Genomic DNA, 110,168 nt, shown 5'->3' on the forward strand with positions numbered 1-110,168 from the left:
ACGGCGGCGGGTGTGGCGGTGGAGAACGCCCGGCTGTACGAGGAGACGCGGCGCCGGGAGACGTGGTTGCAGGCCTCCTCGGAGATCACCACCAGCCTGCTGTCGGGAGCCGCCTCGCACGACGTGCTCAGCATGCTGGCGTCGAGCGCCAAGGCGATGACCGACGCCGACGACGTCCTGGTCATGCTGCCCGACGACGCCGGGCAGAACCTGACGATCGAGGTCGCCGAAGGCCGGCAGGCCGATGATCTCCGCGTCTCCTCGGTTCCCGTGGACGGCAGCGTCACCGGCCATGTCTTCACCACCGGCGAGCCGTTGATCGAGATCAGCTGGCACCTGCCGGCGGAGTCGCCGCTCAGCCGGCTGGGCGCGGGCCCGGCGCTCGTCGTGCCGCTCGGCGCGCCGCAGTCCTTGCGGGGCGTCATCGCCATGGTCAAACGGCCAGGACGGCTGCCGTTCGCCCGCGGTGACCTGGCGATGATGATGGCCTTCTCCGGACAGGCGGCCATCGCGCTGGAACTGGCCGAGACCCGCAGGGACGCCGAACGGCTGCGCCTGCTGGAGGACCGCGACCGCATCGCCAAGGACCTGCACGACGTGGTCATCCAGCGGCTGTTCGCCACGGCCATGACCCTGATGGGCGGGTTGCGGATGGTCGAGCGGCCGGAGGCGGCGGCGCGCGTCCAGCAGGCGGTCGACGACCTGGACGAGACGATCCGGCAGATCCGCTCGACCATCTTCGCCCTCCAGGTCTCCAGGGGGCCGGAGGCGCCCAGCCTCCGCGCCCAGATCGTCGAGATGGTCGAGGACGCCCGCGGCCACCTCGGCTTCATGCCGGGCTTGCGGATGGAAGGCCAGGTGGATCACCAGATTCCCGAGCAGGTGGCCGAGCACCTGCTCGCCGTCCTGCGCGAGACCCTTTCCAACGTGGTACGGCATGCCAAGGCCACCAGGGCGGACGTCGGCGTGATCGTCGCCGACGACACGCTGACCCTCGTCGTCGAGGACAACGGGGTCGGCATCCAGGAGAAGGGCAGGCGTAGCGGGCTGCGCAACCTCGAGGAGCGGGCCGCCCGGTGCGGTGGCGTCATGGAGGTCGGCTCGCCGGCCACGGGCGGCACCCGCATCCACTGGAGCGTGCCGCTGTAGCCGCCCGCTCCAGGGGCCGAAGGTCACCCGCTTCGGGGACCTCCGCCTCCTCCCGCCTGGCCACGCGGCTGCCAGGCTGAGGGAGGAGAAGGAGGCCGCCATGACGAACACGAAGACGATCGTCGCAGGGACGGACGGATCCCAGCCGGCGTCGAGAGCGGTCGAGTGGGCCGCGGCCGACGCGGGCCGCAGGAAGCGCGCACTGAGGATCGTCCACGTGTGCGAACGCTGGGGCGTACCGGAGCAGACAGTGTCGTGCCAGGAGTCGCTGGCGGCCGACGCCGAGCGGGCCCGCCTGGCCGCTCCCGGCGTGCGGGTGACGACGGAGCTGCTACCCGGACACGTCGTCGAGACGCTCCTGGGCGAGGCCGCCGCCGCCGAGTCGATCGTGCTGGGCAGCAGAGGGCTCGGCGGGTTCGGCGCGCTGCTGCTGGGCTCGGTCGGGCTCGCCGTCGCCGGGCACGCGGACGTGCCGGTCGTCATCGTGCGCGAGCCGGAACGGCCGGAGCACGGCGAGATCGTGGTGGGCATCGACGGGTCGGAGCACTCCGAGGCGGCCCTGGACTACGCGCTCGAGCAGACGCTCGCGCGGGGCGTCCGGCTGCACACCGTGCACGCCTGGCAGATGCCGGTCACCGCGCCGTACGCGACCGGCTACGGCGACATCGCGGACCGGGTGGCCGAGGACACCGCCGACCTGGTGCGCAAGCGGGTGGCGCGGTGGCGGGACGAGCACGGCCACATCGAGGTCAAGGAGTCGTTCCTGTGCGAGCATCCGGTCGCCGCGCTGGTCGACGCCTCCCGGACGGCCGCCCTGGTCGTGGTCGGCTCCCGGGGAATGGGCGGGCTCGCCTCCGCCGTGCTCGGCTCGGTCAGCCACGGCCTGCTCCACCACGCCCACTGCCCCGTCGCGGTGGTCCGCCCGCGCAAGGACGCCACCGGCTGACGGCGCCCGGGCCGATCGCGGTCGACCGGGAATTTGCCGTCCGGGAGCTGGACACCCGCTTGCCCGAGGGGGTAGCACGGGACAAGGGGTGGTGGACATGGCCACTGTCGACACATCGGTGAGCCCACCCGCGCGAGTGGCGGATCCCGGCGAGGGCATCTCGCTGGACGAACTCCGGCTCGCGGCGCGCAACCACGGCATGCCGCTGGAGGCGCTGCGCTACGACGTCACCCCGGTGGGCCTGCACTACCTGCTGATCCACTACGACATCCCGTACCTCGACCCCGGCGGGTGGCGGCTGCGGATCGACGGCCACGTCCGGCAGCCGCTGACCCTCGACCTCGCCGAGCTCCAGGCCAGGCCGCAGGTCACCCAGCGCGTCACCATGGAGTGCGCCGGCAACGGCCGGGCCCGGCTCGACCCCCGGCCGATCAGCCAGCCCTGGCTGGACGAGGCGGTCGGCACGGCCGAGTGGACAGGCACCCCGCTGGCGCCGCTGCTGCGCGAGGCGGGCATCAGGGACGGCGGCGCCGACGTGGCGTTCACCGGCGCCGACCACGGCGTCGAACGCGGCGTCGAGCAGGACTACACACGCGGCCTGCCGCTGGCCGAGGCGCTGCGCGAGGACGTGCTGCTGGTGCACACGATGAACGGGCAGCCGCTGCCGCCGCAGCACGGCGCCCCGGTCCGCCTGCTGGTGCCCGGCTGGTACGGCATGGCCCAGGTGAAATGGCTCGTGCGCGTCTCGGTGCTCGACACGCCGTTCCAGGGCTTCCAGAACGCCACGGCGTACCGGATCAAGCAGGGACCGGACGACGTGGGCGAGCCGGTGACCAGGATCAGGCCGCGTGCGCTCATGCGGCCTCCCGGCTTCCCCGACTTCCAGACCCGCGAGCGCGTCGTCGACCGCGGCGTCCACGAGCTGATCGGCCGGGCCTGGTCGGGGCGGGGAGCGGTGACGCGGGTCGAGGTCAGCGCCGACGGCGGGGCAACCTGGTCGGCGGCCGAGCTGGATCCGCAACCCGGCCGGTACGCCTGGCGGTCCTGGCGGTGGACGTGGCACGCGCAGGAGCCGGGACGCCACGAGCTGTGCGTCAGGGCGCGCGACGCCGCCGGCGACGTCCAGCCGGTCGAGCAGCCGTGGAACCGCCAGGGCATGGCCAACAACCAGGTGCAGCGGGTCCCGGTCCTCGTGCGGTGACGGCCGCCCGCGGGCCACCCCACCAGGGAGATCACCGGACCGCGAGATCACCGGACCCCGAGATCACCGGACCACGGCCACCGGGCAGCGCGCGCGGTGCAGGACGCCGTGGCTCACCGAGCCGAGCAGCGCGGCGGACTTCACGCCACCGCGGCCCCTGCTGCCCACCACGAGCAAGCCGGCCCGTTTGGCGGCGGTGACCAGGGCGATGATCGGCGGAGCGCACACCAGGTCCTCGATCACCTCCACGTCGGGCCGTTCCGCGCGCCAGGGGGCGACCAGGTCACGCAGGGCGCGGGTCTGGGCCTGGAGCGCCGCGTCCCTGTCGAAGGAGATGAAGTGGACGGGGACCTGCCACGCGTGCACGACGCGCAGCGGCACGCGGCGCCGCGCGGCCTCGGTGAAGGCGTGCGCCAGCGCGGGCCTGCTGGCCTCCGAGGCGTCCACCCCCACCACGACCTCGTCGCCGACCGGCGGCGCCTCGCGCGCCACGACCACCACGCCCCGCGCATGGCTGACGACTCCCAGGCTCACCGAGCCGAGGACGGCGCCCGCCAGGGCGTTCAGCCCGCGGGTGCCCACCACCAGCTCGGCCGCGTCCTCGGACAGGACGCTCAGCTCGGCCACGGGATGCCCGACGGCCAGCTGGGTCGTCACCGCCAGGCCGGGCCGGTTGTCGCGCACGTCCATGGCAGTGTGCTCCAGCAGCGCCTGGCCGGCCTTCGTCAGTTCGTCCTGCAGGTTCATGGACGAGAAACGAGGCGTGCTGTAGCGGGCGTAGTCGACGACATGGACGACATGCAGCCGAGCCCCCTTGCGCTCGGCGTCCCCGGCCGCCCATGCGACCGCGACGGCCGCGTCCGGCGAGCCGTCCGTCCCGACAACGATCTGCTCGGTCATGTCACGCCCTCCTTTCCTTCTCCACGGTGCGACCGTCCGGGAGAGAAGGGCAGGGTCGAAGGGCCCTATCCGCGCGGACCAACGGCACCGGCCCCGCGTTCGGCCCCGGCACCCCGCGGGCGGGACGAAAGTCCTGCCCATCGGGGACCTTCGCCCCCAGCCGCGCCACCGTCCGCGCGGTGCCATGGAGCCATGACCGAAGACCGCGCCGCGCCGCCCAAGGCGGACCCGTCATGAGCGTCGTCGTGGCCCCGCCGGGCCTGACCGACCGGGCCAGACGCGACTGGGCCGTCCTGCAGACCCCGACGCCCGAGCCGCGCCCGTTCGACCCCGCCGAGGCGCACGCGCTCCCCGACCCCGCCAGGCGCTGGCTCACCCGCGCCGTACGGCCGGGCACGCCCCTGCGGACCTCCGTCGTGCTCGGCAGCCACGGCGCGATCAAACTCGGCACCTCCTGGCGCGACTTCCACGCCCGGCAGGCGCTCGCCCCGCTGACCGGCTACGTCTGGGCGGCCGGCACCCACCTGGTGACCGGCTTCGACCGCTACCTCGACGGGTCGGCGCAGATGCGGTGGCGGCTGCTCGGCCTCTTCCCCGTGATGTCGGACGACGGCCCCGGCGTGGCCCGCAGCGCGCTCGGCAGGCTGGCGGCCGAGTTCGTCATGGTGCCCGCCGTCGCGCTCGACCCCGCGCTGCTGTGGAAGCCGGTCGACGAGCGGCGGGTCGTCGCACGCGTCCACGACCACGACGTGACCCTGACCGTCGCGCCCGACGGCCGTCTGGAGTCGGTCCACCTCTCCCGCTGGCACGAGGATCGCTACGAGAGGTTCACCGCCACGTGCGCGGCCGAGACGACGTCCGGCGGCTTCACGATCCCGGGCGAGCTGCGGTGCTCATGGGAGGACGAGGACTTCATCTGGTTCGTCGTGGACCAGGCGATCTTCCGCTGAGCGCCGGCTCAGGCCCGGCCCACCACGTCGATCACCTGGCGGGCGATCTCCCACTCCTCGTCGGTGGGCACGACCATGACCGCCACGTCGGCCTCCGGCGGGGAGACGAAGGTCTCGCCGGCCTGGTTGCGCTCCGGTGAGACGGCGATCCCGAGGCGGTCCAGGCCGGACAGCGCGGCCGCGCGCGTGCCGTCGTCGTGCTCGCCGATCCCGCCGGTGAAGACGATCGCGTCGACCCGGCCGAGGACGGCGTAGTAGGCGCCGACGTACTTGCGGATGCGATAGGCGTACACCCGGCGGGCCAGCACGGCGGCCGGATCGCCGTCGTCGGCCGCCTGCCTGACGCGGCGCATGTCACCGGCTCCGGCCAGCGCCAGCAGGCCGCTGTCGCGGCTGAGGGCGTCCTCGACGTCGCGCACGTCCATGCCCGCGACCCGGGACAGGTAGCCGGGCAGCGCGGGGTCGACGTCGCCCGAGCGGGTGCCCATCACCAGGCCTTCCAGCGGCGTCAGCCCCATCGAGGTGTCGACGCTGCGCCCGCCCGCGACGGCCGTGGCGCTGGCGCCGTTGCCCAGGTGCAGCACGATCAGGTTGACCTCGTCGAGCGGCCGGCCGAGCAGCCGGGCCGCCTCGCGTGAGACGTAGGCGCAGGACGTGCCGTGGAACCCGAAGCGCCGCACGCCCCAGTCGCGGGGGACGGCATAGGTGTGCGCCTCGGCCGGCAGCGTGTGGTGGAAGGCGGTGTCGAAGACGGCCACCTGCGGCACCCCGGGATAGGCGGCGGCGACGAGGCGGATGCCGGTGAGGTTGGCGGGATTGTGCAGCGGCGCGAGGGGGGTGAGCTCCTCGATCGCCGCCGCCACCCGCTCGTCGACGAGGACGGGCTCGCGGAACCTGGTGCCGCCGTGCACCACGCGGTGACCGACGGCCCTGGGCCTGACGTCCTCCAGGGACTCCAACATGGCCGAGACCGCCGCCCCGTGGTCGTCGACGTTCTCGGTCAGCCCGCGCCTCAGCCGGGTCCCCTTCTCGACATCGATGACCTCGTACTTCAAGGACGAGGAGCCGGTGTTGAGCACCAGGACGCTGATCACTGGATCACCCTACTTCGGTCCTCCCTGTTCGAGGACCTTCGCCTCTGTCACGGCGGGGGCTTCGGCGGTGCGATGGGGAAGACGAAGGAGGAGCCATGATCATTGCTGGGTTCGACGGTTCGGCCGCGGCGAAGGCCGCCGTGGAGTGGGGCGCCGACGACGCGCTGCGTCTGGGCGTACCGCTGCGGATCGTGTACGCGGTGGACCGCTGGCCGTACCAGATCGCGGCGTTCCCGGCGCAGGAGTGGCCGGACACCCTGATCCAGGCGGGGGAGAAGCTGCTGGCCGAGGCCGAGGCGGTCGTACGGGCGCGCCGGCCCGAGGTGACGGTGGACACGCGGCTGGTCCAGGGCTCTCCCTCGGCCGTCCTGGTCGAGGCCGCGGGCCAGGCGGCCGAGGTCGTGGTCGGCAGCAGGGGCCTGGGCGGTTTCACGGGCATGCTGCTCGGCTCGGTCAGCATGCACGTGGCCGGTCACTCGCCCTGCCCCGTGGTCGTGGTACGCGGCGCTCCGGAGCCGGCGCGGGGCGAGATCGTGGTGGGCGTGGACGACGCGCCGGGCGGCGAGCCGGCGCTCGCCTACGCGTTCGAGCAGGCGAAGCTGCGCGGCAGCAGGCTGCGCGCGCTGCACGCGTGGGAGCTGCCGGTGCACGTCTACTCTCCCGGGCTCGTCTACGACGTGGACGAGATCAGGGAGCGGCAGCTGAAGGTCGTCGCCGAGACGATCGCCGCCTGCCGGGCGAGCCACCCGGAGGTCGAGGTCGTCGAGGACGTCAGGCAGGCGCACCCGGTGCAGGCGCTCACCGAGGCGTCGGCACAGGCCGATCTGGTGGTCGTCGGCAGCCACGGCAGGAACCCCGTGGAGCGGGCGCTGCTCGGCTCGGTCAGCAGGGGCGTGCTGCACCACGCCGCCTGCCCGGTCGCCGTCGTCCGCACCGCCTGAGAGCCCCCGGCAGGCGCTTTCACACGAAGCCCTTGGACACCTTCACGTAGCCCGCCTCCTCGAGGACGAGCACGTGCTGGGACAGCAGGGAGTCGCTGACCTCGATCGTCTCCTTGAGAAAGCGGAAGTCGGCCCGGTCTGCGGCGGCGAGCAACTCTCATTCAAGTAGATGTCTCGCGGTTGAGGGGCGCGGTTGAGGACCAAGGTCCCTATCCACGCGGCGGCGGCCGGACGAGTGTGGCGGGTATGAAGGACATCGACGCCTACTGGCGTGCGGCGAACTACCTTTCCGTCGGGCAGATCTACCTGCTGGACAACCCGCTGCTGCGGGAGCCGTTGAGGCCGGAGCACGTCAAGCCCCGGCTGCTGGGTCACTGGGGGACCACACCGGGGCTGAACTTCTGTTTCGCCCATCTCAACCGGGTCATCGCCGAGCGTGACCAGGAGATGGTCTATGTCGTGGGCCCGGGGCACGGGGGGCCGGCGGCGGTGGCGCACGCCTGGCTGGAGGGCTCCTACAGCGAGCGGTATCCGGACGTCTCGCAGGACGAGGCGGGGATGCGCAGACTGTTCCGCCAGTTCTCCTTCCCCGGCGGCGTCCCCAGCCACGTCGCGCCGGAGACGCCCGGCTCGATTCACGAGGGCGGCGAGCTCGGCTACTCCCTGGCGCACGCCTACGGCGCCGCCTTCGACAACCCGGACCTGGTGGTCGCCTGCGTGGTGGGGGACGGTGAGGCGGAGACCGGCCCGCTGGCGGCCAGCTGGCACTCGGGCAAGTTCCTCGACCCGGCGCGGGACGGTGTGGTGCTGCCGATCCTGCACCTGAACGGCTACAAGATCGCCAACCCGACGGTGCTGTCCCGGATCCCCGAGGCTGAGCTGCTGAAGCTCATGGAGGGGTACGGCTACCGCCCGCACGTCGTCGGCCCGTCCCACGAGGAGATGGCCGCGACGCTCGACGTGGTCTTCGACCAGATCCGCGACTTCAGGGACGGGCAGGCCGGCCGGCCACCGATGATCGTGCTGCGGACGCCGAAGGGCTGGACGGGACCCGCCGTCGTGGACGGCGTCCAGGTCGAAGGCACCTGGCGCGCCCACCAGGTGCCGCTCGCCCAGGTGCGCGAGAACCCCGAGCACCTGGCGCTGCTGGAGGAGTGGATGCGCTCCTACCGGCCCGAGGAGCTGTTCGACTCCGAAGGACGGCCGATGCCGGAGGTGCTGGCGACCGTCCCGCGCGGAGAGCGCAGGATGAGCGCCAGCCCGCACGCCAACGGCGGCGAGCTCCTCACCCCGCTGCGCCTGCCCGACTTCAGGGACTACGCGGTGGAGGTGGCCGAGCCCGCCACGCGGACCAGCGAGCCCACCCGCGTCCTCGGCGGTTTCCTGCGCGACGTCATCGCCCGCAACCCGCGCACCTTCCGGCTGATGGGCCCGGACGAGACCGCCTCCAACCGGCTGTCGGCCGTCTTCGAGACCACGAACCGGGCATGGAACGCCATCCTGCTGCCCGGCGACGACCATCTGGCCCCTGACGGGCGTGTCATGGAGGTGCTGAGCGAGCACCTGTGCCAGGGCTGGCTGGAGGGCTATCTGCTGACCGGCAGGCATGGCCTGTTCACCTGCTACGAGGCGTTCATCCACATCGTGGACGCGATGTTCAACCAGCACGCCAAGTGGCTGCAGACGGCCAGGCGGATCCCGTGGCGGCGGCCGGTGGCGTCGCTGAACTACCTGCTGTCGTCGCACGTGTGGCGGCAGGACCACAACGGTTTCTCGCACCAGGATCCGGGGTTCCTGGACGTGGTGGTCAACAAGAAGGCCGACGTGGTGCGGGTGTATCTGCCGCCGGACGCCAACACGCTGCTGTCGGTCGCCGACCACTGCCTGCGCTCGCGCGACTACGTCAACGTGGTCGTCGCCGGCAAGCAGCCGGTGCTGGACCTGTTCACCATGGAGGAGGCGATCGTCCACTGCACCCGCGGTCTCGGCATCCTGCCGTGGGCCTCCACCGACGCCGGGGCCGAACCGGACGTGGTGCTGGCCTGCGCCGGCGACGTGCCGACGATGGAGACGCTGGCCGCGGCGGCGATCCTCCGGGAGCGGCTGCCGCAGCTGAAGGTGCGGGTGGTCAACGTCGTCGACCTGATGCGGCTGCAGCAGCCGTCGGAGCATCCGCACGGCATGTCGGACGCCGCGTTCGACGCGTTGTTCACCACCGACCGGCCGGTGATCTTCAATTTCCACGGTTACCCGTGGCTGATCCACCGGCTCACCTACCGGCGGCACGGGCACGCCCATATGCACGTGCGCGGCTACAAGGAGGAAGGCACCACGACCACGCCGTTCGACATGGCGATGCTCAACGACATCGACCGCTACCACCTGGTCATGGACGTCATCGACCGCGTCGAGGGCCTCGGCACCGCCCAGGCGCACCTGCGCCAGGAGATGGCCGAGGCGAGGCTGCGCGCCCGCGCCTACACCCGCGAGCACGGCGAGGACCCGCCCGAGATCCGGGACCTAAGGCCTGGCCTGGCGGGACGTTCGCCGGTGCCGCCGCGGACCGCGGACGAGCAGGCTGGTAGCCGACCCTAGGAGGAAACCATGGCCATTCAAGTCCAGGACGTCATGGGCCGTGTCGCCATCGCCGTGCTGGAGAGCGCGACGTTCGCCGACATCGTGGCGGCGATGAAGCGTTACGCCGTGGGAGCGGTCACCGTCATCGACGCCGACCGCCGCCCGGTGGGCGTCGTCTCGCAGGACGACCTGCTCCTGAAGGAGATCGACACGGTACGGCACCCCACCTCCATCTTCGAGAGCGCCACGACCCGGGCCGAGCACAAGAAGGCCGCGGGCAGGACCGCCACCGAGCTGATGACCAGGCCCGCGATCACCGTCACCCCCGGCACCCCCGTCAAGGACGCCGCCAGGATGATGCACGACAGCCGCATCAAGCAGCTGCCTGTGATCGACGCGGTCACCGGGCGCATGGTCGGAACCCTCCACGAGGCCGACGTGCTGCGCGTCTTCATCCGCCCGGCCGAAGAGCTGGAGGCGGAGGTCAGGCAGCTGATCGGCGCCGGCTTCACGATCACCGTCCACAAGGGGGTCGTCACGGTCGGCGGCCACGTCGAACGCGCTTCGCAGGCCGTCGCGCTCGTCGAGCAGATCAGGCGGCTGGAAGGCGTCGTGGACGTGGTCCCCGAGCTGACCTTCCCGCGCGACGACCTCTACCTCGTCCCGCCCCTGATGTGAGAGGTCCCCGGTGAGCACCAGGAACGCCGTCGGCACGGCGGACACCACCGAGTGGGACGCGCCGGTCCAGGGACCGCCGAGCGGGTCCGGAACCGGCGTGGTCCCTCCCGACGTGGCGACCTGCGCCGAGTGCCTTCGCGAGCTGTTCAACCCGGCCGACCGGCGCTACCGGTACCCGTTCATCTCCTGCGCGCACTGCGGCCCCCGGGCGAGCCTCATCGAGGCCATGCCGTACGCCAGGGCACGCACCACCATGCGGCACTTCCAGATGTGTGCGGCCTGCACGGCCGAGTACCACGATGCACGGGCTGCCCGGTCCCTTCCTCGGTCTCGCCTACGACGGAGTCGGGCTCGGCGACGACGGCACGTTCTGGGGCGGCGAGCTGCTGCTGGCCCACTACATCGGATACCGGCGGCTGGGCCGCTTCTCGCACGCGCCGATGCCCGGCGGCGTGGCGGCCGTCCGCCGGCCCGCCCGCATGGCGCTCGGCTATCTCATCGGCGGAGAGACCGCCCACCCTGCGCCGGTGCCGGGCGACCTGGCCACCGACGCGGCGATCGTCAGGAACCTCATCGCGCGCAACGCCAGATGCCCGGTCTCCTCGAGCGCGGGTCACCTCTTCGCCGCCGCCGCGGCGCTGCTCGGCCTCTGCGACATCACCACCTTCGAGGGCGAGGCCGCCCTCAGGCTCGAACAGTGCGCCACCGGTACGGCCGAGCCGCTCGCCTGGCGGCTCGACCGCAGGGCCGGGCTGTGGGTGTACGACGGCGTCGCGACCCTGCGGAACCTGCTGGAGGCCAAGGCGGACGGAGAGCCGGTCGGCCGTATCGCCGCCGCCTTCCACGCGACCATCGCCGCCGTGACGCTCCTGCTGTGCGAGCACGGCGCCGCGGAGACGGGAGTGGTCAGGCGCCGTCCCATGTCGGCAGGTCGGCCGCCCCGACGTCGTCGCGCCCCCACGTCACCTGGTCGTGGACGGCGACCACGCCGTCGACGTTCTCGGCGTCGCGAACGGCGAGGAGCGCCTCGCTGAGCGTGCCGGTCGTGCCGGTCATCGTGACCACGCCCTGCTCGACGACGACCTCGACCCGCGCCGCGGTGCGCGCCCCCAGCTCCCTGACGACCTCGGCCCTGATGTCCTCGTCCCGGCGGACGAACACCTTGAGCAGGTCGCGCCGGCTGACGACGCCGACGAGCCGGCCGCCGGCGTCCACGACGGGCAGCCGCTTGACCCCGCGGGCGTCCATCAGCCGGGCGGCGCTCACCACGGAGGATCCGGGTGTCGTGACGACCGCGGGAGAGGTCATCAGCTCGCGGGCGGTCTCGCCGGTCGCCTTGCGCGGGGTGCCCGTGCGGTGGCGCAGCCGTGCGCGCAGCGGCGGCCGGTAGACGTCGCCGTAGTAGCGCTCCTTGAACTCCTGCTTGCACAGCAGATCGGCCTCCGACACGACGCCGAGCACATGGCCGGTGTCGTCGACGACCGGGACGCCGCTGACGCCCCGCGCGATGAGAAGCTCGGCGATCACATGGAAGGGGGCGTCGGCTTCGACGGCGGCGACGCCGGTGGTCATCACGTTCTGGACGGTGGCCCTCATGGCGCGCTCCTGCGGGTGACCCGGACGATGCCGGGGACGGTTCTGGCGATCACGTCGGCGACGTCGTCGGCGGGCCCGGCCAGTTCGGCGATGCCGTCCTGGACGCTCACCCCGTCGCCGGGGTACCGAGGGTACTGCTCCCGCAACGCCGCGAGCACGTCGTCGCGCAGCATCGAGTCGGGGCGGGCGAGCAGCGCCATCAGGTCGCGCCTGCTGACGATGCCGACCAGCGCGTCGCCGCGGATCACCGGCAGGCTCTTGACCCGCTGACCGACCATGAGCTCGATGGCGGTGGTGACGTCCGTGTTCTCCGTGACGGTGATCACCTTGCCGGTCATCACCTCGCCGACGGTCGACGGCGGGGGCTCGGCCGACCCGTGGACGGGCCGGGCATGCGCTCGCGGGTCGGGATCGAACTCGCCGCGAAGCAGGTCCAGCTCGCTGACGATGCCGATCACCCGGCCCGCCTCGTCGACGACGGGAGCGGCGGTGATGTCGTGCCCGTGGAGGAGACGGATGGCCCGCCGCACCAGGTCGGTGCGGCGGACGGTGACCACGGGACTGGTCATGACCTCGCGGACGAGCATGGCTACCGGCCATCCCAGGCAGGGCTGTCGTCCTCGGCCGAGGCCAGGTCGTCGACCGCGTCGACCATGTCGTTCACTCTGGTGCGCATGATGGCTCCTCCCCGTCTCCATCCCAGGCCCGGAAGGGCGGGTGCTGTAGGGTCCGAAGTCCCTGCGTGTCCGCCGTTGGTCAGCGCAGGCGGCGGCGCAACGGCGAGGGCCGGTCCTCGGGCGGGGCCAGCCTGATCCGGGCGTCGACCGTGGCCGCGCCCCGCTCGGTCACGATGACCGGGTTGAGGTCGAGCTCGGCCACCTCGGGCAGGTCGTCCAGCAGCCGGCTCACGCGGGCGATCTGGTCGGTCAGGGCGGCGACGTCCACCGGCGCGGCGCCGCGGTAGCCGTACAGGAGGGGCGCGCAGCGCAGCTCGCCGACCAGCTCCGCGGCCGCGGCCGCGCTCAGCGGCGGCACCCTGAAGGCGCGGTCGGCCAGCAGGTCGGCGGCGATCCCGCCCATCCCCACCATGACCAGCGGCCCGAACGCGGGATAGCTGACGCCGCCGACGATGATCTCCACTCCGGCCGGCAGCTGGCGCTGGACGATCGCGCCGGTCATGCCCTCGACGGTGGCGGCCATCTCGAGGTAGGCCTGCCGTACCTCCTCCTGGGTCCGCAGGTTCAGCCGGACGCCGCCCGCGTCGCTCTTGTGCACCGGCCCCACGGCCTTGAGCACGGCGGGCAGGCCGGTTCGGCCGGCCGCATCGGCGGCGGCCTGCGGACCGTCGGCGGGCACCGACTCGCACACGCTGATGCCGTAGCAGCCGAGCAGCCGGGCGGCGGCCGCGGGGGAGAGCCACCCCTCGGGCTCGCTGCGCACGATCTTCCGGGCGGTCTCGACGTCGGCGGACGGCAGCTCGCCGACCGGTTCGGGCTTCCACTCGGCGTACTGAACGGCGTGGGCGAGCGCGGCCAGGGCCTGCTCGGGGAAGGCGTAGGCGGGCACGCGCCCGTCGATCAGCCCGCCGTGCCCCATGACACAGGCCAGGACGGTGTTGGTCGCCGATCGGGTGGCGGCCGCGATGGCCTCGCGGGTGGCCTCCAGGCCGGATCCGAAGGGAGGGGTGTAGACGACGAGAACGGCGTCCACCTCGGGGCTGGTCGCCAGGGCCGCCACGGCCGCGCCGAGCTGCCGCGCGCTCGCCTCGGCGGTGAGATCCACGGGATTGCCCAGCGCGGCGGCCGGCGGTCCGTCCACCAGCCCGGCCGGCAGCTCGGGGACGACCAGCCCGTACCGCTCGCAGGCGTCGGCCGCCATGGCCTCGGGGCCGCCGCTGTTGCCGACGATCGCCACGCGCCTGCCCCGCGGCAGCGGCTGGTGGGACAGCAGCCTGGCCGTGTCGACCAGGTCCTGCAGCGTGTCGAGCCGGATGACGCCGGAGGCGCGGACCAGGGCGTCGACCGCGATGTCCGGGGTGGCGGCGGCCGCGGTGTGCGAGCGCACCGCCCTGCCGCCCGAGTCGGACCGGCCGCTCTTGACCAGCAGGATCGGCTTGGCGGCCGACACCCTGCGGGCGATGCGGGTGAACCTGCGCGGGTTGCCGAACGACTCCAGGTACAGCGCGATCACCGAGGTGGCGGCGTCGTCGGCCCAGTACTCCAGCAGGTCGTTACCGCTCACGTCCGCCTTGTTGCCGACCGAGACGAAGGTCGAGACGCCGAGCTGGTCCAGCAGGGCCGCGCCGATCGCGCCCGACTGCGACATCAGGCCCACGGGTCCCTTCTCTGGCCGGCGGTCCATGAAGGTGGCGTGCAGGCCGATGGCGGTGTTCGCGATGCCCAGGCAGTTGGGGCCGATCAGGCGCATGCCCGCCGTACGGCAGACCTTCAGCAGGTCCTGCTCGGCCTCGCGGTCGCCGCTCTCGGCGAAGCCCGCGGTCAGCACCACCAGTCCGGCGACCTGGGCCTCCGCACACTCGCGGGCGACCTCCGGCACGCGCGCCGCGGGCACGGCCACGACGGCCACGTCCACCTCGCCGGGGATGGCGAGCACGCTGGGGTAGCAGCCGGGGTCTCGCGGATTGACCGGATAGACCGGTCCTTCGAAGCCGCCCTTGACCAGGTTGTCCAGCACGCGGCGCCCGATCGCGCGGGGATCACGGCTGGCGCCGATCACCGCCACCGAACGGGGCTCGAGCACCCGCGTGATCGAGGCGCGCTCGGCGGCGTGGTCCCGCGCCTCGATGGTGGCCGCCAGCCTGCCGGTCGGCGCGAGGGAGATGCGGATCTGCGTGACGCTGCCGTCGACGTGCCGCCTGACGTCGAGCCCGAGGTCGTTCAGGACCCGCAGCATCCGCACGTTCTCCGACAGGACCTCCGCGCTCAGCTCCTTGACACCGTGGTCGGCGGCGTCGAGGGCGGCGTGCTCCAGGAGCAGCGTGCCCAGCCCGTTGCCCTGGGCGGCGTCGTCGATCAGGATGGCCAGGTCGGCGAGGCCGTCGGTGAGAGGGATGCACTCGACGACCGCCACCAGCCGCCCCCTCAGGGTCGCCACCAGCGCGTGACCGTCGTAGCCGTCGTCGGTGACCGTGTCCATGTAGGCGTGGGCCGTGGTCCGGCCGCTGGAGAAGAATCGCAGGTAGGCCGAGCGCGGGGAGGACCGGTCGACCAGCTCGTGCAACGCCTGCCGGTCGGAGGGCGCGAGCGGGCGCACATGGGCGATGTCGCCGTCACGCAGCAGCACGTCATAACCGTCAGTCATCGTGAACCTCTCCCAGGGCTCGGCATGGTGCGTGGCGCACCTCCCGCTGACGACACTTCCGCAGGCCGGAGCCGGCCGGGAGTGCCGGAATACCTGCGCGCAGGGGGCGAAAGTCCCTAGTCGCCGGGGCCCGGCGCCGACGAGGCTGTCGGTATGACGCACAGAGTGAGGGCACGGCCATGAACGTCGTCGTGGGCTATGACGGGTCCGACTACTCCATGCAGGCCCTGGACTGGGCCATGGACGAGGCCGAGCTGCGCAGGCTGCCGCTCACCGTCGCCCACGCCTGGCAGTGGCCGTACGGCGAGGCCGACGAGGAGGCCAAGCTCCACCTGCGCAAGGCCGCCGAGCACGTGCTGTGGCACGGCGCCGACTGCGCCAGGCACGTCAGCTCGGTCGGCAAGGTCGAGACCGACCTGTACGAGGGGAAGGCGGCCGAGCGGCTCGTCACGCTGTCCGGCGAGGCCGACCTGGTCGTCGTCGGCTCGCGCGGCCTGGGCGGGCTCCCGCTCGCCGTCCTGGGCTCGGTGGCCACCCAGGTGGCGACGTACGCGAGCTGTCCCGTCGTCGTGGTCCGCGGTCCGGGCCCGCTGCCGTCGATCGCGCACCCCGGCCCCGTCGTGGCGACCGAGGCCGAGGAGGCCGTCCTGGAGTTCGCCTTCAGGGAGGCGTCGCTGCAGCGGCTGTCCGTGCTCGCCCTCGCACCGCTTCCCGTGACATGGCGGGAGCGATACCCCGAGGTCCCGGCGCACACCGGAACCGAGACGCCGCGGGACGCCAGCCTGCTGGTGGTGGGCCGGCCCCGGCGTGGAGAGCTCGGCCGTCTCGCCGGCACGCTGCTGCGCGACGCCCGCTGCCCGGTCGCCGTCGTCCCGGTGACGCGAGAGGCCACGTCGTGAGCCGCGCGTCGATGACGACGCCGGGCCGCCGGCCGGCAGCGGTGCAGACCGGCGGCGTCGGAACGCGACGGGTGGTGGCGGGCGTGGACGGCTCGACGGCGGCCGGGCAGGCGCTGATCTGGGCCGCGGCGGAGGCCGGCAGGCGAGGAGCCACCCTGGTCGTCGTGCACGCCCTGGAAGGCGTCCCGCCGTACCAGGCTCCCTATGCCCCCGCGTCCGGGCGCGTCGACCTGGAGTGGGCGCGGCAGGAGGGCGGCGCCCTGCTCGACCGGGCGGCGACCGACGCGCGGAGGGATCTGCCGCTTTTGCGGGTAGAGCGGTACCTGGTCGAGCTGCCTGCGGCGAAGGCCCTGCTGGAGTACGCCGCGGGCGCGGATCTGCTGGTCCTGGGCGGGGGAAGGGCGCAGCCGGCGGGCGGCGGCGGCAGGATCGGCGCGACGGCGCTCGACTGCCTGCGATGGGCGCCGTGCCCGGTGGTCATGGTGCCCGCCCGCGTCGGGATAGCGCTCGACGCCCACAGGGCAGGCCGGTCATCCGGTGTCGAAGCGCCGGTCGAGACCGGTGATGCGGATGATCCGCGCGACGTGGGGGGGAACGTTGGCCAGTCGCAGGCGGCCACCCATGCCGCGCGCCAGGTCGTCGCCGCGGATCAGCGCGGTCAGCCCGCTGGCGTCCAGGAACGTGACGTCGTGCAGATCGAGGACGACGTCGGGACGTGACCGGCTCAGCACGTCGGCGAGCAGGCCCTCCAGCCGGCCCGCCGTGGCGATGTCCACCTCGCCACGGCAGGTGACCGTCGTGCTCCCGCCGTCAGGCCGGTACGACAGTTCGAACGGGGCGTGCCGCCGGTGCTGCCCGGCGGGGTCGGTCCTCATCTGAGTCCTCGGCGGCGTGCGTTCGTGGGACGCCGGCCACATCAGGAACCGGTCAGGTTCCGCTGGAGGGCGGCGGTTTCCAGCTCACGTCTGAGCGTCTCCACCTGCTCCTCCAGCGTTCTCACGCGTCTTCTCAGGGCGGCCAGCTCCGCTTCGAACGGGCTGACGGCGTAGGTGCCGATCGATCGTGCCATGGCGTGGTGGCCTCTCGGGTGCGTGTCGGGCGTCGCAGGGTTTTCCTGCCCCCCTCGTTCAAGCGTGCTGGCTCGGTGACACGAACGGCAGGGCCGAAAGTCCCTCGACGTCCACTGGTCGCCCCTTCGGGAGGGTTCGCGCAGGTCATGGCCGGTGGTGCGGGTTCGGAGGGAAGAGGTCTTATGGCCCTACCGCCCCCGGCCTCGCCCTGAGAATGTCGTTGCGGAGCGGGAGGTGGGCAAGAGCATGGGGTTGACCTGGAAAGACGCCGGAGCCACAGCGCTGGCCGGGGCGAACGTGGCCGTCTACGCCGCCTTTCTCTCCGGTGCGCAGATGCCGGTCGTCCGCACCGTGGGCGGCACCGCGGCCACGATCGTGCTGCTCGGCCTGCTCGGGGGGTGCGCCCTGGGCAGGGGAGACCTCGGTGCTCGGCCGCGCTCGCCCGCCATACTGCTCTACACCGTCGTCGCCCGCGTGCTGGGAGTCGTCGCGCTGCTGTCGACCGCCATGGTGCTGGTCACCGCCAGTGAGCTGGCCCTCGCGACGCTCTTCATTGCCACCATGGCGCTCTGGCTGGGCGCCAGGGTGCGGAACGCGACGACCCGGGCTTGCTCATGACCGGTTGGGGGCGCATCGCTGCACGGCATTCGCCCCCTCACCCGACGATGATCGACGCTGTGCCCACGTAGACGATGATGGACAACAGGTCCTGCGCCACCGTCGCCAGCGGCCCGGAGCCGAAGGCGGGATCCCGGCCGAGGCGGTTGAGCAGCCACGGCAGACCCATGGCCAGCACCGAGGCCACCGAGCAAGCCGCGAACAGGGAGACGGCCGCGGTCAGCGCCACCCGCGCGTCGCCGTACAGCAGGGCGAACGGCAGGAAGGCGGCGGCCATGACGGCGCCGATGACCAGTCCCGTGACCGCCTCGCCCCGGGCGAGCCGCCGGATCGACACGCCCACTGACAGGCCGCGCACCACGACCGCCTCGGTCTGCGTGCCGACGGCGTCGGCCAGGTAGACGACGCCGGGCAGGAAGAAGGCCAGGGCGACGTTCGCCGCCAGCTGCTCCTCGAAAGCGGCCAGGATACCCGCCGACGCCATCGCGCCGGCCAGGCCCAGCAGCAGCCAGGGGATCCGGTGCGCGAAGCGTCTGGCCACCGGCTCCTCCGCGGCCGTCCTGGCCAGCTGCGACCCCTTCAGGTATCCGCCCAGCCTGGCCATGTCCTCGTCGTGCTCCTGGAGCAGGACCCGCAGCAGCCGGCGGCGGGGCACCAGCCCGGCGAACCGTCCGGCGGCGTCGACCAGGGCCAGGCTGCTCTCACCGTGCTGGACGGCGTGCCAGGCGGCCACCTCCTGATCCACCCCCGGCGCGACCACCGCCGGGTCGCGGTCCGCCAGCTCGGCTAGGACGGCGTCGCGTCGGGCGGCGAGCAGCCGTTCGATGCTCACCAGACCGTACAGGCGGCCGCCGCTGTCCCGGACCACGATGTCGGAGGCGCTGTCGTAGCGCGTGCCCGCCATCAGGCGCCACGCCTCGCCCGCGGTCGTCTCCGGGGTGAATGCCGGGACCGCGGTCACGGCGTGACCACCCGCGGTGTCGGTGAACCGGGGCGGTGTCAGGGGCTGGGTCACCATGCGGCCGCCTGCCTGCCACGGGCCCGCTCCCGCGAAGCGGGCCCGACGGACCGGTCGATCAGTCCTGAACCTCGACCTTGATCCGCTTGTCCTGCTGCTTCTCCTCGGCGAGCTTCACGCTGATCTCGAGGATTCCCTTGTCGTAGACGGCCCGGATGTCCTGCTCGTCCACGCCTGCCGGAAGAGTGATGGAGCGGGAGAAGCTGCCGTACCGGAACTTCGCATCCAGCGGCTACCGTCCTCGACCGGTCGGTCACCGCCCCCTGGCACCTGCCTGCTCGACGTGGGCGTCCGGCCCCGGGTACACGAGGGTCTCGCGATCGTCGTCGAGCCAGCGGACCAGGTAGGGCGGGGTGCCGTCGTCGTGGTGCAGAGAGACGATGATGCCCACGCGGCGCTCGTCGCCCTGATGGGCGCCCTCGACCACCAACCGGTCACCGACTGCTGCCTTCATGGTTCCTCCCGTTCTCCCCCGCCGGTTCCTGTCCTCAGCTTCAGCCGCGGAGCGTCCCACCGCCAGGGCACTTGGTCCCTCCCCTGGGGGACCTCCTTACCGGAACTCGTAACGCTTCGGGTGAGGAAGGCCGCGGCGCGGCGGGACCCTCAGGAGCGGGCGCTCGCCGCGTTCGCGGGCTCCGCGGTGATCCTGCGCCCCGACACCTGCTCGATGCGGACCACGATGAAGTGGCTCCTGTCGCCCGGCGCCCAGGGGCGCAACGGCAGCCGCTCGAGCCGGGCCCGCTCGTCGTCGTTCTGTACGGCCCGCGCCCGGCCCACCGCGGTGACCGACCAACCGGTGCGGGTGTCGCTGTCGAACTCGTCGGCCTCGAAGGCCACCACGGCCTGCCTGGTGGCCGCCGCCAGCTTCGATCCGAGATTGGTCCTGATCACGATGGAGGCGTCGTCGAGGTAGAAGTTGACCGGCTGCACCGCCGGCAGTGCGTGGTCGGTGAAGATGACCCGTCCGATGTCGGCAGACGCGAGCAACTCAAGACACTCTCCAGTGGAGAGCACTTGAAGGCCGGAATCGTCTGTCTGCATGAGATCCAGCCTTGCCCGTGGGGCCCGGCCGGTGCAGAGGCGAAAGTCCTCACCTTCCGGTCCTTGTGGGTGATCGGTCTTCGACGTCACGAGACGTCGTTCAGAGCGCGTGGATGCGCCGCCCGGTGATCTGCGTCGGGACGACGCGGATGTAGAGCTCCCGCTCGCCGCCGGCCCACGGCGTGATGTCCACCTGCGGTATCTGGTCGGGGCTGAGGTGCTGGGCGGCTCCCTGGATGAGCACGCTCCATCCCTCGCGCCTGGCCTCGTCGATTCTGTCCACCTCGAAGCCGATCTTGATGTCCACCCCTTCGAGCCCGGTGCGGAGGTCCTCGTCCATGGGCCCGCCGTACCGGGTTCTGAAGATCACCGAGTCGTCCACGAACTGGTAGTTCACCGGCAGCACGGTGGGCCCGCGCAGCCCTCCGAAGGCGACGCGGCCGATGCCGCCCGGCGCGATGAGCCGCTTGCACTCCTCCTCGTCCAGGACCTCGACCGTCGGACGGGCCATCGCCGGGCCCTTCCCCGGCGGGCGGTCCGTGGCGCCGCCGAGCAACTCGTCCACGCTCGTCCCGAGAGCGTCGGCCAGGCGGATGAGTGTCTCCCTCGTGGGCGTTCCTGCGGACTCCTCCAGGTAGCGGAGGTAGCCGGATGTCAGCATCGTCCGGTCGGCGAGCTCCTCATAGCTGAGCCCGAGACGCTCACGGTGGTGTGCGATGCGGCGTCCGAGGTCGCTTCCCGCGGTCATGGCCACTCCTTGTCGGAAGGTGAAGGTACGGCGTGCGCCACGAAGAAGGCACGTGGCCGTCGGCCCCGGCTCCCCGTGGCGGCCCGGTCGATCAGGCGAGCACCCCGGGCGGGCACCACGGCGCTCGAGTCGAGCCGTGGCCGGTCCGCTCCACGTCGTGGTGGCTGGTCCGCGGGATCAGCTCCGGCTTCGCCTCATAGCCTAACCCGCGGGGTTGAACAGCGGTTCCTCGGCCGGGACCGGTGGCCGAGGGCGTGCCCCGGCCGCGCGCGGTGCCGCGTCGCGGGTCGTGGGAGCTCATCGCTACGTGCGCGCCGGCGGTCCGCACACGGGCGTGGGACCCGTCGCGAGGGGACCTCCGGCCCTGTCGCCTCCGGCGGCGCGGTGTTCCGATCGGCCCGCGCGCCTGCTGATCAGCAGGAGCTGCCCGGACGTCGTCACCAGGTCCGCCGCCTTGGCCCGGAGGCCGGACAGCCACCCGGTCGCGCCCGCCGCCGTCCGCAGGGACGTGCGGGCGATCAGCCTGGTACGGCCGTCGCCGAGGTCGCGCAGCACGGCCGAGCGGATGACCGTGGTGCCGCAGGTGTCACGGGTGAGCACCAGCGCCCGCTCCGGCTCGACCCGGGCGACGGTGCAGCCGATCCGCGCCAGCCGTCCGGGCGCCGTCACGCCGACCTCCGGCTCGGGGAAGGAATCGGCCGCGAACCCGGTCACCGGCATCAGCCCCGGCTCGGGCCGGGCGCCCGCCGTGAACCCGGTCACCCGCGCCGGTTCCCGCTCGGGCCGGGCGCTCGCCGCGAACCCGGTCACCCGCAGCAGCTCAGGCCACACCGCCTTCGGCGGCGCCTGCAGCGTCACGGCCCTGGTGGCGCGCGGCGCGGCCGTACCCAGGTCGTCACCGGGCATCGGCGCGTACTCCTCGACGATGGTGGCTCCCCAGCGCCGCAGCCACGGACGGGCCGCGAGCACGGCGGCCGCCGCGGCGGCGAGCAGGATCGTCCTGACCTTCATGTCCGCCTCTCCTTCAGTACCGAACCCCGACCTGCCCGGCCGGACCCGCCGCCCGCGCGACCCGTCGGGCCCGTCCCGGCGCACCGGTTCCCGATCGCCCACAGGTCCGCACGGCCCGAGGCCGGAAGCCCCGAGCGGCCCCGGTCACCGCGTTTGACGGATGACCGCCAGCGGCCCCGGGGCGTGATGCAGCATGGCGTGGCTGACCGAGCCGAGCGCCATTCCCGCCAGCCCGCCACGTCCACGCGATCCGACCACCAGCAGATCGGCGGCTCGCGCCGCCGCCCGCAGCGCGTCCACCGGGTGGCCCTGCACGATCTCCTCGATCACCTTGACGTCCGGGTAGCGCTCGCACCAGCCCGCCAGCGCCTCCTTGAGCTGCCTGAACTCGTGCTGCTCGGTCTCGCGCCAGTCGCCCGGCACGGGCTGGATGCCGCCGCCGGTCTCGTACCGGTTCCAGACGTGGACGGCGCGCAGATCGGCCTGGCGCAGCGCCGCCTCCGCGAAGGCGAACTCCAGCACGTGCCCGGACTGCGCGGTGCCGTCGATGCCGACGACGATCTCCCCGTTGGTCGCGGCGGGAGACTCCCGCACGACCACGACATCGCAGGAGGCGTGGCCCGCGACGCCGTACGCGACCGAGCCGACCAGCAGCCCGCGCACGGCGCTCAGCCCGTGGTTGCCCACCACGAGCAGCTCCGCCTGCGCGCCCTCACGGATCAGCGCTTCCCGCGGGTCGCCCGGCAGGATCGCCGTCTCCACCGTCAGCGCCGGCTCCAGCCGGCGTGCCCGGTCGGCACCCGCCTCCAGCACCGCCTCGGCGCCCTGGCGCATCCACTGGGCGATCTCCGAGTAGCGGCCCTGGTCGGTCTCGCACGCCCATGCGTAGATGGCGTGCGCCACGCGCAGCGGCACACCGCGCAGCGCGGCCTCTCGCGCCGCCCAGGCCACGGCCTCCAGACCGGCGCGCGAACCATCGACACCGACCACGATCATGACGACTCCCTGACACGTCTCTCCGTAAGATGACCTTCTCCATGAGACGGCCCGGCGGCGGTCACGCGGTAGTGCCAAAGGTCCTCACCCTGGGCGTCTCACCGTGGCAGGGTCTCCCGCATGCGCACCGCCACCACCACGCCGGAGGCAGCCGTGATGGCGGCGATCACCCAGACAGCCGCGCGGACGCCGTACAGGTCGGCGAGCACCCCGGCGAGCAGGGCGCCCACCGCGAAGCCCCCGTCCCGCCACAGCCGGTAGACGCCCACGGACCTGGCGCGCCACGAGGGATGGGCGACATCGCCCACCGCGGCGAGCAGGGTGGGGTACACCATCGCGGTGCCCGCGCCGATCAATGCGACGGCGAGCAGCCATCCGGTGAAGTCGTTCACCGAGGCGACGATCCCCAGCGCCAGCGCCTGGACGAGCATGCCGGCTGTGATGAGGTGCTTACGGCCGACGCGGTCGGACAGCGCGCCCGTGAGCATCTGCCCGGCGCCCCAGACGGCCGGCAGCACGGCGGTGAGCACGCCGATCTGCGACAGGCCGAGACCGCCCGCGGCGAACAGCAGGGGGAACAGCCCCCAGGCCAGGCCGTCGTTGAGGTTGTTCACCAGGCCCGCCTGGCTGGCGGCCGACAGGGACGGGTCCTTGAAGCTCGTCGTGAGGAAGATCTGCCACGTTCGCATCTCATGGCCGTGGGCGTGGCTCGCCTCGAGACGCGCGTGCCCGTGCGTCTCCTTCACCAGAAGGGCGGACAGGCCTAGGCCGAGGGCCGCGTAGGCGAGTCCGAGCAGGAAGGGCGCCGGGCGCAGGCCGTACCGCTCGGCGAGGTAGCCGGTGACGAGCGCGGTGAGGGCGACCGCGACATAGCCGGCCGCCTCGTTCAGCCCCATGGCCAGGCCGCGACGCCGCGGGCCGACGAGATCGATCTTCATGATCACTGTCGTCGACCAGGTCAGCCCCTGGTTGACGCCGAGCAGCACGTTGGCGGCGACGACCCACTCCCACGCGGGCGCCCAGATCAGCAGGAGCGGGACGGGCAGCCCGATCAGCCAGCCCGCGACCAGGACGGGCTTCCTGCCGAAGCGATCAGAGAGCGTGCCGGCGAAGAAGTTGCTCGCCGCCTTCGTGGTGCCGAAGGCGACGATGTAGGTGAGGATCGCGGTGTACGCCTGGACGGCGAACGCCTGTTCGGCCAGCAACGGCAGGACTGTCCGCTCCTGCCCGAGCATGCCGCCGACCAGCGCGTTCACGGCCACCAGCAGGACGAACTGGGCGAGGTTGGCGCGCAGCCCGAGCCGGGTCGTCCCGCTCATCGATCGCGCTCCAGGGGCAGGCGGGTGATCCGCGCCCAGTCGTCCGCTCCGCCGGACAGGATCGCCACGTGCCGATGCCCGGTACGGCGCAGCAGGCTCGCCGCCGTCGCCGCCCGCTCACCGTGGCCGCACATGACCACCAGCGGCTCGTCGCCGATGTCGGCGCCGGACAGCGCGCCGAGCTCCACATGGCGGGCGCAGGGAAGGTGCCCGTCGCGGAACTCGGCGGCCTGGCGCACGTCCAGGACCTGGCTGTCACCGACCTGGTCGGCGCCGATGACGTCGATCGTGTCGGCGGTGCCGCGCGGGACGTCGACGACCTCGCCCATCAGGTTCTCATGGCCGATCTTCAAGGACTGCCAGACGATCTCCTCCGGGTCCTGTTCGGGACCGCGCACGACGACGAACGGCTGGGCGGCGGGCACGATCCAGCCGAGCCAGGTGGCGAACTGCGCGCGCAACGGGATCGAGACCGATCCCTCGAGGTGGCCCCGGGCGAAGTCCGGGACGGGGCGCACGTCGACGACCACGGCCTTGGCGCCGAGCGCCGTGCCGAGGTCGATCGGGCGCAGCGACGGGCGCGAGGTGATGATGCCGGGGCCGCGCCGGTTGATCTCCGGCAGCCGGGAGAAATAGGTCGGATAGCTGCCCAGCCCCTCGACGAGCCGACGCGCGAAGACCTCCGGATCCGCGATCCGCAGCAAGGGGTTGGTGCGCTTCTCGTCGCCGATCGTGGAGGTGTGCTCGGCGTGGGGAGGTGCCGAGCAGTACGAGCCCGCGCCGTGCGTCGGCCACACGGCGGCCTCGTCGGGCAGCCGGCTCAACCGCCGCAGGGAGGCGTGCTGGGCCCGGGTCAGCGCCTCGGTCTGATCGGGTGAGACGAGGTCCGTCCGCGCGGCGGAGCCGACGATCAGCGACCCCCCGGTGAACACGCCCAGCGGGGCGTTGCCGTCCAGGAGAAGGAAGGACAGATGCTCCGCCGTGTGACCCGGCGTCGCCAGGGCGCGCAGCGTCAAGCCGCCCAGGTCGACCTCGTCCCCGTCGTGCAGTGGCCTGTGCGGGAAGTCCCGCCGGCCGGCGGCGGAGGCGAGCACCGTCGCCCCGGCGTCGTGGGCCAGCTGGAGCGAGCCGGACAGATAGTCGGCGTGCAGATGGGTGTCGGCCGCGAACGCGACGGTCAGGCCGAGCCGGCCGGCGGTACGGCGCACGGCCCGCAGGTCCCTGGGGACGTCCATGGTCAGGGCGCGCCCGTCGCCCAGGTCCACCAGGTACGCGGTGTTGCCGAGCCCTTCGTCGACGAGCGGGATCACCTGCGATGGTGAGAAGCCCATGATGTCTCCTCCCTGGGTCTCACTGCTACAATATTCCAAAACTATTTGGAGGATGTCGGATGGGTGACCGGGCACGCAAGTCCCAGCTCTACGAGCAGTTCGCCCGCCTGGGCAAAGCCTTGGCGAACCCGCTGCGTCTCGAGCTGATCGACGTGCTGGCGCAGGGGGAGCGAAGCGTCGAGGACCTGGCCACGGCGTGCGGCCTCAAGCTCAGCAACACCTCCGCGCAGCTCAAGGTGCTCCACTCCACCGGCCTGCTGAAGACCAGGCGCGAAGGCACCCGCGTCTTCTACCGGCTCTCCGACGACTCGGTCCACGCCTTCGTCGAGACGATGAAGGTCCTGGCGGCCTCCTCGCTGGCCGACGTCGAGCGCGCCGCGCGCGAGTACCTGGGAGATGATCGGGACCTGGAGCCGGTGAGCCGTCCGCGGCTGGCCGAGATGCTGGAGACGGGCGAGGTCGTCGTCATCGACGTCCGCCCGGAGGCCGAGTTCGCGGCGGGACACATCCCGGGCGCGCTGTCGATCCCGCACGACCAGGTCGCCACCCGGCTGTCCGAGCTGCCGCGGGAGAAGACGATCGTGGCCTACTGCCGAGGACGCTTCTGCGTGATGGCCCCTGACGCGGTGCGCCGGCTTCGCGGGTTCGGGTACGACGCCAGGACGCTCGAGGACGGCCTGCCCGAATGGCGGAACGCCGGGCTGCCGGTGGCCTCCTGAGCGGGACCGTGACCGCCGCGAGACGCGTGTCCGGCTCGACGCCGGTCCGGGCCCGGTCGGGCCGCTGTGCGAGGAGGATCCGCTGGGGCCGGGCCGCCGGCCGGTTCGGGCGCCCGCCCGCGCCTCGTGCCCGCGCGCCGCGGGCGTAACCAGGTGCGTCGGCCGGTCGGGCTGTTGGACGTCGGCCAATAGGGTGGGGGTGTGAAGCCCAGACGGCGCAGGAGAGCCCCCGAGGAAGCGCGTGCGGAACTGCTGGCGGCGGCCGCCGGGCTGATCGAGGAGCGGGGCCCCGACAACGTCAGGCTGAGACAGGTCGCCGAGGCCGCCGGGGTGGCCCATGGGCTGGTGACCCACTATTTCGGCACCTACGCCGCGCTCGTCCGCGAGGTGCTGATGGCCGAGGAGGCGCGCATCCAGCAGCGGATACACGAGCGCATCCGAGCCGAAGAAGGAGTGCCCACCGCGGCGGGGATCATGGGTGTGCTGTTCGACACCCTGGCGGACGAGCGTTACCTGCGGTTGTTCGTCTGGGCCGAGATGCACGCCGACTACCAGGGGGCCGTACGGCCGGACCTGCGACAGCTCATCGACGCGATCGAGGCGGGCATCCGCTCCGCGCTGGCCGGACGGCCGGCGCCGAGCCGGGCGCGCGTCGAGGCGGTGGCGCTGATGGGCGTGTCCGCGGCGTACGGCTTCGCGATCGGCAAGCGATCGTGGCTGGCCGGCATGGGGCACGACCCGGACGACCCGGCGCACGAGAGGGAGTTCCGGGCCCAGCTCACCGCGATGCTGGCGGCGCACATGGTCGAGGAATCGGGGCTCGAGCCCGCCGGCTGACCCGGCCGGTCCGTCTTATTCTCCAGTTGGCTAATAAGATGTCCCTCAGCCGCGCCGAACCGGGCGGCACCCTCGCGTGGGTCGAGGTGCGGATCGGACATGACAGGACTGAAGATGACGGAGCATCCCGGGCGCACGGAGGACCAGCAGGTGCGGGCCTCCGACCATGAGCGCGACCGCGCCGCCGACCGCGTGCGGGTGGCCGCCGCCGAGGGCCGGATCGACCTGGCCGAGCTGGACCAGCGGCTCACCCAGGTCTACACGGCCAGGACCCACGCCGAGCTCGAACGCGTGAGCCGCGATCTGCCCGAACCCGGCCGCACCGACCTGCTCGTGGTGGACCAGCAGCCCACCTCCCGCGTCGCGCTGGGCGTGTTCGGCGGGTTCGAGCACGAGGGGCAGTGGGTGGTCCCGCGCACCTTCTCCGTGTTGTCGATGTTCGGCGGCGGCGTGATCGACCTGACCGAGGCCGTCTTCACCGCCCACGAAACCCGGATCAACGCCCTGGCCCTGTGGGGCGGCACCGAGATCGTCATCCCCGACGACATCGAGGTCAAGGTCAGGGGTTTCGGCCTGTTCGGCCTGTTCGGCAAGCGCGGTACCCGGCGCGGCAAGCCGGGCGCGCCGCGCATCGTCATCAGCGGCCTCGCCCTGTTCGGCGCCGTCGTCACCAGGACCAAGGCCGCGGGCAAAGCCCCACGACGTTGACCCGCGGGGCTTCCGGCCTGACGACCGCTCGCATCACCAGGACCAAGGCCGCGGGCACAGCCCCGCGACCGTGACCCGCGGGGCGTCCGGCCTGACGACCGCGCGCATCGTCGGCGGGCCCTTCGCCCGCCGGCGGCCGCCGCGACGAAAGCCGCGCCAACGCTCAGGTCGTCCATCCGTGCGACGGGAGAAGAGATCTCCGGGGTTCGGCGGGTGTGCCGTGACCGCCTGGACCGGCCGGCCCGGCCGCTGGGTACCCGAAGCCGAACCACGCCGGGCCGGCGACACGGCGACACGGTGGCACCAGGACCGCACCGGCCGGACCTCGGATCACGCGTGGCTGACGCCGTAGGCGCGATCGTCGGAGATGTCGATCTTGGAACGGTTGGGTAGGGCCAGGGTGGCGGCGAGGCCGATGACCGCACCGATGATCATGAAAATGGAGATCGCCTGCCAGCCGTAGTCGTGCAGCAGCCAGGTGGCGATCAGCGGTGCCGGGCCGCCCGCGATGATCGAGGCGAGCTGGTAGCCCAGCCCGGCTCCGCCGTAGCGCAGTCCGGTGGGGAAGCTCTCGGCGATCAGGGAGGCCTGCGGGCCGTACTCCATGGAGTGCTGGAGCTGCACGATCATGACCGTCAGCAGGATCACCGTCGCGTTGGCGGTGTTGAGCAGCGCGTAGTAGGGGAAGGCGATCACCGCCAGCACGATGGCGCCGAGCGCGTAGACGCGACGGCGGCCGACGCGGTCGCTGAGATGCCCGAAGTACGGGATGGCGACGAGCTCGACGGCCGCCGCGCAGGTGACCGCGGCGAACGCGAACGTCTTGCTCATCCCGATCTGCTCGGCGGTGATGTAGGTGATGACGAACGTCGTGTAGAGGTAGAACGGCATCTGCTCCGAAACCCGCAGCAGCGCGCTCAGGATGACCTCCTTCGGGTGCCTCTTGAGCACCTCGACGACGGGCAGCTTGGCGACCTGCCGCTTCTCGAGCAGCTGGGCGAAGATCGGAGTCTCCAGAACCCGCAGCCGCACCCACAGGCCCACGGCGACCAGCACCAGGCTGAGCAGGAACGGCACGCGCCAGCCCCAGTCCTTGAAGGCGGGACCCGCGGCGGCCGCGAACAGCGACATCGCCCCGGTGCCGAGGATGAGGCCGATGGGCACGCCGATCTGCGGCCAGCTGGCCATCAGGCCACGCCTGCGCTGGTTGCCCCACTCCATCGACAACAGCACCGAGCCGCTCCATTCGCCGCCGACCGCGATGCCCTGGAGGATGCGGAGCACGACGAGCAGGACGGGCGCGATCACCCCGATGCTGTTGGTGCCGGGCAGCACCCCGATCAGCGCGCTGGACACGCCCATCATGACCAGGGTGATGATCAGCGTGGCCTTGCGGCCGATCCGGTCACCCCAGTGTCCGAAGATCGCGGCACCGACCGGCCTGGCGACGAAACCCACCGCGTAGGTGGCGAAGGCGGACAGGGTGCCGGCGTAGGGGGTGGACTTCGGGAAGAAGACGTCGGCGAAGACCGTCGCCGCGGCCGTGCCGTACAGGAAGAAGTCGTACCATTCGATGGCGGTGCCCACGACGCTGGCCGTGGCTGCCTTCCTTACCTGGGACTGGTGTTCCGTGGCGGGCAACCCGCTGCTCTGCGTCACCGTCGCCTCCTCACCCCGTTTCCGCGAGGAGTACCCCCTCTCACCATGGCAAACATGGTGTTTTCAACGGGAAGCGAACTCGCGCCGGCCGTACGGTGGACGAGCGGGCATGCCATGGTGGGACCAGTGCGACGGATGAGTTCCGGCCGCGCGGTAGTCCAAGAGGAAAGCCGCGATGAACCTGGAGGGACGAGATGACCCACCGCGAGCCCATCGAGACCGCCAACCTCGACCGCTACGGCGACAAGCCGCTGCCCTGGAGCAGGGCCCGCGAGCGCCTCGAGGCCGACCTGCCCAAGATGGGTACCCCGGCGTTCCTCGCGACGACCAGGCCCGAAGGCCGCCCCCACTCTGCCGGGATCGGCGCCCTGTGGCTCGACGAGGACATCTACTTCACCAGCGGACCCGGCACCCGCAAGTCGCGCAATCTGGCGGCCAACCCGGCCTGCACGATCTCCGTCCGGCTCGAGGGTCTCGACCTGGTCCTCGACGGTGAGGCGGCCAGGGTCACCGACAGCGCGACGCTGGAAAAGGTCGCCGGCGGCTACCGCGCGGGCGGGTGGCCCGCCGAAGTGGAGGGCGACGCGTTGACCGCTCCCTACAGCGCGCCGAGCGCGGGGCCGCCGCCCTGGTACGTCTACCGTTTCGCGGTCGAGACCGCCATCGGGGTCGCCACCGCCGAGCCTCACGGCGCGACCCGCTGGCGCTTCCACCGCTGAGCCCCGCTGAACCCCGCTGAGCCTCGCTGAACCCCGCGACGACACCGGCCGACGTGACGATCTGAACGGCCGTCAGCGCCGACTGGTGTCGCTCCCGGCGCGCAGCGACGCCCAGATCCGGTCGGGCAGCAGCCGGGCCGACTCGGCCAGGTCGATCTCCGGGGCGCCGGCCAGCCACCGCCTGGTCACCTCGGCGACCGGCCCGATCAGGAGCATCTCCACCTGCGCCATCGGCAGGCTCGCGACCGTGCCCGCGTCCATGTGGGGGCGTATCCAGGCGACCAGCCTGTTCAGGCGCGCCGCCTTGCCTGCCGCGATCCGCTCGGCGTGCGGGCCGAGGTCGATCGCGTACGGCGCGGCGTGGATGAAGCGGGCCTTGTCGGGGTGGCCGGCGGAGAACCCCAGGTAGGCCAGCACCGCCTGCCGTACACCGTCGCGGGCGCTCGCGGACTGCTCGACGGCGGCGATCAGGGTGTCGAGGAGGTCGTCCATGCACCGGCTGTACAGCGCCGCCGCCAGCCCCTCCAGGCTGCCGAAATGGTGGTAGAGGCTGCCCATGCTCACGCCGCTGCGCGTGGTCACGGCCCGCAGGGTGAAGTCGCCCGGGTGGACCTCGAGCGCCGTGTCGAGCAGCCGCCGGACCGTCTCCTCGCTGCGCCTGTGCCTGGTCACCCCGCCGACGTTAGCGCCTCGGCCTCCTTCCACAGACCTTCGGCCAGCTCGCCGTCCCGCGCCGGACCCTGCAGCGGGATCTCCTCGGTCAGGTTGAAGTATCGGCCGGTGCCGCTTTCGCGCGCCAGCCGTACGACGGGGGCGGCGCCCTCCTCGGGCGTGGCCCACCGGCGTTTGGCGAGCTTGAGCAGCCATCCGAGGGGCCCGTGCCGGTCGCCGAGACCGGTACGGATCACGCCGGGGTGCACGGCGTCGATCGTGATGCCGGACTCGCGCCAGCGCTCGGCGAACAGCGGCAGCATCAGCACGTTGCACAGCTTGGTGTCGGCGTAGGTGCGGATCGGGTGGAAACCGGCGCCTACGGAGGTGCGGCCCACCTCGGCCTTGCCCTTGACGTAGAGTCCCGCGCTGACCTGGACCACGCGGCCGAGCCTGTCCTCGAGCAGGTGGTTGAGCAGGAACGGGGCCAGGTGGTTGACCGCGAACGACTCCTCCAGGCCGTCGCCGGTCAGCGTGCGACGGCTGGGCCACAGCCCGGCGTTGTGCACGAGCACGTCGACGCGCGGGCATCGGGCGCGCAGTTCCTCGGCCAGCGACCGCACGGACGCGACCGTCGTGAGGTCGCCGGACACGCACTCCACATCGCCCCTGATGCCCGCCGCGGCCTGCGCGCCGCGCTCCGGATCCCTGGCGACCAGCAGCACCTTGAACCCGTCGGCCGCCAGCCGCTCGCACACCGCGTACCCGATGCCCCGGTTGCCGCCGGTCACCACCACTGTGGACGTCATGCCAGAGCATTTTTCTGGAGAAATGCTCTAATTTCAAGGCGTGAGGCCACTCCCACCCGGCTTCTCAGGAGAGGGAGGTGAACGGCCGGCCGTCCACGGAGCCGCTGATCGCCGTCCGCTCGGTGGCCTGGAAAGGCTTCCACGACAGTTTCACCGCCCGCCCGTCCACGGTCAGGTCGGCGCTCACGGTCTCGCCCAGCGTCAGTGTGCCGCTCACGGCGACGTCGGCGGTGTAACGCACCTGGTCGAGGCGGATGACGCGGCCGTCGCCGGTGAACGTGACGCGGCCGCCGCGCAGCCCCGCCTGCTCGGTGAGACCGGCGTGGAGGAAGGACAGCGGGTTGCGGCGTGACAGGACGTCGGCCGCGGTGGCGTAGCCGACGGCGGCCGGCCGCCGGTCCCGCGCCGGGAGGGTGCGGGCGGGCATGGGCTTCACGTCCGCGCCGGACAGCGGGAAGGACCCGACGGCGGTGTAGTTCGCCAGGTCGCACCCGGTGACGGCCGGCGGTCGGCCGGGGTCGGACAGGAAGGCGCGCAGGACGGTACGGGCGCAGCCCTCGCTCCAGGCCATGCTGTGCGCGCCGTAGCGGACGGGCAGCAGGGTGCCGCGCGGGAAGCGCCTGATCACCGGGGAGACCTCCGCGGGACCGTGCGTGTCGAAGTCGCCGGCGACCGCCAGCGCGGGGACGGCGGGGAAGGCGGCGGCCGGTGGCACGGGCGGCTCGTCGCGCGGGGTGGGCCAGTCGACGCACAGGTGGGCGGGCGTCATGCCCCCGAGCTCGGCCAGCGTGAACGGGTAGGTCGGCCGCTCGCCCGCGTGGTAGGCGGCCAGCTGCGCGGCCCGCCGCGCCGCGCCGGCCGTCCGGTCGAAGGCGAAGGCGCCGTCGTTGCAGAGATAGGCGACGTAGCCGGCCCACTCGGCTCCCGCGGTCGGCGGCATGGGCATCGCCCTGACGACCTCGGCCAGCCGGTGCAGGGGCGCCCGATCGCCGCGCAGGTAGGAGCCGGTCGCGGCGGCCAGCTCGCGGCCGACGGTCGCCTCCTGCGGCGACCGGCTCAAGGCGATGAGGGCGCGCATGGGAAGCTCGGGGTCGGGGTGCGCGCGGACCCGCTTCACCAGGCGGGCGAACGTCCGGCCGGCCTCGCCGGGCAGCCGCGCGCACGCGGACGACGACCGGCACACCAGGTCCAGGTTGTCCAGGCGGAACCTGATCGGCCAGGTCGCGTGGCCCGCCGGTGACGGGGTGACGACGCTGTCGAGGAACACCGCGGCCGTGCGGTCGGGGAAGCGGGCGGCGTAGGCCTGGGCGAACAGCGTGCCGTAGGAGTTTCCGTAGAAGCTCACCTTCGGCACGCCGAGCGCCTGCCGTACGGCGTCGAGATCCGACACGGCCTGGTCGGTGGCGAAGTACTGCGCGCGCGGGCCGAGCTGGGCCGCGCACGACGCGACGGTGGACGGCCGGGCGAGGTCGAGCCCCTGGCACCGGAGCGGGCTGGATCTGCCCTGCCCGCGCGGTTCGACCACCAGGAGGTTGTGGTCGCGCAGCACCGGGCCGAGCGTCTCCTCGATGATCGGTAACGCCGGCAGGGCGGGCTGCGGGCCGCCGGGGTCGGCGAGGACGGTGCCCTTGGCCCGCGCGGCCGGAAGCCAGGCGAACGCCACCCGGATCCGCTCGCCTCCCGGGTCGCTCCAGTTCAGCGGGACGGAGATCTCGCCCTCGCATCGGATGCTCGCGGCGGCGCACGGATGGAGGTCGGACGGGGCGGCCGGGAGCGGTGCGGCCATGGGCGGGGCGGCCGGGGGCGGTGCGGCCGGGGGCGGTGCGGGCCACAGCAACGCGGCGGCAAGAAGGATTCTCACCCCTCCAGGCTGCGCCCGCGGACGCCGGGCGACCTCCTGCGCCCGCACGATCCGCGACTGGGAGCACGCTCCTACGACCGGCCCGCACCGGTGGGGAGCGCAGCGCGCCCAGGTCAGCCGGCGTCGTCCAGGCCGGAGACGGGCGCCCCTGACGGGACGCCGGCCGCGACATACCCGTCGTAGTAGACCTTCCAGGGCGGTGTCATGCCCGTGTGCGCGCCCTCGTGGCGCCCGCCCCGGGCCGCGGCGTCCAGCATCCGGTGGCTTCGGTCATGGTGGCTCAGTCCTTCGCGGGGTCGGCGTGCCGCGGGCCGGCCGTCTCGTCGAGGCGGCGGCCCAGGGCGTCGAGGCCGGCGTTCCACAGCTTCCGGTACGGCTCGAGCCACGCGTCGAGCGCGGACACCCGCCAAGGCATATAGACGGTGCCGCCCCGCGCACGGGCCCAGGGCAGGGCACGTGCGCGGGGCGGACATGATCAGACCCCGAACGCGGCCGGATACCTGATGGTGCCGGCCGGCACGGGCCGGGCGGCGTCCAGGACGAGCGCCATCATGTACTGGTCCTCGACGTCGAAGGGCGGGCGGATGCCGTACCGGGAGGCCGGGACGAAACCGAAGCGCGGGTAGTACTCGGCGTGGCCGAGCACGAGCACGAGGCTCTCACCCTGCTCGCGGGCGGCCTGCAGGGCCGCGCGGATGGCCGCGGACCCGGCGCCCCGCCGCTGGTGTTCCGGCCGCACGGCGCACGGGCCCAGGGTGAGCGCGGGGGAGTCGCCGACGTGGCAGCGGGTGAGCAGCGCGAACGCGGCGACGTCGCCGCCGGGCTCCTCCGCCACCCACGACAGGCCGGGAATCCAGGCCCCCTGGTCGGCGCGCAGCGCCTCGACCAGGTCGGCCTCCTGCGGGGTGGGGAAGGCGGCGAGGTTGACCTCGCGGATCGGGCCGAGGTCGGCGCCGGTCTCGGAGCGGGTGAACCAGGTGATGGTCATGGCGGTGGTATCCGTTTCGGTGTGAGTCGTGGGAAGTGGCGGGACGATGCCGTCGCCGTTCACAGCTGCTGGTCCCTGAACTTGTAGGTCGCGCGCAGATGGCTGGTGATGGCCTTCTGCCGGTTGACGCGGTCGCCGCGGAGCCTTGCGTCGGTGCGTGCGGCCTCCCAGGCGGCCTCCCGTTGCAGCTTGCGGTAGCCGTCCAGGCGGCGCTCGGCCACCTCGCCCGCGCGGATGGCGGCCTGTACGGCGCAGCCTGGCTCGGTGTCGTGGGCGCAGTCGCCGAAGCGGCAGGACTCGGCGAGCCGTTCGATCTCGGCGAAGACCTGCTCGAGGCCGTCGGCCGCGTCATGGAGGCTCACCGCGCGCAGGCCCGGGGTGTCGATGAGCACGCCGCCCGCCCGAAGGGGGACCAGCTCGCGGCGGACGGTGGTGTGGCGGCCCTTGCCGTCCTGCGCGCGCACCGCGCCGGTGGCCAGCAGTTCCTCGCCCAGCAGGGCGTTGCCGATGCTGGACTTGCCGACCCCGGAGGGCCCGAGCAGCACCGTGGTGCCCTCGCCCAGCAGCGCGGCCAGGACATCCATCCCCTGGCCGGTGGCCACGCTGGTCACCACGATGTCCACGCCGGGCGCGAGCGAGCGGACCTCGCTCTCCACGGCGGCGGCGTCGGCGGCGAGATCGGCCTTGGTCAGGGCGATCACCGGTCGGGCGCCGCCGGCCCAGCCCAGAGCGAGGAACCGCTCCAGGCGGGCGGCGTTCAACGGGGCGGCCAGGGAGACCGCGACGACGACCGTGTCGACGTTGGCGGCCAGCACCTGCCCGTGGGAGGAGCGGGCCGCCGACGCGCGCACGACCGAACTGCGCCGCGCAAGCAGCGCCACCAGTTCGGGATCCCGATCGGGGCGCAGCGCGGCCCAGTCGCCGGTGCACGGCGCGTCCACGGGATCTGCGGACCTGGACGCCGGGATCGTGGCTCGGACCGGGCCGTGCTCGGCGATCGCGTCGCACGAGCCGCGATGCACGCGCAGGATCCGCGCGGGAACCAGGCCTGCCTCGCGGTGGCCGGCGAAGGCATCGTCGAGCGCTTGCGTCCAGCCGTACCGGGACAGGGCGGATGAGTTCGAGAAAGGAGAAGTCAACGTGAGACACCTTGCGGGAAGGGACCCCGGCGCGACTCAGGTGTCACCCGCCTGAACGAGCCGGACGGCTCACGGCAGGAGGGCAGAGATGGGTCAGACCGGGGCCCGGGACGTGAGGATTGTCCGGGCGCTGCGCAGCGCAGCGGTCTTCACCGCGGTCATCAAACCTCACCTCCCCTTCATCCGGTACCTGACATCAATGATCGACACCTTAGCACGCACGCGCGGACCCGGCACGCCGGCGGAACGGGCGCGTGGCCGACCTGGCGGGCATCCTCCGCCCCGCTGCGCCGACAACGGAGATCCGTTCCGGGCGCCGGCCGGCCACCAGGCCGCGGGGAGACACCCGATCGGCGTCATCCGGTCGGCGGCGGTCCTGGAGCAGTCCTGATCGAACGGGCCGTCGTGAGCTGTCAGATCCGCGACGGCCGGGGCGGGTCCTCCGCCCGCGTGCCGAAGACGCGGCGTTCGAGGGCGTTGAAGGCGCGCCGGCGCAGCACCGCCGGGATGAGCTGGGTGCTCACGGCGCCGGCCGTCTGGTGGAGGTGGCGTCGTTCCTGCGGCGTCGCGAAGCGTTCGGCCCAGGAGGAGATCCAGTTGAGCCGGCGCCGGCTGATGCCCTCCCGCCAGCGCCTGCCCGGGATCCGGTAATCGGCCACGGAGACGTAGGTCGCGATGACCGGCAGGATGTCCTGCTCCTTGTGCAGCGTGTGCTCCTCGATCCGGTCGCCGAGCACCCTGAGGACCGAGGCGAGCGGCGCCACACCCGTGGCGGGGGAGTGCGCGAACCTCGCCGCGGCCGCCCGTACCTCCTCCAGCAGCGGGGCCAGCGCCACCTGGTCGGCGAGGTACGGCTCCAGGCTGATGGCCCCGCCCGCGGACGTGGCGACGATCGGCCACAGGCTGCCGGACTCGTAGTCGTGGAACCGGGCGATCTCCTCGGTGAGGATCGCGATGTACTCGTGGATCGCGACAGCCCGCTCCGCCGGGATCGCCGCTCTGCCGTCCTTCAGCTCGGTGACGAGATCGGTGAGCCTGTGCAGATCCTCGCGCATGGCGCGATAGACGACCCGCAGGCCCGTGAGGTCAGGACGAGGATCACCCGTACGGCGACGACCGGCGATGCTGATGCGATCCATTCCTGGCGTCGTTGTCATGGGTGAGCCTCCATTCGTCTTCGGTCGTTCTTCGCAGGCGCCGAAGGGGGGCGGCCGTGGCCGACTGGGTTGCGGTTCGGTGCAGGCGCCGGGCAGCGGTAGATTCAGCGGAACCACTGACATCGGCGCGGATACGCCAGGCATGGGCGAGGCGCATAGCACGCGTTACGGATATGTGATATTTCAGTGGGGAGGGCCTGGCATGTCAAGCAGGCAATCAAGATCTTTGCAAAGAAACTTAACAGTGCCTGCTGGGCGGCCGTGCTCCCCCACGGGCCGCATCGCCGCGGGCATCGAGCCCGTCACCGGCGCGAGCGTCCAGCTCGTCACCGGCGCGGGCATCGCGCCTGTCACCTGCGCGGGCGTCCAGCTCGTCACCTGTGCGGGCGTCCAGCCCGTCACCGGCGTGGGCGGGCGCTTCCGAGCACGTGGCAGACGCGGCGGAAGGTGAAGCGGTCCAGCCGCTCGATGACGAAACCTGCCCCGTCGACGGTGCTCACGGTGTCGCGGGCGGGATGGCAGCCACCGGCCGCGCGTGACCAGAGGGGCTTGGCCAGGCCCTCGGCGAACGCCAGGATCGGGCTGGCCGACCGCTGGTGCTCGTAGAAGCGCAGCTGCCCGCCCGGGCGCAGCACCCGCCTGATCTCCGCGAGGGTTCGCTCCGGACGGGACGCGCAGCACAGGACCAGCGAGCAGACGACGCTCTCGCAGGAGGCGTCGGGGACGGGCAGCCGGTCCAGGTCGCCGTCCAGGATGAGCACCGGCACGGGGGCCGCCGTCCTGGCCGCCGCGGCGCGGAGGAAGGCGTCCGGCTCCACCAGGATGATCTCGTCGACGCTCGGCGGGTAGCAGGCCAGCTTCACCCCGTCGCCCGCCCCGATCTCCAGCACGGTTCCGCTCAGCCCGGTCATCAGGAACTGCCGTTCCGGCGTCGGCCGGAGCTGGTCGTGGCAGCCGGTGCAGACCGGCCGGGGGTGGTGGAACTGCTCCATGCCGCGTCCCAGCGATGCCCGCGTATCCGGGGGTCGGCTGCGCTCGGGGTTCCGCACCGTCACGGTCTCCTCCTGGTGTGGGAATCACTCCCACTATCCGGCGCGGCGCGGATGGCGAGTGCCGCCGCTACGGGATGTTGACGGACGATCCGCGAATCCCTATGCGTGCCTGACGGGGCGCCGCCCGCCAGCCGTGCCGACCAGCCCCGGTGGCCGGGCGTCCTGCCATGCCGACCAGGGCCGGCGGTCGGGCGTCTGGTCGTGCCGACCAGGCTCGGAGGTTGGGCGTCTGGTCGTGCCGACCAGGGCTGGCGGTCGGGTGTCCTGCCGTGCCGACCAGCCCCGTGGCCGGGCGTCCGGCGTCGTGCCGGGCACATGGTAGGAGGCGGCCGGTCGGGGTCGCGGGTCAGCCCAGGACCTGCCTCTCCTCCGGCGCCGGTCCGTCGCCTCCGCGTGTGACGGCTCTGGAGTACCGCGACGCCAGCGGTCCGGCGCTGAGGCCGTGCACCAGGACGCTCATGAGCACCGTCCCGCCGATGATGGCGATGGCCTGGTCGGCGGCAGGCCCGAGCTCCTCGACGGCGAGGAGCGCGAAGACCAGCGAGGCGAGCCCCCGCGGGCCGAACCAGCCGACGAACAGCACGGTGTTGCGGTCGAGGCCGGAGCCGGCGCAGGCCAGGGCGACGGGCACCATCCGCACGAGCGTGAGGCTCGCGATCGCGTACGCCACGAGGACGAGGTCGGCCCGGTCGATCATGGTCGGCACGGCGAACGCGCCGAACGCCAGCCAGACCAGCAGGGACACCAGGCTGCTGGTCTGCTCGACGAACACCAGCTCCTCGGGGCCGCGCCGGCCCGCCACCGCGCCGAAGGCGAGACCCGCGCAGAAGGCCGCGACGAACCCGTTGCCGTGGACCACGAGGGAGGCGGCGTAGGCGACCACGGCCAGGGCGAGCACGGCGATGCCGGCGAAGTCCTCGGCGGCCCATCCCCGGCGGCGCGTCCACCGCAGCGCCCAGCCGCCGGCCAGGCCCACGCCGGCACCCACGACCAGTCCGACGCCCAGTTCGGCGAGCGCCCCCCACAGGCCGGGCGCGCCTTCGACGCCCTCCGCCGACGCCGCGCCGGCGATCGCGAACATGACCACGGGCGTGACCATGCCGTCGTTGAGGCCGCTCTCGACGGTGATCAGCCGGCGGACGTCCACCGGCACGGCCGGGTTGGTGACGACCGGCAGCCCCAGGGCGGCGTCGGTCGGCGCCAGGGCGGCGCCCACCAGGAGGGCGAGCCAGATGCCAAGGCCGGGGAAGAACCAGTTCGCCAGCGCCCAGCCGGCGAGGATGGACAGCGGCAGCCCGACCGCCAGCAGGCGCAGGTACCGGCCGAGGTCGCGACGCACCTGCGCGAGGGGGACGCCGGCCGCGTCGGAGAACAGCACCCACACCAGGGTGAACTCGACCAGGGGCTTGAACATCCGCGCGGCCTCGAGCGGCGGGGCGACCAGGCCGACGGCGGCGAACAGCCAGCCGATCGCGACGAAGACGATCGGCGCGGTGAGATCAGCGCGCTGGAGGCGGGCCGACACGACGCCCCACAGGAAGATCGCCGCGGTGACGATCAAGATCGCCGGCATGTCCACCAGGCACCCCCCGCCCGCGCACGCGTCCGGGTCGGACGGCGCCAGAGCCGCCGGGCGAGGAAGACCGCGCAGGTGCCCCGTGCCCGGTGAGGCTCAGTTTAGGACCGTGCTGTTCCGGGCGCGGGCGGGCTCGCCCGGAGACCCCGGCCTGGCCCGGAGGAGTTCGCCCGAGGTCCCGGCCCGGTTCGGGGAGTTGGTCCTGAGGTCAGCCCAGTTCGCCGGACGGCGTCCTGGGGTCCCAGCCTGGTTCGACGGAGTTCGTCCTGGGGTCCCGGCCCGGCCCGGGGGAGGTCGTCCGGAGGCCGGTCACGCGGTCCTTGGTCAGGTCGAAGGCCGGGAGGCGGCGCCCGCCCGCCGTGAGGCTGATCACGCCCGTCGCGTCGACGGCGCCGACCCTGGCGGCGGACAGGCCGCGGGAGGTGAAGGCGCGCACGCAGGCGTCGGTCCGGCCGGGCTCGCAGGTCAGCAGGAAGCCGTAGCAGGGAAAGCACGTGCACCACCACGCCAGCGGCACGCCGCGGGGCGCGGGGAGCGCCTCCAGGCTCACGTCCGCGCCGAACCCGCCCCATTCGAGGAGCATCGCGAGGGAGCCGACCAGCCCGGCCATGCTGATGTCCTTGGCCGCCGCTGCCAGGCCCTCGCGCGCGATGCCGGCCAGGAGCCGGACGTCGCCGGCGAGCTCCTGGCCGCGCTCGTCGAAGGAGGGGAAGAACGGGAAGTCCTCCCGCATGACGCCCTCGGTGCAGGCGGCCACGACCAGGTCCTGGCCGGCCCGGACGCGCGTGGCGGAGAGCAGGGCGTCCGCGGAGCCGACGGCGAAGGCGGAGATCGACGGGGCGGCCTCGGCGGAGATCGTGAGATGGCCGCCGACGATCGGGACGTCGTACAGGCGCGCGGCGTAGCGCATCCCCTCCAGGGCCGTGCGCGCGGTGGTCTCGTCCGCGACGATCGTGTCCACGATCCCCAGGGGCAGCCCGCCCATCGCGGCCACGTCGTTGACGTTGGTCAGCACGGCCGCCACACCCGCGCCGTGGGGATCGGCGCGGACGAACGGCGGCCACAGCGCCTCGCCGCAGGCGATGACCGCGCGGCCGTTCACGTCGACGGCGGCGCCGTCGTCGCCGGGCCCGTCCACCCAGCCGGAGGCGCCCAGCACCTCGGACACCAGCCCGATCGCACGTTTGGCGTGGATGGCCGGGCTTGTCGCCACTGCCGCGATGACGTCGTCGAGCTCGGCCATGACGGGCCACCTCTTGCCGGAACGGGCCGCCTCTTGTCGGAAAGTAAACGCAAATCGTAACATAGACAACGTGGGACCTGGTTTTCTCGAGCTACCCACCGTGGCGGGCCGTACCCACGTCCTGGACAGGGGCCTGGCCCCCGATGCCGTTGCCGGTCTGCTGGAGTTCACCGGCGAGCACGTCGACGTCTGGAAGTTCGGCTGGGGCATCGCCTACGTCGATCGCGGCCTCGGCCGGAAGCTGCGGCTGCTGCGCGAGCACCGGGTCGTCAGCTGCCTCGGCGGCACCCTGCTCGAGATCGCCTGGGCCCAGGGCAGGGCGGAGGAGTGCCTGGCCTGGGCCGAGCGTGCCGGGCTCGACGCCGTGGAGGTCTCCCGCGGGGTCGTCGAGATGAGCCTGGACGACAAGCGCGAGCTCATCAAGACCGCCTGCCAGGCCTTCACCGTGTTCGCCGAGACGGGCCGCAAGGACGCCGGGGCCGCCGCGTCGGCCGCCGAATGGCAGGAGGAGATCGCCGAGGACCTGGCCGCCGGCGCCACGTGGGTGATCACCGAGGGCCGGGAGAGCGGCACGGTCGGCATCTACGACGGCTCGGGCCGTCCCCGGCAGGACATCGTCGAGGCCGCCGTCGGCGCCGCCGGTGTCGAGCGGGTGATGTTCGAGGCGCCCCGCATGGCGCAGCAGGCGTGGCTGATCAACCGGTTCGGCCCCGGGGTCAACCTCGCCAACATCGCGCCCGACGACGTGCTCCCGCTGGCCACCCTGCGGCGGGGGCTGCGGGCGGACACCGCCGCGCTCTCCGTCACCTGACACCCGCCGTGACGCCTGCCATGACGCCCCACGAGACGACCGACGGGAGCCCCCACGTGACGCCCGACGGGATCCCCAACATGGTCCCGAGCGCCTACCGGGGCGTCTCCGTGGCCCAGGTCGACAGGCTGGACGAGCGGTTCTTCCTCGGCCGGGAGGCCTACCGGCGCACGCGCTTCCTGGTGGTCCGCGACGCCCGGGGCGGCACGGCGCTGCTGCGGGTCGAGAAGGAGTCGGACGAGCCCCTCTTCTCGCCCGTCACGAGGGTCGAGGTGCTCGCCGCGCCGGAGGAGTGCGCCTACGTCGTGGCTCCGGAGGCCGATACGGCGGTGCCGTCCACGCTGGCGCGGGTCGCGCTGGCGCGGGCGCCGGGCGCGCGGGCCGTGGTGGTCGAGGGCAGGTACGCGCACGTCAGCTTCATCGTGAACCCCGTCCCGTTGCGGCTGGCCGTACGGGAGATCGTTCCGCCGGAGCCGCCCAAGCTGCTCGACCAGGTGCGGCGCCTGCTCGAGGTGGCGGAGGACCTGCCGCCGATCGTGCCGGTGGCCGACACGGTCACCTTCGAGGAGCTCGCGGCGCGGGCCCCGGCCGAGCGGTACCTGTTGCCGTGCGGCGGGTCCGGCGTGACGGTCGCCGGCACGGCGACCGCGTACCTGGACCGGCGGCCCGACCTCGCGAAGTGGACCCTGCTCGGCTGCGCCAGGTCGCGCGAGATCCACCAGTGGTTCTACGGCGAGCCCGCGGCGGCCACGGTCGACATCTGTCCCAGGGCGCGCGCCGGCGACCCCGGCGTCCCGGCGCTGGCCAAGTGCTGCCTGCTCGAGGACCGGATCGAGCGGTCGGACGGGCTGGTCGTCGTGCCCTGGGGGGCCACGCTGGGTCAGGTGCGCGCGGCGCTGGAGCACGTGGCGCGCGGGTGGGAGCCGTCATGGCAACCCGTCTGACCGAATCGCCGGAGTACGCTCACCTGTGGAGCACGCCGCGGCTCCGGGCCGTCTTCGACCAGCGGCTGCAGACCTGGCTGGACATCCTGGCGGCGCTGGCCGCCGCGCAGGCCGAGCTCGGCCTGATCCCGGCGCGGGCGGCCGGGCAGATCGCCGAACACGCCCGGGCGGAGCGCCTCGACCTGGCGTTCGTCGCCGCCGAGACCCGGCGGACCTCGCACTCCACACTGGGACTCATCCGCGGGCTGCAGCGGCTGCTGCCCGAGCCCGCGCGGGAGTACGTCTACTACGGAGCCACCGTCCAGGACCTCACCGACACCTGGTTCGGGCTGGTGATGCGGGATGTCGGCAGGCTCGTCCAGGACGACCTGGTCAGGACGCACGGGTCGCTGCTGCGGCTGGCGGCCAGGCACCGCGACACCGTCATGAGCGGACGCACGCACGGCCAGCCCGGCGCCCCGATCACCTTCGGGTTCAAGGCGGCGACCTGGGCGGATGAGGTGGCACGCCACATCGTCCGGCTCTCCGAGGGGGCCGGGCGGTGGTCGGTGGGCCAGCTGGCCGGGGCGGTCGGCGTGCTGGGCTTCTTCGAACCGCACGGCCAGGAGCTGCGCGAGCGGTTCTGCGCCAGGCTCGGGCTGCGCGATCCGCTCGTCTCGTGGACCTCGGCGCGCGACCGCGTCGCGGAGTTCGGGACGGTGCTGAGCATGGTCGCGGCCACGCTCGCCCGCATCGGGAACGAGGTCTACGAGCTGCAGCGAGCCGAGATCGCGGAGCTGTCGGAGCGTACGGCGGAGGCCACCGTCGGCAGCATCACCATGCCGCACAAGCGCAACCCCGAGACCAGCGAGCATCTCGACACCCTGGCCAGGCTCGCCAGGGCGGCGGCGAGCGTCCTGGTCGAAGGGATGGCCGGCGGCCACGAGCGGGACGGGCGCGCCTGGAAGGCGGAATGGGCGGCGCTGCCCGACGTCGCGCTCGCGGCGGGCACGGCCGCCGACCTGGCCGCCGACCTCGTCGACGGTCTCGTCGTCGACGCCGGGCGCATGGCGGACAACCTCGCAAGGACGGGCTGGGCGTCGGAACGCGTCCTGGCCGAGCTGTCGCGGCGGCTGGGCAAGCACCGGGCTCAGGACCTGCTGCACGAGGCGCTGCGCGCGGACGCCGACCTGGTGACGGCGCTGGCCTCCCGCGGCGTGGCCGACCCGGCCGACCTCGCTCGCTGGACCGCGCGCCCGGAACTCGCCACCGCGGCGGCCATGGTCGACGCGGTGGTCGCCCGGGGCACGCCGGAGGCGCCGCGATGAGCCCTCCGCGCCGGCCCCTGGCCCTGCTGCCGACGCCGCTCCAGCGGCTGGCCGGCATGTACCTCAAGCGGGACGACCTGTGCGGGTTCGGGCTGGCCGGCGCCAAGGCGCGCGCCCTGGAGTATCTGCTCGGCGACGCCCTGGCACGCGGGGCGGACGTGCTGGTCACAGGCGGTTCGCCGGGGTCCAACTTCGTCGCGGGGGCGGCGCTGGCGGCGTCGGTCTGCGGCCTGGACTGCGAGGTGCTGGTCGCCGGGACGGCAGGGGAGCAGCCGACCGCCACCGTGCGGATGGCACGGTGCGCCGGGGCGACGGTGCACTACACCGGCGCCGACCGGGACGCGCTCGACACGCTGGTCGAGGAGCGCGCCGCGCACCTGCGCGAGCACGGGCGCGCCCCGTACGCCGTCCCCCGCGGCGGTGCCACGCCGGTCGGCGCGCTCGGCTTCGCCACTGCCGCCGAGGAACTGGCCGCGCAGCTGCCGTTCGACGAGGCGGCCGTCGTGCTGCCGGTGGGATCGGGGGCGTCGATCGCCGGGTTGCTGGCCGGAAGGGCCGCCATCGGCGCCGGATGGCGTGTCTACGGCGTGTCGGTCAGCCGGCCGCTGCCCCGGATCCGGGACGAGATCCTCGGCCTGGTCGCCCGCATGGGCCACGAAGCGGTCACGAACTGGAAGCTGATCGACGCCACCGGGGCGGCGGGCGATCGGGACGGGCCCATCATGCTGGCCGCCCTGCGCGCCGACGGCGTGCTGTTCGACGCCAAGTACGGCACGAAGGCGCTGGCCGCCGTGGCGCGGCTGCGGCCCGACACGCACGCCCCCGTCGTGCTCTGGCACACCGGTGGCCTTCCCGCCGCGCTCGACCTGCTGGGGAGGGCGGCGACATGACCGGCGGGCCCGCGGAGGAACTGGTGGCGGCGGGCCATGCCTGGGAGGCGGCCGACGCCCCCTGGCTGCACGCCGCGCTGGGTCTCGCCGACCTGGCCCACGGCGTCGAGCTCGCCGACCGGGGCATCCTGCCGGACCGGGTCCGCGGCCCGCTGCTGGGCGCGCTCCTCGACCTGGCCGCGATGCCCGCCGAGGCCGTCGGCTACGACCCCCGCAGGGGCGAGCCGTACATCTCCCGCGAACGGCACCTCACCGAGCGGATCGGCGACGACGCGGGGTGGCTGCGGGCCGGGCGGACCCGGCGCGAGGCCGTGCGCACCGCCTTCCGTATCCGGGTGCGCGGGCAGGTCCTCGAACTGGTCACCGCCGCCGCCGACCTGGCCGCCACCCTCGCCGGCCAGGCGGAACGGCACCTGTCCACCCTGATGCCCGACTACACCTACCTCCAGCAGGCCCAGCCGACCACGTTCGGGCACTACCTGCTCTCCTTCGCCGACCCCGCGCTGCGCGACGCCGCCCGCCTGCTCGCCGAGTTCGGCCACGTCAACGCCGGCCCGGCCGGGTCGGGGGCGGCCAACGGCTCGAGCATCCTCGACGACCGTGACGCGACCGCCAGGGCGCTCGGCTTCGACCGCGCGATCACGCACACCCGCGACGCCATGTGGCAGACCGACCCGTTCACGCACGTCATGGCCGCGGCCACCAGCCTTCTCCTCACCCAGGACAAGCTGGCCGAAGACCTGGAGATCTTCGCCAGCGCCGAGTTCGGCTTCGTCGAGCTCGCCGAAGAGTACGGCCGGCCGAGCGTCGTCATGCCGCAGAAGCGCAACCCGTACGCCCTCACGGTCATCCGCGGCACGGCGGGCGTCATGCTCGGCCGCCTGACCGGCCTGACCGCCGTCGTCAAGACGCCGTCGGCCCGCAGCGACAACCTCATCTACCTGTACGGCGAGCTGCCGCGCGCCCTCGACGTCGCCCACCGGGCCACCCGCCTCACCACGGGAGTGATCCGCACGCTCGAGGCCGACGCCGCACGCATGCGCGAGGCCCTGGACCTCGGGTTCACCCAGGCCACCGACCTGGCGGAACTGCTCATGCGGTGCTTCGGCGCCGACTACCGCACCGCCCACCGGGTCGTCCGGCACGCCGTACGGCAGAGCGGGGCGCTGGACGCCGCGGCGATCGCGCGCGCGGCCGTGGAGGTCGTGGGTCGTCCCTGGCCGCTCGACGACGCGGAGCTGCGGGTGCGGCTCACGCCCGAGGCGCTGGTCGCCTCGCGCACCGCTCTGGGCGGAGCCGCGCCGCCGGCCATGATGCCGATGATCGAAGGGGTCCGCGACCGGGCCGCCGAGCTGTCCCAGGAGGCGGGGGCCCGCCGCGCGGCGCTCCGCGCGGCCGAGGAGGCGGTCCGGGCCCGCGCCGCGCGCCTGGCCGGACGCTGAGGAGGTGGCCACGATGGAGGTCGTCAACCTGGGGCTGCGGGTGTTCGCCGACGCGGTGGCGGCGCAGGGCGCGACGGTGGTCCACGTCGACGCCGGGCCGCCGGCGGGCGGCGATCCGGTGCTGGTGCGGGCGTTGACCGGCCTGTACGCGGCCGATCTGGACAGCGCGAACGCCGAGGTGGCGCGCAGGCTCGACAGGGAGGTTCCCTACGCGGTCGACGTCCGCCCGGCGGGGCAGGTCGTGCCCGGGCTGGGCGACCGCATGATCCTGCACGCCGGGCCGCCGATCGCCGGGGAGGCGGTGTGCGATCCGCTGCGGCGGTCGATGCGGGCCGCGGTCGTGGCGGAGGGCTGGGCCGCCGACCTGGCCGGAGCCGAGCGGCTGCTGGCCGGCGGGCACGTCGAGCCGGCCTCGGCCAACGAGCACGACACCGTGGTGCCGCTGGCGACGGCGCTCGGGCCGAGCATGCCGGTCTGGGTGGTGGACGATCCCGCGGGCGGCACGCGCGCCTTCGCCCCCCTGGGTCAGGGGCCGGGCGACACGGCCTGGCTCGGCAGGGAGTCGGCCGCGGCCGTCGAGCGGCTCGTCTTCCTCCGTACGGTGGCCGGTCCGCTGCTCAGGGAGATCGTGGCGCGGATGGGTCCGATCGACGTGTTCGCGATCGCCGCCCAGGGCGTGCAGATGGGCGACGACGTGCACATGCGCGTGCAGGCGTCGACCAACCTGCTGCTGCGCTCGATGCTGCCGCAGATCGCCGCGCTCGACGACGCGGTGCCGCTGGCCGCGTACCTGTCGGCCAACCACCTGTTCTTCCTCACGCTGGCGATGGGCGGCGCGAAGGCGCTGACGCTGTCGGCCGAGCGCGTCGAGGGATCCAGCGTCGTCACGACGATGGCGCGCAACGGCACGACGTACGGCGTGAAGCTGGCGGGGGACCGGCGATGGTTCGTCGCCGGCAGCCCGCCGGTCGAGGCCGCGCTGTTCCACGCCGGATACGGGCCGCGGGACGGCGCGCCCGACATCGGCGACAGCGCCGTGCTCGAACTGGTGGGGCTCGGCGGCGCGGCCACGGCGGGCGCGCCCGCGGTGGCGGCCTTCCTCGGCGGCTCGATGGCCGACGCCGCCCGCGTCACCGGCGACATGCGCCGGATCTGCGTGGCCGAGAGCACCAGGTTCAAGCTGCCCGTGACGGACTTCCGCGGCACGCCCCTGGGCGTGGACGTTCGCGAGGTGGTCGAGACCGGGATCACGCCACGCGTCAACACCGGCATCCTGCACGCCCGCGACGGGTCCGGCCAGATCGGCGCGGGCGTGGCGACGGCGCCCGCGGCGGCGTTCCGGGCGGCGCTGCTGGCGCTGGCGGAGGCGCGATGAGCACGCGCACGGTCGCGGCCCGGTGGCGGGGCGGCTACCGGGTCGACGTCACCGCCGGCTCCTTCCGGCTGCTGGTCGACGAGCCGGAGAGCGCGGGCGGCACCGACACCGGCCCGCAGCCCACCGACTACCTGCTGGCGGCCGTCGCGTCGTGCTTCGCGCTGGCGCTGGTGCACAGCGCCAGGAAGGTTGGCGAGGAGCCGGCCCTGCTCGACGTCAGCGTCACCGGGACCTACGAGGGGACCCGTTACAGCGACATCGCGATCGACGTCGTCTCCTCTCTCACCGACGAGCAGGCCGAGCGCTTCGTCGAGGCCGCGCAGAGGGTCTGCTACGTCACCAACACGCTGCGCGTACCGCCGCGGATCACCGTCCGCCACACCACGGCCGGCTAGCCGTTGCGCAGCGCGATCCAGATCGCCCTGGCCGGCTGGTCGCCGTCGTTGGCCCAGCGGTGCGGCACCTCGCCGGAGAAGTGCAGGGAGTCGCCCTCGGCCAGCGGGAAGGTGTGATCGCCCACGCGGAAGGTCAGCGTGCCCTCGGTGACGTGGATCAGCTCCTCGCCCGGATGCTGCATGAGCTTGGCGCCGCTGGAGGCGCCGGGCGTGACCGTCGCCATGGCCGCCGCCGTCTGGAACTGCCGGTAGGAGCCGGTGATCCCGGCCAACGCCAGGCCCTCGTGCGGCGTGTAGACGGTGGGGCGCCGATCGCGCGGGGTGTAGTGCACCGGCTCCGATGGCTGCTCGTCCTCCTCCACGAAGTACCGGACGGGGACGCCGAGCGCCGCTCCGAGCTTGAGCAGCGTGGTGATCGTCGGAACCATCCCGTTGCGCTCGATCTTGTGGATGGCGGCGGCGGACACGTCGCTGACGGCGGCCAGCTGTTGCAGGGATTGGCGCTGCGCCGTACGGAGCGCGCGCAGTTTGGGGCCGATCTGGCTGACGATCTCGTCGACCTGGTGACCCTCGGTCATGAAATCCCCTCGTCATTGCCATCACGAAGCGCCATGCAGGATAGTCAACGTGAAGTCCTCTATAATGTACGAACATTGTGCCGTACGGGCGGGAGTCGAGTCCATGGCACGGAGGACGGTTGTCATAGGCGGGGGCGCCGCCGGCATCGGTGCGGCGGGGGCGGCGAAGGCCGCTGCGCCGGCGGCGGAAGTGATCGTCTACACCGCGTTCGAGGACGTGGGATACAGCCCGTGCGGCATCCCGTACGTGCACGGCAGGGAGATCCCCGACTTCGCGTCGCTGTTCCTGGCCGAGAAGCAGGCCTACGTCGACGCGGGCATCGACGTCAGGTACGAGACGACGGTGCTGGGCTTCGACCCGGCGGCCCGGACCGTCCAGGTCGAGGGGCAGGGCGAGGGCCCGGTCGAGGTCGGCTACGACGCGCTGGTCATCGCCACCGGCTTCGACTACGAACCCCCCGGCGTGCCAGGCGAGGATCTCAGCGGCCTGTACTACGTCAAGAACATCCGCAGGGCCATGGAGTGGGACAAGATCCTCGACAGCGTACGGCACGCGGTCGTCGTCGAAGCCTCCCCGCTCGGCCTGGAGATGGTGACCGCCCTGGCCCACCGCGGCATCGACACGCACGTCGTCGACCCGCACCCGTGGGCACTCGGCGAGCTGTGCGATCCCGACATCGTCGCCCCCGTGCAGGAGTCCTGGGCCGACATGGGCGTGACGATGCACTGGAACACCACGCTCCGCGGCTTCGCCGGCGACCGCGAGGGGCACGTCAGAGCCGTGGCGACCAGCGACGGCGAGCTGCCCGCCGAACTGGTCGTGGTGGCCACGCACAAGGTGGCCAATACCGCGCTGGCCGTGGCCGCCGGGCTCAGGACGGGCATGACGGGAGGGTTGGTCGTCGACGACCACATGCGCACGTCGGCGCCGGACGTCTGGGCCGCGGGCGACGTCTGCGAGATCCCGCACGGGCTGGGCGGGCTGCCCCTGCAGGGCCTGACCGGCAGCCACGCCTACGCCCAGGGCAAGGTGGCGGGCACCAACGCCGCGGGCGGGGACCGCGCCTACCAGCCGGTCTACGTGCCGTGGGGGATGGTCGCGGGCACGTGGATGATCGGCGGGGCCGCGCTGGGCGAGGTGACGGCCACCGCGCTGGGCGTCCCGCACGTGGTCGGCAAGGCCACCGGCATCTCACGGGCGCGCTACTTCCCCGGCGTCCGGCCGGTCACGGTCAAGCTCCTGGCCGAGCCGCGGACGCTGCGCCTGATCGGGGCGCAGATGGTCGGCGGCGAGGGGATCAAGGAGCGGGCCGACTTCCTGGCGCTGGCCGTCAGGAAGGGCATCACCCTGCGCGACCTGGCGTCGATGGAGAACGTCTACTCGCCGCCGATCGGCGCGCTCAACGAGCCCATCGTGACGGCCGCGCAAGCCGGGGTGGCGACGTGATCAGCCGATGGCTGCGCGAGAACGCCCAGCAGTGCCTCCTCAGGGACGCGCAGGCCCGGGTGGCGCGCGCCCACGGCACCGCCCCGCCGCCGGCCCGCGGCTCCTTCTTCTGGCGCAGGATCTTCGTCCCGGTCTACCGGCTCACGCCGTGGCCGGTCCGCCGCAGGGTGCTGGCCGCCATGCCCGGCAGCCACCGCCGCCACTGGCCCGGGCCGACGACGCCGGCCGGCCCCGCCGTCTAGTCAAGGCCGTCTAGTCAAGGAGGTCACCATGCCGAAGACCGTCACCACCGAGCTGCCAGCCGAAGGCGAGACCCTGTACGACACCGAAGAGAAGGTGTTCACCGACGTCAGGGCCGAGGCGGGGCAGAAGGCCTACGTCTTCATCCACACCGTCCCGTACGAGGGTTCGGTGGCCCTGGTCAACCTGCTCACCTCGACGCGCCTGGTACGCAAGGGCTTCGACGTGCGCATCGTCCTGTACGGCCCGGGCGTGCTGCTGGCGTCGGGCACGCGGGGTTACCCCGGCGTCGGCCAGGAAGCCTTCCCCGGGCACCTCGCGATCAACAACCAGATCAAGACCCTCATCAAGGAAGGCGCCACGATCTACGCCTGCCGGTTCGCGATGGGCGCCCTGTACGGCTTCCGCGAGGACGACCTGATCCCCGGCGTGACGCCGTTCAACCCGCTCGACGTGCTCGACGCCGCGCTCACCGCGTGGAAGGAAGGCGCGTTCCAGCTGAACACCTGGACGGTCTAGCACCCGCCCGCTGCCGGGGCGCGGGCGCGCCCCACCCGGCGGGGCGGCTGGGAGGCGACGATGAACAAGGCCACCGGCATCAGCAAGGCCACCGGGATCCACGACATGGGGGGCACCGAGGGCTGGGGACGGGCGCCCGTCCCCGCCCCGGACGAGCCGGTCTTCGCCGAGCCCTGGCAGGCCAGGGCCTTCGCGCTGGCCCTGCTGTCGATGCGGCTGTCGGGGACGAACCTTGACGCCTTCCGGCACGCGATGAACCGGCTCGACCGGCCGGACTACCTGGACGACGGCTACTACGGCCGGTGGCTGCACGGCGCGGAGAACCTGCTCCTCGACAGCTCGATCATCGCGCCGGGGACCGTGGAGGCGCGGGCCGCCAACCTGTCGGGGGGCACGGCCGAGGAGCCGGGTCCGCCGGAGCCGACCAGGCCGGACTACGCACCGACCGCCGCGGGCTCCCTGCGGGAGGTGTCGTCGGCGCCCCGGTTCGCGGTGGGCGCCGCCGTACGGGCCAGGGCCTTCGACCCGCCGGGGCACACGCGGCTGCCGCGGTACGTGATGGGGCACACGGGCACCGTGGTGATCGTCCAGCCCGCGCAGGTCCTGCCCGACACCAACGCCCACTTCCAGGGCGAGAACCCGCAGTGGGTGTACACGGTGCGCTTCACCTCGGCCGAGCTGTTCGGCGCGGACGCCGAGCCGTCCGCGCTCAACGTCGACCTCTACGAGGACTACCTGGAGGAGGCGCCATGACGGACGAACGGGTGCCGATCGAGCTGCGCGTCGAGGCGCTGGAACAGCTGCTGGTCGAGCGCGGCCTGGTCGATTCCGCGGTCATGGACAAGTACATCGCGATGTACGAGAGGGACGTCGGGCCGCTGAACGGCGCGCACGTGGTGGCCAGGGCGTGGACGGATCCCGGATACAAGGAGCGGCTGTTGGCCGACGGCACCGCCGCCGTCGCCGAGCTCGGCTACAAGGGACCGCAGGGCGAGCACGTCGTGGTCCTGGAGAACACGCCCGCCGTCCACAACGTGGTCGTCTGCACGCTGTGCTCCTGCTATCCCTGGCCGCTGCTCGGGCTGCCGCCCTCCTGGTACAAGGACCCCGCCTACCGGTCCAGGATGGTCCGCGAGCCGCGTGCCGTCCTGGCCGAGATGGGGCTGCGGCTACCGGAGGACGTCGAGGTCCGGGTGTGGGACAGCAGCTCGGAGGTGCGCTACTTCGTGCTCCCCGCCCGGCCGGCCGGGACCGAAGGGCTCCCGGAGGACCAGCTCGTGCCGCTCGTCACGCGCGACGCGATGGTGGGCGTGGCGCAGGTGACGCCATGACCCTCCCCATCCAGCTGGACGTCGGCAGCCCGGCGGCGCCGCCGCGCTCGAACGGCGAGCTGGTGTTCGCCGAGCCGTGGGAGGGCCGGGCGTTCGGCCTGGCCGTGGCGGCCTGCGAGGTGGGCGCCTTCGCCTGGGAGGACTTCCGCCAGGCGCTGATCGCGCGGATCGCGGCCCGGCCGCAGGCCCCGTACTACGTCTGCTGGTTCGAGGCGCTGGAACGGGTGCTCGCGGTCGAGGGGCAGGTCCGCGAGCGGGCGGCGCTCCTCGCCGCCCGCCCTGCCGGCCACGATCACGCGATGGAGCGATAGATCTCGGCGTGCCGGGCGGCGGTGGCCGCCCAGGTGAAACGCGGCACGACCCGGCGGCCACCGGCGACCAGGAGGGCGCGCAGCGCCTCGTCGGCCATGATCCGCTCCAGCGCCGCCGCGAGGGCCTCGGGGTCGCCCACGGCGGGCAGCAGGGCGTCGACTCCGTCGGTGAGGAACTCGCGGAACACCGGCAGGTCGCTGGCCACGACCGGCAGGCCGCAGGCCTGCGCCTCCAGCGGGACCAGGCCGAACCCCTCCTCGATCGAGGGGTACACCAGGGCGTCGGCGCTGCGGTACCACGCCGCCAGCAGTTCCTCGGAGACCGTCCCCACCTGGACCACGTCCAGGCCAAGGCCGTCCAGCAGCGCCAGCGCGTCGCGGCGGTAGGTCTCGTAGTCGCGGAAGGACTGGCCGCCCAGGATCGCCAGCACCGGCCGCTTCTCCCGCAGCAGGGCCAGCGCGCGGAACAGCGTCGTGCTGCCCTTGCGCGGCTCGATGCCGCCGACGGCCAGCAGCAGGAACCGGTCCGCCGCCCCGACGGAGGCCCGCAGGCCGGCCCGCCGCCGCGCGCTGACCGGCGGGAACCTGGCAGGGTCGACGCCGTTGCGCACGACCTGGGCGCGGACCCCGAACTCCTGGAGCAGCACGCGGCGCCAGTGCTCGCTGACGACCAGGACGTGGTCCGGCTCCAGGATCGCCCGGCGCTGGCAGTCGACGAGGGCCGGCGTGGTGAAGTCGTCGACGTGGTGGACGGTGCGCACCACCCGCTGGTGCACCTGCGGCGCGGCCCGGCCGGTGATGCAGTCCTGGGCGTGCAGGACGTCGAAGTCGCCGGCCACCTTCGTCAGCCCCGCGACCATGGCCTGCACCGAGGCGAAGACCTTCTCCTCCAGGGAGTCGCCGGCGACCGTGACAGGGAACAGCGTGAACGGCACCCTCAGCGGGCGGAAGAAGCCCTCGCCGCCCAGGGCGAAGACGTGCACGTCGACCCCCAGGTCCGCCAGCGCCTCGGCCAGCGCGAGGGTGTGGACGACCCCACCGCGGGGCTTGGTGGAGTAGGTGAGGAGCGCGACACGCCTCATCAGGCGCTCCCGCCGCGGGCGATCGCCGCCGCGGCGCGGGCCGCGTCGGCGGCTGTCTCGGTGACGACGCATCCGGCTTCGGCGAGCGCGCGTACCTGCTCGTCGTATCCCTGCGGATCGCGCGCGGTGCCCAGGACGTGGGCGACGACCTGCGGGCCGTCCAGGCGGGCGAGCTCCGGTGCCAGGATCCCCGCCGGGTCGGGATGCGCGCCATGGCCGAGCACCACGTCGAGCAGCACCACGGCGACGTCGGGCCCGCTCTCGTGGAGCAGTTCGAGACGCGCCCCCGGATCGATCATCGGATGCGGCCGGCCCCTGGTGTACTCCTCCTCGCCCACGTCCAGGCAGACGTGGGAACCCGGTGGCGCCGGCAGGCGGCATTCCGGGTCGATCGGGGTGTTGGACCAGACCGGGCCGAGGATGCCGCTCAGCACCGCGATGGCCTCGTAGCAGAGCGATCCGCCGGAGAACAGCCCACGCACCGTGGTGCGCCCCGGTGCCCGCCGGGAGGCGGCCACGTCCACGCTCGGGCCGTGCCGCCGGTCGAAGGACGGCACCGGCCTGCCCAGCAGCTCTAGCGCCCTGACCACGCCGCCTTCGAGCGTCTCGCCGGCCACCCCGAGCAGGGCCGTGACCATCGCCGTCGTGCGCGCGGCCGCCATCACACGCCGCATCACCCGCTCGTCGGGCGGTTTGGACACCAGGAGGATCAGCTCCGTCGAAGGGTCCTCGTCGAGCCTCCTGACGGCCTGCGCCGCCATGCGCCCGCCCACCTCGGCGGTCAGGTCGCGCCCGCCCAGGCCGACGACCTGCGACACGCCGACACCGGCCCGGTCGAGCAGGCACATGACCTCCTGCGCCCCGGTGCCCGCCGCCGCGACGATCCCCACCGGCCCGGGCCGCACCACGTTGGCGAACCCCAGCCCCACGCCGTCGATCACGGCCGTGCCGGCGCCGGGCCCCATGAGCAGGCGGCCCCGCCGTACCGCGTGGTCCTTCAGCGCGATCTCGTCGGCGACCGAGACGTTGTCGCTGAACAGCAGCACGTCCAGGCCGCGACCGAGCGCCTTGTGCGCGTGCAGGGCGGCGTAGTCGCCGGGAACGGAGACGACCGCCACGGTGCTGCCAGGCCGGCGCTCCAGCGCCTCCGCCAGCGAGCGCGGGTGCTGCTCGGCCGGCCCGCTCTCGCGGGGGCCGGACATCGCCCGCTCACCTTCCGCGAAGGCGGCCTCCGGGTCGCTGGCCCGCACCGCGAGCACCAGGTCGTACGGCGACGCCACCGGCGGGTCGAACCCCTCCTGCCGTAGCGCGTCGAGGTTGGCCGCGGTCGCCATCACGGCCGTCGCCCATTCCACGCCGTCGGCGCCGCGCATCGCCCGGGCGCCGAGGAGCTGCAGGACCGAGTCCAGGTAGGTGTCGCGCAGCACGCGCACGGCCGGCTTCACGCCGCCCCCGCCCGTCCCCGGCGCGTGGAGGCGTCGCCGCCCAGCGTGACGACCGCAGTCCTGTTCACGGGGTCCACCCTTCGCCGTCCTGGCGAATCACCCGAATGCCGTCTAGGATCCGACGTGTCACACTGACGATAGTGAACGAGTGAAGCTCTTGCCAAGCAGTCCCATCCCCGCGGAGTACGCCGAGCTCGCCCGGCGGCTGCGCGCGGCCGAGGACCGGCTCTTCCCGCTCGCGATGATCGACGCCGAACGCTACCAGCGGGCGTTGCAGCTGGTGGGGGCGCTCGCCCGGCGCCTGTCCCTGGCCGGCGACTACGCGGCCCTGGCCGCCGCGGAGGGAGAGATGCGCGGCTGGCTCGACGAGGTGGGCGTCTCCGTGGAGGGGCTCGACGCCCAGCTGGTGATCGAGGCGGCGATGTCCCAGCGGTTCCGCGAGCTGCTCACCGCCTCCCGATCGCAGGCCGTGGAGCGCGCCCGCGCCGCCGGCCTGGACTGGGCGGTCCTCGAGGAGCCCGACGACGCGGCCTGGCGCGGCGGTTCGGCGCGGTGGGTGGAGGTGCACGTCCCGACCGGCACCGTCATGGTCCGCTCGGTGGTAGCCGTGCCCGTCATCACCTACCGGCTGGAGGTCACCGGCGAGGCGGTCCGCGTGGAGGAGTTCACCTCGCGCGACGCCTGGCTCGCCGCGATCGACCAGGTACGGCAGGCGCTCGCATCGGAAAGTTAACGCCGATCCCATCTTGGTAGAATCGGGGCATCCGGTCGTACGGCACGGGAGGTGCCTGTCGTGACGGCTACCGATGTCAGCGAGCTCATCCTCGACCTCCAGGCCCGGGGTCTGCGGCTCGAGGCGCAGATGGAGCGACGCACCGGCGGCGCAGGGCCCACCGACTGCGGGATGCTCTGGGTGGACGGGCTTCCCGTCACGGCGCCCACCGAGGGCATCGCCAAGGACTCCCCGTACGTCCTGCGCGCCGAGGACGACGGGTACGGCATCTACCGCGACGGCGTACGGCTCGCCGACGCCTCCGCCCAGCGCCGTCCGCGCTTCTACGACCTGAGCACCGCCGACGGCGTGCCGTACTGGCAGATCGCCCTCCTGCACCTGGACTCCGTGGCGAGCACCGTCGTGCAGCACTGCGCCTACTGGGGCAACGACGACCAGTGCAGGTTCTGCGGCATCGGCCTCTCGCTGTCGTCCGGCCGTACCGTCGCGCGCAAGACCCCCGAGCAGCTCGCCGAGGTCGCGGTGGCGGCGCGTGACCTCGACGGCGCCGTCGACGCCACGCTGACGACCGGCAGCACGCGCGGCCCCGACCGCGGCGCCCTGTACGTGGGGCGCTGCGGCCAGGCGGTCAAGCAGGCCAGCGGGCTCCCCGTCGAGGCGCAGTTCGAGCCGCCGGCGGACCTGGACGTGATCGACGAGGTGGGTGCGATGGGCGTCGACTCCGTCGGCATCCACGTCGAGACCTTCGACCCCGCCGTGCTGGCGCGCGTCGCCCCGGCCAAGGCGCGCACCGGGATCGAGGGCTACTTCAGGGCGTGGGAACGGGCGGTGGCCGTCTTCGGCGCCGGACAGGTGTCCACCTACGTCATCCTCGGCATGGGGGAGAGCCCCCAGCTGACGATCGACGGCTGCAAGCGGGCCGTCGACGCCGGCGTCTACCCGTTCATCGTGCCGCTGCGCCCGGTCGTCGGCACGCCCATGGCCGGCTGGGAGCCGCCGCCGCGGTCCTACACGCGGCCGATCTACGCCAAGGTCCTCGCCTACATGGCCAGGCGCGGCATGACGTCGGCCACCTCCAGGGCGGGCTGCGCCCGCTGCCAGGCGTGCTCAGGGCTGAGCTCGATGGAACGCCTGCTCCGCATCGGCCCGCGTCCCGCCGCCTGAGCCGGTCATGCTGCGCACGCTCGGCACCGACTGCCACCCGGCCGCCACGCCGGAGGAGCTCGCGGCCCACCACGCGGTACGGCACCGCGTCTTCGTCGACGAGCAGCGCCTGTTCCCCGGCACCGACCGCGACGCCCGCGACGACGACCCGCTGACCATCCACGTGGTGGCCTACGCCGATCAGGTGGTCGCGGGGGCGGTCCGTCTCTATCCCCTCGACGGGGCCGGCGAGCTCTGGCAGGGCGACCGCCTCGCCGTCCTCGCCGAGTACCGCGCCCACGGACTCGGCGCCCCGCTGGTGAGGTACGCCGTCGCCGCCGCGGCGCGCCGCGGCGGCGTGCTCATGGTCGCCCGCATCCAGCTGCGGAACGTCGGCTACTTCGAGCATCTGGGCTGGCACCGCGCCGGTGAGGTGGAGGTCTACGCCGGCCTCCCGCACCAGCCCATGGCGATCGAGCTGCGCTGACACCCCGGCCCAGGCACATCGCCTCCACAGCAGATACTTCGCACCATTCCCCCTCACAAATGACAGCGATCGTGACGAGGGAGGCGAGACGATGTCGCATCAGCATCTGTTCGGAGGCGGCTCGGGAGTGTTCCGGCGCAAGCCGGTGGAGCAGATCGCCGGCGAGCACGAAGGCGAACTCAAACGGGAGCTGGGCCTGTGGCAGCTCACCGCGATCGGCATCGGCGGCATCATCGGCGCGGGGATCTTCGCGCTGGCCGGCGCGGTCGCCAACCAGACGGCCGGGCCCGCCGTGCTCGTCTCCTTCCTCATCGCCGGTGTCGCCAGCGCGGCCGCGGCGTTCTCCTACGCGGAGTTCGCCGGGCTCATCCCGAAGGCCGGATCCGCCTACACCTACGGCTACGCCGTCCTCGGCGAGTTGACCGGGTGGTTCATCGGCTGGGACCTGCTGCTGGAGTACACCGCCATCGTCGCGGTCGTGGCGATCGGCATCTCGGGCTACTTCGGCTTCCTCGTCGGCGCTCTGGGCATCGAGCTGCCCGCATGGATGCTGGGCGCGCCCGGCACCGGCCCGGGCCGGGCGGTGGACCTGTTCGCGGTGATCCTGTGCCTGCTCATCGCGTTCCTGCTCAACCTGGGCATCAAGACCGCCGCGCGGTTCGAGACCACCGTCGTCGCCGTGAAGGTCGTGGTGGTGCTGGTGGTGATCGTGGTCGGCTTCTTCTTCATCAACCCCGCCAACTACACTCCGTTCTTCCCGTTCGGCGTGGCGGGCGCGATCACCGGCGCGGCCACGGTGTTCTTCGCCGTCTTCGGCTACGACGCGATGAGCACGGCCGCCGAGGAGTCCAGGGACGCCACGCGCCACATGCCCAAGGCGATCATCTACTCGCTGGCCATCTCGATGGTGCTGTACGTCCTGGCCACGCTGGTGCTCACCGGCATGCAGAACTACAAGGAGATCGACCCGGAGAGCGGGTTCGCCTCGGCGTTCGCCTCCGTCGGGCTGACCAAGCTGGCCGGTGTCATCGCGGTCGGCGCGATCATCGGCATCCTCACCGTGATGTTCACCTTCATGCTCGGCGTCACCCGCGTGTGGTTCTCGATGAGCCGTGACGGGCTGCTGCCGCACTGGTTCGCCAAGCTCCACCCGGTGCGCCGGGTGCCGACCCGCATCACCTGGATCGTCGGGGTGGTCTCCGCGCTCATCGCCGGATTCCTGCCGATCAGGGAGGCGGCCGAGCTGACCAACATCGGCATCCTGCTGGCCTTCGTCGTGGTGTGCATCGCCGTCATCGTCCTGCGGTACCGGCGGCCCGACCTGCCGCGGACCTTCCGCACGCCCGGCATGCCGGTGACCCCGGCCGTCGGCATCGTCTTCTCGGTGTGGCTGATCACGTTCCTCGACCCGCTGACCTGGCTGCGCTTCGCGGTCTGGTTCCTGATCGGCCTGATCATCTACTTCGCCTACAGCTACCGCCACTCCGAGCTGAACCGCCAGCAGACACCCTGACGGTCAGGACGGCCCGCGCGCGACTTCGTCCGCTGAGGGCCGCCGGCCTACTCCGGCTGATCCCAGATGCTCGGGACCTCCGGCGCGCGGCCGGCGGCCCAGGGCCGGTCCGCGGACCACTCGAGCGCCGCGCGCGCGTTCTCGAGGTCGTCGGTGGCGACGACGAGCTTCACGCCGCCGAAGGTGGTGTAGGCCAGGTCGATGTTGACGTTCGCCTCGGCGAGCTGCCGGGTCAGCTCGCCGAGCGTCCCCGGCCGGTCCGCGACGTCCACCACCAGCACGGTCCGCTCGTCCGCGATCCCCATCCCCGCCGCTTCGAGCGCCTGCCGGCACCGGTCGGCGTCCTCGTCGTCGACCAGCACATGGACGATGCCCTTGCCGTCTCCGGTGAAGGCCGCGAGGCCGCAGATGTTCACGCCGGACTCGCCGGTGACCTCCCCCAGGCGGGCCAGCTCTCCCGGCCGATCATCCAGTACGACGGTGATGTTCGTCGGCATAGCACCTCAATCCTCTCACGACGGCCGGCGCGGCGGGACGGCCGCGGCGCCCGGTCAGTCGTCGGCGCCCAGCCACAGGTCGGGGCCGAAGACCTCGTAGTGGATGTCGCGGGGCGCCACGCCCGCCGCGACGAGCTGGGCGCGCACGTCGCGCATGAACGGCAGCGGCCCGCACATGTAGGTGACGGCCCCCTCGGGGATCGCCACGCCGGTCAGGTCCATCAGACCGGTGCGGGCGTCGCCGTCGGCCTCCTCGTACCAGAAGATCCGCTCGGCGCCGGGCAGCGCGTCGGCGAGCCGTTCCATGTCCTCCCGCAGCGCGTGGTCCGCCCTGGCCCGGTCGGCGTGCAGCAGCAGGACCCGGCGGGTGGAGCCGGTGGCGGCGAGGTGCTCCAGCATCGCGGCCATCGGGGTGCAGCCGATGCCGGCCGAGACCAGGACGAGCGGGGCGTCGCCCTCCTCCAGGCACACGTCGCCGAACGGCGCCGACAGGGTGAGCTCGTCGCCGGCGCCGACGGTGGCGTGCAGCAGGGTGGACACCTCGCCGTCCGGGGCGCCGCCGCCGCTCACCCGCTTGACCGTGATCCGGCGCAGCCCGTCCTGGCCCGCGCCCGACAGGGAGTACTGGCGCAGCTGGTGCACGCCGTCCGGCATGCGCGTGCGGACGCTGACGTACTGGCCGGGACGGCCGGGCGGCACCGGGTCGTCGCCGACGGGGCGCAGCAGGAAGGAGGCCACGTCAGGGGTCTCCTCGCGGCGCTCGACGACCTGCCACCGGCGCCAGGTGCTCGCGTCGCGCGCGCCGGCCGCGGCGTAGATCTGCGCCTCCAGGGCGATCAGCGCGCCGGCCATCAGCCAGTACACCTCGTCCCATGCCGCGGCGACCTCGGGGGTGACCGCTTCGCCGAGCACCTCGGCGATCGCGCCGAACAGGTACTTGTGCACGATGATGTAGTGCTCGGAGGCGACGCCGACCGCGGTGTGCTTGTGGGCGATGCGCGCCAGCAGCCGGTCGGGCCGCTCGTCGGGGTGCTCGACCAGCGCGGCGGCGAACGCGGCGATGGAGCCGGCGAGGGCCTTGCGCTGCTCGCCGTTGGCCTGGTTGCCGCGGTTGAACATCCCGTCGAGCAGTTCGGGGCGCTCGGCGAACATCGTGCCGTAGAACCGCGTGGTGATGGCGTCGAGCGACGCGCCGACGACGGGGAGCGTGGCGCGGATGATCCCGGCGGATTCCGGGGACAGCATGGGGCCTCCTGGCAACGACGGTGGGACGAGATCCCAGGGGAAACAAATTGGAATCTCAAATTCATATTAAGGACCGCGCCGGGTGCCCTCGCACCCGGCCCCGGATCAGCGCACGGACAGCGACAGCAACACCGGTCCCGTGGGGGCGGTCACCAGGGAGTCGACGGTCACGGGGTCGAGCGCGGCGAAGAACGCCTCCTGCGCCTGGCGCAGCACCCCCCGCAGGCGGCAGGCGGACCGCAGCGGGCACGGCGGATCGTCCTCGCAGCCCACCACGTCGCCCGCGGCCTCCAGCTCGCGGACGATCCGGCCGACCGACGCGTGATGCCCCGCCTCGGTGAGCCGCAGGCCGCCGCCCCTTCCCCTCCTGGTCTCCACGAGGCCCAGCTCGCCCAGACGCGCGACCGCCTTCGCGGCGTGGGTGTACGGCACCGCGAGCGCCTCCGCGACCGAGCGGGTCGTCGGCAGCTCACCCTCGTCCGCCACGGCCAGCCGCATCACGATGCGGAGCGAGATGTCGGTGAAAGCGGTCAGGCGCATGCTTCCACGGTAGGGGCTCACCGCGGGAGGATGGCCCGTACGCCGAGACGGTCCGGCGGACGGCTCAGGAGGCCGCGCCCAGCTGCCGGAACAGGCGGTTGCCCACGCACTGGTCGAGGTACGGCACGCCGGCCGTGTCGCCCGAGCCCCGTGCCTGGCCGAGCATGCGGACGGCGAGCGTGCGGTGCGTCGACTTCCAGCGCTGATGGATGGCCTCCAGCCGGCCGAGCGCGGCGTCGAGCGCCGTCCACTCCGCCGGGCTGAACCGCCCCTCGGCGCGCAGCTCGCGGCACGCTCCGGCGAGGCTGTCCTGGCCGCTTTCCGCCTCGGCCCGCACGACCGGCACGCTCGTGAAGGCCGCCGACCCCAGCCGCCCGGCCGGCGGGGGGCCGCACAGGATCTCGAACCGCTTGTACTGCTCGGACTGGATGGCGCTGGCGCCCTGGGTGAACCGGCGGAACCCGTGGAAGTGCGCCGGCCGCATGGTGGCGACCATCCGGAACAGCGACGCCGCGCGCTCGAACACCGCGACCGCGTGATCCACTCGCGCCACGCAGGCCTCCATCCGCCCGTCGCGCAATGCCGCGATCGCCGCGCGCAGGTCCGACACGATCGTGGTGAAGATCATCTCGTGGGTCTGCAGCACGCGGATGAAGAAGTACTCGTCGTGCAGGACGTAGACCGGCTGGACGGTGAGGTCGAACCACCGGGCGGCCCCGGTCGCCGGCGGCCTCGGCAGGCGGTCGAGCAGATCCTCCGGCCTGGACCCGGCCGTCGTGCGCGCGGGCAGGGAAGGCCCGCCGTCGAGGTCGTCGGCCACGAACCGCATGGCGTGCCGCAGCCGCTTGCGCAGCGTCATCGGGTCAGGACGGTCCACGCCCGGCGCGTGCGGGGAACCGTTCGCCGCTTCGATCTCGAAGCGGACGACGTCGGAGACGAGCAGGGTGGCCAGCCTGGCCGGGTTCGGCCCGGCGTGCCGTTCGTCCAGCAGCAGCTCGAGCAGGGGGAGCGCCAGGTAGGTGCGGTTCCAGAAGCGCCCTTCGTGCTTGTCCAGGACGCAGTCGAGGAACGCGTCGAGAAGCGGTTCCCGCGCGCCGCGCCGGCGGCGGACGTCACTCAGCTCGACGAGCAGGCGTTCTGGCAGGAAGTGCTTTCCCGCTCGCCGGACCTCGTCGGTGACCAGGCGGGCCAGCGACAGCCCCCGGCATTCCGTTCCCTCGGTGGCGTGCTCGAGATTGATCATTATGGGTCACTCCAGATGGCGCCCCCTTTGGGCGACTCGTGACCATTTGTAGGCTTTCGTGGTTGTCAGTCCCTTTCGTACCGCTTGCAGGGGACGTGGCGCCTTCCGGTCAGGACGGCGCCGGGCCCTCGCGCAGGACGCCGCGCACCGTGTCCACGGACACCGCGCCCCACGGGAACTCCACCATCCACCACGTCGCCCCCACTCCGGCGTAGGGCGCGGGATCGGTGCCGGGCGGCAGGGACACCGCGACGTCGTAGCCCGCCGGATCCTTCCCCTCGGCCGCGCGCAGCCGCATGACGGCGGCCACCAGCTCCGCGAACTCGTCGAGACCGGCGAACGCCACCGGGAAGAAGCCGTCGAGGCGGGCGGCGCGCCGCAACGGTCCCTGCTTGCCCGGCAACGCGGCGCCCCACACCGGGATCCCTGGCCGCTGCACAGGCCTGGGCAGCAGCCGCACCCCGTCGAGCGTGTAGTGCTCGCCCCGATGGTGTACGGCCTCGCCGGACCACGCCGCGGCCAGCACGTCGAGCGACTCGTCGAGCATCCGGGCCCGGACCCGGTCGTCCAGCTCCTCGCCGGTCGTGGACAGCTCGCTGCCGAACCGGTCGCTGCCGAGGCCGACGCCGAGGGTCAGGCGCCCGCCGCTGAGCTGGTCGAGCGTCACGGTCTCCTTGACCACCTTCACCGGCCGGCGGCGGGGGAGTGCGGTCACCATGGGGCCGATGCGCACGCGTTCGGTGGCCATGGCGATCGCCGCCAGCGTGATCCACGGATCCGCCACCTCCTCGACCGGCTCGCCCCAGCGCAGGTGATCCCACACGAACACCCCGTGCCATCCGGCCTCCTCGGCCTCGGCGGCCAGGCTGGTGACGACGAGGGGGTCGGCGAGCTCGTCGAAAAGCGGCAACCACAATCCCGAGCGGAGGCCGCCTACGGCGGGCGCGGGCGAAGGCGTGCTGGTCATCTCTCGGGCTCCTCAGGTCGACATCGTGCCTGGTCAACAGGCTACGAGGAGTGATCGCCGCGCGGGGAGACCGGAGAGGCGTGTCGCGCCACGCCGTCATGGTCTTGCATGTTCATGCGGTGGTGTGTATATATTTCTACTCGTGTCTAAGGTACTCACCTCCCTGCCTGTCGGCGAACGTGTCGGGATCGCTTTCTCTGGCGGCCTCGACACCTCGGTAGCGGTCGCGTGGATGCGCGAGAAAGGTGCGGTGCCGTGCACCTACACCGCCGACGTCGGCCAGTACGACGAGCCCGACATCGCCTCGGTGCCCGGGCGCGCCACGGCGTACGGCGCTGAGATCGCCCGGCTGGTCGACTGCCGGGCCGCCCTCGTCGAAGAGGGGCTCGCGGCGCTGGCGTGCGGGGCCTTCCACATCCGCTCCGGCGGCCGTACCTACTTCAACACCACCCCGCTCGGGCGGGCCGTCACGGGCACCCTGCTCGTGCGCGCGATGCTCGAGGACGGCGTGCTGATCTGGGGTGACGGCTCCACCTTCAAGGGCAACGACATCGAGCGGTTCTACCGCTACGGCCTGCTGGCCAACCCCTCCCTGCGGATCTACAAGCCGTGGCTCGATGCCGACTTCGTGAGCGAGCTCGGCGGCCGTACCGAGATGTCCGAGTGGCTGCTCGCCCGCGACCTGCCGTACCGCGACAGCACCGAGAAGGCCTACTCCACCGACGCCAACATCTGGGGTGCCACCCACGAGGCCAAGTCCCTCGAGCACCTCGACACGGGCATCGAGATCGTGGAGCCGATCATGGGCGTGCGGTTCTGGGACCCCACCGTGGAGATCGCCGCCGAGGACGTCACGATCGGCTTCGAGCGGGGACGGCCGGTGACGATCAACGGTAAGGAGTTCGCCTCCGCCGTCGACCTGGTGCTGGAGGCCAACGCCATCGGCGGCCGCCACGGCATGGGCATGTCCGACCAGATCGAGAACCGGATCATCGAGGCCAAGAGCCGGGGCATCTACGAGGCGCCGGGAATGGCGTTGCTGCACGCGGCCTACGAGCGGCTGGTCAACGCCATCCACAACGAGGACACCCTCGCCAGCTACCACAGCGACGGGCGGCGGCTGGGCAGGCTGCTGTACGAGGGCCGCTGGCTGGACCCGCAGTCGCTGATGCTGCGCGAGTCGCTGCAGCGCTGGGTCGGCGCGGCGGTCACCGGCGAGGTGACCCTGCGACTGCGGCGCGGCGAGGACTACTCCGTCCTGGACACCACCGGGCCGGCGTTCAGCTACCACCCGGACAAGCTGTCCATGGAGCGGACCGAGGACTCCGCCTTCGGGCCGGTCGACCGCATCGGCCAGCTCACCATGCGCAACCTCGACATCGCCGACTCTCGCGCCAAGCTGGAGCAGTACGCCAGGCTCGGCATGGTCGGCAGCCCGCACCCGACGTTGATCGGCGCCACGCAGGTGACCCCGACCGGCCTGATCGGCGCGATGCCGGAGGGCGGGGCCGAGGCGATCGCCTCCCGCGGCGAGGTCACCGGCGACGACGAGCTGCTCGACCACGCCGCGATGGAGTCAGGCACCGACTGACGCCTCACCCACCGCGCGCCCGTACGGCCCTGCCGCTGGTCAGCCGCCATCCGGCCGCCGTCCAGCACACCCCCCAGAGCAGGAAGAACGGCGACCACAGCAGCAGGTCCCAGCGCGCCAGGGTGCCAGCCAGCTCGGCGTGCTCGCCGGAGGCCGGGCGGACCCCGGTCAGCAGCAGCGCGTCGCCGGCGAAGCCGAACCCGAGCACGCCGGCGGCGCGGGCGATCATGAAGATGCCCAGCGTCCAGGCGACGACGGCCGCCAGCCGGCGCGGCAGCACCGCACCCCACGGCCGTACGGTGGCCAGCGCCACGATGACACCGATCACCGCGGCGCCGGCCAGCAGCCAGTGGCTCGCCACGAACAGCGGATCACGGGCGAGCAGCCGCTCGCGCATCGCCGGGGGCAGCGGGTCCTTGTCGGCCAGCGCGTTGGCCCCCAGCGCCTGCGCCAGCTTCATCGACCCGTAGACGGCCGCGCAGGCCGCCGCGCCGTACGCGCCCAGCCGCGCCCGGTCAGCGCGCGGCATGTCTCGGCGCCACGGCGTAGGAGCGGATCATCTCCGCGAGCAGCCCGATCACGACGACGCCGAGCACCCCGTGGTACCAGCGCCAGCCCACGCCGATACCGACGAACCCGTCCACGATCATGATGCCCGCGCCGCCGCCGACGGCCAGCAGCATCGCGGCCAGCAGGAGTAGCATCACCTTGCGCGGCACCCTGCGGCCCAGCGGCGTGACGGTGGCGAGGGCGACGCACGCGCCCAGGACGCCGGACAGGGTCGCGAGCCACTGCGCCGTGCTCGGGTCGAGGAAGTAATCCGCGGCCTCGGCGGCCGACACGGGCGGGCCGCTCGGAAACCCGAGCCGGGCCTGGAGGGCGTAGCCGGCCTTCCCCACGGCGTAACCGAGGAACAGCACGGCCAGCGCGTACGCCGGCCAGCGTCGCACACGAACAGAACCAGTCATGACCGCGACCGTAGCCACGGCGCCCCGGGCGGCGACTCCCAGCCACGGGGGAGAGGCCTCCCCCGCCAGAGGGATCCGCCCGCGCGCGTCCTGGCCGCCGATCCCGCGCCCGACGCGGAAGCCGTCCGCTGACCTGGGAACCCGTAGCATCGGCTCGTTCGTCATCATCGTGTCGATCACGTCGCGGAAAGGGCCATCATGCGCAGCGCGCTCTTCGGGAACCTGGACAGCTCACAGGTGCCCGCCAACTTCGCTCTCCAGAACGCCAAGATGCTCCGCGTCCAACTCCCGCACGAGGTGCTGGCCAGGCAGGGGTCGATGGTGGCCTTCCAGGGCCAGATGGACTTCGACTACGAGGGCGCCGGCGGCGTCGGCAAGCTGTTCAAGAAGATGGTCACCGGCGAGGGCGCGCCGCTCATGCGCGTCAGGGGGCAGGGCCTGCTGTTCCTCGCCGACAACGCCGACGACATCCACCTGTTCTACCTGGAGAACGAGGCCATCACCGTCAACGGCCGCAACCTGCTGGCCTTCGACTCCGCGCTCACCTGGGACATCAGGCGCGTGCAGGGCGCGGGCATCGCCGCGGGCGGGCTGTTCAACATGACGGTCAAGGGCACCGGCTGGGTGGCGGTCACCGCCCACGGTACCCCCGTGCTCCTCGACACCTCGCGGATGCCGACCTTCGCCGACGGCCAGTCCGCGGTGTGCTGGAGCGCCGACCTGCACGTGGGCGTCAACCGCACGATGAAGGCGGGCGCGCTGATCGGCCGCGGCAGCGGCGAGGCCGTCCAGCTCGCCTTCCAGGGGCAGGGGTTCGTGCTCGTGCAGGCCAGCGAGGGCCCGCCGGTGGTCTCGGCGCAGTAGCCGCTCACCCCGGCCGAGGCTTCCCGGTGCGCGCGGGTGTCCCGCCGACGGGCCGTTGGTCCCACGCGCCGGGGCCGTTCGACCGCGGCGACCACCGCGCGTCATGGGCTTTCCTGGACGGGAAGGGAGCGCGCCATGAACGGACACATCGTCGTCGGCGTGGACGGCTCGCCCGAGGCGCTGAACGCGGTGCGGTGGGCGGCCGACGAGGCGATGAGGCGGGCCCGCCCGCTGCGGATCGTGCACGTCACCGGCGTCTACGCCTACGACATTCCGCTGCGCGAGGTCGTCCAGGCCTTCGCGACGCTGGAGGACTACAGCCGGACCGTGCTGGACGACGCCGAGGCCCTGGCCCGCAGGCGGCACCCGGATCTGCCGATCGGCGCCGTCCTGGGCGAGGGCGTCATCGCCGACGTGCTCAGGCAGGCGGCTACGGAGGCGACGGCGCTGGTCGTGGGCAGCCGCGGGTACGGCCGCTTCTCCCCGGCCCGCCTCGGCTCGGTCAGCGCCGGGCTGGCCGGACGGTCCCCGTGCCCGGTGGTGATCGTGCGCGACCCGCCCGCCCGGGAGCGCGCCGAGATCGTCGTCGGATTCGACGACCACTCCGCTGCCGCGCTGCGGTTCGCCTTCGAGGAGGCCGCCCGGCGCGGCGCCCGGCTGCGGGCCGTCCACGCCTGGCAGCCGCCGACGGTCTCGCCGTTCGTGCTCGGTGCCGATCCGATCTTCGAGGAGCTCTTCGCGGCCGCGCGGCACCGCGCGGTGTTGGTGCTGCAGCGGTGGCGGGACCGGCACCCGCAGGTGCGGGTGGTCGAGGAGATCGTGCCGGGCGGAGCCGTGGCGGCCATCTGCCGCGCCTCCGCGTCGGCCGACCTGGTCGTGGTGGGCTCGCGGGGACGCGGCCTGTTCGGCTCGGCGCTGCTGGGCTCGGTCAGCCGCGGCGTCCTGCACGAGTCACGTTGTCCCGTCGCGGTGGTCCGCCCCACCATGGCGTCGGTGGCGAGCATGGCCTGAGCGCCCGGCGGCCGGGCCCCCGGACGGCCCGGCAGCCCGGTCGAGGACGCCCGCCCGCGCTGACCGCCGGGGCCATGGTTCTCAGGAGGGCGGTGATGGGGCGGACGGCGCCGCGGGCGCGCCGGGCAGCCGGGAACCAGTGGGGAGCAGCGACCCGCAGGCCCGCACCGCCGCCCCGTACTTCTCGGACAGGACGTCGACGCGCTCTCCCCTGATGTCGAAGTTGATCAGCCCGTCCGAGGAGAGCGCGACCTCGGGGAAGCCGGGCAGTCCCTGCGCGCGCATGCAGGTGGTGAACGCCCTGCCGTCGTCGGCGGGCGCCGCGGACGAGGCGGTCGTCACCCAGCCCACGCCCGCGGCGAAGGCGGCGACGGTGAGGATCGCGACGGTGAGGACCACTCTTCGGATCGTCGAGCCGGCCATGATGGCTCCTTTCGTTGCTGTCGATGCGCCCAGACAAGCCGAGGGCCGGTTACCGGGCCGCAACGGCGGCGGTTACCCCGCTGTAACCGGCAGACGGGGCATGCTGGAGATCATGAGAGTGCTGATCGTCGAAGACCACGAGGAGCTGGCCGTGACGGTGGCCGCGGGGCTGCGCCGCGAGGGCATGGCCGTCGACGTGGCGCTGGACGGTCTGGCCGCGCTCGAGCGGGCCTCGGTCAACCACTACGACGTGGTCGTCCTCGACCGGGACCTGCCCGGCCTGCACGGTGACGAGGTGTGCCGGTCGCTGGTCGGCGCCGGCCACCCGGCGCGGGTGCTGATGCTCACCGCCGCCGTGACCATCGATGACAGGGTGACCGGACTGGGCATCGGCGCCGACGACTACCTGCCCAAGCCGTTCGCCTTCGCCGAGCTGGTCGCCCGGATCCGGGCACTGGCCAGGCGCACCAGCCGGGCCCTGCCTCCGGTGCTCGTCCACGGCGACCTGCGGCTGGATCCGGCCACCCGGATCGCCACCCGTGACGGGCGCCGGCTGCCGCTGAGTCCCAAGGAGTTCGCCGTGCTGGAGCTGCTGATGGCCGCCAAGGGCGCGGTGGTCTCCGCCGAGCAGTTGCTGGAGCGGGGCTGGGACGAGTTCGCCGATCCGTTCACGCAGACCGTGAAGGTGACGATCAGCCGGTTACGGCGGAAGCTCGGCGCCCCGCCGCTCATCGAGACGGTCCCGCAGGCCGGATACCGGATATGAGACAGCCCATACGGTCGCGGCTGACCCTGCTCTACGGCGGCCTGTTCCTGGTGGCCGCGGTGCTGCTGGTCGCCCTCATCTACCTTCTGGTCGAGTACTCGCCCTTCCCCGCGCCACCGGCCGCTCCCGCGGCGCCGGGCGGATCGGCCCCTCCCGCTCCGGCGCCCCTGGCGGCCTCCACCGAGCACCTGCGCCGGTTACTGGTCAACTCGTTGATCGCGCTGGCGGCCATGGCGTTCGCCGCGCTGCTGCTGGGCCGGCTCATGGCCGGGCGCGTGCTGCGGCCGCTGGCCGAGATGACCGCCACCGTCCGGCGCATCACGGCCGACCGGCTCGACCGGCGGCTGGCCGCCACCGGGCCGGACGACGAGCTCAAAGAGCTGGCCGACACCTTCGACGAGCTGCTGGACCGGCTGGAGGCCGCGTTCACCGCCCAGCGGCGGTTCGTCGCCAACGCCTCCCACGAACTGCGGACCCCGATGACGTTGCAGCGGGCCATGGCCGAGGTGGCGCTCGCCGATCCGGCGGCCGACACGGCGTCCCTGCGGGAGGTGCTGGAACGTGTGGTGGCCGCGGGCAGGCACCAGGAGCGGCTCGTCGAGGCGCTGCTCACGCTGGCCCGGGGCCAGCAGGGCCTGCGGCACCGCCGGCCCTTCGACCTGGCCGCGATCACCGCGCAGGCGCTCGGCCCCCGTGCCGACGCTGAGCCGCGCGTCGAGTCCTCTCTGCGGCCGGCACCCGCCTTCGGTGACCACGCACTTGCCGAACGGCTGGTCGCCAACCTGCTGGACAACGCGCTGCGGCACAATGTGCCCGGCGGGTGGGTCAGGGTGGAAACCAGCGTCCGGTCCGGACGCGCCACTCTCCGGGTCTCCAACAGCGGTCCGGTGATTCCGGCCGACCGGCTGCCCCTGCTCCTGCAGCCCTTCCAGCGGCTGGAGAGCGCCAGGAAGGCCGACGGCGACGGCCTGGGGCTGGGCCTGTCGATCGTGGCCGCCATCGTCGAGGCACACCACGGCACGCTGGAGGTCCGTCCGCTTCGCGACGGGGGGCTCGAGGTGATCGTCGCCCTCGACCCCCCGGACGATCCGCGCAACCGCCGGCGTCACGGCGCACCGGCAGCGGAGTGACGCCTGTCCGGCGACGCGGCCGGCGCGCTGCGCAGTGCCGGAAAAGTCGTGAAATCGCCCGGTGGTCCGTCGTCCTCATCGGATAGGGACCAAGGTCTCTATCCGATCGATCGGGCGCACGGAAGGCTCGCAACCATGGACAGGATCGATGCGTACTGGCACGCCGCGACGGAGATCCGCGACTGGACGTGGCCGAGCCGATGACGTGGTGGACGATCGTGCGTTTCCTGCACATCCTGGGAGCCGCGCTGTGGGTCGGCGGGCAGCTCGCCGTCTCCCTGGTGGTGCTCCCGCTGGCCCGCCGCGGACTGCCCGAGGGGCAGCGGGCCGGCCTGCTGCGCGCCGTGGGACGCCGCTTCGGGCTGATCACGCTCGCCGGCTTCCTGCCGGTCCAGATCGCCACCGGCCTGGCGCTGGCCTGGCACTCCGGTGTCACCTGGGCCTCACTGGCCGAGCCCGGCTACGGCCGGACACTCGCCGCCAAGCTGGTCCTCTTCTGCGCGGTGCTGGCCACCGCGGGCCTGCACGGCTGGGCCTCCGGATCCGGCAGACCCACCGCCGCCCGTGTCATGGCCGTCGCCTCGCTCATCGGCTCGGTGGGCGTGATCCTGCTGGCATCGGCCCTGGTGGCGTGATCCGCGGACCCGGCCGCGAGCACAGAAGGGACTAAAGACCCTTACCGGGGGCAGTGCGCGCCCTGGATTCTGGCCATGGGACCTGAAGGCGAGGGCAGGAGCATGACGTCCGATTCCTCTGCGGCGACGCCGACCACGGCCCAGCGGGTGACGGCTCTCACGCCGGCGTTCGCGGTGAACCGCCGGGCGCGGGCGCGGCCGATCCCGCCCGGACGGCTGGGGCCGGTTCGGCGGGTGAGTGCGGCATGACGATGGACGCCCTGCTCAAGCTGGCCACCCACCTGCGACCGGGGAAGGTGTCGGCCGACGGCCGGAGCCTGCACCTGGTCGGCGGGCGTGAAGGCGACGTGTTCTACCGCGACCGGTGGAGCCACGACAAGGTGGTGCGCTCCACGCACGGCGTGAACTGCACCGGCTCCTGCTCGTGGAAGGTGTACGTCAAGGACGGCATCATCACCTGGGAGGCGCAGCAGACCGACTACCCCAGCGTGGGCGGCGACCGGCCGGAGTACGAGCCGCGCGGCTGCCCGCGCGGAGCGGCCTTCTCCTGGTACACCTACTCGCCGACCCGGGTCCGCTACCCGTATGCCCGCGGCGTCCTGGTCGCCATGTACGGCGAGGCCCGGCGCGAGGGTCTGGACCCGGTGGCCGCCTGGGCGGAGATCACCGCGGATCCGGAGAAACGGCGCCGGTACCAGTCAGCGCGGGGAAAGGGCGGCCTGGTCAGGATCCCGTGGGAGCTGGCGACCGAGATGATCGCCGCCGCCCACGTCCACACCATCAAGACCTACGGGCCCGACCGGGTGGCCGGCTTCTCGCCGATTCCCGCGATGTCGATGGTGTCGCACGCCGCCGGGGCCCGGTTCGTCTCGCTGATCGGCGGCACGATGCTGTCGTTCTACGACTGGTACGCCGACCTGCCCGTGGCCTCGCCGCAGGTGTTCGGCGACCAGACCGACGTGCCGGAGTCGGCTGACTGGTGGGACGCCGCCTACCTGATGCTGTGGGGCTCCAACGTCCCGGTCACCCGCACCCCCGACGCCCACTACATGGCCGAGGCGCGCTACCGCGGCCAGAAGGTGGTCGTGCTGTCGCCCGACTACAACGACGCCGCGAAGTTCGCCGACGAGTGGCTGGCCCCGCGTCCGGGCACCGACGGCGCGCTGGCCATGGCCATGGGGCACGTGATCCTCAAGGAGTTCTTCACCGACCGGACCACCCCGGCCTTCACCGACTACGTCAAGCGGTTCACCGACCTGCCGTTCCTGGTACGGCTGCGCGAGCGCGACGGCCGCCACGTCCCCGACAGCTTCCTCACCGCGGCCGAGCTGGGGCAGGACGGCGACGAGGCGGCGTTCGCCACGGTCCTCGTCGACGCGCGCACCGGCGAGCCGGTCGTGCCCAACGGCTCGCTCGGCTTCCGCTACTCCGACCAGGGAGCCGGACGCTGGAACCTCGACCTGGGAGAGGTGGACCCGGCCCTGACGCTGCTCGGCGAGCGCGCGGTGACGGTCGCGCTGCCGCGCTTCGACGGCCGCGCGCCGGGCGTGCTGGAGCGCGGGGTTCCCGTGCGGGAGGTCGGCGGCCATCTGGTGACCACCGTGCTCGACCTGCTGCTGGCCCAGTACGGCGTGGCCCGGCCCGGGCTGCCGGGCCGCTGGCCGTCCGGCTATGACGACGCGGCCGAGCCGTACACGCCGGCCTGGCAGGAGCCGATCACCGGGGTGCCGGCCGTGGCGGCGGCCCGCATCGCCCGCGAGTTCGCCCGCAACGCCGAGGAGTCGGGCGGCAGATCGATGATCATCATGGGGGCGGGGACGAACCACTGGTTCCACTCCGACACCATCTACCGCTCCTTCCTCGCGTTGACCACGCTGACCGGCTGCCAGGGCCGCAACGGCGGCGGCTGGGCGCACTACGTGGGCCAGGAGAAGTGCCGGCCGATCACCGGCTGGGCGCAGCTGGCCTTCGGGCTGGACTGGTCGCGCCCGCCCCGGCAGATGATCGGCACGGCGTTCTGGTACCTGCACACCGACCAGTGGCGTTACGACACCTACACCGCCGACGCCGTCGCCTCCCCGCTGGCCGAGGGCGCCTTCGCCGGGAAGGCCACCGCGGACCTGCTGGCCACCTCGGCGCGGCTGGGGTGGATGCCCTCCTATCCCACCTTCGACCGCAACCCGCTCGACCTGGCCGACGAGGCGGGCGAGGACCCGGCCGCGCACGTCGTGGCGGAGGTCACCGCCGGGCGGCTCGGCTTCGCCTGCGAGGACCCGGACGCGCCGCGGAACTGGCCGCGGGTGCTGACCGTGTGGCGGGCCAACCTGCTGGGCTCCTCGGCCAAGGGCAACGAGTACTTCCTGCGCCATCTGCTGGGCACCGACGCCTCGCTTCGCGCGCGGGAGGCCGCGCCAGGGCAGCGGCCGGGCGGCGTGACCTGGCGGGAGGAGGCCCCGCACGGCAAGCTCGACCTGCTGGTCTCGCTGGACTTCCGGATGACCTCCACCACGCTGTTCTCCGACATCGTGCTCCCGGCGGCCACCTGGTACGAGAAGCACGACCTGTCCTCCACCGACATGCACCCGTTCGTGCACGCCTTCACCCCGGCGATCGACCCGCCCTGGCAGACGCGCACCGACGTCGCCGCCTTCCACGCCATCGCCGCGGCCTTCAGCGAGCTGGCGCGTGACCACCTGGGCGTCCGGCGCGACCTGGTGGCGGTGCCGCTGCTGCACGACACGCCCGACGAACTGGCCACCCCGCACGGCCGGGTGGACGACTGGCGCGTCACGGGGGAGCGGCCGGTGCCCGGCCGTACCTTCCCCAAGATCGTCGTGGTGGAGCGGGACTACCCCGCGACCGCCGAGCGGATGGCCGCGCTGGGCCCGCTGACGGACCGGCTGGGCGCCACCACCAAGGGCCTGACCTACGAGGTGTCGCAGGAGGTCGAGCGGCTGCGCCGCACCAACGGCACCACGGCCCAGGGCCGTCCCTCGCTGGCCCGCGACGTGGACATGTGCGAGGCCGTCCTGGCCCTGTCGGGCACCACCAACGGGCACCTGGCCGCCCAGGGGTTCGCGACGCTGGCCCGCCGTACCGGGACCTCCTTCGACGGGCTGGCGGACGAGCACATGCGGATCACCTTCCCCGACACCCAGGCCCGCCCGGTGCCGGTCGGCACCTCGCCCGAGTGGTCGGGCAGCGAGAGCGGCGGCCGGCGCTACTCCGCCTTCACCATCAACGTCGAGCACCGCAAGCCCTGGCACACCCTGACCGGACGCCAGCACTTCTACCTCGACCACGAGTGGATCCACGAAGCAGGGGAGGCGCTGCCTGTCTACCGGCCGCCGCTCGACATGACGGCCCTGTTCGGCGAGCCGGAGCCGGGGGAGGGCGGCGAGAACGGCATCGCCGTGCGTTACCTCACCCCGCACTCCAAGTGGTCCATCCACTCGGAGTACCAGGACAACCTGCTCATGCTCACCCTGTCCAGGGGCGGGCCGACCATCTGGATGTCCCCGGCCGACGCCGCCAGGGCGGGCGTCGGCGACAACGACTGGGTGGAGGCGGTCAACCGCAACGGCGTCGTCGTCGCCCGGGCCGTCGTCTCGCACCGGATGCCCGAAGGGACCGTGTACATGTACCACGCGCAGGAGCGGGTCGTGGACGTCCCCAAGGCCGAGACCTCAGGACGGCGCGGCGGCATCCACAACTCCCTCACCCGGCTGCTGATCAAACCGACCCATCTGATAGGCGGCTACGCCCAGCTGTCCTTCGCCTTCAACTACCTGGGACCGACCGGCAACCAGCGCGACGAGATCACCGTGATCCGCCGCCGTGGCCAGGAGGTGGACTACTAGATGCGTGTCATGGCACAGCTGGCCATGGTGATGAACCTGGACAAGTGCATCGGCTGTCACACCTGCTCGGTCACCTGCAAGCAGGCCTGGACCAACCGCGCCGGCACCGAGTACGTGTGGTTCAACAACGTCGAGACCCGGCCCGGACAGGGTTACCCGCGCACCTACGAGGACCAGGAACGATGGAAGGGCGGCTGGGAGCTCACCAAACGCGGCAGGCTCAGGCCGAAGTCCGGCGGCCGGCTGAAGAAACTGCTGACCATCTTCGCCAACCCGCTCATGCCCTCCATCCAGGACTACTACGAGCCCTGGACCTACGACTACGACCGGCTCTTCTCGGCCCCCGCCACCGAGGACACGCCCGTCGCCCGGCCCAGGTCGCTCATCAGCGGCGAGCCCACGAAGATCACCTGGAGCGCGAACTGGGACGACAACCTGGCCGGCGGCCCCGAACTGGCCCCCGCCGACCCGGTGCTGCGCCGCGTGTCCGACCAGGTGAAGCTGGAGTTCGAGCGGGCGTTCATGTTCTACCTGCCGCGCATCTGCGAGCACTGCCTCAACCCGTCCTGCGTGGCCTCCTGCCCGTCCGGGGCTCTCTACAAGCGCTCCGAAGACGGCATCGTGCTCGTCGACCAGGACCGCTGCCGCGGCTGGCGGATGTGCGTCACCGGCTGCCCGTACAAGAAGGTCTACTTCAACCACCGGACCGGCAAGGCCGAGAAGTGCACCTTCTGCTATCCGCGCGTCGAGGTCGGCATCCCGACCGTGTGCTCGGAGACCTGCGTCGGCCGCCTGCGCTACATCGGCCTGGTGCTCTACGACGTCGACCGGGTGGCCGCGGCGGCGGCCGTACCCGACGAGAAGGACCTGTTCGAGGCGCACAAGAGCGTGCTGCTGGATCCGCGCGACCCCGAGGTGGTGGCCGCGGCGCGGGCCGCCGGCATCCCCGAGGACTGGCTCGAGGCGGCCGGACGCTCGCCCGTCCACAAGCTGATCTTCGAGTACGGCGTGGCGCTGCCGCTGCACCCGGAGTTCCGCACGCTGCCGATGGTCTGGTACGTCCCGCCCCTGTCCCCGGTGGTCGACGTGCTCAGGGACACCGGGCACGACGGCCAGGACACCGGCAACCTGTTCGGCGCCATCGACGCGCTGCGCATCCCGGTCGGCTACCTGGCCGAGCTGTTCACCGCCGGCGACCCCGAGCCGGTGCGCGCCGCCCTGCGCCGACTGGCCGCCATGCGCTCCTACATGCGCCGCCTCAACCTCGGACAGCCGCCCGACGAGTCCATCGCCGAGGCGGCCGGCATGACCGGCGCCCAGGTGGAGGGGATGCACCGGCTGCTGGCCATCGCCCCGTACGGCGAGCGGTACGTCATCCCCACGGCCCACGCCGAACAGGGCAGGCAACTGGAGGAGACGGCCACCGGATGCAGCCTCGACTACGAGGGCGGCCCCGGCATGAGCGGCCCCTTCGGTGAGGCCTCCGGCCAGCCCGACCCGGTCGCGGTGGAGAACTTCCACGCCCTGCGCAGCCGCCAGACCAGCGACCTGCGCGGCCGCGTGAACCTCCTCAACTGGGACGGCACCGGCCTGCCCGACGGACTCTTCCCACCCAAGAAGGACTCATGACCGAAAACCACGTACGCACCGTCCACCTGGTGGCCTCCGTCCTGCTCGGCTACCCGGACGCCAGGCTGTTCGAGGCCGTCCCGTTGCTGCGCAAGGCGGTCGCGACCGTGCCGTCCACGCCGCTGACCGGCTTCCTCGACCACCTCGCGAGGGTGCGCCCCCAGGAGCTGGCCGAGCACTACGTGGCCGTGTTCGACTTCAAGCGCCGCTGCTGCCCCTACCTGACGTACTACGCCTACGGCGACACGCGGAAGCGCGGCATGGCCCTGCTCCGCTTCAAGCAGGCCTTCCGGGAGGCGGGGTTCGAGCCGGCCGACGGCGAGCTGCCCGACCACCTGGCCGTGGTGTGCGAGCTGTCGGCGCGAGGCGGCACGGAGCAGGCCGTACGGCTGCTGCGCGAGCATCGCGCCGGGCTGGAGGTGCTGGCCCAGGGGCTGGCGGCGGAGGGCTCGCCGTACGCCCGCGTCGTGGACGCCGTCATCGCCACGCTGCCGCCGCCGACCGCGCGCGACCTGCGCGCCGCCCGTGGCCTGGCCGCCGACGGGCCGCCGGCCGAGGCGGTCGGGCTGGAGCCCTACCCGATCGGAGAACGCCCATGAGCGTCCTGCTCTGGGTCGTGGCACCGTACGTGGCCTTGACGGTGTTCGTCCTGGGTCACGTGTGGCGCTACCGTTATGACAAGTTCGGCTGGACGACCCGCTCCTCGCAGCTGTACGAGTCGCGGCTGCTGCGCGTCGGCAGCCCGCTGTTCCACTTCGGCATCCTCGTCGTGCTGCTGGGCCACATCGGGGGCCTGGTGATCCCGAAGAGCTGGACGGAGGCCGTCGGCGTCACCGAGGCGGCCTACCACGTCGCCGCCGTCGGCCTGGGCACGGTCGCGGGGGTGTGCACCCTGGGCGGGCTGGCCATCCTCATCTACCGGCGCCGCACCGTCGGCCCCGTCTTCAGCGCCACCACGCGCAACGACAAGGCCATGTACGCCGTGCTCGCGGTGACGATCGTCCTCGGCCTGGCCGCCACCGTCGCCGCCAACATCCTGGGCGGCGGCTACGACTACCGCGCCACCGTCTCCCCGTGGTTCCGCTCCATCTTCGTGCTGCGCCCCGACCCGTCACTGATGGCGGGCGCGCCGCCGCTGTTCCAGCTCCACGCGCTGAGCGCCATGCTGCTGTTCGCCATCTGGCCGTTCACCCGGCTGGTGCACATGCTGACCGCGCCGGTCGGGTACCTGACCCGCCCCTACATCGTCTACCGCAGCAGGCAGGCGCCCGCGCCACGGCGCGGCTGGGAGGCCTCCTGACGTGCGGCGCGAGGGGGTGGACCGCTCCCGGCGGACGGCCCTGTCCCATCCACGGCATCCCCGCAGCGGCGCACGGGGCCGATGGCACCCCACGATGGGACTTTCGGCCCTCACCCGGCGGTCCGCCGCGTGATGCGCTGGTGGTGATGCGCAGGAGGTGCAACCGCCATGAAGGACAAGGCCATCCACGCGGCGATCGAGGCCGCGACCTGGGCCCCCTCGGTCCACAACACCCAGCCCTGGACCTTCGCGGTGTACGGGGAGGAGATCAGGGTCCGCGCCGACGTCGAGCGCAAGCTCCGGGTGAGCGACCCGCAGGCCCGCGAGCTGTTCATCAGCTGCGGCGCGGCACTGTTCACCCTGCGCACCGCGCTGCGGGCCGAGGGCTACGAGCCGATCGTGCGGGTGCTGCCCGACCCCGACCGCCCGGCGCTGCTGGCCACCGTACGGCTCGGCTCCCCGCTGACCCCGGACGAGATCACGGGGATCCTGGCCGGCGAGATCAAGCGGCGGCGCACCCACCGGGCCGGGTTCACCGACCTGCCGGTTCCCGACCGCCTGGTCGAGCGGCTGGTCGGGCAGGCGGCGGCGGAGAAGGCCACGCTGACCCCGATCCGGATGCCCGAAGCGGTCGACGTCGTGGCCGCCCTCACCCAGGCCGCCCAGCGCGTGCAGAGCGGGGACCGGGCCTTCAGCCTGGAGGTGATCCGCTGGGCGCGCCCGCCGGGCAGCTCACGCCGCGACGGCGTGCCCGCCGACGCCTATCCCCGCAAGAGCGGTCAGGAGCGCTTCCCGCAACGTGACTACGCGCACGGCCACGACTGGGGCACCACCACCGACCAGCGCATGTCCACCGCCACCGGCATCGTGGCGATCATGACGACACCCGGCGACGGCCACCACGACTGGATCGCCACCGGCCAGGCGCTGCAGCGGGTGCTGCTGCACGCCTCCGCCTACGGCGTCAGCGCCGCCTTCCACACGCAGGCGCTGGAGATGTATCAGCTGCGCGAGTTCCTGCGGCACGAGCTGTGCTCGGACGAGTACCCACAGATGATCATGCGGCTCGGCATCACCTTCGAGGACAGCCGCGGCGTGCGCCGCCCGCTGTCGGAAGTCCTGGACTGAACGGGACGCAGGCTCACGCGACCGGCAGGCGGGCGCGTGCCCACCGGCACGCGGCCGACGGCGTCCCGGTAGCGGTGTCCCCGGTGGCGATGTCCCCGATGGCGTCCCGGTAGCGGTGTCACCGGTGGCGTCCCCGATGGTGTCCCGGGTGGTCGGCGTCCCCGGTGGTCGGCCTCGCCCGCCTCGGGAACATCCCGGGGACATCCTGGGGGAGACGTGGCCGATCGGGCTAGCCGGCCCGGCACTCGGGAGTCTCGAGCCGCTCGTCCGGGGACGCGACGATCGGGCTGGGCCGTCCCGCCGTGATCCGCCGCCCGGAGATGTGCTCGACCCGCACGACGATGAAGTGGTCCCGCTCGCCGAGCGCCCACGGCTCCAGCGGCAGCGCGGCCAGCCGTTCCCGCTCCTCGGGGTCGGAGACGGCGCGCGCGTGGCCGACCGCGGTGACCGACCATCCGGTGCGCTCGCTCACGTCGAACTCGTCGGCCTCGAAGGCGACCACGGCCTGGCGCGTGGCCGCGGCCAGCTTCGACCCGGTCGCGGTGCGAATCACGACGTGCTCGCCGTCCAGGAGGAAATTCACCGGCTGTACGGCCGGCAGTGCCCGGTCGGTGAACACGATCCGGCCGATCGGCACCGAGGCGAGGAGATTCAGGCATTCCCGGCGGGAGAGTACCTGGAGGCCGGAACCGTCGACATGCATGCCAGACAGCCTGCCGTCAGCACACGCGGCCCCGTTAGGGCCGAAAGTCCCGATCTCCTCCGCCGATCGACATCACGGACATATGCCGCCGGCTACCTCCCTCTGGCGCCGTCGCCCGGCCAGGCGGCGGTGGCCGAACGCCACTACCGGGCTCGCCGTCGGTGTCGGCCTGTTCGCACTGAGCATTCGCTTCGATCCCCAACGGCGCGCGGGCCGCGACGGGATCACCCGATGGCGAGAACGCGTCACGACAGGTTCTTCCTCATCGGCATGGCTGGCCGGGCTCGCCCTGCTGGCGGCGCTGGCCGAGCTCGCCACGATGCTGCCCTACCTGCGGGCGATCGCCATGCTGGCCACCTCCGATCTCAACGCCGCCGCCGATGCGTTGCTGCTCGCCGGGTATTGCCTGGTCATGGTGCTTCCCGCCGGGGTACTGCTGCTGGCCCGGATGATCGCTGCGGCCCGGGTCGAGCCGGTCCTGCATCGGATCAACACCTGGATCACCGACAAGGGCGCCGGTGCCGCTGGATGGTTGCTCGCCATAGCGGGATTCCTGGTCGCCCGGGACGCTACGGCACGCCTGTGGTTCGCCCATCTCGAGTGATACGCGTCCCCGCTCGTGGGGTGGGGTTGAGCAGTTGACGCCCGCAGCGCATCCGGGAACTGGAAGGAGCAGCGGCCCCAGATCAAGGCCCAGGCCAACCCGCAGGAAGGCCGCCACGCCCTGGCCCGCAAGCTCATCCACCTGGCCGCAACGGGCAGCTTTACCAGAACTACCAGGAGGGCGTGGAGGACCAGATCGGCGCGCTGGGCCTGGTGTCGAACGCGATCGTGCTGTTCGACACCCGTTGCATGGACGCCGCCCTGACCCACCTGCGCACGAGCGGGTCCGAGGCGCGCGAGGAGGATGTGGCCCGCCTGTCGCCGTTCGTGTGGCACCACATCGACCTGATGGGCCGCCACTCCTTCCAACTCCCGCAGATGCCCGGCGGGCTCCGCCCGCTCAGTCCCGTGCCGTGAGCCGACGGGTAGCGTGCGAGCCTCGGAACCGGTAACGCTCCTGGGCCCCAGCAGGGGCGTTACGCCTCAGCCTGCTTCGGGGTGGAGGGAGTCGGCTCGGGTGCTGCGGGTGCATGGTGGCGTGCGGTTGTCAGGTGGTAGAGCAGCGCCAAGGTCGTGACACCGGCGGCCGGCAGTCCCAGCGCGGCGGGCACGATGGCGAACCACTTCTGGGCCAGTCCGCCCAGGCCGCCACCAAGAGCTATCCCGACGTAAATGGCCGAGGAGTTGAGGCCGAGCAGAACCGGTGCCGCGGCTGGATTGAGGGCGATGAGTCGGTGCTGTTGGGGCACGACGATGACACCCAGGGCCGCGCCCCAGATCGCGGCCCATGCCAGGGTGGACACGAGCGTGGCGGTCGCCACCGAAGTGAGGGCAAGGGCGACGGCGGCGATGGCGATGGGGCCGGTCAGCACGTGCGCGGGGTCGTGCCGGTCGACCAGCCGTCCGGCGATGATGTTTCCGGCCAGGACACCGATTCCCCAGGCCAGCAGGATGACGGTGAGCAGCGACTCGGAGCCGCCGGTCGCATCCTGTAGGGCCGGGCCGATGTAGGTGTAGAGGGTGTAGGCGCCGAGGAAGACCAGCGTGGTGACGGCCAGCAGCGCGAGGACCCGGCCCTGCTTGAGCGGGCGCAGCCGATCGCCCAGTGATGCGGCGGGAAGCGTCACCCTGGGCAGGCCGGCGGCGATCCCGAGGGCCGCGACGAGGCCGATCCCGGCGACGGCCCACATGGTGATGTGCCAGTCGGTACCGCCGATCAGCGTGCCGAGAGGAAGACCCAACGCCGTCGCCAACGTGAGGCCGCCCAACACAAAGGCCAGTGCCCTGCCTCGGCGTTCCGGGGGTGCGATGGCCCCAGCAGTGCTGGAGGCGGCGGAGTTGATCATCCCGGCCCCGACCGCGGTGACGATACGGGCGATCATCACCACCTCGTAACTCGTGCCCAGGGCGGTGACAGCGTTGCCGACCACGAAGACACTCAACGCGATCAGCAGCGCGGACCGCCGATCCAGTCCACTGGTGAGCGCGCCCATGACGGGCGCCGACAGGGCCATCACCAGGGCGAACGCCGTCACCAACTGCCCGGCGGCGGGAGTGGAGACCTGCAGGTCGGTGGCGATGGCCGGGAGCAGGCCCGCGATGACGTAGCCGTCGGTGCCGACGGCGAAGGTCGCCAGGGCCAGAGGAAGAAGTCGTTTCAACACCGGGTGGTGCCGCCTTTCCAGAGGAACCTCAGAAGTGCCGAGGGGAACCCTAGGCAATACATGGATACTTGTCCATATATCCATGTGTTGGTAGCGTGGCGGGTGTGCTCAACACAGGGGGCGGCGATGCGTGAGGTGTCACAACCGGCGACCGAGGCCATCCGGCTGGTGGAGGTGCTGCGCGCTCTGGCCGATCCGGTACGGCTGGACCTCGTCCTGCGGCTCGACCGGATGGGCGAGGACTTCTGCAACGCCATCGGCGCCGACATCGACGTGCATCAGACGACGCTGTCGCACCACTACCGGGTGCTGCGCGAGGCCGGCGTGACGTGGACGAAGGTGCAGGGCCGATCCCGGCTGGTACGCCTGCGCCGAGAGGACCTCGACGCACTGTTCCCCGGCCTGCTCGACTCTGTACTGAGCGCACAGCGCCGAACGCGTGATACCACGACCACCGGCACTATCGAGGCGCCGTAGACCTGCGCCCCCCGGCACCCGTCAAACGAGCCCGCTCCCCGATATCCACTCCCCAGGTCACGCCAGGGCGGTAGCCCTGATGGCCGGGGCCAAGCAGACTGGTGACCTCTGCGATCCACCGGCAGACGGCGGCGGGCCCGGCCGCGTTCTCGATCACCGTGCCCCCGCCGGGCGCGGGGACCGGCTCAGGCACCTGGAAGGGAAGTCCGTCTTGCCGTAGCCGCTGCAGGATCCGGTGCTCGGCGCCGACCCGCGCGGCGGACGTCGTGCGGTGAAAGTGGGGCCGGACCTGACGCGTAAGTGGGGCCGGCTCACACGGGTAGAACCACGCATTCGGGGTGGAGGGTCAGCGAGCACCGCTCAACCTGCTGTGGGGCCGGGGGACACGTTCGGGAGCGGAGGGCCCTCGTCGCGCGCATCGAAGCCGCCGGCGCGGGGGTGGGCCAGGGCGTGTCCATGGAGCGGGCCTTCCGAGCCCGTCGAACCGCTGGCGGCCGGCCTCCGGCGTCGGCGAGGCGGCTCAGCCGGAGCCGTCCGGCTCGTACGGCGGAAGGCCCAGACGTGTACGGATCTCCCGCTGCACCGAGACCCGGTCGGGCCTCGCGTCGACCGTGACGACGTACTCCTTGCGGCGGAACAGCGCGAGGACCGGGTCGGTCTTGTCGTGGTAGTCCCGCAGCCGGCCGGCGAGCGCCTCGGGCGTGTCGTCCTCCCGCGTGACGAGCTCGCCGCCGCACACGTCGCACCGGCCGTTCTCCTTCGGGCGGTGGGCGATGAGGTTGTAGTCCATGCCGCAGCGGGCGCACAGGCGGCGGGCCAGCACCCGGCGCCGGACGTCCTCGTCAGGCAGATCGAGGTGGACGACGCTGTCGATGTCGTAGCTCTCCAGGAAGAACTCGGCCTGCCGCTGGTTGCGGGGGAACCCGTCGACCACGAAGCCGTAGTTCCAGTCGTGCTGCGCCAGCCGGTCGCGCACGACCTTCTCCACCAGGTCGTCGCCGACCAGTTCCCCCGCGGCCATCACGCGCCGCACCATGGCCCCCAGCTTGGTGTGGTTCTGGACGTGCCACCGGAAGATGTCGCCGACACTGATGTGCACCAGGTCGAGGTCCCGGGCGAGCAGGGTGCCCTGCGTGCCCTTGCCGCTGCCCTGGACGCCCATGATGACGTACTTGCGCATACTGCACTCTGACACACGCCGGCCGTTCGGCCGCCGGGCCCCCGCGGGCGAACCGCCGAGGGCCCGGACGGGGGCGTTGGTCAGTGCTTCTCCTTGCGGTCCGCCTTGAGGCGGGCGGCGAGGGCCGCCGCCTGGGTACGGCGCTGCATGTCGAGCTTGCCCAGCAGGTTGGAGACGTAGTTCTTGACGGTCTTCTCCGCCAGGTAGAGGCGCTCGCCGATCTGCCGGTTGGTGAGACCCTCGCCGATGAGGTCGAGGATCAGGCGCTCCTGGTCGGTCAGGGCGGCCAGCGGGTCACGGCGGGTGGCCTGGTCGCGCAGGCGGTGCAGCATCGCGGCGGTGGTCTGCGGGTCGAGCAGCGACTGCCCCGAGGCCACCGTGCGGACGGCGCCGACGAGGTCGGAGCCGTGGATCTGCTTGAGCACGTAGCCGGAGGCCCCGGCCATGACCGCGTCGAATAAAGCGTCGTCGTCGGCGTAGGAGGTCAGCATCAGGCAGCGCAGGTCGGGCAGGCGGGAGCGCACCTCGCGGCAGACGTCGACACCGTTGCCGTCGGGCAGCCGGACGTCCAGGACGGCCACGTCCGGGTTGAGCGCGGCGATGCGGGCGATGGCCGACTCGGCCGTTCCCGCCTCCCCGACGACCTCGATGTCGTCTTCGGCCTCCAGCAGGGCGGCGACGCCCCGGCGTACCACCTCGTGATCGTCGAGGAGAAACACGCGAATCATGGCTTCGACCCTAGCCCTCCCGTGGTGGGCGTGACTCGGCGGTCTCGGGGCGCGGTCCCGGGCGCGGTGAGGGCACGGTGAGGGCGCGGTGTCGGGTGCGGTGAGGGCACGCTGTCGGGTGCGGCGACGGGGCGCGGTGCCGGGCGCGGTGAGGGCACGGTGTCGGGTGCGGCGACGGGGCGCGGTGCCGGGCGCGGGCGACGGGTGCGGCGACGGAGTGCTGTGACGGGGCGCGGTGACGGGGCGCGGTCTCGGGGTGCCGATGAGCGGGTGGCGGCAAGGCGCCGCCCACGGATGCGCGACGGGGCACCCGCCGGAGCGGCACCCGCCGTAGGGGCGCTATCCGACCGGCTGGGGCGTGTCCGCGATCGAGGGGACGATCGCGGGGGTGGGCGCGGGACGGACGAGTACCACCAGGCAGCAGAGCAGGGCCGCGAGGGCGACGGCGCCGAGCATCACCCGGTAGTCGAGCAGCCCCACCACCGCGGCGCCGAGGGCGATCGACAGCGTCTGCGTCAGGTCCGACACCATGCCGATCGCCGCGCCGACCCGGCCCTGCAGGCGGGCGGGCACGTAGAGCTGCTGCGCCGTACCGAGAGCGACGCGGAGCAGCGGCAGTCCGGCGCCCAGGAGGGCCGTGCCCAGCAGGTACACCGGGACCGCTTCGACGAGGCAGAGGCCGACGCCCAGCGCCATGACCGCGTAGCCGACGGCGGTGGTGCGCGTCTCGGCCAGCCGGGCGATGAGCCTGCCCGACAGCAGGCCGCCCAGGACCGATCCGGCGCCCTGGACCGCGGTGACGACGCCGAAGAAGGCGGCGGGCCGGCCGAGGCCCTCGATGGCGGCGAAGGTGGCGGTGTCGAGCAGCCCGGCTCCGGCGAGGAAGGCGGCGAAGGCCACCGACAGTCGCAGCAGCAGCGGTACGTCGCGCAGGTAGCGGAACCCGGCGGTCACGGCGTTCCAGAAGCCGTCGCCGGCGCGGGCGGGCTCGGGCGCCGATTCGACGACGTCGATGGAGGCGAGTACGAGGAGGGCGACGACGAAGGTGATCGCGTCGACGACGGCGAGCGTGCCACCGCCGAAGGTCAGGTAGATCCACGCGCCGGCGGCCGGTGAAAGAACGCGTAACCCCTCACGGACGGTGATCAGCATGCTTCTGGCCGCGGCCGCGTCGGCGGAAGGCAGCAGGTCCTTCAGCAGCCCGCCGTAGGCCGGTGTGGAGAACAGGACGCCGTAGGCCAGCGCCACCGCGTAGATGATCCAGATGTCGCCCGCCGTGCGCACGAGGAGCAGGGCGGGCACGATGACCGCCATCGCCGCGTACATGGCCATCAGCAAGGGTTTGCGGCGGACCCGGTCGACCAGGTGACCGTAGAGAGGGGAGACCAGGCCCGGGGCGGTGATGCACAGGAAGACGATCCCGGCGGCGGCGGCCGAGCCGGTCAGGTCCTTGGCCCAGATGGCCAGGGACAAGAACAGCGCGCTGTCGCCGAAACTCGAGACGGCGTCGCCGAGGAGCAGCCGGCGGAAGCGCGGGTTACGCACCAAGAGGCGCATGGGGGGCTCCGTGGAGGAAGACGCGGGCGGACTCGGCGCCCTCGGGGATCAGCGACGGGTCGGACAGGCGGGCGATGTACGGCTGGAGCAGCCGCATGAAGTCCTTGCCGATGGCGTCGAGCTCCTCGGGGGTCACCGGGACGCTGACGCCGGAGGCGAACGCCGCCTCCTGCCAGGCCGGGGGAGCGGAGGACCGGGCCTGGGCCCACGCGGCCATGCGGCCGGCCTCCCGCTCGATGAACACGCGCTCCAGTTCGAGCGCCGCCGGGCCGCCTTCCGCCGCGGACCATGCCTGCTCGTGGTCGGCCAACCGCCACAGGCGTTCCCGCTTGTCCGTCGAGGGGTCGGCCTCGGTGACGTAGCCGTACTTGGCCAGCTGGCGGAGGTGGAAGGAGCAGGACGCCTGGGAGGTTTCCAGGTGTTTGGCACAGGTGGCGGCCGTCGCGGGGCCGATCCTGCCGAGCAGGTCGATCAGCTCCAGCCGTAGGGGGTGCGCCAGGGCGCGCATGGCCCGCGGATCAGTGATGCGCATGTGCCAAAGATATCTTTGGCTTTTCGAAAGTGTCAAAGACATCTTTGGCTGTTGGTCGTAGAAATCTACTTTGTAAAGGGTCGGGGTCGTTCGGCGCGCTGGAGTGACGGAGCGCGAGTCTCGCCTCCGGCCCGGGACGAAGCCCCGGCGAGATGCCGTGGCCCGGTGCGGCCTCAGGGTTCGGTGGCGGCCAGGCCCCCTCGTAGGTGCCGGCCACGATGAGTTCGCGGATGTCGGCCTGGGCGGCGAAGACGTGGAAGGCGAGGCAGCCGCCGGGGGTGGTGGTGTCGAGCTTTTCGCGGAGGCTGGTGAAGTCGATTTCGCGGCGGCATTGGGCTTGGCCGGTGGAACGGGGCCGGACGGTTCGAGCGGGCTGTTGGTGGTCGGCGCCGCGCGGTCGTGACGCCCACGCCGTCCTGTCCGATGACGACGTGGGCTTGGGGCGCCCGGTCAGGCGCCCAGGCCGTTGAGCAGGGTGTCGACGAGCCGTGTGGTGAGGGCGTCGGCGTCGAGCTCGGTGGCGCCGCGATCCTGGGTCACCTCGTGGATGAGGGCGTAGTAGCAGCGGCGTGCCCATTCGATGTCGACGTCGGAGCGCAGGAGCCCCTCCGCCCTCGCTCGGCGCAAGAGCCGGTCGCACTTGTCCAGGACGTCCGCGTGGACGCGTGCGATCTCGGGATCGGACGACGCGGCGGCCCGGTTCATCGCGTAGCCCCAGCCGATCTTCACACGTAGGACATTCGCGGTCACCCGGTGGAGGACGACCAGCGGTGGCGCCGTCTCGGACGTCGCGGTGTCCACGGCCTCGGCGAACTGCGCGGTCGCCCAGGCGGTCAGCGCCTGCACCAGCTCCTCGCGTGTGGTGAAACGGCGGTGCACGGTGGTGCGGGCGACGCCCGCCGCCTCGGCGATCTGCTCCATCGTGGCCGCGGGGTTCGCCGAGAGCGCGCATTCGGCGCCCGCCAGGATCGCGCGCACCGTCCGTTCGGCGTCCGCGCGCAGAGGTTTGGCGTGCACTGGCTGCTTCGTCACATGAAAACACTACAGGAGGGTAGCCGCTCACTTTCGACTTGCAACATTCGTGTTGCGACTAATACTGTAGCCGCATCATCAATGGCGCAGCGATGGGAGATCTCATGGACATGCTGCTGAACGGCAAGGCCGCGGTGGTGACCGGGGCGAGCCGGGGCATCGGGCTGGCGACAGTGACGGCGCTGGTAGGCGAGGGGATGAAGGTGGTCGCGGCGGCCCGGACCGTCACGCCGGAGCTGAAGGAGACCGGGGCGATCATCCTGCAGGTCGACCTGGCCGCCGCGGACGGGCCGCGGACCCTGGTCGAGGCCGCGCTGGCGGAGCTGGGCGAGCTCGATGTGCTCGTCAACAACGTCGGCGGAGGCGACGGGGGAGCGGTCGGCGGGTTCCTTTCCTTCGATGACCCGGCGTGGGAGGAGATCTACAACCTGAACCTCTTCGCCGCCGTGCGTACGACGCGTGCCGCGCTGCCCAGCCTGGTACGGCAGCGCGGCGCCATCGTCAACGTCTCGTCCAACGGGGCGCGGATGCCGCACGCCGGGCCAGTCCCGTACACCACCGCGAAGGCGGCGTTGACGGCGTTCGGCAAGGCACTGGCCGAGGAGTTCGGGCCGCAGGGCGTGCGCGTCAACACGGTGTCGCCCGGCCCGGTCCGTACCGCCATGTGGGAGGACCCGAACGGGTACGGCGCCGCGCTTGCCACCTCGATGAACCTGGAGAGGGAGCAGCTGGTCGCCGGCCTGCCCGCGGCCATGGGGATGACCACCGGGAGGCTCGTAGAACCGGCCGAGGTCGGGACCCTTATCGCCTACCTGGCCTCGCCGCTCGCGGGCAGCACCACCGGCGCCGACCACATCATCGACGGCGGCTCGGTCAAGACCGCCTAGTACTCCAGCGCGCGATCATGGCTCGGGTCTGCACTGGTAGCGGCAGCGTCGGGCGGTGGCCTGGTGACGGCGGCGCCAGTCTGACCAGCACAGAATGTCCGTGATGGAGCGGTGCCCGGTCAGCACGAGCGCGGTCGGCAGTCGTATCCCGCCGCCCGCCGACGCGCCCGCGGATCACCCGCCTGGGGCGGGCCAGCAGTCGTATCCCGCCGCCCGCCGACGCGCCCGCGGATCACCTCCCTGGGGCCGGGTCCATTTTCGCGCTTGCCCCGGTCCGCCCCAGACCGCTCGACGCCTCCGCTGATCTCACCCTGGACGGCATCGCCAATCTCGCCCCCGCGGTTGGGGCGGTCGGAGGTGGTTTGCCTAGGATCGGAGGCCGATCACTGATCCGGAGGGGGCAGGAGGCCGAGGTGGAGCTGACCGGCGTGCTGGGGGAGGCTGACTGGGAATCGCACCGCTCCGCTGTCTTCGGGGCGGCCTACCGGATTCTCGGCACCGTGGCCGAGGCCGACGACGTGACGCAGGAGGTCTGGTTGCGCGCCGTCGCCGCCGACCTGTCCGAGGTGCGGGACCTGCGGGCCTGGCTGGTGACCCTGGCCGCCCGTACGTCCTACAACATGCTGAAGTCGGCGCGCGTCCGGCGCGAGTCCTATGTCGGGCCCTGGCTGCCCGAACCGCTGCTGACCGGGCCCGACGCCGCCGCCCAGGTGCTCATGGACGAGTCGGTGAGCACCGCGATGCTGGTGGTCATGGAGAGGCTCACCCCCGCCGAACGTGTCGCGCTGGTGCTGCACGACGTCTTCGACTTCCCGTTCGCCCGGATCGCCGAGGTGCTCGGCGGCACGCCCGCCGCCGGCCGCAAGCTCGCCTCCCGCGCGCGGGCGCGGGTCGCCGCGGTCCGGGAGCGCCCCCAGGCGTCCAAGGCCGAGACCGAACGCGTGCTCAAGGCGTTCAAGGCGGCCGCCGACGCGGGGGACATGGCGGGGCTCGTCGCGCTGCTGGACCCCGAGGCCGTCTATGTCGCCGACGGCGGCGGCAAGGTCACCGCGGCGCGCAGGCCGGTCCGGGGCGCGGAGCGGATCGCCCTGCTGGCGGTCAGGCAGATCGAGCTCAGGCGGCCCGACGCGTTCCAGATCATCGAGGTGAACGGTCACCCGGCCCTGGCGACCTACTGTGGTGGCGAGCTGGTCTGGCTGGACACCGTGGAGATCGCCGACGGGCGGATCACGGCGTTCAGGAGACTGGTCAATCCCGAGAAGTTCGCCCACATCGGTCACATCTGAACCCGCCATCTTGTCTCCCTGCCGACCGACCCCCCGATCCTCGGGGGGCGAGGCTGAGAGGAAGACACAGTGGCGCACGTTGTGATCATCGGAGGCGGTTTCGCGGGCGTGTGGAGCGCGGCGGGAGCGGCGCTGGCGCGCGGAGAGACGGAGCTGCGCATCACGCTCATCGCGCCGAACGACCACCTGGTGCTGCGGCCGCGCCTGTACGAGCCGGAGCCGGACCTGGCCAAGGTTGAGCTCGGCAGGATCCTCGAGCCGATCGGCGTCGAGCACCTGCGAGCCTCGGTGAGCAGGATCGACACCGACCGCCGCGTGGTGGTGGCCGACGGCCAGGAGGTCGGCTATGACCGCCTGGTGCTGGCGGCGGGCAGCAAGCTCGTCCAGCCGCAGGGCCTGCCCGGCGCTGAACGGCTCTTCGACATCGACACCCTGGACGGGGCGCGGCGGCTCACCGAGCATCTGCGCGACCGCGAGCACTACTCCGCCGTGGTCGTCGGCGCCGGGTTCGTCGGCCTGGAGGCCGCGACCGAACTGGCCGCCCGGGGCCGGGTGCTGCTGGTGGACCAGGCGCAGGTGGTCGGAGACCAGCTCGGCCCTGGCCCGCGCGAGGAGATCGAGGCAGCGCTGGACCGGGTGGGCGTCGAACGCCGTCTCGGGACGACGGTGACGGAGGTAGGGGACGGATACGCCGTCCTGTCCGACGGCACCAAGGTCGAGGCGGACGCGGTGGTCTGGTCCGTGGGGGTCAGGGCCAGCGAGCTCACCAGCCAGATCTCCGACGACCTCGACCACCTCGGCCGGGTGCCGGTGGACCGGCGGCTGCGCGCCCTTCCCGAGGTGTTCGTCGCCGGGGACACGGCCGCGGCGCCGTTCGACGCCGAGCACACGGTCATGCAGGCCTGCCAGCACGCCACCCCGCTCGGCAAGGTCGCGGGGTACAACGCGGCGGCCGACCTGCTCGACCTGCCGCTTCGCGACTTCACTCCCGGCCCGTACGTCACCTGCCTGGACCTGGGCGGTGCCGGGGCCATCTTCACCCGGGGCTGGGACCGCAGGGTGATGGCCTCGGGCGCCGAAGCCAAGGAGGTCAAGAAGCGGATCAACCACCACATCCACCCGCCGGTCGACGACGCCCCGAAGATCCTCGCCGCCGCCGACCGCGTCTACGTCGAGCTCCCCTTCTTCCCCCGAGACGAGGACGAGACCGCCCCAACCGCATAACGATCTCCAGGCGTTCGCGCAGCGCACGTCCGGGATTCGCCGCGGCGCCGGCCGAGCGGCCCCATGAAAAGCTGAAAACATGAGCGGTGGGGCCGCTCGGCTACCCACGTCCTGGCCGTCCTGCGCGAATGTGGAAACCAGGTTGTGTCGCTGGCCGGAGCTGATCGGGCGGGAGCTTCCGGCCGTAGGCGAGCAGCAGGGGTCCTGAGCGGCGCTGATCACGGGCGCGCCGGTGTCCAAGAACCAGTCGAGGGCGTCATCCCTGTCGACATGTACGCTGCCGACCTCGCGCACGCGCCAACCGGCGTACAAGACGGGCGCGTCCAGGGTCCCGCAGCATCGCCGACATGCATGCGCAGGAGAGTGCCGAGCGGGCGCGGCCGCAGCAGGTGCAGCATCGCCCCGTTGATTCCTCGGCAAGCCGCCGCAGGCGTTGTCCCGTTCCTCGGCCAGGCGTCGTGCATGGTCAGGGGTAGGGGAGAGGCATCTCGAACCGCTCCGATTGCTGACGCGGCGACCTCGATCGCCTTCCGGCGACCTCTGGGACGGTGGACGTCCACACCCGGCTCCATCGGTGTTGACGCCTGCCGTCTGCAGGTGAGGCGGATCGGCACAGGCCGGCCGGTGTTGTCCGGCGTGCCGGCAAGAGTCGGCTGGGAGGAGCGCGCCATCGAGGGCGCGGTGTGGACGAGCCGCGATCCCGAAGGATGATCTTCGGTGCGGCCCGTAATAAATTTACTTTGTAAAGGCGCCCGGCTGGGCGGCTTTCAGCCACCCCTCATTCAAGGACTGAAGACTCATCGACAAACAAGGCCGAGGCGGCTCGGCAGAAATCGGCGGCCCAGGTCGACATCCTGCTGAGCTGGGGTAGCTGACAGGTATGTCCGTCACACTCGCGCTGGCGGGTGACACGATGCTCGGGCGTGGCGTCGCCGCCTTGCTGGAGAGCACGACCGATCCTGCCGCCTATCTTTCTCGCGGCGTGCGCGACCATCTGGCCGAGGCTGACCTGTTCCTTCTCAACCTCGAGTGCTGTGTGTCGGCGCGGGGCAGCAGGTGGGCGCAGGCGGGCAAGCCGTTCCATTTCCGGGCGCCGCCTCAGGCGGCTGATCTGCTGGCGGAGTTGGGGGTCGGTTGTGTGACGCTGGCCAACAACCACGCGCTGGACTACGGCTACGACGCGTTGCTCGACACGCTGGATCATCTGCACCGGGTGGGTATCCAGGCGGTGGGCGCCGGTGCGGACGAGGCTCAGGCGCGGCGGCCGGCGGTGCTGGTGGCCGGTGGGTTGCGGGTCGGGGTGGTGGGGGTGACCGATCATCCGGCGGACTTCGCGGCGCGGGCCGATCGGCCTGGTGTGGCTTATGTCGATCTGCTGCATCGGGTGCCGGTGTGGTTGACGGAGACGGTGGCGGCCATGCGGTGCGGCATGCCGGTGGATGTGGTGCTGGTGACTCCGCATTGGGGGCCGAACATGACGGTGCGGCCGTTGCCGTATGTGCGGGCGGCGGCTGAGGCGTTGGTGGCGTCGGGGGCGACGTTGGTGGCGGGTCATTCCGCTCATGTTGTTCACGGGGTGGCGTTGCCGGTGCTGTTTGATCTGGGGGACTTCCTGGATGACTATGCGGTCGATCCTGATCTGCGTAACGATCTGTCGTTGTTGTTCCTGGTGAGCTTCGACGGTTCGCGGGTGGTGGGGTTGCGGGCCGTACCGATCAAGCTGGAGTACGGTAGGACGGATCTGGCGCGGGGGTCGGAGTGTGCGTGGATCTGTGAGCGGTTCGTGGGTGCGTGCGCGGCTCTGGGCACGGAGGCTCGTGTGGAGGAGGGTGTGCTGGTGGTGGGAACCCCGTGATTTCTTGACGATGTCGTGGGGTTTTCCGTACGTGGCCCGGACCTAGCCTTGAACGGGGGGGATAGGCCCATGATCAACGAAGTCGTGCTGGCGCTCGTGGCCCTCTGCGGTGTCGGGGTGGTGCTGAGCGGCATCAGGATCGTCAATCAGGTGGAGCGTGGCGTGGTCTTCCGATTCGGCCAGGCCCAGAAGCGTATTCGCCAGCCGGGGTTCAACTTCCTCATTCCGATCGCGGATCGGATGAGGAAGGTGAACGTGCAGATCGTCACGATGCCGGTGCCGACGCAGGAGGGCATCACTCGTGACAACATCTCGGTTCAGGTCGATGCGGTGGCGTACTTCCGGGTTCAGGATCCGCTGCGGGCGGCTGTGGAGGTGCAGAACTATCTGTTCGCGGTGGAGCAGGTGGCGCAGACCTCGTTGCGGTCGATCATCGGCAAGAGCGAGTTGGATGATCTGCTGTCCAACCGTGAGGAGCTGAACAAGGGTCTGGCGCTGATGATCGACAGTCCGGCGCTGGGCTGGGGCATCCACATCGATCGGGTGGAGATCAAGGATGTGCAGTTGCCTGAGTCCATGAAGCGTTCGGTGGCTCGGCAGGCCGAGGCGGAGCGGGAGCGGCGGGCTCGGGTGATCACTGCGGAGGGTGAGTTCCAGGCTGCGCGCAAGCTGGCCGACGCTTCGGCGATCATGTCGGAGACTCCGGGAGCGTTGCAGCTTCGGTTGCTGCAGACGGTGGTGGAGGTCGCGGCGGAGAAGTCTTCCACGCTGGTCATGCCGTTGCCGGTGGAGCTGTTGCGCTACTTCGACCGGCTGTCGGGTGCGGGGGAGCAGACGGGCGAGCGCGGCGCGGAGGTGCCGAAGCAGCGGCCGGTTGCCCGGCGGGAGGAGTTGCCTGATCCGGCGACGCTTGAGCTGGCGGCGGCGGACGAGGTGGTGCGCGAGAGTTTCGTTCGTGGTGCCGGCGAGGAGGTCGAGCGGCGTTAGCGCGCGCCGGCCTTCGGGTGAGGGTCGGGCCGCTGAGGAGTCAACTGCTGGACGTAGGCGTCCTGGTTCGGCGCGCATGTAGCGGGTTGTCTGCTTTTGGGTGCCGATGGTGGTGGTGCGCTCGGCGTCCTGGTTTCCTGTTGCGGTTATGTCCCGTGTCCCGCCGTCGCCGGTGCCGTGCGATGGGAGGAGCTGACCGCGCGCGACACCTACGACAAGGTGTGCGCGATCGTGCACGGTCGAGTTGGCGGCTGGCGTTGACCGCGGTGCTGCCGGTGGCGGCCTGGGCGGGGGGCAGGCCGGTGGTCGCGGCGGCGATCATGTTGGGCAGGGCCAGGCCGATACCGATGTCGATGACGACCCACCCCGGCAGGATCGTGTCGCGTCCTGCACGTCGGTCGGGGCGCTGACGGCGAGCAGCACCGCGCCGGCGCGGAACAGCAGGTTGCCCAGGGCGACCAGGACGCCCACCGGGATGCGCAGGACCAGCCGCTGGCCGACGACCGCGAAGATCGGCGCCATCGGCGGTCCCGGTACGATCGCAAGGCCGGTGCCGATCGCGCTGAAGTCGGCGATGTTCTCCGGCCAGAACACGACGCTGGGGAAGACCGCGCCGAAGGTGGTGCGCGAGCGGAGATCTTCACGCGCCTCGACGACCCCCATCCCGACTGTTGGCCCGTCAGGCTGGAGCTCGGCCACGCCCCGGGCACTGACGGTCAGGCCGTCGCTTCGGCGAGCAGCTCGACCTGCTCAGGCCTTGATGACGTGGGAACGAAGATGAGCTCGTCGCAGCCGCTGGCCTCGAAGGAGGCGACGTAGGACCTGACCATCTCAGTGCTTACGGCGGCGCTCGCTGCGACCTGGCCGGCACCGTCGCCGAGCCAGGCGTAGTAGTGCAGAAGATAGGTGTCCGCCTGCGCGCGGGCATCGGACCCGAGGGCGAAGTAGGCCAGCGACAGTTTGCGTGGCTTGCCCTGCCGGCCCTCGTCCTGCCAGGCGGCATCGACACCTGCCGCAGCTTGCGCGAACATTTCCGGCGTGCCACCCCCCATGATCCAGCCGTCGGCCAGCCGGCCCACCCGGCGGAAGCTCGCCTCGGACGCGCCGCCCAGGATCAGCTCGGGGCCGCCGCTGCGCACAGGCTCCGGCCCGATCGCCCCGGCGGAACCGCGCTCTTCGCCGGACCAGACGCGCTTCATCTCGGTGAGTTGTTCCTCCAGACGGCGCCCCCTGCCTTCGGTGGTCAGCCCGCTGGCGGTGAAGTCGTCGTCACGCCCACCCAGGCCGAGGCCCAGTACGAGCCGCCCCCCGGAGAGCCGGTCGAGCGAGGCGGTCTGCTTCGCCAGCAGCGCGCTGTTCGTATACAACGGTGCGAGCAGCACACCGGTGGTCAGCCGGATCCGGCTGGTGACCGCTGCGGCGGCGGTGAGGGCGATCAGCTCCTCATAGCTCGGGTACACGAGTCTGCCGATCGTGCCCAAGGTACTGAATCCTGCCTCCTCGGCCTGCCGTGCCCAGCCGATGAGGGCCTTCCCTTCGGTTCCGGGAACCGTGTTGGGCAGGCCTATCCCGATATCCATCCGCGCCTCCGGTCATAGGGGCATTCTCATCACGTCAATACCGTCGGGCCTGATTGGTCATGAGCCGACACGCTGCCGGATGGGAACGACGTGGACACGGCCGGGGTGTTTCGTGGGTCCTTCATGGGATTTATCCCGACCGAACGGGGCTGTCCGTAGGTGGCGATCGAGCGGCCGTTCTTGAGCTTCCGGCTGTGTACAACACCGCCGTCGGGGTGAGGCCAGGCGGTCCCGGTGCGCCCGTGGCGGTCGCCCCGGCAGGGCGTCGGCGCCGGATGAGCGGGCTCGACGCGTAGCCGGTCGGCCGGCGGCGGGCGCGGCCACCGCTTACGCCCTCGGCTTATCCATCGGTGGGCCGCTGCTGACCGCAGCGACCGTCCGCCTCGGGCGGCGGACTCTGCTGTGGACCTGCATGCCGGCCGGATGAGGCGATCAGGCCCGGCCGCCGAGCCGGGCGTAGGCCGCGGGCGGCATGCCGACCGCGGCGGTGAAGTCGTGCGTCAGGTGCGCCTGGTCGGTGTAGCCGAGCTCGGCCGCCAGCGTGGCGAGGTCGAGGCCCTGGTAGACGCGCTCGGCGGCCTCGTGCAGCCGGAAGCGGCGGATCACCCACTTGGGGCCGACCCCGACGTAGTCGCGGAACAGCCGCTGCAGCGAGCGCACCGACCGTCCCGAGCCTGCGGCCAGTTCGTCGACCCGGGTCATGGACATGTCGCTCTCCATCGTCGCCACCAGCGCCGCGACCTCGTCGGCCAGCGGATCGCGATGCGGCCCCAGGTTCAGCAGGAACCTGTCGACGAGCGCGACGGCGGCCCGGGCGTCGGGTTCGGCCAGGACGTGCTCGACCAGGTTCGCGCCCGCCGCGCCGAACAGCTCGCCGATCTCCACGAAGCGGCCGGTCAGCTGGGAGACCGGGCCGTCGAGGAACGGCCGGAAGCCGCCGGGGCGAAAGCGGGTGCCGAGCACGCGGCCGCTGCCGCGCATCGTGTAGGAGAACCCGCCCTTGATCACTCCGGCGATCTGGCGGAAGTCGTGGGTGATCGTCATGTTCACGCTGGGGTGGGAGACGATGCGCTGTTCGTACGGCTCGGCGAGGCCGGTCCACGTGACGACCCAGAAGTGCTCCACGTACGCCGACATCGCCGGCGAGGGCGCATGGCGGACGTAGTCGAAGGCGTCGAGTCCCGCGTACGGGTCGACCCAGCCGCGCTGTCGCCTTTCTACAAGCCGCGCCTCCGGCCGGCGCGGCACGATCGCTGCCATGGAAGACATGATGCCGCTGATGACACGCGCCACCGAACGGACCGCGGGCCTGGTGCGCGCCGTACGGCAGGAGCAGCTCGGCTTGTCGACGCCGTGCGAGAAGTTCGACGTCAAGGACCTGATCAACCACCTGGAGTGGGTGGCGGAGATGTTCGAGTCGCTGGGCCGGCAGGGGCCGCGCCCCGAGCAGGGTCCCTACGCGGGCGACTTCCCCGAGCGGGCGGAGCGCACCCTGGCCGCCTGGTCGCGGCCGGAGGCGTGGGAGGGTGCCAGCCCCGCCATGGGTGGCCTGCCGATGGGCGTCCTGGCTCACATGTACCTCGTCGACCTGGTCGTGCACGGCTGGGATCTGGCCCGGGCCACCGGCCAGGACTACGAGCCGGACCCCGATGCCGTCTCTCGGGCGCTGCACTTCACCGACCGGATGGCGGAGATGGGCAGGCAGCGCGGTGCCTTCGGGGCGGCGGTGGCGGTGGCCGGCCATGCCCCGCCGTTCGACCGCCTGCTCGGCGTCATCGGCCGGGATCCGGCCTGGACCCCGTGAGGCGCGTGGAGACTCTTCTGTGAGCATGGTCCCGGTTTTCGGCGTGCCTGTGCAGGCCGGGAGCCGGGGGGTGGCCGGTGCGTCGGCCGGGACGATTGCCGGAACATTGCCCGGGGAGCGGCGGCGTCCCCGGGACGGCGCAGGGGTTGGGAGGTCGCGGGGCGAGCGATTGTCGCCTGGAGTGATGTCGTGGTCGCTCTGGGGAGCGGGAGAGTAATCCGACCGCCTTCAGGCTTTGGATTTCTCTAGGTGACCGCCGCAGTTCCCGCTCATTAGCGTGGAAATCCGTTCCTCTGTTGAATCGGTGCGGACGTGATGCCGATTCGGCGCTCCGTCAGCCCTGGGATCGCCCAGGAATCCACCATGGAGTCTCAGTCATGATCACGATAAGGAACGCTCTCCTGGCCGCCGCGGTGGGCGGTGCCACTCTCGTCGCGCCGGTGGCGACATCGGCCCAGGTCGCAGGCGCCGAGCCGGTCGCCCAGGCGCTGTCGGCCGCGCCGGTGACCGCCTTCGCGGCCCATCCCTGCCGTCTACACAAGAATCCCGCCAAGTGCTATGCCCGCTGGGGCGGCGGGCCCATGGATGACGACGACAACATCACCAATCCTTCCGGTTCCGGCATCGACGAGTGACGCCGGGACGCCTCCGAAGGAGCACCGAAGGACCTGTGCCGCCCGCGTGGCCGGCCGGTCACGCCTGCCCGGCCACCCGCCCCTGGTGGGCGGGTGATCGGCCGGCGGTTCTACCGCTGGGTGGCCAGCCACTCGTCGAAGGTGGTGGGCGCGATGCGGGCGCCCTCGCCGGGCAGTAGCGTGTCGCCGGCCATCTCCGGGCCGAACGCCGTCGACGACCACGTCGGCACGAGCCTGACCGTGCGGCCGCGCGCCTGGAGGGTGCGCCGGGCCATGTCCACCAGGTCCTGCGGTTCGGGACCGGCGACGTCGGCGTAGCGTCCCTGCGGCTCGCCGACGGCGATCTCGGCCAGGACGTCGGCCACGTCCGCGGGTGCGATCGGCTGTACGAGCAGGGGCGCGATGGTGGCGATGCCGTCCTGCTCGGTCCAGCCGGCCACCATTTCCGCGAAGTCGTGGAACTGGGTGACCGGCACGATCGTCCACGGCACCGCTCCGGCGGCCACCAGGCGTTCCTGTTCCCGCTTGCCGGCGTAGTGCGCGTTGCCTTCGACGCGATCGATGCCGGCGATCGACAGCAGCACGTGGTGGCGGACGCCGGCCCGTTCCTCGGCGGCCAGCAGGTTGCGCGTGGCGGTGCCGAAGCGGGCCACCGTCTCGGCCGGGCCGGCCGCCGGGGCGTTGGTGGCGTCCACGACGGCCTCGGCGCTGGTCAGGGCGGCGTCGAGGCCGTCGCCGGTCGACAGGTCCACGCCGAGCGAGCGGCTGATGCGCACGACGTCGTGGCCGTCCCGTTCGAGGGCGGCGACGGTGAGGGCGCCGATGTGCCCGGTCGCGCCGGCGACTGCGATCCGCATGGTGGTCTCTCCTGTTCGTAGGGGTTCCACTGGAACGTATCACGGACTAAATAGGTCCGTAATGTCTGCGATAGGCTCGGGGCGTGAAGCTGCCTGTGAGCACGGAATGGGTTCTGCACTGCGCCACGACGCTGGCACAGCTCGAACCGGGAGCCAGCGCGTCGACGACACAGCTCGCGCAGTACTACGACCTTCCGGCGCCCTACCTGGCCAAGCAGCTGAAGGCGCTGGTCAAAGCCGGCCTGCTGAGTGCCACCACGGGGCCGCGGGGCGGGTTCCGGCTCGGGCGGCCCGCCGCCGACATCACGCTCCTGCAGATCGTCGAGGCCGTCGACGGCAACTCCTCGCCGTACGAGTGCCGGGAGATCCGCCGGCAGGGGCGCGGAGCGCTGCCTGCCGAGGACTGCCGCAGCACCTGCATCCTCGCCGAGAAGATGGCCGACGCGCACCAGGCGTGGCGAGGCAGCCTCACCGGGGTCACCCTCGCCGACATCCTCGCCGCGCTGCCCCCGTCGGCCCCGTCCCGCACCCGCCTGCGCCTGGCCGGAACGGGACAGCCCGATTGATCGGGTACGGCCGGCCGGATGCCGGGATTCCTCGGTGCCGGCACCTTCGACGGGCTTCCCGGCCGGTCGCCGCCGGACGGCAGGCCCCGGCGGGCAGGCCCGGGAGTTCGCGCTAACCTCCTGGACATGCTTCGGACCCCTCGTTCGCTCCAGATCTTCACACGGTTCGTCGACGGCGGCATCTGCGCCTACGACCTGGCCGGCGGCGGCCGGGGGACGCTGTCGCCGGCGCGGGTGTTCCGGCCGTCGGCGGGCGACGAGGTCGTCGACCATACGGCCGCGGCCGATCTGCGCCGCGCCGTCTACACGACCTTGGACGCCGCCGTCTGCGTCGCCAGTGACGGGAGCGAGGTCTGGCGCTCGCCGTTCGAGCCGCTGTCGACGGAGCCGTACGGGCACTGGCCCGGCTGCGTGCTGTCCCTCGACGGCCGTGTGGTCTGGGTCTACCGGCCCGACAGCATGGCCGGGCGGGACCGGCCCGACCGATGGGTCACCCTGGACGCGCACACGGGGCAGGTCATCGCGCAGGCGGAGCTGGAGACGGCCGGGCACGGCGGCCGGCACGTGCGCCACCCCGACGGCGAGCACCTTCTCCTGGACGTGGGAGAGGGCCAGGACGGCACGGCCCTGTTCCGGGGCAGGCTGAGCGGCGACCGGCTGGACCTGGTGCGTTACCCGTGGGACGACCGGTGCCTCATCGCCCTGGCGCCCGACGGCGCCCAGTTCATGACCGTCGACCACGAGCAGGCCGACGTCGCCTTCCACGCCTGGCCGGACGGTGAGGTCACGCTCGAGCTGCCGGTCGAGGCCTTCGGCCACGACCCTGACGACACCTTCGTCGAATGGGGCGGGGGCTACCTCACTGCCGACACGGCCGTCGTCACCCTCGGCGGGGAGGGCGACGACGAGCGGGAGTGGTTGCGCCACTGGCGTGTCAACCTGCGCACGGGCCGGGTCGACGACGAACTCGACGGGCACGCCGGCAACCCCTACGACCTCGAACCCCTGGCGGACGGATCATGGCTCACCACCGATCCGTCCGGCCACCCGATCCGGCACTTCGACCGGTAGGGACGGGCGATCGAGGCGCGGGTGCTCGGACCACACGTCATGACGCTGTCGACCGCCGACACCGACGGCCGTCCCGACGGCCGCGTGCTCATCTGCAAGGACGTCAGCCAGGACGGCCGCTGGTTCTTCGCCTCCGGCGCCAACAGCGCCAAAGGCCGCCACCTGGCCGGCAACCCGCACGCGGCCCTGGTCTTCTACTGGCCCGAGCTGGGCCGCCAGATCCGCGTCCGCGGCCCGGTCACGCCCGCCGGGTCCGAGGCCGGCGCCGCCGACTTCCTGGCGCGTCCGCCGGCCTCGCGTGCCGAGGCGCTCATCGGCCGCCAGTCCGAGCCGCTGGACGACCCGGCCGAGCTCGACGCCGCCTTCGAGCAGGCCTACGCCCGGGTGACGGCCGACCCGGACCTGGTCGCCCCCGCCTGGACGCTGTATGCCCTCACCGCTGAGGAGGTCGAGTTCTGGCAGGCCGACCACGACCGCAGGCACACGCGCCTGCGCTACGAGCGCACCGGATCGGCCTGGCTGCGCGGCCGGCTGTGGCCGTGATCGCGGCCGGGCGGCGGCCCCGCCGTACGGCAGGCGGCCCGCTGCCACGTCAACCGGCTGCCGCGAGGTCGTGGCGGCGGCGGGACTCGGCCACGTACGCGCGGTGCTGCTCCGCCCAGCGCATGAGCCCGCTCACCTGGCCGGACAGCGTCTGGCCGACAGGGGTCAGGGCGTAGTCGACGCGTGGCGGCGAGGTGGGGGTGACCGTCCGTTCGACCAGGCCGTCGCGTTCGAGGCTGCGCAACGTCAGCGTGAGCATGCGCTGGGAGATGCCCTCGATGGCGCGCTGCAGCTCGGAGTAACGCCTGGGGCCGTCGCCCAGCAGGCTCATGACCAGCACGCTCCACTTGTCGCCCACCCGATCCAGCACATCGCGCAGCTGGCACACATGGTGGTCCTCGGTGACGCGCACATCGGTGTGCGGTGGGCTGGTCAAAGTGCCTTCTTCCGTCATGGCGGCATTCTGGACCAGACTCGAGGCGCGCACAAGGCATAACCAACGCACAGAAAGTGCGGTAGGCCTGCGCCCGGCCGGACGGCCTTCCCGACGAGGGCGGACCGTCCGCGACCGGAACCGTCCCGCGCCTGCCGGCGCCAGACGTCATCGTCGTCGAACAAGGAGTGACCAGATATGCGTGCTGTCGCGTTCTCCGGCTTCGGAGCCGCTCCCGCGCTGACCGAGCTGCCCACCCCCGAGCCCGGCCCCGGCGAGGTGCTCGTGCGCGTGCGGGCCGCCTCGGTCAACGGTTTCGACCTGGGTGTCCTGGGCGGATTCCTCAAGGGCGTCTACGAGTACGAGTTCCCTGTCGTGCTCGGCAAGGACTTCGCCGGCAGCGTCGCGGCCGTCGGGGCCGGGGTGAGCGGCTTGGCGGTGGGCGACGAGGTGTTCGGCGTGGTCATGCGGCCCACCCTCGGACAGGGCGGCTTCGCCGAGTACGTGGTGGTCGGCGAGCAGTACGGCATCAGCCGCATCCCGGACGGGCTCGACCACGCCAGGGCCGGCGCGCTGGGCCTGGCCGGTACGGCGGCGCTCAACGCGGTCGACGCCGTGGCCCCGGCTCGCGGGGAGAGCGTGCTGATCTGCGGCGCGACCGGCGGGGTGGGCGGCTACGCCGTCCAGCTGGCCGTCTCCCGCGGCGCGACCGTCATCGCCACGGCCCGGCCCGGCGCCCAGGCCGCCTTCGTCACCGCGCTCGGCGCCCGCTACGTCGTGGATCCCGACGACCTGCGGGCGCAGGTGGAGGCGGTGGCGCCCGGCGGGGTGCAGGCCGCGCTGCACCTGGCCGGCGACGGCGCCGCGGTGGCCGGCCTGCTGGTCCCGGGCGGACGGCTGGCCTCCACGCTGCACTTCGTCCCGGACGGCGAGGACGTCAAGGCCACCGCGATCATGGCTGACCCCAGCCCGGCCACGCTGGACTTCCTGGCCGCCGAGGTGGTCGCCGGCCGCCTGCGGGTGCCGCTCGCCCGCGCCTACGACCTGGCCGACGGCGCCCAGGCGGTCGCCGACTTCACCGGCGGCACGGTCGGCAAGATCGCGGTGACCGTCGGGTGAAGCCCGCCCGGACCCGGGTGCGGCGGCACCGCTGATCGCCGCCTTCGGGGCCGCTTGCTGCCGGCGAGGGCGCGTCCGCGACGGACCGCCGAGGCCCGGTCCGGCCAGTCCGACCAGTCCGGGAACGCCGTGGCGGGCGTCCGGCGGCATCCTGCGGTGCCGCCGCGAAGGGCGGCTTGCGGGATGCGCAGGGGCGGGTGCCTAATGGGTAGTGGGTCCGGCCCCGGCCGGTGGGCTCATCCCGGACCGCTGCGGCCGGACGGCGTGAACGCCGGCGCCGGCAGTACCGGCATCGACGCCTCCGCTGGGAAGCGACGGCCGCCAGGCCGTCCCCGGCTCGCCGGCGGGCAGACCTGCGGGCTCGGCCGGGAGGGACGATGACCGACACACCACCCGACGCCGTGTCCGTCCACGCCGGCAGCCCGGGACACAGCGAACCGGGGCACGGCGAACCGGGCTGCCGCGCAGGGCGGGGCGCCGCGCGGCACGCGGACGTGCCCACGCACGCCGGGCGACCCCCGTCGAGAACCTGTCCGTGGCCGGACAGGAAAACGCGGACCTTCTGGCCGAGCCACAGACGCGTCAAGGCGAGCGGGCGCGCCGGTCGCCGGCTGCGCGCGGTGGCAGGCTTCGCCGTTGCCGTGCTGCTGGCGGCGGGGGCCGCCGGGTGCGCGAACGAGGAGCCGAAGCCGGCCGCCCGGGCGCCCTACGCCCCGGCGGCGTGTCCGGCGCCGACCCTGCCCGGCGTGCCCGCGCTGGGGCCGGAGTTCAGCTGCGGGTACTTGACCGTGCCGGAGAACCGCGCCAGGCCCGGCGGGCGCACCATCAAGATCGCTGTGGCCCGGCTCAAGGCCGCCGCGCCGCAGCCCAGGCCCGACCCGGTGGTGTGGCTGACGGGCGGGCCCGGCGGGTCCGGGCTGCTGGACGCCTTCACCGTCTCCAGGCTCTCTCCGGCGATCAACACCGACCGGGACGTCGTCTTCGTCGACCAGCGGGGGACGGGGCGCGCCGAGCCGCTCCTGAGCTGTCCGGAGATCGACGCCTTCACCCGCCGGGCGGTCACGATGGTGGCCACCGACCCGGACACCACCCGCAAGGGTGTCGAGGCGACCCGGGCCTGTCGCGACCGGCTGGCCAGGACGGGCTACGACCTGTCGGCGTACAACACCACCGAGAACGCCGCCGACATCGCCGATCTGCGCACGGCGCTGGGCGTCAAGGAATGGAACGTCTACGGGGTGTCCTACGGCAGCGATCTGGCCCTGCAACTGCTGCGCGACCATCCGCAGGGCATCCGCAGCATGGTCCTGGACTCCGTCGTCACACCCCACCTCAACCTCCTGGAAGGCCTGTGGCCCAACGCCGCCGACCAGTACCAGGCCATGTTCGCCGCGTGCGCGGCCCAACCGGCCTGCCAGGCGGCCTACCCCGGCCTGCGGGCCGAGTTCACCGCCACCGTGCGACGCCTGAACCGCCGGCCGCTGACGGTGCCCGTGCCCGGCCAGGCGGGAGCCCCGCCCACCACCGTGGTGTTCGACGGCTACCAGCTGGCCAACATGGTCGTGGTGGCGGCCCTGCCGCCCTGGGCGCTGACCACCGTGCCGGCCGCGGTGCACGCCCTGGCCGCCGGCGACGGCCTGCCCGCGGCCAGGACGGTGCTGGCCGGCAACTCCCCGCCCGGTTTCGTCGGCTGGGGCCTGTTCTACGGGGTGGTCTGCCGCGAGCAGGCGGCCTTCACCGACCGCCGGAAGGTGCAGGCCGCGGGCCAGGCCGCGCTGCCCGACTTCCCCGACCGGGTGCTGTCGCTGCCGCCACAGCAGGAGTTCGTCGCCCGGATCTTCCCCGACTGCGCGGCCTGGGACGTCGGGCGCGCCGATCGGCGGGTGACGGCCCAGACCCGCAGCGACGTGCCCGCCCTGCTGATGTCGGGAACCTTCGACGGGCCCGCCGGAACGCGGTGGGCCGCTGCCGCCGCCACCGGCCTGTCCCGCTCGCGCGTCCTGGTGTTCCCCGGACTGGGACACTCCGTGTTCGACCAATCCGCATGCGCCCGCGCGATACTGGTCGGCTTCTTCGACCAGCCTTCCGGCGGCTACGACACCTCCTGCGTCGACACGCTCACCGTTCCGCCCTTCACCACCGGCTGAGCGCTTCGACCTGGCCTGTTCCTCGGCGTGCGCGTCCCGGCCGCGCCGGCGGCGGCCACGCGGCGGCCACGCGGCCGGCGCCGGGCGCCTGTCGTGGTCGCCGGCCGCTTTGCGGCCGTTCGAGCCGGTTCGAGGGTCGCGATCCCGCGATGAACCCCCTCACGATGTACGGCCGACCCCCGGTGACCCCCACGTCCAGCACCGGGGGCGCGGCGCCACGCCTCCCAGCCCGTTCGGGTCGTAGATCCCCGTCAACGGCCCGATCAGCAGTTCCAACCGGGTCCCGGCGCTCTGCAGCCTGCCTGCCGCGGTCGGGGAAGGTCCGCACGGTGGGTGGTGGAAGGGCACCGGGACGGGATACGCCGACGGCGTTGGTCATCGCCGCATCCTTGGGTCGTCGGTGGGGTCGGCATACATCGGTGGGCACCCTCGGTCGGCTGCTTCGGGGCGCAGTTCGTAGTGCCAGGATTCGTTGCCGTAGATCTGGCATAGCCCGTGGTCGGCGCCGTGCCTGGACAGCCACGCCGTCGCGTCGAAGGGTCCGATGTCGATGGCGTCGCCGGACACGTGGGCGGAGTTGTCCGCTGTGGCGACCCACCGCGCGGCTTCCTCTTGCGAGCCGTACCTGGAGACGGCATCGCGGAGCAACTGTTGCTGGTACCGCGGAGAACGCCATCCACTGTTGACGTGGAACTCGACGCCGTCCTCAGCGGCGTCGGTCGCGGCTCGGCGCAGGGCCTCGAGCAGGTCCGGATCGAGCTTGGCCACAGCCGGGAACGCGTCGTCGAAGACCGTCACGCCGTCGGGGACGACGCCGTCAGCCTCGCCGGCAGCACCCCGGTGCTCGCCGAGAACATCGCTGAACGAGATGGCCGACGACGAGACCAGCTGATAACCGAGGGTCGCGACGATCGCGGCGACGACCACTGCCAGGCCGACGACAACGAGCCGGCGGGCGCGGCCGACTCCTGCTCGCGCCGGTGATTGAAGACTCATGCCGCCAGTCAAGGCAGCGTGGTGTTACCAGCGCTTATGCGATTTCCGATACGCCGACGATATGTTCGGGTTCGTAGTATCGGAAGAATGCGCGTACTGATCGTCGAGGATGAGCCCTATATGGCGGAAGCCATCCGTGATGGGCTACGTCTGGAAGCGATCGCGGCCGATATCGCCGGTGACGGCGAGACCGCTCTCGAGTTGCTGGGTGTCAATCCGTACGACATCGCCGTCCTCGATCGTGATATTCCCGGACCGTCCGGTGACGAGATCGCGCGACGCATCGTCGCTTCCGGCAGCGGCATGCCGATCCTCATGCTCACCGCCGCCGACCGGCTCGACGACAAGGCCTCGGGTTTCGAGCTCGGCGCCGACGACTACCTCACCAAGCCGTTCGCGTTCAAAGAGCTCGTGCTCAGGCTCCGGGCGCTCGACCGTCGGCGCGCCCACAGCAGGCCGCCCGTGCGGGAGATCGCCGGTCTGCGGCTGGATCCGTTCCGCCGGGAGGTCTACCGGGACGGGCGGTACGTCGCGCTGACCAGGAAGCAGTTCGCCGTTCTCGAGGTGCTGGTCGCCGCCGAAGGCGGTGTCGTCAGCGCCGAGGAGCTGCTGGAACGGGCGTGGGACGAGAACGCCGACCCCTTCACCAACGCCGTGCGCATCACGGTCTCGGCCTTGCGCAAGCGGCTCGGCGAACCCTGGGTCATCGCGACGGTGCCCGGCGTCGGGTACCGCATCGGCACGGCGTCCGGCGCCGGTTTCGGGGGAGGGGACAGTGAGTAGGGCGCCGAGCAGCAGAGGTTCGCAGCCAACGCCTCCCACGAGCTGCGCACCCCGCTGGCGATCACACAGACCCTTCTCGACACGGAACACTCGCCATCACCGCGCGTCCCGCCGGCGGGCTCAGCGTCGCCGTGCGCATACCCGCCGCACCGCCGCACCCCGGCGGATGACGGACAAAGCAACTGCTGCACAGCCACCCGGCCCATGTCGGGTGCGCTGACGCTGCTCCGCAGGGCATGGACGGCGTTGTCCCGGGCTGCCGGCGGCGCGTGGTCCAGGGGGTGACGGCGGGTGAATTCTTGGGGCGGGTGGGTGAACATCGTTGCCGGTGCTCGTCCGGCGGCAGGCAACTTGTCTAGCTTAGTCGGCATGCAATATAGGCCATATCACACATTTAATGCCGTCCGGATCTTCTGTGCGTTAATCGCCGCCGTGATCGGCTCGCTGGTCGTCGCAGCTCCGGCTGCGGCACATCTCAGCAGGCAGCATGCCGAGCTCGTCGTGCACGCCACATCCAGTTCAACAAGCGGTCGCTTGGTTGTGCACAAGGATGTCGTCACTCCCGGCCAGGCGGGCGCCTGGGCGAAGGGGTTGCTCGCGGGCGGCTGTCCGGTCACCGCGCAGGGAGTGTCCGGCGACACCGGCGGCATTCCGGACGGGGTGGTCATCGAGCTCGCGTGGCCGTGCGCGGTGGACAGGCTCGATCTGGGCGCCGTGCTGAAGTCCGGCGGCCTGTCGGAGATCATCACCGAGTTCGACGGCACCACCGTCAACGTGACGGCCGAGCTGCCCGTGGTCGACGCCGCCGGCGCGCACGCGGCCGGCCCCGGCCGGCTCACGGTGGTCCTCCTGGTCCTGGCGCTCGTCCTTGCGCTGAGCTTGGTGGCGGTGGCGGTGGCGGTGGCGGTGGCGGCGCTGCGCCGCCGTACGGGCCGGGCGGGCAGCCGCCTGCCGGGCTCCGGGCCGGCGGACCGGCGCACGCCGAGGCGGGCCGTCGGTACGGCCGTCGCGGCGGTGCTGGCCGTGGTCGTGCTCGCCCCCGGCGCCGCGCTCGCGGACCCCGGGCAGGGCACGGAGAAGGCGACGACAGAGGCAACAGCCGAGGCGACGACAGAGGCGCCGGCCGCGAGTCCTTCCCCCAGCGGGACGCCCTCCGCGAAGGCCGCCGGCACCCTGGCGCTGACCACCCCCAACCCCAAGGCCGGCCAGCCGGTCACCTTCAGCTACACCACCGACAAACCGGGCGCGCTGAACTGGGTCGGCCTGTACGCGGCCGCCGACAAGCCGGGCCAGGTCGCCTCCCGCACCTGGGTGAGGGCGCCGCTCGCCTCAGGCACCGTCACCCTGTCCACCGCCGCGCTCGGGGAAGGCGTGTGGAGCGCGCACTTCCTGGCCAACGACGGCTACGACCCGCTCGCCGCGCCCGTGACGTTCACGCTGGCCGGAGCGGCCGCCGAGCCGGTGACCGTCGAGGGCGTGGTCTTCGCCGACCGCGACGCCGACGGCGTCAGGGACCAGGGCGAGAAGGGGCTGCCGAACGTGTCCGTCACCGACGGCGCGGTCTGGGCGACCACCGGCGCCGACGGCGGCTACACGCTGACCGTCGACCGGGCGCGCAGGGAGACCGACCTGGTCTCCGTCGTCTCGCCGGACGGCTACACGCCGGTGCTGCGCGACGACTACGTGCCCACCTTCTTCCGCGAGGCGAAGGACGGGCAGCGGCTCGACTTCGCGCTGGTGCCCGACACCAACGCGGCCGACCCCAAGGAGAAGTGGCTGATGGTCTCCGACGTCGAGGTGGGCAACCGCACCGACGCCGAGGCCAGGACCGCCCTCCCACAGTGGCAGGGGCACGTCGAGGCGATGTCCGAGGTGCACCGCGCCACCATGACGATCACCACGGGCGACCTGACCGTCACCGACTACGCCGCCGAGCCGCGCCGCCAGGGCGGCTACGACCTGCTGCGTGAGGGCCTGCGCAAGGGCAGGCTCGGCATGCCGTTCTATCCGGTCATCGGCAACCACGACGTCGGTGGCACCGCCACCTCCACCGGGTACGGCGGCAGCCTGGAGTACTGGCGCAGGAACCTCGGCCCCGAGTGGTACAGCTTCGACCGCAACGGCAGGCACGTCGTGGTGCTCGAGGACAACTACGACGCCAGGGGCCTGGCCCCGCAGCTGGCCTGGCTGCGCGAGGACCTGCGCAGGCACGCCACCGGCAAGCAGGTGCTGGTGTTCGCCCACCGCTCGCTGTTCACCCGCTGGGGCCCCGGCGCCGGCATGCAGCCGACCGTGGACGAGCTGGCCAAGTACGACGTGCGGATGTTCGCCGCGGGTCACAACCAGCAGGCCGAGTACCGGCGCGGCGCGTTCGCCAGGTCGGTCGAGGTCAACAACATGGGCACCTACGGCATCGACGCCGCCAGGCCCGACTACAAGGTGCTCGACTTCAGCGGCGTCACCGGCGACGACAAGGGCTACATCACCGGCACCCGCCGCCAGTTCGAGGTCGACGACGACGTCGCCCTGGTCAGCCCCGCCCAGGACAGCGTCCACAGCGCCCGGTCGGGCGTGCCCGTCGAGGTGTACGCCGAGGACGACGGCCGCACCCCCGCGACCGCCTCGCTGACCCTGCGCCGGCACGGCAAAACCGTCTGGCACGAGAAGGCGATGCCGTTCGGCCGCGCGACCTCGCCCAAGGGCATCGTCAACTGCTACACCCCGCCGGGCGGTACGGCCGAGCCGTGCCCGCAGGCGCACGTGTCGTGGACCAGGGTGAGCGAGCGGGTCACCGGCCTGCTGCCCGGCAGCTACACCGCGGAGCTGGTGGTCAAGGACACGGCGGGGGCGACCTGGCCGGCGGTCACGACCACCTTCACGGTGAGCGGCCAGCCGCGGCTCGGCATGCCGTCGCCCGGCCGGGAGTGGACCAGGCAGGGCGGCGACGAGCAGGGCCGCTCGTCGGCCGAGGACGACCCGGGCGCCACGCTCGACCTGCGCTGGGCGGCCAGCACCGGCGAGCAGTTCCACCTCAACGGCGCCGCCGTGTGGGACGGCAAGGTGATCGTCGCCTCGCAGGCCTTCGACTCGCCGTACAGCATGATGCTCGCCTACGACGCGCGGACCGGCGCCGAGAGGTGGCGGACCTACCTGGACGGCGACGCCGAGTCCTACCCGACCGTTCACGACGGCAAGGTGTACCTCACCACGGGTGTCGGCCGCGTCTACGCCCTCGACGCGCGCACCGGCAAGGTGGTCTGGGAGACGATCGACGCCGAGCAGGTCACCGGGTCGACGGTGCGCCGCTACGGCCGCGCCGGTGGCCCCGTGAGCGTGTTCGACCTGCCCGACGGCCGCAGCGTGGCGGTCTACCAGGAGTGGGACGGCGTGCGCTGCCGCGACGCCAGGACCGGCACCCGCCTGCCCGGCGGGTTCGCCGCGCCGGGCGGCTGGGGCGAGTACCACAGCGTCGCCGTCCGGCGGCCCGGCTCGACCACCGCCTACCTGCACTCGGGGTCCAGCCAGACGCTGATCGCGATGGACCTGGCCACCTGCACGCAGCAGTCCTCCGTCGACACGGGCGGCGACCTGTTCAGCCAGTCCTCCCCGGTGTTGACCGACGCGGGGCTGGTGACGGCGACCATGTCGGGCGTCCGCGGCCATGACGTGCAGGCGCAGGGCAAGGTCGTCTGGCACGCCAAGCTCGGCACCTCGAGCACGTGCGAGCCCGGGCCTCCGCCGGTGACCAGCCCCGCCACCAGGGGTGCGATGGCGTACGTGGCCAGCATGGACGGCGTGGTCAGGGCCTACGACACGGCCTCGGCGACGCCGGCGACCCCGGTGTGGGAGACGCCGCTCGGGTACCTGCCGGGTGAGAGCCCGATGGACGACAAGTGGCGGGTCGCGGCCGGGTGCGCGGGCGCGGGGCCGGGTTCGCCTGCCATGCACGCCCTGGCGACCGAGTCCGTGGTGTACGCCGCGACCTGGGACGGGCGCGTCGTGGCGCTGGACCGGGCGAGCGGGCGGAAGCTGGCCGAGTACAACCTGGGCGGGGGTGTGGCCTCGGCGCTGTCGGTGAGCGGGAACGTGCTGTACGCGCTGACCGACGACGGCTCCGTCCACGCCCTGGTGGCCAGGAAGCCGCGCGGCGGTTCCGGTCGGTGACCGTGGTTGGACGACGGGTCCTGGTCCGCCTGCTCGCGGTGGCGGGCATGGCGGCGACGGTCCTGCTGGGAGCGGCGGGCCAGGGGTGGGCGCACCCCTTCGGCCCGCCGCTCGTGGCGAAGGTCACCGCGGACGGCGATGCGGTCGAGGTGACCTGGTCGGCGGCCGAGGACGACCTCGCGGCCCTTGTCGCGGCGGCCACCGGGACGCGCACGCCGCCTCCCGCCGTTGCGCCTTCGCCCTCCTCCACCGGGACGCGCACGCCGCCTCCCGCTGTTCCGTCCTCGCCCTCCTCCGCCGGGCCCGCGTCCTCGCCGGGCGGCGGGCCCGCCTGGCGGGACGGGCCGGTGGCCGGCGCCGTCCGCGACTACCTCGGCGCGCGCATCACGGTGGGGCAGGCGGGAAGGGCGTGCCCGGTGACGACGATCCGCACCGACGCTCTT

The 110,168-nt window shown here is 72.5% G+C and carries 112 protein-coding genes and 3 pseudogenes (1 of these 115 running past the window's edge); 62 read left to right on the forward strand and 53 right to left on the reverse strand.

Features of this window, described 5'->3' with window-relative positions; translation table 11 throughout:
- The 3 genes from ABZX22_RS34290 to ABZX22_RS34300 form a co-directional block, all read left to right on the forward strand.
- On the forward strand, positions 1-1,149 hold a 1,149-nt coding region (locus ABZX22_RS34290; RefSeq protein WP_354917483.1), incomplete at its 5' end, for a GAF domain-containing protein.
- A 100-nt stretch (positions 1,150-1,249) separates the two neighbouring features.
- Positions 1,250-2,095, forward strand: a complete 846-nt coding sequence (locus ABZX22_RS34295; RefSeq protein ID WP_354917486.1) for a universal stress protein — start codon at positions 1,250-1,252, stop codon at positions 2,093-2,095.
- 97 nt (positions 2,096-2,192) lie between these two features.
- Complete coding sequence (locus ABZX22_RS34300; protein WP_354917489.1) at positions 2,193-3,296, forward strand: sulfite oxidase; 1,104 nt, start codon at positions 2,193-2,195, stop codon at positions 3,294-3,296.
- 63 nt (positions 3,297-3,359) lie between these two features.
- Here ABZX22_RS34300 and ABZX22_RS34305 read toward each other — a convergent pair whose 3' ends face one another.
- A complete protein-coding gene (locus ABZX22_RS34305; protein WP_354917492.1) occupies positions 3,360-4,196 on the reverse strand; it encodes a universal stress protein in 837 nt (278 codons plus the stop codon).
- Between the two features lie 233 nt (positions 4,197-4,429).
- On the opposite strand from ABZX22_RS34305, the gene ABZX22_RS34310 reads away from it, so the two are divergent.
- On the forward strand, positions 4,430-5,146 hold the full coding sequence (locus ABZX22_RS34310) for a DUF6544 family protein (protein WP_354917495.1): 717 nt from the start codon (positions 4,430-4,432) through the stop codon (positions 5,144-5,146).
- An 8-nt stretch (positions 5,147-5,154) separates the two neighbouring features.
- Here the strand turns inward: ABZX22_RS34310 and ABZX22_RS34315 are convergent, their stop codons facing one another.
- Positions 5,155-6,240, reverse strand: a complete 1,086-nt coding sequence (locus ABZX22_RS34315) for an acetate kinase (protein WP_354917498.1) — start codon at positions 6,238-6,240, stop codon at positions 5,155-5,157.
- Between the two features lie 95 nt (positions 6,241-6,335).
- Here ABZX22_RS34315 and ABZX22_RS34320 point away from each other — a divergent pair, with 95 nt between their 5' ends.
- Positions 6,336-7,181, forward strand: coding sequence for a universal stress protein (locus ABZX22_RS34320; RefSeq protein ID WP_354917501.1), 846 nt, complete (start codon positions 6,336-6,338; stop codon positions 7,179-7,181).
- Between the two features lie 19 nt (positions 7,182-7,200).
- On the opposite strand, the gene ABZX22_RS34325 is transcribed toward ABZX22_RS34320, so the two are convergent.
- On the reverse strand, positions 7,201-7,335 hold the full coding sequence (locus ABZX22_RS34325; RefSeq protein WP_354917504.1) for a transcriptional regulator: 135 nt from the start codon (positions 7,333-7,335) through the stop codon (positions 7,201-7,203).
- Between the two features lie 92 nt (positions 7,336-7,427).
- On the opposite strand from ABZX22_RS34325, the gene ABZX22_RS34330 reads away from it, so the two are divergent.
- The 3 genes and pseudogenes from ABZX22_RS34330 to ABZX22_RS34340 form a co-directional block, all read left to right on the forward strand.
- Positions 7,428-9,776, forward strand: coding sequence for a phosphoketolase family protein (locus ABZX22_RS34330; protein ID WP_354917507.1), 2,349 nt, complete (start codon positions 7,428-7,430; stop codon positions 9,774-9,776).
- 9 nt (positions 9,777-9,785) lie between these two features.
- Positions 9,786-10,436, forward strand: coding sequence for a CBS domain-containing protein (locus ABZX22_RS34335; RefSeq protein WP_354917510.1), 651 nt, complete (start codon positions 9,786-9,788; stop codon positions 10,434-10,436).
- Between the two features lie 112 nt (positions 10,437-10,548).
- Positions 10,549-10,608: pseudogene (locus tag ABZX22_RS34340) on the forward strand (hypothetical protein); the annotation flags it as partial.
- Positions 10,609-11,342: 734 nt separating this feature from the next.
- Here ABZX22_RS34340 and ABZX22_RS34345 read toward each other — a convergent pair.
- The 3 genes from ABZX22_RS34345 to ABZX22_RS34355 form a co-directional block, all read right to left on the reverse strand.
- Positions 11,343-12,032, reverse strand: coding sequence for a CBS domain-containing protein (locus ABZX22_RS34345; protein WP_354917513.1), 690 nt, complete (start codon positions 12,030-12,032; stop codon positions 11,343-11,345).
- A complete protein-coding gene (locus ABZX22_RS34350) occupies positions 12,029-12,619 on the reverse strand; it encodes a CBS domain-containing protein (protein WP_354917516.1) in 591 nt (196 codons plus the stop codon). Before ABZX22_RS34350 ends, ABZX22_RS34345 begins: the two co-directional genes overlap by 4 nt.
- A gap of 169 nt (positions 12,620-12,788) precedes the next feature.
- Entirely contained in the window at positions 12,789-15,353 is a 2,565-nt protein-coding gene (locus tag ABZX22_RS34355; protein ID WP_354917519.1) for a GNAT family N-acetyltransferase, read from the reverse strand.
- A gap of 179 nt (positions 15,354-15,532) precedes the next feature.
- On the opposite strand from ABZX22_RS34355, the gene ABZX22_RS34360 reads away from it, so the two are divergent.
- Positions 15,533-16,252, forward strand: a complete 720-nt coding sequence (locus ABZX22_RS34360; protein ID WP_354917522.1) for a universal stress protein — start codon at positions 15,533-15,535, stop codon at positions 16,250-16,252.
- An 11-nt stretch (positions 16,253-16,263) separates the two neighbouring features.
- Positions 16,264-16,971, forward strand: coding sequence for a universal stress protein (locus ABZX22_RS34365; protein ID WP_354917839.1), 708 nt, complete (start codon positions 16,264-16,266; stop codon positions 16,969-16,971).
- Here ABZX22_RS34365 and ABZX22_RS34370 read toward each other — a convergent pair.
- Together ABZX22_RS34370 and ABZX22_RS34375 are read right to left on the reverse strand one after the other, a co-directional pair.
- Positions 16,852-17,169, reverse strand: a pseudogene (locus ABZX22_RS34370) (STAS domain-containing protein); the annotation flags it as partial. The gene ABZX22_RS34365 and the pseudogene ABZX22_RS34370 sit on opposite strands and share 120 nt — an antisense overlap.
- On the reverse strand, positions 17,169-17,321 hold the full coding sequence (locus ABZX22_RS34375; RefSeq protein WP_354917525.1) for a hypothetical protein: 153 nt from the start codon (positions 17,319-17,321) through the stop codon (positions 17,169-17,171). The pseudogene ABZX22_RS34370 and the gene ABZX22_RS34375, both read right to left, overlap by 1 nt.
- Before the next feature lie 247 nt (positions 17,322-17,568).
- On the opposite strand from ABZX22_RS34375, the gene ABZX22_RS34380 reads away from it, so the two are divergent.
- Positions 17,569-17,940: a hypothetical protein gene (locus tag ABZX22_RS34380; protein WP_354917528.1), complete on the forward strand. Its 372-nt coding sequence runs from the start codon at positions 17,569-17,571 to the stop codon at positions 17,938-17,940.
- A 37-nt stretch (positions 17,941-17,977) separates the two neighbouring features.
- Here ABZX22_RS34380 and ABZX22_RS34385 read toward each other — a convergent pair whose 3' ends face one another.
- The 9 genes from ABZX22_RS34385 to ABZX22_RS34425 form a co-directional block, all read right to left on the reverse strand.
- A complete protein-coding gene (locus ABZX22_RS34385) occupies positions 17,978-18,958 on the reverse strand; it encodes a magnesium transporter (protein WP_354917531.1) in 981 nt (326 codons plus the stop codon).
- Between the two features lie 58 nt (positions 18,959-19,016).
- Positions 19,017-19,187: an Hsp20/alpha crystallin family protein gene (locus ABZX22_RS34390; protein ID WP_354917842.1), complete on the reverse strand. Its 171-nt coding sequence runs from the start codon at positions 19,185-19,187 to the stop codon at positions 19,017-19,019.
- A 24-nt stretch (positions 19,188-19,211) separates the two neighbouring features.
- Entirely contained in the window at positions 19,212-19,412 is a 201-nt protein-coding gene (locus ABZX22_RS34395; RefSeq protein ID WP_354917534.1) for a DUF1918 domain-containing protein, read from the reverse strand.
- A 149-nt stretch (positions 19,413-19,561) separates the two neighbouring features.
- A complete protein-coding gene (locus tag ABZX22_RS34400; protein ID WP_354917537.1) occupies positions 19,562-19,999 on the reverse strand; it encodes a pyridoxamine 5'-phosphate oxidase family protein in 438 nt (145 codons plus the stop codon).
- Between the two features lie 100 nt (positions 20,000-20,099).
- Positions 20,100-20,747, reverse strand: a complete 648-nt coding sequence (locus ABZX22_RS34405; protein ID WP_354917540.1) for a pyridoxamine 5'-phosphate oxidase family protein — start codon at positions 20,745-20,747, stop codon at positions 20,100-20,102.
- Between the two features lie 303 nt (positions 20,748-21,050).
- The gene (locus ABZX22_RS34410) at positions 21,051-21,758 is read right to left on the reverse strand and encodes a hypothetical protein (protein WP_354917543.1); all 708 of its coding nucleotides are present in this window, start codon (positions 21,756-21,758) and stop codon (positions 21,051-21,053) included.
- 144 nt (positions 21,759-21,902) lie between these two features.
- Complete coding sequence (locus tag ABZX22_RS34415; RefSeq protein WP_354917546.1) at positions 21,903-22,754, reverse strand: universal stress protein; 852 nt, start codon at positions 22,752-22,754, stop codon at positions 21,903-21,905.
- A gap of 98 nt (positions 22,755-22,852) precedes the next feature.
- Complete coding sequence (locus ABZX22_RS34420) at positions 22,853-24,073, reverse strand: MFS transporter (protein WP_354917549.1); 1,221 nt, start codon at positions 24,071-24,073, stop codon at positions 22,853-22,855.
- Positions 24,070-25,404, reverse strand: coding sequence for a rhodanese-like domain-containing protein (locus ABZX22_RS34425; protein WP_354917552.1), 1,335 nt, complete (start codon positions 25,402-25,404; stop codon positions 24,070-24,072). Before ABZX22_RS34425 ends, ABZX22_RS34420 begins: the two co-directional genes overlap by 4 nt.
- Before the next feature lie 59 nt (positions 25,405-25,463).
- On the opposite strand from ABZX22_RS34425, the gene ABZX22_RS34430 reads away from it, so the two are divergent.
- The 3 genes from ABZX22_RS34430 (at position 25,464) to ABZX22_RS34440 (ending at position 27,668) form a co-directional block, all read left to right on the forward strand.
- The gene (locus tag ABZX22_RS34430) at positions 25,464-26,123 is read left to right on the forward strand and encodes a metalloregulator ArsR/SmtB family transcription factor (RefSeq protein WP_354917555.1); all 660 of its coding nucleotides are present in this window, start codon (positions 25,464-25,466) and stop codon (positions 26,121-26,123) included.
- Positions 26,124-26,324: 201 nt separating this feature from the next.
- Positions 26,325-26,960: a helix-turn-helix domain-containing protein gene (locus tag ABZX22_RS34435; protein WP_354917558.1), complete on the forward strand. Its 636-nt coding sequence runs from the start codon at positions 26,325-26,327 to the stop codon at positions 26,958-26,960.
- A gap of 99 nt (positions 26,961-27,059) precedes the next feature.
- Positions 27,060-27,668: a DUF1707 domain-containing protein gene (locus ABZX22_RS34440; RefSeq protein ID WP_354917561.1), complete on the forward strand. Its 609-nt coding sequence runs from the start codon at positions 27,060-27,062 to the stop codon at positions 27,666-27,668.
- 330 nt (positions 27,669-27,998) lie between these two features.
- On the opposite strand, the gene ABZX22_RS34445 is transcribed toward ABZX22_RS34440, so the two are convergent.
- Complete coding sequence (locus ABZX22_RS34445; protein ID WP_354917564.1) at positions 27,999-29,327, reverse strand: MFS transporter; 1,329 nt, start codon at positions 29,325-29,327, stop codon at positions 27,999-28,001.
- Between the two features lie 194 nt (positions 29,328-29,521).
- Between ABZX22_RS34445 and ABZX22_RS34450 the strand changes: the two genes are divergently transcribed.
- On the forward strand, positions 29,522-30,046 hold the full coding sequence (locus ABZX22_RS34450) for a pyridoxamine 5'-phosphate oxidase family protein (RefSeq protein ID WP_354917567.1): 525 nt from the start codon (positions 29,522-29,524) through the stop codon (positions 30,044-30,046).
- A 72-nt stretch (positions 30,047-30,118) separates the two neighbouring features.
- Here ABZX22_RS34450 and ABZX22_RS34455 read toward each other — a convergent pair whose 3' ends face one another.
- The 11 genes from ABZX22_RS34455 to ABZX22_RS34505 all read right to left on the reverse strand — a co-directional run bounded on the left by ABZX22_RS34455 (position 30,119) and on the right by ABZX22_RS34505 (position 40,522).
- Entirely contained in the window at positions 30,119-30,718 is a 600-nt protein-coding gene (locus ABZX22_RS34455; RefSeq protein WP_354917570.1) for a TetR/AcrR family transcriptional regulator, read from the reverse strand.
- Positions 30,715-31,506: an SDR family NAD(P)-dependent oxidoreductase gene (locus tag ABZX22_RS34460; protein ID WP_354917573.1), complete on the reverse strand. Its 792-nt coding sequence runs from the start codon at positions 31,504-31,506 to the stop codon at positions 30,715-30,717. The genes ABZX22_RS34455 and ABZX22_RS34460 overlap by 4 nt, the downstream gene beginning before the upstream one ends.
- A 64-nt stretch (positions 31,507-31,570) precedes the next feature.
- Positions 31,571-33,367 carry an alpha/beta hydrolase gene (locus tag ABZX22_RS34465; RefSeq protein WP_354917576.1) on the reverse strand — a complete coding sequence of 599 codons (1,797 nt, stop codon included), beginning with the start codon at positions 33,365-33,367 and terminating at the stop codon, positions 31,571-31,573.
- A gap of 113 nt (positions 33,368-33,480) precedes the next feature.
- Positions 33,481-33,624 (reverse strand): hypothetical protein, encoded by a 144-nt coding sequence (locus ABZX22_RS34470; RefSeq protein ID WP_354917579.1) that lies wholly within the window; start codon positions 33,622-33,624, stop codon positions 33,481-33,483.
- A 23-nt stretch (positions 33,625-33,647) separates the two neighbouring features.
- Positions 33,648-33,770, reverse strand: a complete 123-nt coding sequence (locus ABZX22_RS34475) for a hypothetical protein (protein WP_354917581.1) — start codon at positions 33,768-33,770, stop codon at positions 33,648-33,650.
- Positions 33,771-33,842: 72 nt separating this feature from the next.
- The gene (locus ABZX22_RS34480; RefSeq protein WP_354917584.1) at positions 33,843-34,355 is read right to left on the reverse strand and encodes an N-acetyltransferase; all 513 of its coding nucleotides are present in this window, start codon (positions 34,353-34,355) and stop codon (positions 33,843-33,845) included.
- Positions 34,356-34,414: 59 nt separating this feature from the next.
- Positions 34,415-35,494, reverse strand: coding sequence for a ribosome small subunit-dependent GTPase A (rsgA, locus tag ABZX22_RS34485; protein ID WP_354917587.1), 1,080 nt, complete (start codon positions 35,492-35,494; stop codon positions 34,415-34,417).
- Positions 35,495-35,907: 413 nt separating this feature from the next.
- Positions 35,908-36,651 carry a hemerythrin domain-containing protein gene (locus tag ABZX22_RS34490; RefSeq protein WP_354917590.1) on the reverse strand — a complete coding sequence of 248 codons (744 nt, stop codon included), beginning with the start codon at positions 36,649-36,651 and terminating at the stop codon, positions 35,908-35,910.
- A 398-nt stretch (positions 36,652-37,049) separates the two neighbouring features.
- Entirely contained in the window at positions 37,050-37,643 is a 594-nt protein-coding gene (locus ABZX22_RS34495; RefSeq protein WP_354917593.1) for a class I SAM-dependent methyltransferase, read from the reverse strand.
- A gap of 406 nt (positions 37,644-38,049) precedes the next feature.
- Positions 38,050-39,276, reverse strand: coding sequence for a cation:proton antiporter (locus tag ABZX22_RS34500; RefSeq protein WP_354917596.1), 1,227 nt, complete (start codon positions 39,274-39,276; stop codon positions 38,050-38,052).
- A 211-nt stretch (positions 39,277-39,487) separates the two neighbouring features.
- On the reverse strand, positions 39,488-40,522 hold the full coding sequence (locus tag ABZX22_RS34505; RefSeq protein WP_354917599.1) for an AIR synthase related protein: 1,035 nt from the start codon (positions 40,520-40,522) through the stop codon (positions 39,488-39,490).
- A gap of 70 nt (positions 40,523-40,592) precedes the next feature.
- On the opposite strand from ABZX22_RS34505, the gene ABZX22_RS34510 reads away from it, so the two are divergent.
- From ABZX22_RS34510 to ABZX22_RS34540, 7 genes are read left to right on the forward strand one after another with little or no spacing between them, the layout of a single operon-like run.
- Positions 40,593-41,333, forward strand: coding sequence for a phosphosulfolactate synthase (locus ABZX22_RS34510; RefSeq protein WP_354917602.1), 741 nt, complete (start codon positions 40,593-40,595; stop codon positions 41,331-41,333).
- Between the two features lie 56 nt (positions 41,334-41,389).
- Positions 41,390-42,277: a hypothetical protein gene (locus tag ABZX22_RS34515; protein ID WP_354917605.1), complete on the forward strand. Its 888-nt coding sequence runs from the start codon at positions 41,390-41,392 to the stop codon at positions 42,275-42,277.
- On the forward strand, positions 42,262-43,584 hold the full coding sequence (locus ABZX22_RS34520; protein ID WP_354917608.1) for a lyase family protein: 1,323 nt from the start codon (positions 42,262-42,264) through the stop codon (positions 43,582-43,584). The genes ABZX22_RS34515 and ABZX22_RS34520 overlap by 16 nt, the downstream gene beginning before the upstream one ends.
- Positions 43,581-44,474, forward strand: coding sequence for a pyridoxal-phosphate dependent enzyme (locus tag ABZX22_RS34525; protein WP_354917611.1), 894 nt, complete (start codon positions 43,581-43,583; stop codon positions 44,472-44,474). Before ABZX22_RS34520 ends, ABZX22_RS34525 begins: the two co-directional genes overlap by 4 nt.
- On the forward strand, positions 44,471-45,916 hold the full coding sequence (locus ABZX22_RS34530; RefSeq protein WP_354917613.1) for an argininosuccinate lyase: 1,446 nt from the start codon (positions 44,471-44,473) through the stop codon (positions 45,914-45,916). Before ABZX22_RS34525 ends, ABZX22_RS34530 begins: the two co-directional genes overlap by 4 nt.
- A gap of 13 nt (positions 45,917-45,929) precedes the next feature.
- Positions 45,930-47,291: a DUF1116 domain-containing protein gene (locus tag ABZX22_RS34535; protein ID WP_354917616.1), complete on the forward strand. Its 1,362-nt coding sequence runs from the start codon at positions 45,930-45,932 to the stop codon at positions 47,289-47,291.
- Positions 47,288-47,686 (forward strand): OsmC family protein, encoded by a 399-nt coding sequence (locus ABZX22_RS34540; protein WP_354917619.1) that lies wholly within the window; start codon positions 47,288-47,290, stop codon positions 47,684-47,686. Before ABZX22_RS34535 ends, ABZX22_RS34540 begins: the two co-directional genes overlap by 4 nt.
- Here ABZX22_RS34540 and ABZX22_RS34545 read toward each other — a convergent pair.
- Positions 47,683-48,264, reverse strand: a complete 582-nt coding sequence (locus ABZX22_RS34545) for a cupin domain-containing protein (RefSeq protein ID WP_354917622.1) — start codon at positions 48,262-48,264, stop codon at positions 47,683-47,685. The genes ABZX22_RS34540 and ABZX22_RS34545 overlap by 4 nt on opposite strands.
- A 103-nt stretch (positions 48,265-48,367) precedes the next feature.
- On the opposite strand from ABZX22_RS34545, the gene ABZX22_RS34550 reads away from it, so the two are divergent.
- Genes ABZX22_RS34550 through ABZX22_RS34575 form a run of 6 tightly spaced genes read left to right on the forward strand, consistent with a single transcriptional unit; the run spans position 48,368 to position 52,112 of the window.
- Complete coding sequence (locus tag ABZX22_RS34550) at positions 48,368-49,711, forward strand: FAD-dependent oxidoreductase (RefSeq protein WP_354917625.1); 1,344 nt, start codon at positions 48,368-48,370, stop codon at positions 49,709-49,711.
- A complete protein-coding gene (locus ABZX22_RS34555) occupies positions 49,708-49,953 on the forward strand; it encodes a hypothetical protein (RefSeq protein WP_354917628.1) in 246 nt (81 codons plus the stop codon). The genes ABZX22_RS34550 and ABZX22_RS34555 overlap by 4 nt, the downstream gene beginning before the upstream one ends.
- 28 nt (positions 49,954-49,981) lie before the next feature.
- Entirely contained in the window at positions 49,982-50,470 is a 489-nt protein-coding gene (locus ABZX22_RS34560) for an MSMEG_0572/Sll0783 family nitrogen starvation response protein (RefSeq protein ID WP_354917631.1), read from the forward strand.
- Between the two features lie 60 nt (positions 50,471-50,530).
- Positions 50,531-51,223: a nitrile hydratase subunit beta gene (nthB, locus tag ABZX22_RS34565; protein ID WP_354917634.1), complete on the forward strand. Its 693-nt coding sequence runs from the start codon at positions 50,531-50,533 to the stop codon at positions 51,221-51,223.
- A complete protein-coding gene (gene nthA, locus ABZX22_RS34570; protein ID WP_354917637.1) occupies positions 51,220-51,801 on the forward strand; it encodes a nitrile hydratase subunit alpha in 582 nt (193 codons plus the stop codon). Before nthB ends, nthA begins: the two co-directional genes overlap by 4 nt.
- On the forward strand, positions 51,798-52,112 hold the full coding sequence (locus tag ABZX22_RS34575) for a nitrile hydratase accessory protein (protein ID WP_354917640.1): 315 nt from the start codon (positions 51,798-51,800) through the stop codon (positions 52,110-52,112). The genes nthA and ABZX22_RS34575 overlap by 4 nt, the downstream gene beginning before the upstream one ends.
- Here the strand turns inward: ABZX22_RS34575 and ABZX22_RS34580 are convergent.
- Together ABZX22_RS34580 and ABZX22_RS34585 are read right to left on the reverse strand one after the other, a co-directional pair.
- On the reverse strand, positions 52,094-53,194 hold the full coding sequence (locus tag ABZX22_RS34580; protein ID WP_354917643.1) for an MSMEG_0565 family glycosyltransferase: 1,101 nt from the start codon (positions 53,192-53,194) through the stop codon (positions 52,094-52,096). The two genes, ABZX22_RS34575 and ABZX22_RS34580, sit on opposite strands and share 19 nt — an antisense overlap.
- Positions 53,194-54,639, reverse strand: coding sequence for an FdrA family protein (locus tag ABZX22_RS34585; protein ID WP_354917646.1), 1,446 nt, complete (start codon positions 54,637-54,639; stop codon positions 53,194-53,196). The genes ABZX22_RS34580 and ABZX22_RS34585 overlap by 1 nt, the downstream gene beginning before the upstream one ends.
- Positions 54,640-54,787: 148 nt before the next feature.
- On the opposite strand from ABZX22_RS34585, the gene ABZX22_RS34590 reads away from it, so the two are divergent.
- The 4 genes from ABZX22_RS34590 (at position 54,788) to ABZX22_RS34605 (ending at position 58,515) form a co-directional block, all read left to right on the forward strand.
- Positions 54,788-55,372, forward strand: coding sequence for a hypothetical protein (locus ABZX22_RS34590; protein ID WP_354917648.1), 585 nt, complete (start codon positions 54,788-54,790; stop codon positions 55,370-55,372).
- Positions 55,373-55,432: 60 nt separating this feature from the next.
- The gene (locus tag ABZX22_RS34595) at positions 55,433-56,536 is read left to right on the forward strand and encodes an MSMEG_0568 family radical SAM protein (protein ID WP_354917651.1); all 1,104 of its coding nucleotides are present in this window, start codon (positions 55,433-55,435) and stop codon (positions 56,534-56,536) included.
- Positions 56,537-56,543: 7 nt separating this feature from the next.
- Positions 56,544-57,002: an MSMEG_0567/Sll0786 family nitrogen starvation N-acetyltransferase gene (locus ABZX22_RS34600; protein WP_354917654.1), complete on the forward strand. Its 459-nt coding sequence runs from the start codon at positions 56,544-56,546 to the stop codon at positions 57,000-57,002.
- 91 nt (positions 57,003-57,093) lie between these two features.
- Complete coding sequence (locus ABZX22_RS34605) at positions 57,094-58,515, forward strand: amino acid permease (protein ID WP_354917657.1); 1,422 nt, start codon at positions 57,094-57,096, stop codon at positions 58,513-58,515.
- Between the two features lie 47 nt (positions 58,516-58,562).
- On the opposite strand, the gene ABZX22_RS34610 is transcribed toward ABZX22_RS34605, so the two are convergent.
- From ABZX22_RS34610 to ABZX22_RS34630, 5 genes are all read right to left on the reverse strand, one after another.
- The gene (locus ABZX22_RS34610) at positions 58,563-59,012 is read right to left on the reverse strand and encodes an ACT domain-containing protein (RefSeq protein ID WP_354917660.1); all 450 of its coding nucleotides are present in this window, start codon (positions 59,010-59,012) and stop codon (positions 58,563-58,565) included.
- 54 nt (positions 59,013-59,066) lie between these two features.
- Positions 59,067-60,257 (reverse strand): globin domain-containing protein, encoded by a 1,191-nt coding sequence (locus ABZX22_RS34615; RefSeq protein ID WP_354917663.1) that lies wholly within the window; start codon positions 60,255-60,257, stop codon positions 59,067-59,069.
- A 105-nt stretch (positions 60,258-60,362) separates the two neighbouring features.
- Entirely contained in the window at positions 60,363-60,797 is a 435-nt protein-coding gene (locus tag ABZX22_RS34620; RefSeq protein ID WP_354917666.1) for an Rrf2 family transcriptional regulator, read from the reverse strand.
- A 64-nt stretch (positions 60,798-60,861) separates the two neighbouring features.
- Positions 60,862-62,040, reverse strand: coding sequence for a tryptophan 2,3-dioxygenase family protein (locus ABZX22_RS34625; RefSeq protein ID WP_354917669.1), 1,179 nt, complete (start codon positions 62,038-62,040; stop codon positions 60,862-60,864).
- 109 nt (positions 62,041-62,149) lie between these two features.
- Positions 62,150-63,007 (reverse strand): LLM class flavin-dependent oxidoreductase, encoded by an 858-nt coding sequence (locus tag ABZX22_RS34630; protein WP_354917672.1) that lies wholly within the window; start codon positions 63,005-63,007, stop codon positions 62,150-62,152.
- A 142-nt stretch (positions 63,008-63,149) separates the two neighbouring features.
- Here ABZX22_RS34630 and argG point away from each other — a divergent pair, with 142 nt between their 5' ends.
- Positions 63,150-64,598, forward strand: a complete 1,449-nt coding sequence (gene argG / locus ABZX22_RS34635) for an argininosuccinate synthase (protein WP_354917675.1) — start codon at positions 63,150-63,152, stop codon at positions 64,596-64,598.
- A gap of 4 nt (positions 64,599-64,602) precedes the next feature.
- Here argG and ABZX22_RS34640 read toward each other — a convergent pair whose 3' ends face one another.
- Together ABZX22_RS34640 and ABZX22_RS34645 are read right to left on the reverse strand one after the other, a co-directional pair.
- Positions 64,603-65,127 (reverse strand): DUF3995 domain-containing protein, encoded by a 525-nt coding sequence (locus ABZX22_RS34640; RefSeq protein WP_354917678.1) that lies wholly within the window; start codon positions 65,125-65,127, stop codon positions 64,603-64,605.
- Positions 65,114-65,566: a hypothetical protein gene (locus tag ABZX22_RS34645; protein ID WP_354917681.1), complete on the reverse strand. Its 453-nt coding sequence runs from the start codon at positions 65,564-65,566 to the stop codon at positions 65,114-65,116. Before ABZX22_RS34645 ends, ABZX22_RS34640 begins: the two co-directional genes overlap by 14 nt.
- 198 nt (positions 65,567-65,764) lie before the next feature.
- Between ABZX22_RS34645 and ABZX22_RS34650 the strand changes: the two genes are divergently transcribed.
- Positions 65,765-66,430 (forward strand): AIM24 family protein, encoded by a 666-nt coding sequence (locus ABZX22_RS34650; RefSeq protein WP_354917684.1) that lies wholly within the window; start codon positions 65,765-65,767, stop codon positions 66,428-66,430.
- Between the two features lie 135 nt (positions 66,431-66,565).
- Positions 66,566-67,441, forward strand: a complete 876-nt coding sequence (locus ABZX22_RS34655; RefSeq protein ID WP_354917687.1) for a universal stress protein — start codon at positions 66,566-66,568, stop codon at positions 67,439-67,441.
- 81 nt (positions 67,442-67,522) lie between these two features.
- On the opposite strand, the gene ABZX22_RS34660 is transcribed toward ABZX22_RS34655, so the two are convergent.
- A complete protein-coding gene (locus ABZX22_RS34660; protein WP_354917690.1) occupies positions 67,523-67,864 on the reverse strand; it encodes a hypothetical protein in 342 nt (113 codons plus the stop codon).
- Between the two features lie 112 nt (positions 67,865-67,976).
- Here ABZX22_RS34660 and ABZX22_RS34665 point away from each other — a divergent pair, with 112 nt between their 5' ends.
- From ABZX22_RS34665 to ABZX22_RS34700, 8 genes are all read left to right on the forward strand, one after another.
- Entirely contained in the window at positions 67,977-68,630 is a 654-nt protein-coding gene (locus ABZX22_RS34665; RefSeq protein ID WP_354917693.1) for a response regulator transcription factor, read from the forward strand.
- Positions 68,627-69,760, forward strand: a complete 1,134-nt coding sequence (locus ABZX22_RS34670) for an ATP-binding protein (RefSeq protein WP_354917696.1) — start codon at positions 68,627-68,629, stop codon at positions 69,758-69,760. The genes ABZX22_RS34665 and ABZX22_RS34670 overlap by 4 nt, the downstream gene beginning before the upstream one ends.
- Before the next feature lie 188 nt (positions 69,761-69,948).
- The gene (locus ABZX22_RS34675; RefSeq protein WP_354917699.1) at positions 69,949-70,395 is read left to right on the forward strand and encodes a hypothetical protein; all 447 of its coding nucleotides are present in this window, start codon (positions 69,949-69,951) and stop codon (positions 70,393-70,395) included.
- Positions 70,396-70,646: 251 nt separating this feature from the next.
- Positions 70,647-74,255, forward strand: a complete 3,609-nt coding sequence (locus ABZX22_RS34680) for a nitrate reductase subunit alpha (RefSeq protein ID WP_354917845.1) — start codon at positions 70,647-70,649, stop codon at positions 74,253-74,255.
- The gene (narH, locus tag ABZX22_RS34685; RefSeq protein WP_354917702.1) at positions 74,256-75,884 is read left to right on the forward strand and encodes a nitrate reductase subunit beta; all 1,629 of its coding nucleotides are present in this window, start codon (positions 74,256-74,258) and stop codon (positions 75,882-75,884) included.
- On the forward strand, positions 75,881-76,483 hold the full coding sequence (gene narJ, locus ABZX22_RS34690; RefSeq protein WP_354917705.1) for a nitrate reductase molybdenum cofactor assembly chaperone: 603 nt from the start codon (positions 75,881-75,883) through the stop codon (positions 76,481-76,483). The genes narH and narJ overlap by 4 nt, the downstream gene beginning before the upstream one ends.
- Positions 76,480-77,184, forward strand: a complete 705-nt coding sequence (gene narI / locus ABZX22_RS34695) for a respiratory nitrate reductase subunit gamma (protein ID WP_354917708.1) — start codon at positions 76,480-76,482, stop codon at positions 77,182-77,184. The genes narJ and narI overlap by 4 nt, the downstream gene beginning before the upstream one ends.
- Positions 77,185-77,352: 168 nt before the next feature.
- The gene (locus tag ABZX22_RS34700; RefSeq protein ID WP_354917711.1) at positions 77,353-78,312 is read left to right on the forward strand and encodes a nitroreductase family protein; all 960 of its coding nucleotides are present in this window, start codon (positions 77,353-77,355) and stop codon (positions 78,310-78,312) included.
- 229 nt (positions 78,313-78,541) lie between these two features.
- Here ABZX22_RS34700 and ABZX22_RS34705 read toward each other — a convergent pair whose 3' ends face one another.
- Positions 78,542-79,015 (reverse strand): pyridoxamine 5'-phosphate oxidase family protein, encoded by a 474-nt coding sequence (locus ABZX22_RS34705; RefSeq protein WP_354917714.1) that lies wholly within the window; start codon positions 79,013-79,015, stop codon positions 78,542-78,544.
- Between ABZX22_RS34705 and ABZX22_RS34710 the strand changes: the two genes are divergently transcribed.
- Together ABZX22_RS34710 and ABZX22_RS34715 are read left to right on the forward strand one after the other, a co-directional pair.
- Positions 79,014-79,619, forward strand: a complete 606-nt coding sequence (locus tag ABZX22_RS34710; RefSeq protein ID WP_354917717.1) for a GAP family protein — start codon at positions 79,014-79,016, stop codon at positions 79,617-79,619. The two genes, ABZX22_RS34705 and ABZX22_RS34710, sit on opposite strands and share 2 nt — an antisense overlap.
- Before the next feature lie 59 nt (positions 79,620-79,678).
- Positions 79,679-80,035 (forward strand): Tn3 family transposase, encoded by a 357-nt coding sequence (locus ABZX22_RS34715; RefSeq protein WP_354917848.1) that lies wholly within the window; start codon positions 79,679-79,681, stop codon positions 80,033-80,035.
- Between the two features lie 59 nt (positions 80,036-80,094).
- Here ABZX22_RS34715 and ABZX22_RS34720 read toward each other — a convergent pair whose 3' ends face one another.
- The gene (locus tag ABZX22_RS34720) at positions 80,095-81,279 is read right to left on the reverse strand and encodes an MFS transporter (RefSeq protein ID WP_354917720.1); all 1,185 of its coding nucleotides are present in this window, start codon (positions 81,277-81,279) and stop codon (positions 80,095-80,097) included.
- 129 nt (positions 81,280-81,408) lie between these two features.
- Between ABZX22_RS34720 and ABZX22_RS34725 the strand changes: the two genes are divergently transcribed.
- Positions 81,409-81,759, forward strand: a complete 351-nt coding sequence (locus tag ABZX22_RS34725) for a helix-turn-helix domain-containing protein (RefSeq protein WP_354917723.1) — start codon at positions 81,409-81,411, stop codon at positions 81,757-81,759.
- A gap of 520 nt (positions 81,760-82,279) precedes the next feature.
- Here the strand turns inward: ABZX22_RS34725 and ABZX22_RS34730 are convergent.
- The 5 genes from ABZX22_RS34730 to ABZX22_RS34750 form a co-directional block, all read right to left on the reverse strand.
- Positions 82,280-82,939, reverse strand: a complete 660-nt coding sequence (locus tag ABZX22_RS34730; protein WP_354917726.1) for a nucleoside monophosphate kinase — start codon at positions 82,937-82,939, stop codon at positions 82,280-82,282.
- Between the two features lie 80 nt (positions 82,940-83,019).
- The gene (locus ABZX22_RS34735) at positions 83,020-83,667 is read right to left on the reverse strand and encodes a response regulator transcription factor (protein WP_354917729.1); all 648 of its coding nucleotides are present in this window, start codon (positions 83,665-83,667) and stop codon (positions 83,020-83,022) included.
- A gap of 339 nt (positions 83,668-84,006) precedes the next feature.
- Positions 84,007-85,224 carry an MFS transporter gene (locus tag ABZX22_RS34740; protein WP_354917732.1) on the reverse strand — a complete coding sequence of 406 codons (1,218 nt, stop codon included), beginning with the start codon at positions 85,222-85,224 and terminating at the stop codon, positions 84,007-84,009.
- Entirely contained in the window at positions 85,205-85,756 is a 552-nt protein-coding gene (locus ABZX22_RS34745; RefSeq protein ID WP_354917734.1) for a winged helix-turn-helix domain-containing protein, read from the reverse strand. The genes ABZX22_RS34740 and ABZX22_RS34745 overlap by 20 nt, the downstream gene beginning before the upstream one ends.
- 450 nt (positions 85,757-86,206) lie before the next feature.
- Positions 86,207-86,788: a TetR/AcrR family transcriptional regulator gene (locus tag ABZX22_RS34750; RefSeq protein WP_354917737.1), complete on the reverse strand. Its 582-nt coding sequence runs from the start codon at positions 86,786-86,788 to the stop codon at positions 86,207-86,209.
- Between the two features lie 104 nt (positions 86,789-86,892).
- Here ABZX22_RS34750 and ABZX22_RS34755 point away from each other — a divergent pair, with 104 nt between their 5' ends.
- The 5 genes from ABZX22_RS34755 (at position 86,893) to ABZX22_RS34775 (ending at position 93,027) form a co-directional block, all read left to right on the forward strand.
- A complete protein-coding gene (locus ABZX22_RS34755) occupies positions 86,893-87,675 on the forward strand; it encodes an SDR family NAD(P)-dependent oxidoreductase (protein ID WP_354917740.1) in 783 nt (260 codons plus the stop codon).
- A gap of 413 nt (positions 87,676-88,088) precedes the next feature.
- Positions 88,089-88,961, forward strand: coding sequence for an RNA polymerase sigma factor SigJ (gene sigJ / locus ABZX22_RS34760; RefSeq protein ID WP_354917743.1), 873 nt, complete (start codon positions 88,089-88,091; stop codon positions 88,959-88,961).
- A gap of 69 nt (positions 88,962-89,030) precedes the next feature.
- A complete protein-coding gene (locus ABZX22_RS34765; protein ID WP_354917746.1) occupies positions 89,031-90,185 on the forward strand; it encodes an FAD-dependent oxidoreductase in 1,155 nt (384 codons plus the stop codon).
- A gap of 880 nt (positions 90,186-91,065) precedes the next feature.
- Positions 91,066-92,040, forward strand: a complete 975-nt coding sequence (locus tag ABZX22_RS34770; protein WP_354917749.1) for a CapA family protein — start codon at positions 91,066-91,068, stop codon at positions 92,038-92,040.
- 69 nt (positions 92,041-92,109) lie between these two features.
- On the forward strand, positions 92,110-93,027 hold the full coding sequence (locus ABZX22_RS34775) for an SPFH domain-containing protein (protein ID WP_354917752.1): 918 nt from the start codon (positions 92,110-92,112) through the stop codon (positions 93,025-93,027).
- Between the two features lie 318 nt (positions 93,028-93,345).
- Here ABZX22_RS34775 and ABZX22_RS34780 read toward each other — a convergent pair whose 3' ends face one another.
- The 3 genes from ABZX22_RS34780 to ABZX22_RS34790 all read right to left on the reverse strand — a co-directional run bounded on the left by ABZX22_RS34780 (position 93,346) and on the right by ABZX22_RS34790 (position 95,867).
- Entirely contained in the window at positions 93,346-93,726 is a 381-nt protein-coding gene (locus tag ABZX22_RS34780; protein WP_354917755.1) for a hypothetical protein, read from the reverse strand.
- A 17-nt stretch (positions 93,727-93,743) separates the two neighbouring features.
- Positions 93,744-94,607 carry an LLM class flavin-dependent oxidoreductase gene (locus ABZX22_RS34785; protein ID WP_354917757.1) on the reverse strand — a complete coding sequence of 288 codons (864 nt, stop codon included), beginning with the start codon at positions 94,605-94,607 and terminating at the stop codon, positions 93,744-93,746.
- A gap of 432 nt (positions 94,608-95,039) precedes the next feature.
- Positions 95,040-95,867, reverse strand: a complete 828-nt coding sequence (locus tag ABZX22_RS34790; RefSeq protein ID WP_354917760.1) for a helix-turn-helix domain-containing protein — start codon at positions 95,865-95,867, stop codon at positions 95,040-95,042.
- On the opposite strand from ABZX22_RS34790, the gene ABZX22_RS34795 reads away from it, so the two are divergent.
- On the forward strand, positions 95,866-96,411 hold the full coding sequence (locus ABZX22_RS34795; protein ID WP_354917763.1) for a TIGR03086 family metal-binding protein: 546 nt from the start codon (positions 95,866-95,868) through the stop codon (positions 96,409-96,411). The two genes, ABZX22_RS34790 and ABZX22_RS34795, sit on opposite strands and share 2 nt — an antisense overlap.
- A 377-nt stretch (positions 96,412-96,788) precedes the next feature.
- Entirely contained in the window at positions 96,789-97,046 is a 258-nt protein-coding gene (locus tag ABZX22_RS34800; protein ID WP_354917766.1) for a hypothetical protein, read from the forward strand.
- 110 nt (positions 97,047-97,156) lie between these two features.
- Here the strand turns inward: ABZX22_RS34800 and ABZX22_RS34805 are convergent, their stop codons facing one another.
- Positions 97,157-97,903, reverse strand: a complete 747-nt coding sequence (locus tag ABZX22_RS34805; RefSeq protein WP_354917769.1) for an NAD(P)H-binding protein — start codon at positions 97,901-97,903, stop codon at positions 97,157-97,159.
- Between the two features lie 83 nt (positions 97,904-97,986).
- On the opposite strand from ABZX22_RS34805, the gene ABZX22_RS34810 reads away from it, so the two are divergent.
- From ABZX22_RS34810 to ABZX22_RS34820, 3 genes are all read left to right on the forward strand, one after another.
- The gene (locus tag ABZX22_RS34810; protein ID WP_354917772.1) at positions 97,987-98,469 is read left to right on the forward strand and encodes an Rrf2 family transcriptional regulator; all 483 of its coding nucleotides are present in this window, start codon (positions 97,987-97,989) and stop codon (positions 98,467-98,469) included.
- A 126-nt stretch (positions 98,470-98,595) separates the two neighbouring features.
- Positions 98,596-99,540 (forward strand): hypothetical protein, encoded by a 945-nt coding sequence (locus tag ABZX22_RS34815; RefSeq protein WP_354917775.1) that lies wholly within the window; start codon positions 98,596-98,598, stop codon positions 99,538-99,540.
- Between the two features lie 9 nt (positions 99,541-99,549).
- Entirely contained in the window at positions 99,550-100,083 is a 534-nt protein-coding gene (locus ABZX22_RS34820; RefSeq protein WP_354917851.1) for a pyridoxal 5'-phosphate synthase, read from the forward strand.
- 49 nt (positions 100,084-100,132) lie between these two features.
- Here ABZX22_RS34820 and ABZX22_RS34825 read toward each other — a convergent pair whose 3' ends face one another.
- Positions 100,133-100,537: a helix-turn-helix domain-containing protein gene (locus ABZX22_RS34825; RefSeq protein WP_354917778.1), complete on the reverse strand. Its 405-nt coding sequence runs from the start codon at positions 100,535-100,537 to the stop codon at positions 100,133-100,135.
- A gap of 177 nt (positions 100,538-100,714) precedes the next feature.
- On the opposite strand from ABZX22_RS34825, the gene ABZX22_RS34830 reads away from it, so the two are divergent.
- Together ABZX22_RS34830 and ABZX22_RS34835 are read left to right on the forward strand one after the other, a co-directional pair.
- Entirely contained in the window at positions 100,715-101,635 is a 921-nt protein-coding gene (locus ABZX22_RS34830) for an NADP-dependent oxidoreductase (RefSeq protein WP_354917781.1), read from the forward strand.
- A gap of 620 nt (positions 101,636-102,255) precedes the next feature.
- Positions 102,256-103,782: an alpha/beta fold hydrolase gene (locus ABZX22_RS34835; RefSeq protein WP_354917784.1), complete on the forward strand. Its 1,527-nt coding sequence runs from the start codon at positions 102,256-102,258 to the stop codon at positions 103,780-103,782.
- A 375-nt stretch (positions 103,783-104,157) separates the two neighbouring features.
- Here the strand turns inward: ABZX22_RS34835 and ABZX22_RS34840 are convergent, their stop codons facing one another.
- Positions 104,158-104,790: a M15 family metallopeptidase gene (locus tag ABZX22_RS34840; RefSeq protein ID WP_354917787.1), complete on the reverse strand. Its 633-nt coding sequence runs from the start codon at positions 104,788-104,790 to the stop codon at positions 104,158-104,160.
- 75 nt (positions 104,791-104,865) lie between these two features.
- Between ABZX22_RS34840 and ABZX22_RS34845 the strand changes: the two genes are divergently transcribed.
- From ABZX22_RS34845 to ABZX22_RS34860, 4 genes and pseudogenes are all read left to right on the forward strand, one after another.
- Positions 104,866-105,561: a response regulator transcription factor gene (locus tag ABZX22_RS34845; RefSeq protein WP_354917790.1), complete on the forward strand. Its 696-nt coding sequence runs from the start codon at positions 104,866-104,868 to the stop codon at positions 105,559-105,561.
- A gap of 6 nt (positions 105,562-105,567) precedes the next feature.
- Positions 105,568-105,642: pseudogene (locus ABZX22_RS34850) on the forward strand (histidine kinase dimerization/phospho-acceptor domain-containing protein); the annotation flags it as partial.
- Positions 105,643-106,101: 459 nt separating this feature from the next.
- Positions 106,102-109,725 carry a PQQ-binding-like beta-propeller repeat protein gene (locus tag ABZX22_RS34855; RefSeq protein ID WP_354917853.1) on the forward strand — a complete coding sequence of 1,208 codons (3,624 nt, stop codon included), beginning with the start codon at positions 106,102-106,104 and terminating at the stop codon, positions 109,723-109,725.
- Between the two features lie 2 nt (positions 109,726-109,727).
- Positions 109,728-110,168, forward strand: the 5' end (the start) of a protein-coding gene (locus ABZX22_RS34860; RefSeq protein WP_354917793.1) for a hypothetical protein. The gene runs 990 nt beyond the window's last position; 441 of the gene's 1,431 nt are visible here — the first part of the coding sequence; its start codon is at positions 109,728-109,730; its stop codon lies beyond the right edge, outside the window.

The organism is Nonomuraea sp. NPDC003804, assembly GCF_040610675.1.
GTDB lineage: Bacteria > Actinomycetota > Actinomycetes > Streptosporangiales > Streptosporangiaceae > Nonomuraea.

Coding starts and splice junctions, on each gene's coding strand:
- ABZX22_RS34300 (WP_354917489.1), top strand. CDS start 2,193: ATGGCCACTGTCGACACATCGGTGAGCCCACCCGCGCGAGTGGCGGAT.
- ABZX22_RS34620 (WP_354917666.1), bottom strand. CDS start 60,797: ATGCGCCTGACCGCTTTCACCGACATCTCGCTCCGCATCGTGATGCGG.
- ABZX22_RS34550 (WP_354917625.1), top strand. CDS start 48,368: ATGGCACGGAGGACGGTTGTCATAGGCGGGGGCGCCGCCGGCATCGGT.
- ABZX22_RS34770 (WP_354917749.1), top strand. CDS start 91,066: ATGTCCGTCACACTCGCGCTGGCGGGTGACACGATGCTCGGGCGTGGC.
- ABZX22_RS34305 (WP_354917492.1), bottom strand. CDS start 4,196: ATGACCGAGCAGATCGTTGTCGGGACGGACGGCTCGCCGGACGCGGCC.
- ABZX22_RS34795 (WP_354917763.1), top strand. CDS start 95,866: ATGGAAGACATGATGCCGCTGATGACACGCGCCACCGAACGGACCGCG.
- ABZX22_RS34535 (WP_354917616.1), top strand. CDS start 45,930: ATGGAGGTCGTCAACCTGGGGCTGCGGGTGTTCGCCGACGCGGTGGCG.
- ABZX22_RS34310 (WP_354917495.1), top strand. CDS start 4,430: ATGAGCGTCGTCGTGGCCCCGCCGGGCCTGACCGACCGGGCCAGACGC.
- ABZX22_RS34670 (WP_354917696.1), top strand. CDS start 68,627: ATGAGACAGCCCATACGGTCGCGGCTGACCCTGCTCTACGGCGGCCTG.
- ABZX22_RS34640 (WP_354917678.1), bottom strand. CDS start 65,127: ATGCCGCGCGCTGACCGGGCGCGGCTGGGCGCGTACGGCGCGGCGGCC.
- ABZX22_RS34725 (WP_354917723.1), top strand. CDS start 81,409: ATGCGTGAGGTGTCACAACCGGCGACCGAGGCCATCCGGCTGGTGGAG.
- ABZX22_RS34330 (WP_354917507.1), top strand. CDS start 7,428: ATGAAGGACATCGACGCCTACTGGCGTGCGGCGAACTACCTTTCCGTC.
- nthB (WP_354917634.1), top strand. CDS start 50,531: ATGAACAAGGCCACCGGCATCAGCAAGGCCACCGGGATCCACGACATG.
- ABZX22_RS34430 (WP_354917555.1), top strand. CDS start 25,464: ATGGGTGACCGGGCACGCAAGTCCCAGCTCTACGAGCAGTTCGCCCGC.
- ABZX22_RS34530 (WP_354917613.1), top strand. CDS start 44,471: ATGACCGGCGGGCCCGCGGAGGAACTGGTGGCGGCGGGCCATGCCTGG.
- nthA (WP_354917637.1), top strand. CDS start 51,220: ATGACGGACGAACGGGTGCCGATCGAGCTGCGCGTCGAGGCGCTGGAA.
- ABZX22_RS34800 (WP_354917766.1), top strand. CDS start 96,789: ATGATCACGATAAGGAACGCTCTCCTGGCCGCCGCGGTGGGCGGTGCC.
- ABZX22_RS34665 (WP_354917693.1), top strand. CDS start 67,977: ATGAGAGTGCTGATCGTCGAAGACCACGAGGAGCTGGCCGTGACGGTG.
- ABZX22_RS34785 (WP_354917757.1), bottom strand. CDS start 94,607: ATGGATATCGGGATAGGCCTGCCCAACACGGTTCCCGGAACCGAAGGG.
- ABZX22_RS34815 (WP_354917775.1), top strand. CDS start 98,596: ATGCTTCGGACCCCTCGTTCGCTCCAGATCTTCACACGGTTCGTCGAC.
- ABZX22_RS34600 (WP_354917654.1), top strand. CDS start 56,544: ATGCTGCGCACGCTCGGCACCGACTGCCACCCGGCCGCCACGCCGGAG.
- ABZX22_RS34735 (WP_354917729.1), bottom strand. CDS start 83,667: ATGATTCGCGTGTTTCTCCTCGACGATCACGAGGTGGTACGCCGGGGC.
- ABZX22_RS34605 (WP_354917657.1), top strand. CDS start 57,094: ATGTCGCATCAGCATCTGTTCGGAGGCGGCTCGGGAGTGTTCCGGCGC.
- ABZX22_RS34520 (WP_354917608.1), top strand. CDS start 42,262: ATGGCAACCCGTCTGACCGAATCGCCGGAGTACGCTCACCTGTGGAGC.
- ABZX22_RS34350 (WP_354917516.1), bottom strand. CDS start 12,619: ATGCTCGTCCGCGAGGTCATGACCAGTCCCGTGGTCACCGTCCGCCGC.
- ABZX22_RS34660 (WP_354917690.1), bottom strand. CDS start 67,864: ATGGCCGGCTCGACGATCCGAAGAGTGGTCCTCACCGTCGCGATCCTC.
- ABZX22_RS34490 (WP_354917590.1), bottom strand. CDS start 36,651: ATGACAACGACGCCAGGAATGGATCGCATCAGCATCGCCGGTCGTCGC.
- ABZX22_RS34335 (WP_354917510.1), top strand. CDS start 9,786: ATGGCCATTCAAGTCCAGGACGTCATGGGCCGTGTCGCCATCGCCGTG.
- ABZX22_RS34440 (WP_354917561.1), top strand. CDS start 27,060: ATGACAGGACTGAAGATGACGGAGCATCCCGGGCGCACGGAGGACCAG.
- ABZX22_RS34745 (WP_354917734.1), bottom strand. CDS start 85,756: ATGCGCATCACTGATCCGCGGGCCATGCGCGCCCTGGCGCACCCCCTA.
- ABZX22_RS34650 (WP_354917684.1), top strand. CDS start 65,765: ATGCGCAGCGCGCTCTTCGGGAACCTGGACAGCTCACAGGTGCCCGCC.
- ABZX22_RS34295 (WP_354917486.1), top strand. CDS start 1,250: ATGACGAACACGAAGACGATCGTCGCAGGGACGGACGGATCCCAGCCG.
- ABZX22_RS34790 (WP_354917760.1), bottom strand. CDS start 95,867: ATGGCAGCGATCGTGCCGCGCCGGCCGGAGGCGCGGCTTGTAGAAAGG.
- ABZX22_RS34525 (WP_354917611.1), top strand. CDS start 43,581: ATGAGCCCTCCGCGCCGGCCCCTGGCCCTGCTGCCGACGCCGCTCCAG.
- ABZX22_RS34355 (WP_354917519.1), bottom strand. CDS start 15,353: ATGACTGACGGTTATGACGTGCTGCTGCGTGACGGCGACATCGCCCAT.
- ABZX22_RS34680 (WP_354917845.1), top strand. CDS start 70,647: ATGGACGCCCTGCTCAAGCTGGCCACCCACCTGCGACCGGGGAAGGTG.
- ABZX22_RS34730 (WP_354917726.1), bottom strand. CDS start 82,939: ATGCGCAAGTACGTCATCATGGGCGTCCAGGGCAGCGGCAAGGGCACG.
- ABZX22_RS34380 (WP_354917528.1), top strand. CDS start 17,569: ATGGGGTTGACCTGGAAAGACGCCGGAGCCACAGCGCTGGCCGGGGCG.
- ABZX22_RS34545 (WP_354917622.1), bottom strand. CDS start 48,264: ATGACCGAGGGTCACCAGGTCGACGAGATCGTCAGCCAGATCGGCCCC.
- ABZX22_RS34575 (WP_354917640.1), top strand. CDS start 51,798: ATGACCCTCCCCATCCAGCTGGACGTCGGCAGCCCGGCGGCGCCGCCG.
- narH (WP_354917702.1), top strand. CDS start 74,256: ATGCGTGTCATGGCACAGCTGGCCATGGTGATGAACCTGGACAAGTGC.
- ABZX22_RS34560 (WP_354917631.1), top strand. CDS start 49,982: ATGCCGAAGACCGTCACCACCGAGCTGCCAGCCGAAGGCGAGACCCTG.
- ABZX22_RS34610 (WP_354917660.1), bottom strand. CDS start 59,012: ATGCCGACGAACATCACCGTCGTACTGGATGATCGGCCGGGAGAGCTG.
- ABZX22_RS34830 (WP_354917781.1), top strand. CDS start 100,715: ATGCGTGCTGTCGCGTTCTCCGGCTTCGGAGCCGCTCCCGCGCTGACC.
- ABZX22_RS34755 (WP_354917740.1), top strand. CDS start 86,893: ATGGACATGCTGCTGAACGGCAAGGCCGCGGTGGTGACCGGGGCGAGC.
- ABZX22_RS34450 (WP_354917567.1), top strand. CDS start 29,522: ATGACCCACCGCGAGCCCATCGAGACCGCCAACCTCGACCGCTACGGC.
- ABZX22_RS34625 (WP_354917669.1), bottom strand. CDS start 62,040: ATGATCAATCTCGAGCACGCCACCGAGGGAACGGAATGCCGGGGGCTG.
- ABZX22_RS34500 (WP_354917596.1), bottom strand. CDS start 39,276: ATGCCGGCGATCTTGATCGTCACCGCGGCGATCTTCCTGTGGGGCGTC.
- ABZX22_RS34740 (WP_354917732.1), bottom strand. CDS start 85,224: ATGCGCCTCTTGGTGCGTAACCCGCGCTTCCGCCGGCTGCTCCTCGGC.
- ABZX22_RS34505 (WP_354917599.1), bottom strand. CDS start 40,522: ATGGCCGAGCTCGACGACGTCATCGCGGCAGTGGCGACAAGCCCGGCC.
- ABZX22_RS34470 (WP_354917579.1), bottom strand. CDS start 33,624: ATGCTGGACGCCGCGGCCCGGGGCGGGCGCCACGAGGGCGCGCACACG.
- ABZX22_RS34345 (WP_354917513.1), bottom strand. CDS start 12,032: ATGAGGGCCACCGTCCAGAACGTGATGACCACCGGCGTCGCCGCCGTC.
- ABZX22_RS34400 (WP_354917537.1), bottom strand. CDS start 19,999: ATGCAGACAGACGATTCCGGCCTTCAAGTGCTCTCCACTGGAGAGTGT.
- ABZX22_RS34415 (WP_354917546.1), bottom strand. CDS start 22,754: ATGATCGTGGTCGGTGTCGATGGTTCGCGCGCCGGTCTGGAGGCCGTG.
- ABZX22_RS34825 (WP_354917778.1), bottom strand. CDS start 100,537: ATGACGGAAGAAGGCACTTTGACCAGCCCACCGCACACCGATGTGCGC.
- ABZX22_RS34425 (WP_354917552.1), bottom strand. CDS start 25,404: ATGGGCTTCTCACCATCGCAGGTGATCCCGCTCGTCGACGAAGGGCTC.
- ABZX22_RS34580 (WP_354917643.1), bottom strand. CDS start 53,194: ATGAGGCGTGTCGCGCTCCTCACCTACTCCACCAAGCCCCGCGGTGGG.
- ABZX22_RS34460 (WP_354917573.1), bottom strand. CDS start 31,506: ATGACGTCCACAGTGGTGGTGACCGGCGGCAACCGGGGCATCGGGTAC.
- ABZX22_RS34700 (WP_354917711.1), top strand. CDS start 77,353: ATGAAGGACAAGGCCATCCACGCGGCGATCGAGGCCGCGACCTGGGCC.
- ABZX22_RS34495 (WP_354917593.1), bottom strand. CDS start 37,643: ATGGAGCAGTTCCACCACCCCCGGCCGGTCTGCACCGGCTGCCACGAC.
- ABZX22_RS34655 (WP_354917687.1), top strand. CDS start 66,566: ATGAACGGACACATCGTCGTCGGCGTGGACGGCTCGCCCGAGGCGCTG.
- ABZX22_RS34320 (WP_354917501.1), top strand. CDS start 6,336: ATGATCATTGCTGGGTTCGACGGTTCGGCCGCGGCGAAGGCCGCCGTG.
- ABZX22_RS34845 (WP_354917790.1), top strand. CDS start 104,866: ATGCGCGTACTGATCGTCGAGGATGAGCCCTATATGGCGGAAGCCATC.
- ABZX22_RS34710 (WP_354917717.1), top strand. CDS start 79,014: ATGCCAGACAGCCTGCCGTCAGCACACGCGGCCCCGTTAGGGCCGAAA.
- ABZX22_RS34630 (WP_354917672.1), bottom strand. CDS start 63,007: ATGACCAGCACGCCTTCGCCCGCGCCCGCCGTAGGCGGCCTCCGCTCG.
- ABZX22_RS34375 (WP_354917525.1), bottom strand. CDS start 17,321: ATGGCACGATCGATCGGCACCTACGCCGTCAGCCCGTTCGAAGCGGAG.
- ABZX22_RS34420 (WP_354917549.1), bottom strand. CDS start 24,073: ATGAGCGGGACGACCCGGCTCGGGCTGCGCGCCAACCTCGCCCAGTTC.
- ABZX22_RS34805 (WP_354917769.1), bottom strand. CDS start 97,903: ATGCGGATCGCAGTCGCCGGCGCGACCGGGCACATCGGCGCCCTCACC.
- narJ (WP_354917705.1), top strand. CDS start 75,881: ATGACCGAAAACCACGTACGCACCGTCCACCTGGTGGCCTCCGTCCTG.
- ABZX22_RS34540 (WP_354917619.1), top strand. CDS start 47,288: ATGAGCACGCGCACGGTCGCGGCCCGGTGGCGGGGCGGCTACCGGGTC.
- narI (WP_354917708.1), top strand. CDS start 76,480: ATGAGCGTCCTGCTCTGGGTCGTGGCACCGTACGTGGCCTTGACGGTG.
- ABZX22_RS34775 (WP_354917752.1), top strand. CDS start 92,110: ATGATCAACGAAGTCGTGCTGGCGCTCGTGGCCCTCTGCGGTGTCGGG.
- ABZX22_RS34360 (WP_354917522.1), top strand. CDS start 15,533: ATGAACGTCGTCGTGGGCTATGACGGGTCCGACTACTCCATGCAGGCC.
- ABZX22_RS34365 (WP_354917839.1), top strand. CDS start 16,264: ATGACGACGCCGGGCCGCCGGCCGGCAGCGGTGCAGACCGGCGGCGTC.
- ABZX22_RS34395 (WP_354917534.1), bottom strand. CDS start 19,412: ATGAAGGCAGCAGTCGGTGACCGGTTGGTGGTCGAGGGCGCCCATCAG.
- ABZX22_RS34645 (WP_354917681.1), bottom strand. CDS start 65,566: ATGACTGGTTCTGTTCGTGTGCGACGCTGGCCGGCGTACGCGCTGGCC.
- ABZX22_RS34410 (WP_354917543.1), bottom strand. CDS start 21,758: ATGAAGGTCAGGACGATCCTGCTCGCCGCCGCGGCGGCCGCCGTGCTC.
- ABZX22_RS34615 (WP_354917663.1), bottom strand. CDS start 60,257: ATGCTGTCCCCGGAATCCGCCGGGATCATCCGCGCCACGCTCCCCGTC.
- ABZX22_RS34405 (WP_354917540.1), bottom strand. CDS start 20,747: ATGACCGCGGGAAGCGACCTCGGACGCCGCATCGCACACCACCGTGAG.
- ABZX22_RS34480 (WP_354917584.1), bottom strand. CDS start 34,355: ATGACCATCACCTGGTTCACCCGCTCCGAGACCGGCGCCGACCTCGGC.
- ABZX22_RS34385 (WP_354917531.1), bottom strand. CDS start 18,958: ATGGTGACCCAGCCCCTGACACCGCCCCGGTTCACCGACACCGCGGGT.
- ABZX22_RS34705 (WP_354917714.1), bottom strand. CDS start 79,015: ATGCATGTCGACGGTTCCGGCCTCCAGGTACTCTCCCGCCGGGAATGC.